This window comes from Streptomyces sp. LX-29 (genome assembly GCF_029541745.1).
Lineage (GTDB): Bacteria > Actinomycetota > Actinomycetes > Streptomycetales > Streptomycetaceae > Streptomyces.
Window position 1 is genome coordinate 5,796,948 of the sequence record NZ_CP089746.1, and the last position, 115,343, is coordinate 5,912,290.

Here is a 115,343-nt window from a genome sequence, read left to right on the forward strand (position 1 = left end):
GCGACACGGACGAGAACGGCAACCCGCCGGAGGAGTTCCTGCTGCGCCGGGCCGCCGCCTACCGCGCGTACTGGGAGAACATGCCGCTGCGCAGGCCGCACCGGCCCGACGGCCCCGACATGCGGCTCTACCGGCGCTTCCACCACGGGCGGCTCGCCCAGTTCGACATCCTCGACACCCGGCAGTACCGGTCCGACCAGGCGTACGGCGACGGCTGGCAGTACCCGGGCCCCGAGTCCGAGGACCCGAGCCGCACCATGGTCGGCGCCGCCCAGGAGCGCTGGCTGCTGCACGGCTTCCGGCGCTCCACCGCCACCTGGAACGTGCTGCCGCAGCAGGTCACCTTCTGCCGCCGCAAGGACACCACCGCCGCCCGCTCCAAGCTCAGCATGGACGCCTGGGACGGATACCCGGCATCCCGCCAGCGGATCCTCGACGGCGTCGAGCGGGCCGGCATCGACAACCTGATCGTCCTCACCGGCGACGTCCATGTCTCGTACGCCATGGACATCAAGCGCGACTTCGGCGAGCCGTCCTCCCGCACCCTCGGGGTCGAGATCGTCGGCACCTCCGTCACCAGCGGCAAGAACGGCACCGACAAGCCGTCCAACTGGGCCACCTTCATGGCCGCCAATCCGCACATGAAGTTCTACAACGGCCGTCGTGGATACGTCCTCCTCACCCTCGACGAGGACCAGGCCCGCGCCGACTACCGGACGGTCTCCCATGTGACCACCCCCGGCGGCGCGGTCACCACCGCCGCCTCCTTCATCACCGAGTCGGGCAACCCGGGGCTCCAAGCCGTGTGACCCCCGTCGGGCCCGTGGCTCCACGGCTCCACGGCTCCGCCGGCCGGCCCGGAGCGGAGTCGGCCGGCCCGGAGCGGAGTCGGCCGGCCCGGAGCGGAGTCGGCCGGCCCGGAGCGGAGTCGGCCGGCCCGGAGCGGAGTCGGCCGGCCCGGAGCGGAGCGGTCCGATCCGTGGCGAAGATCCGTAAATAGGACGGCGCCGGATGAGAACATAGTGTCTGCTTCAACGACTCTTGGAGAGCTGCTGCATGGCGGACACCGGACGCTCCACCACGCCCGACGGCATACCCGACACACCCGATGCGACCTCCGCTCCGGAGGGGGCCCGGCCCGCAGGCCCGGCCCCCTCCGACGCCGCGGCTCCCTCCGGCACGACGGCCCGTTCCGGCGCCGTGGCCCCCTCCGATCCGGCCGGCCCCGCGCACACGCTCGCGCAGCGCCGCACCGGGCTGCTCACCACCCTCGTGCTGGGCGGCCTCACCGCGCTCCCGCCGCTCTCCATGGACATGTACCTCCCGGCCCTGCCCGAGGTCACCGACGCGCTGCACAGCCCCGCCGCCACCGTGCAGCTCACCCTCACCGCCTGCCTGGCCGGCATGGCGCTCGGCCAGCTGGTGGTCGGGCCGATGAGCGACAAGTGGGGCCGCCGCCGGCCGCTGCTCATCGGCATGGTCATCTACGTCCTGGCCACCGCCGTCTGCGCCTTCGCCACCAACGCCCCGCTGCTTGTCGGCTTCCGCCTGGTGCAGGGGCTCGCCGGGGCCTCCGGGATCGTGATCGCACGCGCCGTGGTCCGCGACCTGTACGACGGCGTGGCCATGGCCCGCTTCTTCTCCACCCTGATGCTGATCTCCGGCACCGCGCCGATCATCGCGCCCCTCATCGGCGGCCAGGTGCTGCGCTTCACCGACTGGCGCGGCATCTTCATCGTGCTCACCGTCGTGGGCGCCGTGCTCTCCGTCGTCGTCTGGCGCTGGCTGGACGAGACGCTTCCGCCCGAGCGGCGGCACAGCGGCGGGCTCGGCCAGGCCCTGCACACCATGCGCGGGCTGCTCGCCGACCGCGTCTTCGCCGGCTACACGCTCGCGGGCGGCTTCGCCTTCGCCGCGCTCTTCGCGTACATCTCCGGCTCCTCCTTCGTCATCCAGGAGATCTACGGCGCCTCCCCGCAGACCTTCAGCCTGCTCTTCGGGCTCAACTCGGTCGGCCTCGTCGCCTTCGGCCAGCTCAACGGCAAGGTGCTGGTCGGCCGGGTCAACCTCGACCGGGTGGTGACGGCCGGACTCGCCATCATCACCCTCGCCGCCGGCGTACTGCTGGTGATGGTCTCCGGGGTCTTCGGTCGGCCGGGGCTGGCACTCGTGGCGGGCGCGCTCTTCGTGCTCATGTCCGCCATGGGTCTGGTGCTGCCCAACACCAACGCCCAGGCGCTCCAGCGCGCCGGGCACGCCGCCGGCTCCGCCTCCGCGCTGCTGGGCACCGCCTCCTTTCTGGTCGGGGCGATCGCCTCGCCGCTGGTCGGGATCGCCGGCGAGCACACCGCCGTGCCCATGGCCGCCGTCCAGTTGGGCTCCGCACTCGCGGCCGCGCTGTGCTTCGTGGCACTGTGCCGCCCGTGGCAGCAGCAGAGCGACTACGAGCGGCAGGGCTAGCACGCGCGACAGCACTGGACGACCTGGTCCGCGAGGTGGTGAGCCTCCCCGCGTCGGTGCCTCCCGCGCCGATGCCTTCCGCGTCGGTGCCTCCAGCCCTTGAAGCGCGGCCCTGGTGTGCCGGAGCCGTCGTCTACGCCGGGCGGTCCCGGACCACCCTCGTCCACGAGGCCGTCGGCTGGGCGGTGCGCTATGCCTCCTACGACGCGGTGACCGACGGGGGCGTGGAGCTGCCCCCGGCCGCCCGGGTGCCCGCCCGGCCCGACACCCTCTTCGACCTCGCCTCGCTGACCAAGCTGTTCACCGCCGTCGTCGCCATGCGGTGCGTGGAGCAAGGCGCGCTCGACCTGGACGGCCGCGTCGCCTCGTACGCCTCCGAGTTCACGGCCGCCGCCCGACACGGGATCACCCCGCGGCAGCTGCTCACCCACACCTCCGGGCTACGGCCCGAACTGCCGCTGTACGCGTGCGCGGGCGAGGCGGAGCGGGAGGCGATGCTGCGTACGGAGGAGCCCGTGGGCGAGGTGGGGGCGGCGCGCGGCTACTCCGACCTGAACCTGCTGATCCTGCAGCGGGTGCTGGAGCGCGTCACGGGCCGGCCGCTGGACGCGCTGGTGCGGGACCTCGTCACCGGGCCGCTGGGCATGGACGACACTCGCTTCAACCCGCCGGCCGACCTCCTCCCGCGCATCGCCGCCACCGAGGACCAGCGACGGCCCTGGGCCAAGCTCGACCGGGGGATGCTGCGCGGGGTGGTGCACGACGAGAACGCCCATGCGATGGGCGGCGTGGCCGGGCACGCGGGGCTGTTCTCCACCGCCGGCGATCTGGCGCGGCTGTGCCGGGCGCTGCTGGGTGGCGGGGCGTACGAGGGCCGCCGGGTGCTGGCGGCGTCCTCCGTGGAGCTGATGCTGACCGCCCCGGGGCTGGGCTTCGAGGTCGACCAGCCGTGGTTCACGGGTGAGCTGGCGGGCCGGGGCGCGGCGGGGCACACGGGTTTCACGGGGACGAGCCTGGTCGTGGACCGGGCGACCGACTCGTTCGTGGTGCTGCTCGCCAACACCGTCCACCCACGGCGGCGGCCCCCGGCGAACGCACCGCGCGCGGCGGTGGCCACTGCCCTGGCGCGGGCCGTGGGAGCGGGGGCGGGCTGAGGCCGGCGCGTCGGGCGGCCCGCCCCGCGGACCCAGCGGGTTGGCGCCGCACGGGTGGGTGTGCGGCGGGGAGGACACCCGGCGCGGCGCCGGAAGGACGCACGCACGGACAGGCGGGGAGGACTCCCGGCGCGGGCCGGAAGGGCCGGAAGGGGTGAGGGGGCGACCCCTCGGTCGGGCCCACCCGGACGGGTAAACTCGTGCGAATGCACGCATCCGCTTCCGAGGCCGCCCACACCGGCGACACCCTCCGCGCCACCCTGGCGCACCTGCTCGACGGCCTGCCGCCCCGGCAGGCGGCCCAGGCGGTGGAGCGGCTGATCGCGAACTACCGGGGGCGGATCCCGACGGACGCCCCGGTGCTGCGGGACCGATCGGACGTGGCCGCGTACGCCGCGTACCGGATGCCGGCGACGTACGAGGCGGTGTGCGCGGCGCTGGCCGCGTTCGCGGACGCGGTGCCGGACTGGGCGCCGGGCAGCCATGTCGACGTCGGCGGTGGGACCGGGGCCGCCACCTGGGCCGTGGCCGCGACCTGGGGCGGCGAACGGCCGGTGACCGTGCTCGACTGGGCGGAGCCGGCCCTCGCCCTGGGGCGGGAGATCGCCGCGGCGAACCCGGCGCTGAAGGCCGTCGAGTGGCGCCGCGCCCGCATCGGGGCGCAGCTCGCCGTCGACGCGGCGGACCTGGTCACGGTCTCCTACGTGCTCAACGAGCTCACCGAGGCCGATCGCGGCTCCCTGGTGGCCGCCGTCGCGGCCGCCGCGCAGGCCGTGGTGATCATCGAGCCGGGCACCCCCGACGGCTACGCCCGCGTCATCGAGGCCCGCGACCGGCTGGTCGCCGCCGGCTTCCACATCGCCGCGCCCTGCCCGCACAGCGCCGCGTGCCCGATCGTGCCCGGCTCGGACTGGTGCCACTTCGCGGCGCGGGTGAGCCGCTCCTCGCTGCACCGGCAGGTGAAGGGCGGCTCGCTGTCGTACGAGGACGAGAAGTTCAGTTACGTCGCCGCCACCCGCTTCCCGGTGGCGCCGGCGCCGTCCCGCGTGGTGCGCAAGCCCCAGATCCGCAAGGGACAGGTGCTGTTGGAGCTGTGCACGGCGGAGGAGGGGCTGCGCCGGGAGAACGTCACCAAGCGGCACGGTCCGCTGTACCGTGCCGCCCGTGACGCCGACTGGGGCGACGCCTGGCCGCCCTCGGAGCCGCGCGACTAAGCGGCTCTGGTGAAGTCGGCTGCGGTTCGGCAGCGCCCTGAAGGGGCGCGGGGAACTGCGCGACCAGCCACAACGGGCCCGCAGGCGAACGACGGCCCGTCACGGCACTTCCCGCGGAGCCCTTAGGCGCGGAGCTCCTGGGTGCAGCACTTGACGCTGCCGCCGCCCTTGAGGAGCTCGCTCAGGTCCATGCCGATCGGCTCGTAGCCACGCTGCCGCAGCGGCTCGAAGAGACCCACCGCCGCCTGGGGCAGCAGGACGTGTCTGCCATCGCTCACGGCGTTGAGTCCGAGGGCCGCCGCGTCCGCCTCGGTGGCGATGAGCGCGTCGGGGAAGAGCCGCTCCAGCACGGCCCGGCTGCCAGGGGAGAACGCTCCCGGGTAGTACATGACCTCGGTGTCGGTGGAGTCGTCGAGCACGCAGAGCGCCGTGTCCAGGTGGTAGTAGCGCGGGTCGACCAGGTCCAGGCCGATGACCGGGCGGCCGAAGAACTCCTGGGCCTCGGGGTGGGAGAGCGGGCTGGAGCGGAAGCCCCGGCCGGCCAGCAGCCAGGAGGAGGTGACGGCGAAGTCACCCTCGCCCTCGTTGATGTGCTCCGGCTCGCGGACGTCCGTGTACCCGTGGGTGTGGAACCACTCGCGGTGCGCCACGGCCTCGCCGGTGCGCTCGGCGTGGGCGAACCGGGCGCCGAGGATCCGGCCCTCGACGACGGTGGCGCCGTTGGCCGCGTAGACCATGTCGGGCAGATCGCGGCGGGGTTCGAGCTCCGCGACGGTGTGGCCCAGGGCGCGGTACCGGTCCCGCAGGTCCTCCCACTGGGCGAGGGCGAGCCGGAGGTCCACCGGTTTGGCCGGGTCCATCCAGGGGTTGATGGAGTAGGTCACCTTGAAGTAGGTGGGCGGGCACATCAGATAGCGGCGCGCGGTGGCGCGGCGCACGGTGGTACGCAAGGACAAGGGAGGCTCCTCACGAGGGTGTCGAGCGCGCACGTGGTTGCGTGCGCGCTCAGATCGTCCACCCTCGCGCCCCGCTACGCATGGACCGTACGGGTGGTCTAACTTTCCCTCAAAGATCCCCCGTCCCGGCCTTGTTGAAGCTTGCGCAGCAGCTCCCTTTTCTGCGCCAAGGGGTCCATACCGCCCCGTCCGCCCGCGCTGTCGCGGAGGCCGCCGCGCATCGCCGAACGGGGGACGTTGGCGCGGGGTCCGCCGACGCCGAGCATCGCGCTTCCTTTGCCCTTGCTCATGCCGCTCATCTCCTCGGGGTCGTGCGTCATCACATGAGACGGTCCGTCTTGCGACGTCCGCCGAGATGAGTGTGAAGCGAGACGTATCGTCTTGTCAAGACGATACGTCTCGCCTCGTGCTTGGTACATTGAATCCATGGCCAACAAGACAGCCCCCGACGCCAGCCGCCGCAGCGAACGCTCCCGGCGCGCGATCCTCGACGCCGCCCTCGAACTCGTCGGCGAGGTCGGCTACCCGAAGCTCACCATCGAGGCGATCGCCGCCCGCGCGGGCGTCGGCAAGCAGACCATCTACCGCTGGTGGCCCTCGAAGGCCGCCGTGCTCCTCGACGCCTTCATCGCGCTCACCGAGGAGGCCGCGGGCGGCCCGGACGTCGAGTACGAGATCCCGGACACCGGGGACCTGGAGGCGGACCTCAAGATGGTGCTGCGGGCCACCGTCGACGAGATGTGCGACCCCCGGTACGAGCGGGCCTCCCGCGCGCTGGCCGCCGAGGGCGTGATCAACGCCGAGCTGGCCGTCCAGTTCGTGGAGCGGGTCCTGGAGCCGCAGCTCCAGCTCTATGTGAAGCGGCTGCGCGCCGCCCAGGAGGCCGGACAGGCGGACCCCTCGTTCGACCCCCGGATCGCCCTGGAGCTGCTGGTCGGCCCGCTGGCCCACCGCTGGCTGCTGCGCACCCGCCCGATGACCCACGCGTACGCCGACGCGGTGGTGGAGCTGGCGCTGCGCGGCATCACCCCGCGGTAGTCCGGTAGCGGGCGGCCACCGGGGTGCGCGTCAGCAGCCCCGGGGCGTCCGTGATGATGCCGTCGCAGCCCAGCTCCAGCATCCGGTCGCGCGCCCCCGGGGTGTTCACCGTGTGCGCCCACACCCGCGGGATGCCCGAGCGCAGCGCCCGCCGCAGGTCCCGCTCCCGGGCCCGGTGGTCCACGTCCAGCACTTTGACGAAGCCCCGCCAGGCCGCCGGGTCGTCACCGCGCAGCTGCGCGGCCGAGCGCCACAGCTGTGCCATCAGCCCCAGCCCGGCGGCCTCGCGCGCCACCTCGGGCGAGTTGGTGTTGACGAAGACCGAGCGGGTCAGCCGGCGCTCCTTCACCAGCTCGGCGAGGCGGGGCAGCCCGGCCGGGTCCTTGGCCTCGATCATCAGCCGCCTACGGCCACCGAACCGGTCCAGCACCTCGGCCACCGTCGGCGGCGCCTCGGGCACCCAGTCGCTCGGCAGGGACGGGTCCGGGCGCAGCACGACCCGTCGCCACTGGGGGAGGGTCAACCGGTTCACCGGGCCGCTCTGGAAGGTGGTGCGGTCCAGGGTCGCGTCGTGCATCACCACCGGTGTCCCGTCCCGCAGCACCCGGCTGTCGAAGTCCAGCACCTGGGCCTCGCCGCGTACGAAGGCGGTGGTCAGGCCGGCCATGCTGTTCTCCGGCACCTCCAGCGCGCCACCCCGGTGCGCGGTGTAGGTGACGCGCGGGAGCGCGGGCAGCGAGCGGGAGCTGTGGCCGGGTGTGCGCCGGGCCCGGTGGTCGTGCGCCCGCTCGGCCTCCAGTTGCCGTCCACGCTGCCGTTCTCGCTGGATCGGGGCGGCCGGACCGATGATCGGCAGCGAGAGTGCCAGCATGACGACGCCCGCGAGCAGAGATCTTGCGACCATAAAAGGAACGCTAGGCGTGAGAATTCGGTTATGCCCGGTAATGGTGCCCGGAAGACAAGTGTCTCGGCCACCCCGGATGCGGACACCGGCCACCTCGGGAGCAGGATGGTGGCAGCATTGATCGGGTAACCGGGTGGTTGGCGATGCGCCGTAGAGCGAGCCGTTAAGCGAGGCGATAGATGGAACGCAAGGGCAGGTTCTCCCAGTGGCTGCGCCGACCGAGGGGCGGAGCCGGCGGCGATTCCGGCCCGGGCGCGGGCGCGGCGGGCGCCCGCGCGGACCTGCTGCTGGCCGCTGCCGCAGCCGGTTTCCCGCTCGCTCCGGCCGCCCATCCGGACGGCTACGGCTGTTCGTGTGACCGCATCGGCTGTCCCACCCCGGCCCGACATCCCATCTCCTTCGCCTGGCAGACACAGGCCACCACGGACGCCGAGAAGGTCGGCCAGTGGCTGAACAGCCAGCCGGAGGCCAACTTCATCACCGCCACCGGCATCACCCACGATGTGCTGGACGTCCCCGCGGACGCCGGGCGACAGGCCTTGGAGCGGCTCGGCGAGGCGGGCGTCGAGGTGGGCCCGGTGGCCACCACCAGCGCGGATCTCCACGAAAGCCGGATGCTCTTCTTCACCGCCACCCGCGGTACCCCCGAGGACGAGGACGAGTGGTGGCCCTGCGAGCTGGACTGCCACCCCGAGACGATGGACGAGCACCCGCTGCTGCGCTGGCACTGCCGGGGCAGCTATGTGCTGATGCCGCCGGCCCGACTGCCGGGTGAGGGGCACGTGGCCTGGCTGCTCGGCCCCGAGCGGCCGCTACCCGACCCGCTGACCCTGCTGGAGGCGCTCACCGACGCCTGCGCCCAGTACGCGGGCGACCAGCAGGAGCAGCACGGTACGGCGGCGTGGCCGATGGGGCGCTAGCCGGTTCGGGCTGGCGCCCGGGCGCCTCGTGAGGGGGGTGCCGTGCTGTCGGGGTGCCGCGGTGTCGGGGTGCGGTGCTGTCGGGTGCCGCGGTGGGTTGTCGGTTGGCTGCGGGTTGGTTGTGGCTGGTCGCGCAGTTCCCCGCGCCCCTTGGGGGCGTGCCCCGACCCTGGGATCCGCTCCGCGGAGGGGCCGCACTGCCGCGATGGGTTGTCGGTTGGCTGCGGGTTGGTTGTGGCTGGTCGCGCAGTTCCCCGCGCCCCTTGGGGGCGTGCCCCGACCCTGGGATCCGCTCCGCGGAGGGGCCGCACTGCCGCGATGGGTGGTCGGTTGGCTGCGGGTTGGTTGTGGTTGAGCGCGCAGGTCCCCGCGCCCCTTCGGGGCGCAGGGGTCGGGGTTACTCGCCCTTGGCTGCCGTGACCTGTTCCAGGCGGTTGAGGAAGACCACGCGGGGGTCGGTCCCGCCCTTGGCCGGGACCCGCACCGTGGACTCGAAGACCCGGGTCAGCGTCACCGACTTCTTCGCCTCGCCGGTCATCAGCGCCTTGATCTGCGGGTCGGGGTTGGGCCGGAAGCCCTTGGCCATGGTCTGCTTCTGGCGGTGGTGCGAGGCGAAGAAGACCACGGCCCCGCCGTCCTTGGTGCGCAACGCCACCGGCGCCAGTCCGGCGTCCTCCGTCGGCGTGTCGATGTACTCGGTCCAGAACTTCGGCGTGCGCAGCAGCTTCTTGCGCTCCGCCCGCATCCGCGAGGTGGCGGGCCCGTCCGCGAAGACGCGGCCCTCACCGGTCATCAGATAGTCGGTGTACTCCTTGCTCAGCGCGCCCGGGGCGACCGCGAGCCCCGAGCCGCCGCCGGTCGGAGCCGGCTTCGCCCAGCCGTTCTCGTCAGTCGCGAACCGCGGCATCTCGTCCTGGCCGAGGATCGACAGATACGCCACCCGCCACGGCTCGTCCGCCCCGCCGCGGGTGAAGACCAGCAGCCAGCGGTTACTGACGCCCGCCGGGTCGCGGTTGCTCCTGGTGTCGGCGACGAAGAACTTCGGCCAGCCGACCTGTCGGGGGACGAGGTACCGGGCGTCGCTCAGCTCCAGCGGCGCGAAGCCCGGGTTGCCCTTGCCGTCCCGGTCGTTGGCGCGCTGCGCGGTGAGGTCGGCGACGCCGATCTGGGCCAGCGGGCCGGTCTCGACCCGGCGGATCAGCTCCGGGTCGAGCTCGCGGTAGGCCCTGTTGTAGGTGTCGGTGAACTTCTTGAGCGCCTTGGGCGCCTCAGCCCTGTCCACCGAGGGGATGTTCTCCCGCTCCCCGTGCACCGTCATGCATCCGGTCAGCGCCGGCGCCAGCGTCAGCAGTGCCGCCGCGGCTGCCAGAGTCATCCGCCGTCGACGGGGCGACCTGCGTCTCATGGGACTCCGGCTCCTTCTGCGCTGCTGTGGCCGCTGCTCGATTCGGCGCCACCCTACCGGGGGCGAGGAAGAGCGCCAGGGTGGGGATCAGATAGAGCGTCCACACCGTGACCTGCAACCAGGTCGGGTTGGGCTGGAAGTTGAACGTCCCCTTCAGCAGCGTTCCGTACCAGCTGTCCGGCGGGACGGTGTCGCTGATGTCGAACGCCCGGTTGTTCAGCCCCGGCAGGAAGCGCGCCTCCTGGAGGTCGTGGAAGCCGTAGGCGAGCACGCCGGCGGCCACCACCACCAGCGCCCCACCGGTCCAGGTGAAGAACTTCGCCAGGTTGATCCTCAGCGCGCCCCGGTAGAAGAGCCAGCCCATGACCACCGCGGAGGCGATGCCCAGTAGGGCGCCGACCAGCGGGTCCGTGCCGCCGCCCGCCGCGTGCACCGCGCGCCACACGAACAGCGAGGTCTCGATGCCCTCCCGGCCCACCGCCAGGAAGGCGGTGGCCACCAGCGCGCCGGTGCCCACGGCCAGCGCCGCGTCCAGCTTCCCGTGCAGCTCCGCCTTGAGGTGCCGGGCGGTGCGCCGCATCCAGAACACCATCCACGTCACCAGGCCCACGGCGACGATGGACAGGCCCCCGCCGATCAGCTCCTGGGCCTCGAAGGTCAGCTCCTGGGTGCCGAACTCCAGGCCCGCGCCGAAGCCGAGGCTGACGGTGACCGCGATGGCCACGCCGATCCAGATGGGGAGCAGCTTGTCCCTGTTGCCGGTCTTGACCAGGTACGCGACCAGGATGCAGACCACCAGGGACGCCTCCAGGCCCTCGCGCAGGCCGGTCAGGTAGTTGGCGAACACGTCGGGTCCCTTCGATGAGATCAGGAGAAGAGCGCGCGGCCCCACCAGTCGTCCGCGTCCCGGACGCCCGGCGGAACGGCGAACAGCGCCGAACCCACGTGCTGGATGTACTCGTTGAGCGCGTCGGAGCGCGCCAGGCTGGTCTGCACGGGGATGAAGCCGCTGCGCACGTCGCGCTGGTAGGCGAGGAAGAACAGCCCGGCGTCCAGCCGGCCCAGCCCGTCCGTGCCGTCGGTGAAGGAGTAGCCCCGGCGCAGGATCGTCGCCCCGCCGTTGACGTCCGGGTGCGCCAGTCGTACGTGCGCGTCGGGCAGCATCGCCTTCAGGTTGGGCTCGTCGCGCTCGCGCCGCCTGCCCACCGGCGCGCCCTCGGCCTTGTCCCGCCCGAAGATGTCCTCCTGCTCCTTGAGCGAGGTGCGGTCCCAGGTCTCGATGTGCATCCGGATGCGCCGCGCCACCAGGTAGGAGCCGCCGGCCATCCAGTCCGGGCCGTCCTTGGGCGACACCCAGACGTGCCGGGTGAGGGCGGCGTCGTCGGTGCCCGCGATGTTCCGGGTGCCGTCCTTGAACCCCATCATGTTGCGCGGGGTCTGGGCCTCCGGGGTGGTCGAGGAGGTCTTGCCGAAGCCCAGCTGCGACCAGCGGATCGCCACCTTGCCCATGCCGATGCGGGCCAGGTTGCGGATCGCGTGTACCGCGACCTGCGGGTCGTCGGCGCACGCCTGGACACACAGGTCGCCGCCGCTGCGGGCCGGGTCGAGGTTGTCGCCGGGAAAGGCGGGCAGGTCCCCCAGGGCCTCGGGGCGCCGCTTCTTGAGGTCGAAGCGGTCCTTGCCCTTGCGGTCGGCGAAGAGCGTGGGGCCGAAGCCGATGGTGAGGGTGAGTCGGGAGGGCTTGAGGCCCAGCGCCTCGCCGGTGTCGTCCGGCGGGGCCTCCGCCAGCCCGCCGACCGCGCCCTCGCCGACCGGGTGACCCTGCGTCATCCGCTCCGCCGCCCGCGTCCACTCCTTCAGCAGGGAGATCAGCGCCTCCCGGTCGTCGGTGGTGACGTCGAAGGCGGCGAAGTGCAGCCGGTCCTGGACGGCGGTGGCGATGCCGGCCTGGTGGGCGCCGTGGAAGGGCACCGCGGCCCCGGCCTCGGCCACCGGCTGGGCGGCCGGGTCGCCGTCGCCGGCCAGGGCGACCGCCGTGCCGCCCGCGGCGGCGGCGCCGATTGCCAGTCCGGCCCCGCCCCAGCCGAGCAGTGCCCGGCGCGACGGCGTCGTGCGCTCCGGCTCCGGATGGTCCTGGCGTTCCTGAGACTCGGACACGGCCGACCCCCCTTGAGGTGTTGGTACGGATGTGGTGCCCCGGGCGGTGTGCCACCCCTGGGGAGCGGCATACCGCCGCGCGGGCCCGATGGCTACTCGGCGGGCTTGACGACCGCGGCGGCGAGCTTGGACAGCGGCTCGGCCAGCGCGTTGACGGTGTCCGAGAGCTGCTTGCGCTTCGCCTTGCTGATCTTGTCGTCGTAGGCCACGAAGCCGTCGCCCTCGCGGTAGCCGTCGAGGTGCTTCTTGACGGCGGCGAACTGCTTGTCGAGCTCCTCGACCAGCTCCGGGTCGTTCTCGCCGGCGACCTTGCGCAGCAGGGAGTACGAGGTCTCCGCGCCCTCCACGTTGGCCTGGATGTCCACCAGGTCGGTGTGGCTGTAGCGCTCCTCCTCGCCGGTGACCTTGCCGGTCTGCACCTCGTCCAGCAGCTCCTTGGCGCCGTTGGCCATGGAGGTGGGGGTGAGCTCGGCCTTGCCGACCCGCTTCTGCCAGTCCTCGAGGTCGGTGATGAGCTGCTTGGCCAGCTTCCTGTCCTCAGCGGTGATCTTCTTCTCCACCCACAGGGACTTCTCCAGCCGGTGCCAGCCGGTCCACTTCGCGCCCTTCTCCACGCCGTCCTCGCGCAGGTCGACCTTGGGGTCGATGTCGCCGAAGGACTCGGCGACCGGCTCGGTGCGCTCCCAGCCGACGCGGGACGGGGCGTACGCTTTCTTGGCGGCCTCGACGTCGCCGTCCTCGATGGCGGCGGCGAACTTCTCGACCAGCGGCAGGGTCTCGTCGGCCTGCTTCTGGACGTAGGCGCGGTACGCGGCCACGGCCTCGTCCAGCCGCGGGTCCCGCTTGACGGGTGTGCCCTTGCCGGTGACCGTGACCTTCTGCCGGATGCCGTCGCCCTTCATGCCGGGCTTGCAGGCGATCTCGTAGCTGCCGGCCTTCACCTCGGCGGTGATGGTGGTCTTGGTGCCCGGCCCGATGTTCTCCCGCTCGGTGACGATCCGGTCGCCGGGGGCGTAGATGTAGACCTCGGTGACCTTGGAGCCCTTGTTCTCCACGGCGAGCGCGACATGGCCGGCCGGGAAGCTGGTCTTCGACACCTCGCAGGCGTCGTCGGATGCCTTGACCTGGATGGCGCCCGAGCCCTTGGCGTCGGACTTCTCGGAACATCCGGCGACGGCGGTGAGCGCGGCGGCCGCCGCGAGGGCGGTGACGGCGGAGGAGCGAACGGCTCTCATACGGGGCTCCAGGCTGGCTCAAAAAAGCGGACGGTTCAGGTAAGGCCGCCCTAACTTAGCTGAGGCTTGCCTGCCTGGTTCCCCTCCCTTCCCATAAATAAGTCCATAAATGGCAAAGATTTAGCCATCTCGGCGTGGCAGAACCAGCAGGGCGCCCGTCCGTGGGTGTCGCAGCACCTCGACCGGCTGCCGGTAGACCCGGCTGAGCAACTCCGCGTCGAAGACCTCGGCCGGCGGCCCGTCGGCCGCCACCCGACCCTTGTGCAACACCGCCACCCGGTCCGCGTACGCGGCGGCCAGCCCCAGGTCGTGCAGCACCACCACCACCGCGTCCCCGGCGGCCGCCCGCTCCCGACAGAGCCGCAGCACCAGCTCCTGATGGCGCAGGTCGAGCGCGGCGGTCGGCTCGTCCAGCAGCAGCAGGCCGGTGCGCTGGGCCAGCACCCGGGCGAGTGCGACCCGCGCCCGCTCACCACCGGAGAGGGCCGAGAACGGTCGCCCGGCGAACTCGGCCACCTCGGCCGCGGCCAGCGCGGCACGCACCGCCTCGTCGTCCTCGTCCTCGGCCGCCGTGCCCGCCCAGGGCGCACGGCCCATCCGCACCACCTCCTCCACCGTGAACGGGAAGGAGAGGGTCGCGGACTGCGGCAGCACCGCCCGACGCAGCGCCAGTTCGCGCGCCGACCAGTCGGCCACCGGTCGGCCCGCGATCCGCACGGTCCCGCCCTCCGCAGCCAGATCGGCGGCGAGCGCGGCCAACAGCGTCGACTTGCCCGCCCCGTTGGGCCCCACCAGCGCCAGCACCTCGCCCGCCGTGACCCGCAGATCGACCTCGACGAGCACGGTGCGCTCCGCCAGCCGCACCCGCGCCCCGTCCACCTCGGCGACCGTGTCGCCGGGGGCGGGCGGCTCCGGCAGACCGGGGGTGCGGGTCGCGAACAGGCCGCGCCCCGGGGGCCGGGCGGCGGCCTGGGCCCCGTCGCGGGCCGGGGTGCGGGTGGTCCGGGTGCGGGTCATGCCCAGCCTCCCTGCTTGCGCCGCGTCCCGCGCAGCAGCCAGAAGAAGAACGGACTGCCGAAGAGCGCGGTCAGCACGCCCAGCGGCAGCTCGGCGGGGGCGGCCGCGGTGCGCGCCGCCAGGTCCGCGGCGACCAGCACCACCGCGCCGCCCAGGGCGCTGCCCGGAATGAGGAAGCGGTGCCCGGGGCCCGCCGCCATCCGCAGCACGTGCGGCACCAGCAGTCCGACGAAGCTGATGATCCCCGCCACGGCCACCGCGGCCGCGGTCAGCAGCGCCACGATCAGGATGACCGTCAGCCGCAGCCGCTCCACCTCCACGCCCAGATGGCGCGCCGGCCGCTCGCCCAGCGCCAGCAGGTCGATCCGCCGCGCGTAGCACGGCGCGGCCAGCAGCCCGACCAGGGCGCACGGCAGCACGGCCAGCACCTTCGGCCAGGTCGCCTGGGCCAGCGAGCCCAGCTGCCAGAAGGTGATCTGGGTGATCTGCGCGTTGTCGGCGTAGAAGACGAAGAGCCCGATGAGCGCGCCGGCGAAGGCGTTCACCGCGATGCCGGTGAGGATCAGGGTGACGACCTCGGAGCGGCCGTCCGCCCGCGCCAGCACGTAGACCAGGGTCACGGTGAGCAGACCGGCGACGAACGCGCAGGCGGTCACCGTCCAGTTGCCCAGGAAGTGCAGCCCGAAGGCGATCGAGCAGACCGCGCCCACGGCGGCGCCGGCGGAGATGCCGATCACCCCCGGTTCGGCGAGCGGGTTCCCGAAGACGCCCTGCATCAGCGCCCCCGCGCAGCCGAGCGAGGCGCCGACCAGCAGCGCCAGCACCACCCGCGGCAGCCGGACGTTCCACAGCACGCTCTCCGCGACCCGGTCCAGCGGGGCGCCGCCGAGCCCGACGCGGTGCAGCAGGGAGTCCAGGACGTCGCGGAGCGGGATCTCGTAGGCGCCGTGGCTGGCCGAGACCAGCGCCAACACGACCAGGGCGGCCGTCAGGCCGGCGGTGAGCAGCGCGGCCCGGCCGCGGCGGCGCGGGCGCCCCGCCTTCGGGTCGCTCGCGCCGGACGGCCCCGCGGCGACGTCCTTGTCCAGGAGGGTCACGAGCCGTCCCCGTACAGCTGGTCGACGATGCTCCGCAGCACCTCGTCGGTGCGCGGGCCGTAGTTGAGCAGCACGCCGTCCTCGACGCTCACGACGCGGCGGTCCATCCCGGCGGGGGTCTCGGCGACGCCCGGCACCTTCAGCAGCCCGTCCATGCCGCCGACCGAGGCGAGCCCCTTGGTCATCACCAGGATCGCGTCGGGCGCGGCCTTGACGAGGGCCTCGCTGGTGATGGGCGTGAAGTCCTTCTCCAGCCCGGACTCCTTGCCCGCGTCGACCGCGCCCGCGGCCTCCAGCAGCGAGCCGGCGCCGGAGTCGGCCCCGCCGAGCAGATAGACGGAGGCCGAGCCGCGGAGGTAGAGGAAGGCGACGCGCGGCTTCTCCTCGCGGGCGGGGATCCGTTCGCGCTCCTTCCGCAACCGCTGCTCGGTGCGCTGACGCAGCCGGTCGCCGGCGTTCGTGACGCCGAGCGCCGCGGCGACCCGGTCGATCCGGGTGCCGACGTCGGACAGCTTCTTGGCCGGGTCGAGCACGATGAGCGGCACTCCCGCGTCCCGTATCTGCTCGATCGCCTCGTCGGGGCCGGTGGAGGACTCGGCGAGCACCACGGTGGGCTTGAGGGACAGCACGCTCTCGGCGGAGACGTCGTGCGCGCGGGTGACCACCGGAAGCTTCTTCGCCTGCGCGAAGGTGGCGGTGACATCGCGAGCCACCACCCGGTCGCCGAGCCCGAGGCTGAAGACGATCTCGGAGACCGCGCCGGTGAGCGGGACGATGCGATCGGTGCTGCGGACGGTCACGGTGTGGCCGTCGGCGGATTCGACGGTGACGGGGAGCGCGGGCCTCGGTGGGGTGCCGGTGAGCGGCTCCACGCGGTCGGCGGTCTGGGAGCGCGCCGCGGAGGTGTCTGACGCTCCGTCGCCCCCGCCGCTTCCGCAGCCGGTCAGACCCGCCGTCAGGGCCAGGGTGAGGACGGCGGCGAGGGCGCCGAGGGTGCGCGGGCGGCCCAAGGCCCCACCCGCCGACTGCCGTTGGTCCACTGTCCGGCCTTTCACTCTGGTCGCTCCGTTCTCGCTCTGGATTCCCTGACGGATCATGACTTAGGTTAGCCTTACCTTGGTCATTCCGGATAGGGAGGGGTCTCTCCGATGCTGCCCTGGTCACGATCGAGACCGGTTCGCGCGCTCTGTGCCGCGCTGCTCGCGGCGTTAGCCGTGAGCGGACTGCCGGCGGCCCGCGCGCACGCCGCGGACCACACGGTCTCGGGCGGCCGGCTCGACTGGGGCATCAAGGCGTCCTTCCAGAGCTATGTCACCGGCCCGATCGCCAACGGGAGTTGGAGCCTCCAGGGCGGGGCGGCCACGGTGGGCGACAGCCAGTTCCGATTCCACTCCGCGACCGGCTCCTACGACCCGGACAGCGGCGCCTTCCGGGCCGGCTTCTCCGGCGGAGTGCGGTTCCTCGGCCACAAGAAGGCCGACGGCAGCCATGAGATGGACCTGACCATCGCCCGGCCCACGGTCCGCATCGACGGTGGGAACGGCACCCTCTTCGCCGACATGACCAGCAAGGAGAAGGGCACCGGCAAGGTCACCTCCGCCGCCCAGGTCCCGTTGGCCACGCTCGACCTGGGCGGGGTGAACATGCGCGGCGGCGGCTCCGCGGTCCAACTCGCCACCATCCCGGCCACCCTCACCGCCCAGGGCGCCAAGGCGTTCGCCGGCTACTACACCGAGGGCACCCGGCTGGACCCGGTGACCCTGTCGGCGGACGTGCTGGCCGAACGGCCCGCGCCGAGCGCGGAACCGAAGCCGAAGGACTCCGCGAAGGACAGGAAGAAGGACGAACCCGCCGAGCCGCGCGGCGCGTTCACCGACGCCGCCGTGGACTGGGGCGTGCGCCGGACCTTCCGGGAGTACGTCACCGGCTCCATCGCCCAGGGACGGTGGGAGCTGTCCGAGGGCGCCCGCGACGGCGGCGCGCTGTTCCGCTTCACGGCCGGCAAGGGCAGCTACGACGCCGAGCGGCACCGTCTGGACGCGACCTTCCAGGGCCGGCTCCGCTTCCAGGGCAAGGACCTGGACCTCGCCCTCAGCGGCGTGACGGTGCGGGTCGAGGACGGCAAGGGCACGCTCGCGGCGGACGTCGCGGGCAAGGCCCTCACTCGCCGGGACGTCCCGCTGGCCACCTTCGACGCCGGCCGTCCGAAGCCAGAAGACGGCCTGATCACGGTGGCCGAGGCGCCGGCCACCCTCACCGCGGACGGCGCGAAGGCGTTCGGCGGCATGTACCGGGCGGGCACCGCGATGGACCCGATCTCGCTGGCCGTCGCGGTGACGAAGGGCGCCGAGCTCCCGCCGCTGCCGGACCTCGGCGCGGCGCCGACCGACAGCCCGCGCCCGAAGGCCGCCGGCACCACCCCGAAGGCCACCGCCAAGCCCTCCTCCGCTTCCTCTTCTTCCTCCTCCTCGTCCACCGCCGTGGTGCTCGCGGCAGCCGGCGCGGCGGTGCTCGCCGCCGCCGCGGCCGGCCTCCTGCTGCTGCGCAGGCGCCGCGCCGCCGCGGCCGGCGGCTCCGTCGCGCCGGGCCCGGACGACTCGACCACCACCCAGAGCTGACGCACCGTCGTCGGCCCGCCGGGAACCGCCGAACCGACCATGCGGCGGATCCCGCGACCCCCATCCCCACTCCTCAAGGAGACCCCGACCATGACCGAAACCTCGCCCGCCGCCCGTCGGGCCCGGCGCGGCACGCTCGCCCTCGCGGCGGCGGTCGCCACGGCCGGCGCCGCCATCGGCGCCACCGCGCTCGCCCTTCCGGCCAGCGCCGCGAGCGACTCGCAGGAGAGAGTGGCGAACGGCGCCCCGCCGAAGCTGGAGATCACGGACGGCACGCTGACATGGGGAGTGAAGGAGCGCTTCCGTAAGTACGTCACCGGCCCGATCGCCCACGGCAAGATCGAGACCGCGGAGGGCGCCAGCCAGGCCCCCGGCAACGGCCCCTTCACCTTCACCGGCGGGAAGGGCTCCTACGACCTGTCGACCCACGCCGTCGACACCACCTTCAAGGGCGGCGTCCGCTTCACCGGGCACGAGGGCCAGCTCGACCTGAAGTTCAGCGACGTCAAGGTGCGCACCCAGGGCACCAAGGGGTCGATCGTCGTCGACGTCACCGCGTCGGGCAAGCTCTCGGACGACGTGGTCTTCGCCAACCTCGACCTGACCGGCCTGAAGCCGGGCAGCGAGGGCGGGATGGTCACCTACGCCGACATCCCGGCCACCCTGACCGCCGACGGCGCCAAGGCGTTCCTCGGCTTCTACAAGGAGGGCGACCCGCTCGACCCGGCCACCCTGTCGGTGAAGGCGGGCGGGGCCCCGCCCACCCGGCCGACGCCGACGCCGACCCAGCCGACGGAGCGGCCCACGACCCAGCCGACCACGCGGCCCACCACCCAGCCCACCGGCACGCCCACGACCAAGCCGCGGCCCACCCAGACGGCGACCGCCAAGCCCACGGCGGGCACCCCCAAGCCCACGCCCAGCGGCCCCCGCCCCACCGCCCCGCCCGCCAAGGGCAAGATCGCCGATGGTGACCTCGGCTGGGGCGTCAAGGAGTCCTTCCGCACGTACGTCACCGGCCCCATCGCCAACGGCAAGATCGCGGTGTCCGGTGGCGCCACCAAGACCAAGAGCGGGTTCGGCTTCCCGGACGGCAAGGGCTCCTACGACCTGAAGGCCAAGACGCTGAACGCGGGCTTCGCCGGCGTCGTCCGCTTCACCGGGCACGAGGGCAAGCTCGACCTGAAGTTCAGCGATCTGAAGATCCGGGTCAACGGCACCCGGGGCGCGCTGGTCGCCGACGTCTCGTCCAAGGACCGCACCTCGGGCAAGGTCACCAAGTCCAACGACCAGACCGTCGCCGACCTGAAGGTGCCGTCGGGCGCCCTCAAGCCCAAGGGCTCCGTCATCACCCTCAAGAACGTCCCGGCCAAGCTGACCAAGGACGGCGCCAAGGCGTTCGGCGGCTTCTACCAGGCCGGTGAGGCGCTCGACCCGGTCCAGGTGTCCGTCTCGCTCAGCGGTAAGACCACCCTGCCCGGCGGGAACGGCGGCTCCGACGGCTCCGACGGCTCCGAGGGCTCCGGTGACTCCGGCAGCTCGGACCTCGCCGCCGCGAGCGGCTCGGACAGCGGCACCGGGGGCTCCGGCGGCATCACGGGCGGCACCGGCACCGCCTCGCTGGCCAGCACCGGGAGCGGCGCTCCCGCCGAGGTCCTGCTCGGCACCGCGGCCCTGCTGGTGACGGGGGGCGCGGCCGCCGCGTACGCCACCCGCCGCCGCGTGCGACCCGTGACGGGCTGACGCCCCACGGGGCGACGCCCCTGATCGCGCCCGCACCCGCCGGATCCTGTCCCCCGGCGGGTGCGGGCGCTCGCGTTTCCACCCCCCCGTTACCGCCGCCGATCGAGGCGTCGGCCGAGCCATGTCACGCAAGCGCTCCGCCCACCGGGCCGAACGGCACGGTGGGCGGAGCGTAAGGGTCCTCGGGCTTCAGGCGCTGAGCGAGAACTCCCGGCCCAGCTCCTGGAAGACCGCCGTGTTCAGCCGGAACGCGCGCTTGCACTCGTCGACGACCCGCTGCTTCTCCAGGTCGTCCACCGGCAGCGCGTCCAGCAGCTCGCGGTAGTGCCGCTTGAAGGCGGCCGGGTTGGCGATGTCCTCGAACACGTAGAAGCGCACGCCGTCGCCCTTGCGGGCGAAGCCCCAGGTCTTCTCCGCGGTGCCGCGGATGACCTGGCCGCCGGAGAGATCGCCCAGATAGCGCGTGTAGTGGTGCGCCACATAGCCGGCCGGCCAGTCGCGGGCGCACTCCTCGATCCGCGCCACATACGCGGCCGTCGCGGGCAGCGGGGTCAGGCTCGACCGCCACTCGGGCCCGCCGAGGTGGGCCAGGTCGCGGGCCAGTTCCGGGGCGCGGGCCAGCTCGGGCCGTATGAACGGGCCCGCCACCGGGTCGGCGGCGAGGGCGGTGGAGAACGACTCCAGCGCGCGGTACACGAACCACAGCTGCTCGGTGTAGCGGCGGTACGCGGCGATGCCCAGGCGGCCGCCGAGCATGTCGCTCATGAACGTCGAGTTCTCCGCCTCGGTGTGCTGCACATGCGAGGCGGTGCGGATCAGCGAGGAGAACGGCGTCGAGCTGGATGCGGCGTCCAAGGCGGCCTCCGGGTACCAAGAGGTGACGGGAAGTCGATTGTCCCTACTTAGGCTTACCTAAGTCAATCGCTTTCCGACGCGCTGTCGGTAAAAATGCTACGGCAGAGTCAAGATCTCCGCACCCGTTTCGGTGACCACCAGCGTGTGCTCGAACTGCGCGGTCCGCTTCCGGTCCTTGGTCACCACGGTCCAGCCGTCCTCCCACATGTCGTACTCGTAGGTGCCCAGCGTCAGCATCGGCTCGATGGTGAAGGTCATCCCCGGCTTGATCTCGGTGGTGTGGTGCGGGGAGTCGTAGTGCGGAACGATCAGGCCGGAGTGGAAGGAGGAGTTGATGCCGTGGCCGGTGAAGTCGCGGACCACCCCGTAGCCGAAGCGCTTGGCGTACGACTCGATGACCCGGCCGATGATGTTGATCTGGCGGCCCGGCTTCACGGCCTTGATCGCGCGGTTCAGCGACTCCCGGGTGCGCTCCACCAGCAGCCGCGACTCCTCGTCCACCTCGCCGCACAGGTAGGTGGCGTTGTTGTCGCCGTGCACACCGCCGACGTAGGCGGTCACGTCCAGGTTCACGATGTCGCCGTCGCGCAGCACCGTGGAGTCCGGGATGCCGTGGCAGATGACCTCGTTCACCGAGGAGCACAGCGACTTGGGGAAGCCGCGGTAACCCAGCGTCGACGGGTAGGCGCCGTGGTCGCACAGGAACTCGTGGGCGACCCGGTCCAGCTCGTCGGTGGTGACGCCCGGCGCGATGCGCTTCGCGGCCTCCGCCATGGCCTGCGCGGCGATCCGCCCCGCGTGCCGCATCCGCTCGATCGTTTCGGCGTCCTGTACCTCGGGCCCCGTGTACGGGGTGGGGGCCTCCCTGCCCACGTACTCGGGGCGCGGGATCGAGGCGGGGACGAGGCGGGTGGGGGAGAGCGTCCCCGGGGTGAGAAGCGACTGGCCAGACATGTCAGCGAGTGTATCCGCGGGGCATCGGGCAGCATGGCGGCAAGGACGACGGCCCGGTGGAGGAGAGTCGGATGGCGCTGTTCAAGCGGAGAACGGCCGGCAAGCCCGGCGAGTGGTACTACTGCCTCAAGCACGGAACCGTCGAGGAGGGCCCGCAGTGCAGGGCCGCCGACCGCTTCGGCCCGTACGCCACCCGCCAGGAGGCGTCCCACGCGATGGCCACCGCGCGGGAGCGCAACGTGGAGTGGGAGACGGACCCGCGCTGGCATGACGGTTCACCGAAGGGCGACGACACGGAGTAAGGCCACGAGGCGACCCCTGTCCCCCTCTTCGGAAGTCAGGGGTCCTCGGAAGTCAGGGGCTCCTCGGAAGTCAGGGGCCGGGGGCCGCGGCGCGGCGGGGCGGCGCGGTCCCCGGCCCACCACGGCGCCCGGCTACGAGGCCACCTCGGCCCGCTCGGCGCGCTCCGCCCGCGCCGCCCGCATCCGCAGCGCGTGGTCGTCGGTCCGGGCGTCGTACGCCATCAGCTTGGGCAGGGTCAGCACCAGCAGGCCGACGGAGGCGACACACGCCAGTCCGCCGGACCAGATGGCGGTGCGCACGCCGGTCAGGCCGGCCATCGTGCCGACGCGGACCTGACCCAGCTGCGGGCCCACGGTGTAGGAGAGGAGCTCGATGCCGGCGAGCCGGCCGCGCAGTTCGTCGGGGATGGTCTGGTTCCACATCGTCGACCGGAACAGTCCGCTGACCATGTCGCCGGCGCCCGCGACGGCCACGCACAGCAGCACCAGCCAGATGTTGGTCATCTGGCCCGCCGCCGCCATCGCCAGGCCCCAGACCGCCGCCCCCAGCGCCACCATCCGCCCGTGTCGGTGCACCCGTGAGGTCCATCCGCTGGTCGCGCTCACCACCATGGAGCCGGCCGGCATGGCGGCGTACAGCAGCCCCAGGGCCCAGGGCGCGTCCAAGTCGTCGACGAGGAAGGGGAAGATCGCGGTGGGGAAGGCGAAGAACATCGCGGCCATGTCGACCACGTATGTGCCCAGCAGCTCCTTGCGGCGCCAGGCATAGGCGGCGCCCTCCGCTATCGCGCGCAGCGAGGGCTTCTCCGCGTCGTGCGCGGGCGGCGCGGCGGTCAGCCGCAGGCTGAGCAGGACGGAGGCCACGAAGGTCAGGATGTTCAGCCCGTACGCCAACGGCAGCCCCAGGTAGGCGACGATGACACCGGCCAGCGAGGGTCCCGCCACGGCCGACACCTGCCAGCGCAGCGCGTTCAGCGCGGCGGCCGCGGTGATCTGGTCGTGCGGCACGATACGGGCCACCACCGCGTCCAGCGCCGGGCGCTGGAGTCCGGTGAGCGCGCTGGTCACCGCGGCGACCACGTACAACGGCCAGAGCATGGGGTCCGGCAGCAGGCTGTTGACCAGCAGCACGACCGCCATCAGGCCCAGCCCCGCCTCGGTGAGCAGGATGACCTTGCGGCGGTCGACGGCGTCCGCCAGCGCCCCGCCGTACAGCCCGAAGACGATCAGCGGCACCAACTCCACCGCGCCGATGGCGCCGACCGCGAACGCCGACCCGGTCAGCTCCTTGATCTGGAGCGGCAGCGCCACCAGGCTCAGGAAGCTGCCGAACGACGTCACCAGGCCGGCGACCCACAACAGCCGGAAGTCCCGCGAGGAGCGCCAGGGCGAGATGTCGGGCAACAGGGCGCGGAGCCGCCCCTTCCGGGGTGGCTGATCGTCGGCGGTCACAATCCGTCATCATCCGCGCCGGTACGTGCTACGGGCAACTGAATTTTCGGGTCCGGCCCCGGCAGGTCCGGCGGCCTGGCAGGTCCGGCCGCCCGGCAGGTCCGGCGGCCTCGCAGGTCCGGCCGCCTGGCAGGTCCGGCGGCCTGGCGGGTCCGGCGCCCGAGCCCGGCACGGCGAGCGCGAACGCGCCGTTCACCACCGCATGGGCGGCGGCGCCGTCAGCCCGTCGGCCAGCCGGGTCAGCCGGTCCCGGAAGCGGCGTCGGCCACGGCTCGCGCGGCCGGAGTGCGCGGCCGGGCCGCCGTTCTCGCCGGCGGCCGCGCTGACCAGGTGCTGCACGGTGTCGAGGTCGAGGTCGGCGTCCGGCGGCACGGCGAGGGCGTCGTGGGACAGGCCGCGCAGGTCCGGGTCGCCGCCGTCCAGGGCCAGGATCCGCGCCCCGCCGCGCCGTGCGTCGTGGACCCGCTCCAACAGCCCCGCACCGGGCGCCTCGGGGGTCACCACCAGCAGCGTCTCGCCGCGCCCGGCGGCCTCCAGCCTCCCCAGTCCGACCGACAGGTGCGCCGGCACACCATCGGGGACGCGGTGCCGGACGAGGGTGGGGGACAGCTCGGGAAGCCCGGACCAGGCGGCCTCGTCGTCCAGGTGGGCGGCCAGGTGCCACGGCTCGTACTCCGCGCTCCCGACCAGAAGCAGCCCGCCGCCGTGCGGACCCACCGAGGCCCGCAGCGACCCGGCGAAGCGTCGGGTGTCGCGCAGCCATTCGGTCCCGGCCAGCACCTCGCGCAGCAGCGCGACCCGTACCGCGTCCATGCGCCGCATCCTGCCGGGCGCCGCCGCGCTCGTGGCCGGTATCCGGAACGGGTCACTCCTTCGAGGGGGCGGCGCGGGCTACCCCCGTGTGCGGGAGGCGCGCCCCGCCGTCAGATACCCGCCGTACAGCACCTGCGCCGCGCCGACGCAGGCGACGACGACGCCGGTCTTGTCGAGGTCGATGACGGGGACGTGGACGTCCTCGCCGAGCAGCCACAGCGCCGCTCCGACGGCGAGGGTGCCGGCGCCTTCCACGAGGTTCTTCACTGCCGTGTTCATCGCCCCACCGTAGGGCGGCGGGCGCGCATGGATCTTCGTCCGTGTGTACGACTTCGACGGAGTCGGACTGCATCCTTCGGGGGACCCGCGGGCGGGCGGAGGGCGTCCGCGAAGGACGCGAGGGACGGGAGGCACGGTGACCGCGTACCGCGCAGGGGAGGTGGGGTCTGACCGGGTCGCCAAGTGTTCATGTGCCGTACCTTGACGCCCTATCAGGCAATCCCTATGGTCACCGCACACAGAGGACGTCCTACGTCCGGTCCGCAGGGCGCGGCCCGGCGGGCGGTGACGCTCCTCGGCCGGACCGGCACGGTCGGCACCACGCTCGATTGCGACGCGGCATCGGGAGGGTCTGATGACAGACGGTGTGGCGACGCCTACCCCTGAGGAGTCCGTGCCGTTCCGGGCCGGGACCGGGGGGTACGCCAGCTACCGGATTCCGGCGGTGGTGGCGGCCGACAGCGGCGAGCTGCTCGCCTTCGCCGAGGGGCGGGTGGGCTCCGCCGCCGACCACGGCGACATCGACGTGGTGCTCCGGCGCTCCGCCGACGGCGGCCGCACCTGGGGCCGGTTACAGGTCGTCACCCAGAACGGCACCGGCACCGCCGGCAACCCCGCCCCCGTGGTGTTGGACGGCGGGCGGATCGTCCTGGTGCACGTCCGCAGCGGCGCCACCGCCACCGAGGACCGGATCAGACGCGGCCAGGTGCCGGAGGAGGACGGGCGCAGGGTCTGGCTCCAGCACAGCGACGACCACGGCCGCGGCTGGAGCCGCCCGCGCGAGATCACCAAGGAGACCAAGCGGGCCGAGTGGCGCTGGTACGCCACCACCCCGGGCCACGCCCTCCAGCTGCGCCACGGTGAGCACGCCGGCCGGATCCTGGTCTCGGCCAACCACTCGCTGCCCCCGACCGGCGCGGACAACGGCACCGAGGGCGCGTACAACGGCGGTCACGGGCTGCTGAGCGACGACGGCGGCGAGACCTGGCGGATCGGATACACCGACGACAACCCCGACAACTACGTCAACGTCAACGAGACGACCGCGGCCGAGCTCCCCGACGGCCGGATCTACCTCAACGCCCGCAACGACTCGCCCGCCCCCGGCACCCGCGCCGACGCCTACTCCCTCGACGGCGGCGCCACCCTCGCCAAGCCCTTCCGGCCGCAGGCCGGGCTCACCGGCCCGGTGGTCGAGGGCAGCGTGCTGCACCTGGGCGACCCGGACCTGCTGCTCTACTCGGGCCCCGCCGACCCCGGCTTCCGGGCCCTGATGACGGTGCGGGCCAGCGACGACGGCGGCGTCACCTGGCGCCCGGCGTACACCGTCGACGGGCTGCCGGCCGCCTACTCCGACCTGGTCCGGATCGACGACGAGACGGTCGGGCTGCTCTACGAGACCGGTGACTTCAGCGCCTACTCGACGATCACCTTCCGGCGGATTCCGGTGGAGGAGCTGCTATGAGCGCCAACCCCCCGAACGACCACCGAACGGGCCGGCGGGCCGTCCTGGGCGGCTCGGCCGCCGTCGCGGCCGGTCTCGCACTGACCGGGATGGCCGGACTGACCGGCTGCGGCTCCGACGGGGACGGCGGTGACGAGCCCAAGGGGCGCAAGGAGGGCGAGAAGGTCACCCTCACCTTCTGGTCCTGGGTGCCGGGCATCGACAAGTCCGTGGACCTGTGGAACTCCAGGAACCCGGATGTGCGGATCAAGCTGGAGAAGGTCTCCGCGGTCAACGGCGCGCAGTACGCGAAGATGCACGCCTCCATCAAGGCGGGGAACCCGCCCGACCTCGGCCAGATCGAATACCCCGTGGTCCCCAGCTTCCTGCTGGACAACGGGCTGGCCGACCTGACGAAGTACGGCGTGCGGGCGCAGCAGGGCAAGTTCGTCGGCTGGCAGTGGCAGCAGTCCGTCTTCGGCGAGGGCGTCTACGCCGTCCCTCAGGCGTCCGGCCCGATGGGGCTGTTCATCCGTCAGGACCTCTTCGACCGCTGGGAGGTCGAGCCGCCCGCCACCTGGGACGACTACGCGGCGGCGGCCAAGGAGATCCGCAGGCGGGACGCCTGGATCGAGACCTTCTCGCCGACCAACGGCAACCGCTTCGCGGGGCTGGCCTGGCAGGCGGGGGCGAGCTGGTTCGGCACGGCCGGCGACGCCTGGACGGTCAGCGTCGACGACGAGCCGACCCGCAAGGTCGCCGACTACTGGGAGGCGCTGGTCAGACAGAAGCTGGTCAAGACCATCCCGGACCGGCAGAACGCCTGGTACAAGGACATCCAGACCGGCGCCATGACGTCCTGGCTGGGCGCCAGCTGGGGCGACGCGCTGCTGGTCGGCAACGCCCCCCGGACCGCCGGCAAATGGCGGGTCGTCCCCATGCCGCAGTGGAAGAAGGGAGAGGCCGCCTACGCCAACTGGGGCGGCTCCACGACGGCCGTCTTCGCCCACTCCCGCTACCCCAAGGACGCCCTGGCCTTCGCGGTCTGGCTGAACACCGACCCGGAGTCGATCAAGCTGTTGATCGAGGGCGGTTACGGCTTCCCGGCCGCCAAGGGCGGCTACCGCACCGCCGACCTCGACGTCCACAAGGACTTCTTCGGCGGACAGGAGTACAGCAGCGTCTTCGCCGAGGCGGGCCGGGGCGTGGACACCAGCTGGAAGTGGGGCCCGGCGGTCGACACCCTCTACCAGCGGCTCGGCGACTCCTTCACCGAGGCGCTCGCCGAGGGCGACTCCTTCCGCTCGGTGCTGAAGACGGTCCAGCGCGCCACCGTCCAGGACCTGAAGGACAAGGGGCTGAAGGTGGAGTCGGGGTGAGGGGCGCCCGCCGTACGGCCGCCCGCGCCCCCGACGCCGAGCGCCGTCCCCGCACCCCCGGCGCCCCGCGCGTTCGGCGCTTCACCCCCACCGAGGCCCGCGGTGCCCGCGCGGCGGCCGGCTTTCTGCTGCCCTTCCTCGCCCTCTTCGGGCTCTGCTTCCTGGCACCCATCGTCTACGCCGTCTACCAGAGCCTGCTCAGGGTGGAGCGCACCGGGCCGCTCGGCCTCGGCGGCGAGACGAAGGAGGTGTGGGCGGGCCTGTCCAACTACGCCCACGCCCTCCAGGACGACCGCTTCACCGCCGGCTTCGTCCGCGTGCTGATCTTCGGCGCGGTGCAGATCCCGGTGATGATCGCGCTGGCCACCGCGCTGGCGCTGCTGCTGGATTCCGCCTCGGCCCGGTGGGTCGGCTTCTTCCGGACCTCCTTCTTCCTGCCGTACGGGGTGCCCGGGGTGATCGCCTCGATCCTGTGGGGCTTCCTGTACGTGCCGGGCATCAGCCCGCTGGTGGAGATGGCGCACTCGGTCGGCTGGGACGTCGACTTCCTGGACCGCTCCACCGTGCTGTGGTCCATCGCCAACATCGTCACCTGGCAGTTCGCGGGCTACAACATGCTGGTGCTGATCGCCCAGCTGAAGGCGGTCCCGGAGGACCTCTACGAGGCAGCGAAGATCGACGGGGCGAACGCCTGGCAGGTGGCCCGGCACATCAAGCTGCCGCTGATCCGCCCGGCACTGGTGCTCACCACCGTCTTCAGCATCATCGGCACCCTCCAGCTCTTCGCCGAGCCGATGGTGCTGCGACCGCTGACCAACTCCATCGACTCCGGCTACACCCCCAACCTGGCCGCCTACAACGAGGCGTTCACCAGCAACAACCAGCACATCGCGGCGGCGGAGGCCGTGCTGCTGGCGCTCGTGGCGTGCGTGCTGTCCTTCGGCTTCCTGCGGCTGGTCGGCCAGCGCGGCGGGCCGGAGGGCGGGGCCGGGCGCGCCAGCGGGCGGCGGGGCGGGGCGCCGCGCGGCGGCGGAGAGGAGAGCGGCCCATGAGCCGGGTGTCCACGGCGAGCCGGCCGAGCCCGGCCCGGGAGCCGGACCGTAGGCGGTCCGAGCCGCGGCGGGCCCGGCGCTCCGCGCAGGAGCCGCCGCTGCGCTACCGCATCATCACCGCGTCGCTGCTCACCGTCGCCGCGATCTACTTCCTGATCCCCGTCTACTGGCTGACCGTCTCCGCGACGAAGTCCAGCGCGGACCTGTTCGGCACCTTCGGCTTCTGGTTCTCCGACCCACACCCCGTCGAGTACCTCGGCGACGTCCTCACCCACGACGACGGCATCTACGTGCGCTGGTTCCTCAACAGCCTGGGGTACGCGGGAATCGGCGCCGTCGCCGCCACCCTGCTCTCGGCGGCCGCGGGCTACGCGCTGGCGAAGTACTCCTTCCCCGGTCGGGAGGCGATCTTCAGCGTGGTGCTGGCGGGGGTGCTGCTGCCCGGCACCGCCCTCGCGCTTCCGCTGTATCTGCTCTTCAGCGAGGTGGGGCTGGCCAACACCTACTGGGCCGTCCTCATCCCCAGCGTGGTCAGCCCCTTCGGGGTCTACCTGTGCCGCATCTACGCCGCCGCGGCGGTGCCCGACTCGCTGCTGGAGGCGGCCCGGATCGACGGCGCGGGAGAGGTGCGGATCTTCACCACGCTCGGGCTGCGGCTGATGACCCCGGCCCTGGTCACGGTCTTCCTGTTCCAGTTCGTGCACATCTGGAACAACTTCTTCCTGCCGCTGGTCATGCTCTCGGACTCCGAGCTGTACCCCCTCCAGCTGGGCCTCACCCAGTGGCAGGGGTACGCCGACCGACAGCCGGTGCTGTACCAGTACACGGTCGGCGGGGCGTTCCTCTCCGTCCTCCCGCTGATGGTGCTGATGGGAGTGCTCCAGCGGTACTGGCGCACCGGCCTGACCGAGGGCAGCGTCAAGGCCTGAGGCGAGCGTGACAGTATCGCTGTCATGACTACTGCTGACGCTCCTGCGGAGCATGCGAAGAAGGCCCCGGCGAAGGACCCTTGGGACCTTCCGGATGTGTCCGGGCTGGTGGTCGGCGTGCTCGGTGGCACCGGCGACCAGGGCCGCGGCCTCGCCTACCGACTCGCCCGGGCGGGCCAGAAGGTGATCATCGGCTCGCGGGCCGCCGAGCGCGCCGAGGCCGCCGCCGCCGAGCTGGGCCTGGGCGTCGAGGGCGCCGACAACGCCGAGTGCGCCCGGCGCAGCGACATCGTGATCATCGCGGTGCCGTGGGAGGGGCACGCCAAGACCCTTGAGGCGCTGCGCGGGGAACTGGCCGGGAAGCTCGTCGTCGACTGCGTCAACCCCCTGGGCTTCGACAAGAAGGGCGCCTACGCGCTGAAGCCGGAGGAGGGCAGTGCCGCCGAGCAGGCCGCCGCCCTGCTGCCGGAGTCGCGGGTCACCGCCGCCTTCCACCACCTCTCCGCGGTGCTGCTCCAGGACCCGGAGATCGAGCAGATCGACACCGATGTGATGGTGCTGGGCGAGTCCCGCGCCGACACCGACCTGGTGCAGGCGCTGGCGGCGCGCATCCCCGGCATGCGCGGCGTCTTCGCCGGCCGACTGCGCAACGCCCACCAGGTCGAGTCCCTGGTGGCGAACCTGATCTCGGTGAACCGGCGGTACAAGGCGCACGCGGGGCTGCGCGTCACCGACGTGTGAGGCGCCGCTGAGCGGCCTGGCGGGCGGGGTGCGGGCCCGATGGCGGGGCGCACCCCCGTCCGCCCCGGGGGGTGGTGGACAATGGTTCGGACCGAATGTCCCGGACAGGAGCCGCCCCCATGCCCCGCCTCGCCCTCTATGCCCTGATCGTCTGCGTCCTCGCCGTCGCCGCGGCCGTCGTGTCGTTCGCGCAGGGCAGCTTCCTCGGCGTGATCTGGGTCCTGCTCGCCGGCATCGCCTTCAACATGATCTGGTTCTACGCCCGCAAGGCGAAGCTGGACAAGGCGGCGCGGGCCGAGAGCGCCCAGGCCGCGAGCTGAGCCCCGGCCGCGGGCCGGTCCGCCGACCCGTGCCGCCCGTTTCCGCGAAAGGACCCGCCTAGCCGCCGAAGGTCGGCGGCTGCGGCTCGCCGCGCCAGAAGCGGAAGTACTCGTACCCCCAGAAGGTGTCCCCCTCCGGCACGCCCAGCGCCCGCAGCAGCGCGTCCACGGCGTCGAAGAAGGCGACGTTGACCTCCGGGATCCACAGCACGCCGAAGACCGCGAGCAGCCCGAAGGGCGCGAACGGCTCGACCTGCCGCCGCACCCGGTGCGACAGCCACGGCTCGATCACCCCGTAGCCGTCCAGACCGGGCACCGGCAGAAAGTTCAAGATCGCGGCGGTGACCTGGAGCAGCGCCAGGAACGCCAGCGCGTAGCGGAAGGTGTCCGGCACCCCCGCCAGCGCGTCCAGCCAGAACGGCGCCGTCAGCGCGGCCGCGAACAGCACGTTGGTCAGCGGGCCCGCCGCCGAGATCAGGCTGTGCCGCCAGCGCCCCCGGATCCGGTGCCGCTCGATGAAGACCGCCCCGCCCGGCAGCCCGATCCCACCCATGATCACGAAGATCACGGGCAGCACGATGCTGAGCGCCACATGGGTGTACTTCAGCGGGTCGAGGGTCAGATAGCCCTTCGCCTCGATCGACAGATCCCCGCTGTGCAGGGCCGTCCGCGCGTGCGCGTACTCGTGCAGGCACAGCGACACCACCCAGCCCGACACCACGAACAGGAACACCGCGAACCCCGTGTTCCCCGCCGCGCGGTGCCAGACCGCCCACCCGGACGCGGCCATGACCGCGACCAGGGCGAGGAAGACGGGACTGATCCGCCGGTCGCGGCGGCGGATTGTAGCGGTGTTCATGCGGGTGCCTCCCAGCGGCGGCCTCGGCGTGTGGCCCGGGGCTATTCTGCGGGCGACCCGGCCAGGGAGGTAGCCATCATGACGGTCGCCGACGAGGGCTCGGACGGTCTGCGGGAGCAGCTTCGGCTGCCCAGGAACATGCGACTCCGGCTGACCGGGAACGGGCTGACGCTGGTGCCGGTCACCGGCGCGCACCGGACCGCGCGGCGTCGCATCGAGAACCAGATCGAGGAGCGGTTGCCGGGGTGGGAGCCGGTGGGCGGGTTCGCGGTCACTCCGCCGCGTGAGGGACACAGCCCCGAGCCGGACGCGTCGGCGGTGCCGAGCGAGCGCTTCAAGCCCGGTGACAGCAAGATCATGGAAGACCAGCTGCCCTTCGTGGTCGAGGTCGTCTCGCCGGAGAGCGAGGGCCGGGACTACAGCACGAAGGCCGATCACTACGCGATGCGCGGCATCCCGGCGTATCTGGTCGTCAACGTTCTCACCGCGCGGTGGACCCTGCTGACACTCCCCGAGAACGACGACTACCAGCACTCGGAATCCGGGAAGTTCGGCGAGGAGATCCGCATCCCGGTCGGCGACCAGACCCTGGTGCTGGACTCCTCGACGTTCATGCGGGTCTGAACCCGCTGCGACGTGCGCCGAAGGCGCCCCGGACAATGGGCCGGTGCGTTACGGAATCCTCGGCACCACCCAGGTCCACCGTCCCGACGGCAACCCCGTTGCCCTCGGCGGCGCTCGGCTGCGCGCCCTGCTGACGGCGCTGGCGCTGCGGCCGGGGCGGGCGCGCCCCATCGGGGCGCTGATCGCCGAGGTGTGGCCCGAGGAGCCGCCGCAGGACGCACCCGCGGCGCTCCAGGCGCTGGTCGGCCGGCTGCGTCGGGCGCTCGGCAGGGAGGCCGTACTCTCCGTGCCCGGCGGCTACCAACTGGCCGCCGCCTCCGACGACGTGGACCTGCACCGCTTCGAGCGGGGTGCCGAGGACGGAGCGCGGGCGCTGGCCGACGGCGACCCGGAGCGGGCCGGCGCCCTCCTGGACGAGGCGCTGGCGCTGTGGCGTGGCCCGGCCCTCGCCGACCTCCCCGGCGGCACCGCCACGGCCGCCCACGCGGAGGCCCGGCGGCTGGGCGCCCGCCGCCTCCGCGCCGAGGCGGACCTCGCCCGCGGCCGAGCCGAGGCCGCCCTGCTCGCCCTCACCGGGCTCTGCGCCGCGCACCCGCTCGACGAGCCGCTGCACGCGCTGCGCATCCGCGCCCTGCGCGCCGCGGGGCGTCCGGCGGAGGCCCTGGCCGCCTACGAGGACGTACGCCAAGAGCTCGCCGAGCGCCTCGGCGCCGACCCCGGAGCCGAACTGCGCGCCCTGCACAAGGAACTGCTGGAGGCGGGCCCCGGAGGCGCCCCGGACGCCGTTGACCCGGGCGCCGCCCGTACCGCCCCCGGCCCCGGCGGGCGCGGCGGCCACGGCGGTCACGGCAATCTGCGGGCCCGGCTCACCAGCTTCGTCGGGCGCGAGGTCGATCTCGCCGCGCTCCGCGCCGATCTGACGACGGATCGGTTGGTCACGCTCACCGGCCCCGGCGGCTCGGGGAAGACCCGACTGGCCCAGGAGGCGGCGGAGGCGGTCGCCGGCGACTGGCCGGACGGGGTGTGGCTGGCCGAACTCGCGCCGGTGGAGGACCCCGACACCGTCGCGGAGGCGGTGCTGACCACGCTCGGCGGTCGGGAGACGGTCATCCGCGGCACGGCGGTGGAGGAGTTGCGCGCCGCGGCCGACCCGGGCGCGCGCGATCCGCTCGCCCGGCTCGCCGAGCACTGCGCCCAGCGCCGGCTGCTGCTGGTGCTCGACAACTGCGAGCACGTCATCGACGCCGCCGCCCGGCTGGCCGAGGCGCTGCTCACCCGCTGCCCGGGCGTCACCGTGCTGGCCACCAGCCGCGAGCCGCTGGCGGTGCCCGGTGAGTCGGTGCGGCCCGTGGAGCCGCTGACGGACGCGACCGCGCTGCGGCTCCTCCAGGACCGCGGGGCCTCCGCCCGGCCCGGTTTCCGCACCGACGAGGACCCCGAGGCCAGTGCCGAGATCTGCCGGCGGTTGGACGGGCTGCCGCTGGCGATCGAGTTGGCGGCTGCCCGGCTGCGGCTGTTGACCCCGCGTCAGCTGGCGGACCGACTGGACGACCGGTTTCGGCTGCTGACCAGCGGCAGTCGTACGGTGCTGCCGCGCCAGCAGACGCTGCGCGCGGTCGTGGACTGGTCCTGGGAGTTGCTGGACGAGCGTGAGCGCACCGTGCTGCGCCGGTTGTCGGTCTTCGCGGGCGGCTGCGACCTGCCGGCGGCCGAAGCCGTCTGCGCCGACCCGCCGCCCGCCGCGGCCCCCGCGGCCGGGACCACCGGCGGTGCGCCGCCGGCCCACCGCGCGGAGCCCGCGTGGCCGGTCGGCGGGCCGCCCACCCGCCCCGCCGAGCCCCGGGAGGGCGCCATCGGCGCGATACCCGGGTCCGGGGCGCCGCTGGGCGATGGCCACGTCCTGGGCGCCGGGTCCGCCGGCGCCCCGGCCGCGGACGCACCCGGCGCGGGCACCGCCGGCACGGGTGACACGAACGCCGCGGCGGGACCGTCCGGTACCAGGCCGATGGGTGCCGGGCAGACGGGTGCTGGTCTGGTGGGCGCCGGGCTGTCCGGTGCTGGTCCGGTGGGTGCCGGGCCAGTGGGTGCCGGTCCGATGGGTGCTGGCCCGACGGGTGCCGGGCCGTCCGGTGGCGGTCCGACCGGCAGTCGTCCGTCCGGTGGCGCGCCGTCCGTAGCCGGGCCGATGGGTGCCGCGCTGTCCGGGGTCGGGCCGTCTGGTGCCGTGCCGTCCGGTGCTGGTCCGGTTGGTGCTGGGCTGTCTGGTGCTGGTCCGGTTGGTGCTGGGTTGTCTGGTGCTGGTCCGGTTGGTGCTGGGTTGTCTGGTGCTGGCCCGACGGGTGCCGGGCCGTCCGGTGGCGGTCCGACCGGCAGTCGTCCGTCCGGTGGCGCGCCGTCCGTAGCAGGGCCGGTGGGTGCCGCGCTGTCCGGGGTCGGGCCGTCTGGTGCCGTGCCGTCCGGTGCTGGTCCGGTTGGTGCTGGGCTGTCTGGTGCTGGCCCGACGGGTGCCGGGCCGTCCGGTGGCGGTCCGACCGGCAGTCGTCCGTCCGGTGGCGCGCCGTCCGTAGCAGGGCCGGTGGGTGCCGCGCTGTCCGGGACCGGGCCGTCTGGTGCCGCGCTGTCCGGGGCCGTGCCGTCCGTAGCCGGGCCGATGGATGCCGCGCCGTCCGGGGCCGGTCCGGTGGGTGCCGGGTCGTCCGGGGCCGGGCCGTCCGGCGCTCGTCCGTCCGGCGGCGCGTCGCCCGCCGCCCCGCACGTCGACCCCCGTGACGTCGCCGCGCTGCTCGGCTCGCTGGTCGACAAGTCGCTCGTGGTCGCCGCGCCCGACCTCGCCGGGCCCGGCGCGGGCGGCGACACCATGCGGTATCGGATGCTGGAGACGGTCGCCGAGTACGCCGCGGAGCGGTTGGCGGAGGCGGGGGAGCGAGGCGTCGTGGAGCGCCGACACCTGGTGACCTACCGCGAACTCGCCCGCACCGCCGACCCCCTGCTGCGCGGCCACGGTCAGCGCGGCTGGCTGGACCGGCTGGAGCGGGAGCACGACAACCTGCGCGCCGCGCTGCGCCGCGCCGTGGCCGCCGGCGACGAGCAGGAGGCGCTCTGCCTGGTGCTGTCGCTGGGCTGGTTCTGGCAGTTGCGCGGCCACTCCGGCGACGCCCGGCACTGGTCCGCGGCCGCCGCCCGGCTCGGCCCCGACCCCTACGCCGCACCCGTCGCGCCCGCCCCGCCGCTGCTGACGCGGCCCACCGACGCGCCCCCGCCCATGCCGCCCGAACTGCTGGAGGAGGCGCGGCGCGGGGCGCGGCTGATCGAGCTGGCCAACCTCGACGGCGACGTCCACCTGCTGGCGGGCGCCGAGGCACAGCGCCGGCTGGCCGGCATCGTGACGGTGTACCGCCCCGGCCTGCCGCAGACCTGCCGCATACCGGGCGTGATGTGGTTCTACGCGCTGATCCTCGCCGGCGACGTGGCGAAGCTGTACGCGGCGATCGACGGGGCGGTGCGCACCTGCCGGGAGCTGGGACTCGTCTGGGAGCTCGCCTTCGCCCTGCATCTGCGCGCCAAGATCGTCCAGTGGCGGCAGCGGCACGGCCGGACGGCGGACGACGACTCCGACGAGAGCCTGGAGCTGTTCATCCGGGCCGGCGACGCCTGGGGCGCGGCCGAGGCGCTGTCCGGACGAGGCGAGGCGCGCGAGCAGCGCGGCGAGTACGAGCGCGCCGCGGACGACTACCGGGCGGCGATCCGCTACGCCGAGGAGCTCGGCGCCCTGGCCCAGGTCGACCTGTTGCGGGCCCGGCTGGCGGGGGCGCAGATCGAGGCCGGCGGGGAGGCCGCGGCCGCCGAGGGGGAGCGGGCGCTGCGCGCCGTGCTCGCCGCCGAGCACCACACCGACACCGAGGCGCTCGTCTACGCCCGGCTGCAACTCGCCCTGCGCTGCGCCGGCACCGGCCGCACCGAGGAGGCGCGCGCCCAACTGCACGCGCTGGCCGCGTTCGCCAACCGCTCCGTCGGCCTCTTCCAGGGCCTGGTGGAGGGGCTGCTCGGCTGGCTGGACGTGCTCGACGGCAGGCCCGACGAGGCACTGCCCAAGGTGCGCGGGGCGCTCGCCCGCACCCTGGACCCCGTGACCGAGATGGTCGCCCCCCACCTCCCGATCAACCTGCTGCTGACCGCCGCCCGCGCCCTCGTCGACCTCGACGCGGGCGCCGAGGCCGACCGCGCGGCTCGGCTGATCGGCGCCTACGACACCCTGCGGCCCCCCGTGAAGTGGCTTCCCGCGATCGAGCGGGGCAACCGGACCGCGGCGGAGCGGGCGGCGCGGGGCGCGCTCGGCGACCTCGCCTACGAGCGCGCCCACGCCGCGGGAGGTGCGCTGTCGCTGCACGACGCGGCCGCCCTGGTCTGACCCCGACCTGTCGCTCCGTGCCACGTCACTGCTTGTCGCGGAACTTCCGCACCGCCAGCGGTGCCGTCACGGCGGTGATGCCGACGGCCCACAGCAGGGTCATCATCACCGGGTGCGCCACCGCGCCCTCGCCCTGGGTCAACGCCCGCGCCCCGTCGGCCAGCTGCGACAGCGGGTTGTACTTGGTGAAGCTCTCCAGCCAGCCCGGCATGGTCCCGGGGTTGGCGAAGATGGAGGAGCCGAACTGCAGCGGCATCAGCACCAGGAACCCCATTCCCTGCACGGCCTGGGCGCTCTTCAGCGACATGCCCAGCAGCATGAATATCCAGGTCAGCGAGGAGCCGAAGAACAGCGCCAGCGCGACCGCGGCGAGCAGCTCCAGCGGGCCGGTCTTGAGATCGAACCCGATGGCGAAGCCGAGGGCGAGCAGGATGAGGGTCGACACCAGCATCCGGCCGGTCTCCACGATGAGCTTGGCGATCAGCACCGAGGAGCGGGCGATGGGCATGGTCCGGAAACGGTCCATCACACCGGTGTTGAAGTCCTCGTGGACGCCGCTGCCGACACCCATGGCGATCTGCAGACCGCCCATGGCCATCATGCCGGGGATGAAGTAGTTGATATACGCGGCCCGGTCGCCCGCGGCGACCGCGCCGCCGAAGACGTAGACGAACAGCAGCGTGAAGATGAGCGGCATCAGCACCGCGTCGAACATCGACTCCGGATCCTGCTTGATCTTCAGCGCGTTGCGCCGCACCAGGGCACCGATGTGTCGCAGATTGGCGCGCAGCCCGATCCGGCCCTCGTCGGTCGGCGCACGCCCCGCGCGGGCCGCGGCGGATCCCGGGGCCCCCGAGGCCCCCGAGGCCCCGGGGGTCCGGGCCGTCCCGGCGGCGTCTCCCTTGGTGGTGGTGACGGTGGTCATGCGGCGACCTCCTCGGTGTCCGTCGCCGCGTCCTGCGGCGTGGAGGTCTTCTGGCCGGTCAGGGCCAGGAACACCTCGTCCAGGCTGGGCAGATGGGTGTCGATGCCGGCGATGGTGAAGCCGCGCTCGCCGAGCAGCCCGACCACGGCGGTCAGCTGCTCGTCGCTGACGATGGGCACGTTGACCAGCCCCTCCTCGTGGTCGGGGGTGGCGCCGGCGAGGCCGTCGAGCCCGGACTGGGCCAGGGCGCCGACCATCCGGTTCAGCTCGCCCGGGTCGGCGGGGCGGATCTGCAGGGTGCGACCGCCGACCCTGGCCTTGAGCTCGTGGATCCGGCCCTCGGCGATGACCTTGCCGCGGTCGATCACGGTCAGCTCGCTGGCCAACTGCTCGGCCTCCTCCATGTACTGCGTGGTGAGCAGCACCGTGGAGCCCTCGGCGACCAGATGCCTGATCTCGTCCCACACCTCGTTGCGGGTGCGCGGGTCCAGGCCGGTGGTCGGCTCGTCCAGATAGAGCACGGAGGGGTGGCCGATCATGGAGGCGGCCAGGTCGAGCCGGCGGCGCATGCCGCCGGAGTAGGTGTGGGCGGCTCGCTTGGCGGCCTCGGTGAGCGAGAACCGCTCCAGCAGCGCGTCGGAGCGGCGCCGCGCCTCCTTGCGGGACAGGTCGAGCAGCCGCCCGATCATGTAGAGGTTCTCCCAGCCGGAGAGCTTCTCGTCGATCGAGGCGTACTGCCCGGTCAGGCCGATGGTGCGGCGCAGCGCCCGCGGTTGGCGCACGACATCGAAGCCGGCCACGATCGCGGTACCGGCGTCGGGCTTGAGGAGCGTCGACAGGCAGCGGACGAGCGTGGTCTTTCCGGCGCCGTTCGGGCCGAGGACGCCGAGGACGGTGCCTTCCCGCACGTCCAGGTCCACGCCGTCCACAGCCCTGGTGGCACCGAAGTGCTTGACCAGCCCCCGTACCTCGACGGCGTTGCGCCCGCCCAGGTTCATTTCCGTTCGCGTCATGTCCACCACGGTGCCAGCCGTCACCGACAGATCACCGACAAGCGACAGACAGCCCGCCGACGGGGGATATCGGCGGGCTGTCGAGGCGTCGGGGCGGCTCCGCGCACCGCTGTCCGGGCGGCCGGCGCCAAGGGGCCGCGCACCGGTGCGGCGCCCTGCGGACCCCGGCCCGACGCGTGGTCCCGGCGTCGCGCCGCCTCGTCGGGCGCGCCCCCCCGGGACCGTGGGCACCCGGCCCGCCGCCGGCGGGCGGCGGTGGTGGCGCCGGGTGCCGGGTTCGGCTAGTGGAAGGAGTGCTCCTCCGCCGGGTAGGCGCCCCCGACGACGTCCTCCCCGAACGCCCGGGCGGCGTCGCCCAGGGTCTGTCGCAGCTCGGCGTACTGCTTGACGAAGCGCGGCACCCGGCCGCCCGTCATGCCGGCCATGTCCGTCCACACCAGCACCTGCGCGTCGCACTCCGACCCGGCGCCGATGCCGACGGTCGAGATGTGCAGCGAGCGGGTCACCTCGGCGGCCAGCTCGGCCGGCACCAGCTCCAGCACGACCGCGAAGGCGCCCGCGTCCTGCACCGCCTTGGCGTCCCGGAGCAACTGCTGGGCGGCCTCCTCGCCGCGCCCCTGCACCGGGTAGCCGCCGTAGGCGTTGACGGACTGCGGGGTGAGGCCGACGTGCGCCATGACCGGGATGCCGGACTGGACGAGCAGCTCGATCTGGTGCGCCGAGCGCTCGCCGCCCTCCAGCTTCACCGCGCCCACGCCGGCGTCCTTCACCAGCCGGGTGGCGCTGCGCAGCGCCTGGACGGGGCCCTCCTGGTACGAGCCGAAGGGCAGGTCGCCGACGACCATGGCGCGCTTGGTGCCACGCACGACGGCGGCGGACAGCATGGTGACCTCGTCCATCGTGACCGGCACGGTGGACTCGTAGCCGAGGTGGCAGTTGCCCATCGAGTCGCCGACCAGCAGCACCGGGATGCCGGCCTCGTCGAAGACGGAGGCGGTCATGGCGTCGTAGGCGGTCAGCATGGGCCACTTCTCGCCGCGCTGCTTGGCCGCGGCGATGTCGCGGACGGTGATGCGCCGGGAACTCGTCCCCCCGTACAGCGCCTTGCTGCTGCTGTCGGGCTGTTTCGGCGCAGCCGAATGGGCAGGGCTGACGTGCGTCATTGCAACGGCTCCTCATGTCATCTCGAAGCACCCTCACGGTGTCTCCGGACCACCCCCCATGCTGGCACGCGCCGCCCGTGACGCGAAAGTGTGAGCGAGGCGCAGCCGGTCGGTGACGTCGCTCGCAGGGTCCCGGTTCGCGAAGTCTTCAGTTCGCGCGACGCCGGGCCGTCGATACGAGACGGATCCGTATCGGAATGGGGTTACCGTAAACCGTATGGCGACCCCCTCCGACCTGGATCCCGAGCCCAGGCCCGAGCCCGATCCGGGCGCCGACTCCGGCGTCCCCGAGGCCGTGCACCGCCGGCGCTGGGCGATCCTGACCGTGCTGATGTGCAGCGTCGTGGTCGTGGTGATCGACAACTCGATACTGAGCGTCGCGATGAAGACCATCGCCTCGCCGGCGCCCGAGGGGCTCGGCGCCACCCAGAGTCAGCTGGAGTGGGCGATCAACGCCTACACGCTGGTCTTCGCGGGCCTGCTGTTCACCGCGGGCGTGCTCGGCGACCGGTACGGCCGCAAGAAGGTGCTGCTGGCGGGCATGGCGGTGTTCGGGCTGGGCTCGCTGCTCGCCGCGTTCTCCGGCTCGCCGGGGGAGCTGATCGCCTTCCGCGCCCTCATGGGCCTGGGCGCGGCCGGCGTCCTGCCCGCCACCCTCGCCGTCCTGGTCAACGTCTTCGAGCGCGAGGAGCAGCCCCGGGCCATGGGGATCTGGGTCTCCGCCGTCGGCGTCGCCATCGCCATCGGCCCGGTCACCGGCGGGGTGCTGCTGGAGTACTTCTGGTGGGGCTCGGTCTTCCTGGTCAACGTGCCCATCGTGCTGGCCGGCTTCGTCGCCATGGTGCTGATCGTGCCCGAGACCCGGGACCCGGCCCCCGGCCGGCTGGACCCGATGGGCGTGCTGCTGTCCGTGGTCGGGCTGGTGCTGCTGGTCTACGGGATCATCAAGGGCGGCCAGCTCGCGGACTTCACCCACCCCGAGGTGCTGCTCACGGGCGGCGGCGGGCTCGCCGTGCTGGTCCTGTTCGTGCTGCACGAGCGGCGCGGCGACCACCCGGCGATGGACGTCCGCTCCTTCCGCAAGCCCTCTTTCACCGCCGCCGTCACCGCCATCGCGCTGGTCTTCTTCGCGCTGCTGGGCGTCACCTTCTTCATGGTCTTCTACACCCAGAGCGTGCGCGGCTTCACCGCCTTCCAGGCCGGTCTGCTGCTGATGCCGATCGCGGTGGCGCAGCTGGTCTTCGCGCCCCGCGCCCCGCTGGCGGTGGAGCGGTACGGAGCCCGGGTGGTGTGCGCCTGCGGCATGCTCATGGTGGCCGGGACACTCGCCGGCTTCCTGCTGCTGGACCGGGACACCCCCCTCTGGGTGCTGGAGGCGCTGTTCTTCGCGCAGGGCTGCGGGATGGCGCACACCATGCCGCCCGTCACGGTGTCGATCATGCAGGCGCTCCCGCGCGAGAAGGCCGGTTCCGGCTCGGCGATCAACAACACCTTCCGCCAGGTCGGCGGCGCGCTCGGGGTCGCGGTGCTCGGTTCGCTGCTGTCGACCGTCTACCGCACGCGGATCGAGGGCGAGCTGGCCGCCTTCCCCGGCCTCACCGGCGCCGAGCGGCACGCGGCCGGGGAGTCCATCGAGGCCACCCTGGCCGTGGCCGAGGAGCTGGGGCCGGCGGGACGGGCGCTGACCGACCCGGCCAAGGAGGCGTTCCTGCACGCCATGCACACCACCGCGCTCAGCGCGGCGGTCATCGCGCTGATCGGCGCGCTGGTGGTGTGGTTCTTCCTGCCGGGGCGGCAGGAGGCGCCGGCGGGGGCGGAGACCCCGCCGCGGCCGGAGTCCGAGCGGGAACGGGCCCGGGACCAGGAGCAGGACCAGGAGCGGGAGCAGGCGTGGGAGCAGGAGCAGGCGTGGCAGCGGGAGCGGGTGGCGCCGGCCGGCCGGGCCGCGGAAACCGGGCCGGCGGTGTCCGGGCCGGAGTCGGCGGACGGACCGGGCCGCGAGGGCGGGCCCGAGCCCGAGCGGACGTCGACGGGGGTGGACCGGTGAACGGGGCGGAAGCCGACGAGGCGCGCGGGCCGATACCGGCATCGGTCCCGCGCCCGCCCGGGCGGCCGCGCAGCGCCGCGGTCGACACCGCCGTGATCGAGACCGTGCTGCGGCTGCTGGAGGACGGCGTCACCCTCGATCAGCTGTCGATGGAGCGGATAGCCCGCGAGGCGGGCGTCGGCAAGGCCACCGTGTACCGCCGCTGGCGGGGCAAGGAGGCGCTGATGCTGGACGTCATGCGCTCACTCGACGAGCCGTACCCGGAGCCGACGGGGGACTCGGTCCGGGACGACCTGGTCACCATGCTGGAGTTCATCCGCCGTCGGGGGCTGGCCAAGCGTCACTCCGCGCTGCTCCGTGCCGTCGTGGGCCAGGTGCGGGCCCATCCCGGGCTGTGGCGGCAGTACCACGAGACCGTGATAGCCGTCCGTCGGGAGACGCTGCTGGCGGTGTTGCGGCGGGGCGTGGCCCGTGGGGAGCTGCGCGCCGACGAGGACCTGGAGCTGCTCGCCGACCTGTTCACCGGCCCGATGCTGTCCCGCTCGATGCTGTACGAGTGGCAGGCGCTGCCGGAGGGGCTGGCCGAACGGATCGTCGACACGGTGCTGGAGGGCGTCCGGCCACGCGACGACCGGGACTGAGCGGGGGCGGCGGACCGGGGGCGGCGGACCGGGCGCGAGCCCCCACGCGCTGGGCCGTTCGGAGGAATTCCGGGGGCGAGATCAAGATCGACGGATATGTGCCGGTTGTGTCACAGGGGCCCCGTCCGTCGCGCAGTTCGGAACCCGTCTCCCGCGGTCGCACGTCTTCCCCCGTGAGGCGCCCGCCGTCGTCGGCGGCATCGGACGCGGCCCCCGTACGGGGCACCGCACGCCGAAAACGCCCTGGTCATCGCCTATGGTCATGCGTGGGTTCCGGCCGGGTGGGGTGCGCGGAGACGAGAGGCAGTGAGGACACAGCGAATGGCGCAGGCAGACACGCAGGAGACGGGACGACACGGGGACATCCCCGAGCAGACCGGCTCCCGGGTCCGGCGCCTGCTCGACCACCTCGACCGGTGGCGGCGCGACCCCGGCACCTGGCGCCGGGGCACGGTGCTGGCCGGCTGCGCGGCCGTGCTGGCGCTGGTGATGATCTTCCACGCGCAGATCCCCAACAACGTGGGGAACCTGGGCAGTCTGCTGGAGACCTTCCTGCCGTGGCTGGGGCTGTTCGTTCCGCTGCTGCTGGTGCTCGCCCTGGTGCGGCGCTCGGCGACCGCCCTGATCGCGCTGCTGCTGCCGGCCGTCGTCTGGCTCAACCTCTTCGGCGGGCTGATGTTCGCCGACAAGTCGCGGGCCGGCGGTGACCTCACCGTCGTCACCCACAACGTCAACGCGGACAACCCCGACCCCGCCGCCACCGCGCGCGAGGTCGCGGCTTCCGGGGCGGACGTGGTGGCGCTGGAGGAACTGCGCGGCTCGGCGGTGCCGACGTACGAGCAGGCGCTGCGGGACACGTACAAGTACCACACCGTCAAGGGCACGGTGGGGCTGTGGAGCAAGTACCCGTTGCGCGACAGCGAGCCGGTGGACATCAAGATGGGCTGGACCCGTGCGCTGCGCTCCACCGTCGCCACCCCGCGCGGGGACGTGGCCGTCTACGTCGCGCACCTGCCGTCGGTGCGGGTGAAGTTCAACGCCGGCTTCACCGCCGGGCAGCGGGACGACAGCGCGGAGGCGCTGGGCGAGGCCATCGCCGCGGAGCGGGTGGACAAGGTGATCCTGCTCGGCGACCTCAACGGCACCATGAACGACCGGGCGCTGGCCCCGGTCACCTCGCAGCTGCGCTCGGCGCAGGGCGCGGCGGGCGACGGCTTCGGCTTCAGCTGGCCGGCCTCGTTCCCGATGGCCCGGATCGACCAGATCATGGTGCGCGGCATGGACCCGGTCTCGGCGTGGACGCTGCCGCGGACGAACAGCGACCACCTGCCGGTGGCGGCGTCGGTGGAGCTCTGACGGCGGCGGGCCGCTGAGGTCGGTCCCCGGACCGGTGGCGCTCCACCGGTCCGGGGACCGCCGCCGTCCGGACCGCCGTCGTCCAGGGTGCTGCCGTCCGGACCGCAGTCGTCCGGGGTGCTGCCCGCCGTCCGGACCGCCGTCGTCCGGGGCGCTGCCGTCTGGGCGCCGCCGTCCGGCCGCCGTTGTTCGGAAGGTCGCCGTCACGGGGCGCCGCCGCCCTGCCCCCGGGCGCCCGCGGCGCGCCTCCGGCACTCGTAACGCGGCGTTCACCTGGGGATTCTCTCTGAGCCCCGGATGCGTGAGAGCATTTGTTCAGTCATTGAACATATTCCTCGCCGCACCTCTCCCGCGAAAGGTCTCTCATGCCCCTCGCCCTGCTCGCCCTGGCCGTGGCGGCATTCGGCATCGGCACCACCGAATTCGTGATGATGGGTCTGCTGCCCAACGTCGCGGACGATCTGGGCACCTCCGTGCCCACGGCCGGGTATCTCGTCTCCGGCTACGCCGTCGGCGTCGTCGTCGGCGCCCCGCTGTTGACCGCGCTCGGCTCCCGCGTCCCACGTAAGACCATGCTGATCTGGCTCATGGCGCTCTTCACGGTCGGCAACCTGGCCTCCGCGGTGGCGCCGAACTTCGGCCTGCTGCTGGCCGGACGGGTACTCGCCGGGCTGCCGCACGGCGCCTTCTTCGGCGTCGGCTCGGTGGTGGCGGCCCGGCTGGTGGCCGAGGGGCGGCAGGCGCGGGCGGTGGCCACCATGTTCCTCGGGCTGACCGTCGCCAACATCGTCGGCGTCCCGTTCGGCACCCTGCTCGGCCAACAGCTCGGCTGGCGCGCCACCTTCCTGGTCGTCACCGCGATCGGCGTGCTCGCCATGGCCGCGCTGGCCGCGCTGGTCCCGCACATGGAGCCGGACGCCCAGGCGGGCCTGGGGCGGGAGCTGCGTGCCCTCGGCGACCGTCAGGTGCTGCTGGGCCTGCTGACCGCGGTCTTCGGCTTCGCGGGCGTCTTCGCCGTCTACAGCTACCTCGCCTCGATGATGACCGAGGTCACCGGCTTCGCGGAGTCGTCCGTGACGGTGGTGCTGGCGCTGTTCGGCATCGGCATGACGCTCGGCGCCCTCGTCGCCGGCCCGCTCACCGACCGCGCGCTGCGCCCCACCCTCTACGGCTCGCTGACGGCGCTCGCCGTGGTGCTGGTCGCGTTCCACTTCACGGTCCAGGTGAAGTGGGCGGCCATGGCCACCGTGGTGGTGCTGGGCGCGGTCGGCTTCATGACCACCACCCCGCTCCAGATGCTGGTCATGAACAAGGCCCGCCACGCCCCCACCCTGGCCGCCGCCTCCAACCACTCCGCCTTCAACCTGGCCAACGCGGGCGGCGCCTGGCTCGGGGGTGTCGCGATCGCCGCGGGCTGGGGCTGGACCTCGCCCACCCTGGTCGGCGCCGCCCTCGCCCTGACCGGCCTGGCCATCGCGGTGACCGCCGGCCTCCTGGACCGCGGCGCGCCCGGGGACGGCTCCCGGGTGGTGGCGGTCGGCCAGGGGGTCGACCACGCGTCCGACGCCGGGGCCGGCCACGGGGCGGTGGCCGCGGGGGCGTCGACGGCGCGGGCCGGGGCCGACGGCTCCCGGTAGCGCGAGGCGGCGCGCCCCGCGCACACCCCGCGCACACCTCCCGCACGACGACGGCCCGTCGACCGAAGCGGTCGACGGGCCGTCGTCGTGGACGCCGCGGGGCGCGCTCAGGTGTGCTCGCGCCAGCGGTTGGTGATGGGCAGTCGTCGGTCCTTGCCGAAGCCCTTCGCGGAGATCTTGGTGCCCGGCGGGTACTGGCGGCGCTTGTACTCGGCGGTGTCCACCAGCCGTAGCACCCGTGCCACCAGCTCGTCGTCGAAGCCCGCCGCCACGACCTCCGCGCGGCTCCGGTCCTGGTCGACGTAGAGCTCCAGGATCCGGTCGAGGACCTCGTAGTCGGGGAGCGAGTCGGTGTCCACCTGGTCCGGTCGCAGCTCGGCGCTGGGCGGCTTGGTGATGGAGTTCTCCGGGATGGGCGGGGTCTGGCCGCGCTCCTCGGCGGCGCGGTTGCGCCATCGGGCGAGGCGGAAGATCCAGGTCTTGTAGACGTCCTTGATCGGGCCGTACGCGCCCACCGAGTCGCCGTAGAGCGTCGAATAGCCGCACGCCAGCTCGGACTTGTTGCCCGGCGCGAGCACGATGTGCCCCTCCTGGTTGGAGACGGCCATCAGCAGGGTGCCGCGCAGCCGCGCCTGGAGGTTCTCCTCGGCGAGGCCGGTGAGGCCCAGCGACCCCATGTACGCGTCGTACATCGGGGCGATGGGGACGGTACGGAAGTTCAGCCCGGTCCGGCGGGCCAGCTCGGCCGCGTCCGCCTTGGAGTGCTCGGAGGAGTAGCGGGAGGGCATCGAGATGCCGTACACGTTGTGCGCGCCCAGCGCGTCGCAGGCGAGGGCGGCGACCAGTGCGGAGTCGATGCCGCCGGACAGGCCGATGAGCACGCTGCGGAAGCCGTTCTTGGCGGCGTACGCGCGCAGGCCCACCACCAGCGCCGTGTAGACCTCCTCCTCGTCGCCGAGGCGGGGGGCCTGACCGCCGGAGAGCTCGGGCTGGTAGGAGGGGAGCGGATCGGCGGAGAGGGTGACGTGCTCGATGCGCAGCCCGTCGTCGACCACGCCCTCGGGCACCGGGCCCGCCGCCGGCAGGTCGAGGTCCAGCAGCACGCAGCCCTCGGCGAACTGCGGGGCGCGGGCGATCACTTCGCCGTCACGGTCCACGACGATCGAGTCGCCGTCGAAGACCAGCTCGTCCTGGCCGCCGATCATCGCCAGATAGGCGGTGGTGCAGCCGGCCTCCTGGGCCCGCTTGCGGACCAGGTCCAGCCGGGTGTCGTCCTTCTCGCGCTCGTACGGGGAGGCGTTGATGGAGAGCAGCAGCCCGGCGCCGGCGGAGCGGGTGGCCGGCACCCGGCCGCCGTCCTGCCACAGGTCCTCGCAGATGGCGAGCGCGACGTCGACCCCGTGGACGCGGACGACGGGCAGCGTGTCGCCGGGGACGAAGTAGCGGAACTCGTCGAAGACGCCGTAGTTGGGCAGGTGGTGCTTGGCGAAGGTGAGGGCGACCTCGCCCCGGTGCAGCACCGCCGCCGCGTTCTGCGGGGCGCCCGCCGGCTGGCCGTAGCGCGGCGCGGCCTGCTCGCCGCGGTCCAGATAGCCGACGACGACCGGCAGCTCGCCCAGGCCCTCGCGCTCCAGCCGGGCGGCGAGCGCGCGCAGCTCGGCGCGGGACGCCTCGACGAAGGACGACCGCAGGGCCAGGTCCTCGACGGGGTAGCCGGTCAGCGCCATCTCGGGGAAGGCCACCAGGTGGGCGCCCTGCTCGGCGGAGTGCCGGGTCCAGTGGACGATCGTCTCGGCGTTGCCGGCCAGGTCGCCGACGGTCGAGTCGATCTGGTTCAGAGCGAGGCGAAGTTGAGGCACGGTGCCAGTGTAAGCGGCCCGACCGGGATTAATCGTCTATCTGACGCGATGGCCTCGCGTGGGGAGCGCCACACCCCGCGCGAGGCCATCCCGCGCCCGCCGGACAGCCGCCGGATCACCCGTCGGACGCCCTGCCGGACGGTCGGGCGCCCCGACCGTCGGACAGCCGCCGGATCACCCGTCGGACGGTCGGCCGGATCGCCCGTCGGGTCGGGGCCTCAGCGGATCTGGTGCATTCGGCTGCGGTTCGGAAGCGCCCTGAAGGGGCGCGGGGCTGTGACATGTGCGGCTCCGCCGCGTGGGCGCGACCAGCCACAACGGGCCCGCAGGCGAACGACGGGCCCGTCACGACACTTCCCGCGGAGCGCTCAGTCGCGGTAGCCGAGCACCGCCATCATCCCGGCCTCCGCGTGGTAGACGTTGTGGCAGTGGATCATCCACAGTCCCGGGTTGTCCGCGTCGAAGTCGACGTCGAGCGTCTCGCCGGGCCGCACGATCGCGGTGTCCTTGCGGGGGCCACCGCCCGGCAGCGCGAAGGTGTGCCCGTGCAGGTGCATCGGGTGCCACATCCCGGTGCCGTTGACGAACGACAGCCGCACCCGTTCACCCGAACGGACCGGGAGGCGCTCGGCCGGGTCGTACCGCTTGCCGTTGATCGCCCAGTCGTACGCCGCCATGGAGCCGCTCAGCCGCAGGGTGACCGTCCGGTCCGGCTCGCGCCGCGTCAGCCGCACCCCCTCCGCGGCCTTGAGTCGATCGGCGGTGAGCACCCTGCCGTCCAGCTCCTTCGGGCGGGCGGAGGGCGCCGGCGCCGCGCCGCCGCCGGTGCGCAGCAGTGCCCGCGCCGCCCGCCGCTTGCCCTCGGCGACCGCGGTCAGCGGGAAGACCCCGTCCCCGGCCGTGACCAGGACGTCGTACCGCTCGCCCATGCCCAGCAGCAGCGCGTCGGTGCGCGCGTGGGTGACCGGGAAGCCGTCGGTGTGGGTGACCGTCATGGAGTGGCCGCCGAGCGCGACCCGGAAGGCGGTGTCCCCGCCGGCGTTGACGAACCGGATCCGGATCCGGTCGCCGGGCTTGGCCCGGAAGGTCTGCGGATCCTCCGCCGAGCGCCCGTTGACCAGGTAGTACGGATAGGCCACGTCGCCCGCGTCGCCGCCGAGGAGCTCACTGGTGGCGCCCATCAGCATCCGGGACGGGCCGGTGGGGTCCGGGCTCCGGCGCGGGGCGTCCGGGGCAGCGGGGGCGGCTGGAGCGGCCGGAGCGGCCATGCCGCTCATGTCGTGCCCGTCGTGCCCGCCTCCGTTCCCTCCTCCCTGTCCGCCGTGGCCTCCGCCGTGGTCCATGCCCTCGTCGGAGCCCGAGCCCATGCCCTTGCTCAGCTCGGCCAGCACCGCGTCGGGGGTGCTGCCGTCCACCCCGTCGACCCAGTCGTCCAGCACGACCACCCACTCCTTGTCGTAGGCGAGCGGCTCCTTCGGGTCCTCGACGATGAGCGGGGCGTACAGGCCCCGGTCCTGCTGGGTGCCCGAGTGCGGGTGGAACCAGTAGGTGCCGGGGTCCGGGACCGCGAAGCGGTAGGTGAAGGAGGCACCCGGCTTGACGGCCCGCTGGGTGAGCCCGGGAACCCCGTCCATGGCGTTCCGCAGGGCGATCCCGTGCCAGTGCAGGGAGGTGGCCTGGGGGAGGTGGTTGGCCAGGGTGACCGCCAGGGTGTCCCCGGCGGTGGCGCGGATCTCCCGGCCGGGCAGGTCGTCGCCGTAGGCCCAGGACCGGACCGTACGGCCGGCGCCCAGGTCGAGCCGGGTGGCGGCGGCGGTCAGAGCGATCTTCTGGTCGGCCGGGCCCTCGCCGGCCGATCCGTCGTCGGAGCCGGAGCGGTGGCCCGCGGGGTGGCCGCCAGCGGACGTGTCGTCGCGGCCGGACGAGCAGGCGGCGAGCAGGCCGCCGCCGGCGAGGGTGATTCCCGCGCCGAGCACGGCACGGCGGGAGTGGATGTGCGTCACGGACATACCTCAGGTCTTGTCGGTGGTCTGAGCAGGCGGAGCGGAGGCGTCCGCGCTCCTATACGCGCAGCACCGACAGCTGGGTGAGTCTCGTTCCACGTGGTGGCGGCATGGGCCACAGGGCGTACGGCAGGGAGGCCCGGGGGGCGCCGGGCGCGGTGACGGCGAGCCGCCGGGCGAGCCGCAGCAGACGCACCGCGAGCAGCGCCGCCGACCAGGTGGCGAGCACCGCCAGACAGACCGAGAGGGGGTGGAGACCGCCGTGCCCGGGCTCGTCGACGGAGGCGCCCGGGTCGTACGAGGCGCCTGGGCCGGCCGCGGAGGCGGTGGCGGGGTGGCGCGAGGTGCCCGCGTCCGCCGCGGAATCCATGGCGAGCGAGCCATCAGAACCATGCGAACGATGCGAGGCGTGCTGGGCGTGCGAGCCGTGCTGGGCGTGCGGCGGGTGCGCGGCGCCCCGGAGGCGCGGCGGGTGCGGGGCGTGCGGGGCGTCCGCTGCCACGGCCACCCCGGCCGTCCGGCCGACGTGCTCCCCGGTCGTTCGGCCGACGTGCTCCCCGGCCGTCCCCTCGTGCGCGGCACGGTTTCCGTGGTGCGCGGCGGTCGCGTGGGAGCCGTCCTGCCCGCCGCTCCCGTGACCCGTCGGGTGCCCGAGCGTGTGCATGGTGACGATGCCGAAGAGCAGCGCGGCGAGCAGCACCAGGCGGCCGCCCCAGGCGGCGGTCGGCGACTGCGGTGCGCGCGGCATCTGTCTTCCCCCGCCTTCCCCTGGCTCCCCTGGCTTCCCTCCGGCGAAAGAGTACCCCGACGGGGTATTGCCGCCCCGCTGGCCGGATCGCTCCGCTCCGTGCGAACGTACGATGCTTACAGCACGGGGGCAGGTAAAGAGTTGGCACGAAACGCATCCGAAACCGCGTCGCGTGATACTGGGGGCCCGGCGGCGCCCTCGCGCCCATCGAAAGAGCTGTCTGACCTGCAAGGATAGGGGACCATGGATAAGCAGCAGGAGTTCGTGCTCCGTACGCTCGAAGAGCGCGACATCCGGTTCGTGCGGCTGTGGTTCGCCGACGTCCTCGGCTTCCTGAAGTCCGTCGCGGTGGCCCCCGCCGAGCTTGAGCAGGCCTTTGACGAGGGCATCGGGTTCGACGGGTCCGCGATCGAGGGCTTCGCGCGGGTGTATGAATCCGACATGATCGCCAAGCCGGATCCCAGCACCTTCCAGATCCTGCCGTGGCGCGCCGAGGCCCCCGGAACCGCCCGCATGTTCTGCGACATCCTGATGCCGGACGGGTCCCCCTCGTACGCCGATCCGCGCTATGTGCTCAAGCGGATACTGGCCAAGACCTCCGACCTCGGGTTCACCTTCTACACCCACCCCGAGATCGAGTTCTTCCTGCTCAAGGACAAGCCGGTGGACGGCACCCGCCCGATCCCGGCCGACTCCTCCGGCTACTTCGACCACACCCCGCAGAACGTCGGCATGGACTTCCGCCGCCAGGCGATCACCATGCTCGAATCCATGGGCATCTCGGTGGAGTTCTCGCACCACGAGGGCGCCCCGGGCCAACAGGAGATCGACCTGCGCTACGCCGACGCGCTCTCCACGGCCGACAACATCATGACCTTCCGGGTGGTGATGAAGCAGGTCGCGCTGGAGCAGGGGGTCCAGGCCACCTTCATGCCCAAGCCGTTCTCCGAGTACCCCGGCTCCGGCATGCACACCCACCTCTCCCTGTTCGAGGGGGACCGCAACGCCTTCTACGAGTCCGGCGCCGAGTTCCAGCTCTCCAAGGTCGGCCGCTCCTTCATCGCCGGCCTGCTGCGGCACGCCTCCGAGGTCTCGGCCGTCACCAACCAGTGGGTCAACTCCTACAAGCGGATCTGGGGCATCGCCCAGGGCCGTACCGCGGGCGCCGGCGGCGAGGCCCCCTCGTACATCTGCTGGGGCCACAACAACCGCTCCGCGCTGGTCCGGGTGCCGCTCTACAAGCCCGGCAAGACCGGCTCCACCCGGGTGGAGGTCCGCTCCCTCGACTCAGGCGCCAACCCCTACCTCGCGTACGCCGTGCTCCTCGCGGCGGGCCTCAAGGGCATCGAGGAGGGCTACGAGCTCCCCGCCGGCGCCGACGACGACGTCTGGGCGCTCTCCGATGCCGAGCGCCGCTCCATGGGCATCGAGCCGCTCCCGCAGAACCTCGGCGAGGCCATCGCCCTGATGGAGCGCAGTGAACTGGTCGCCGAGACCCTCGGCGAGCACGTCTTCGACTTCTTCCTGCGCAACAAGAAGCAGGAGTGGGAGGAGTACCGCTCCGAGGTGACCCCGTACGAGCTGCGGAAGAACCTGCCGGCGCTCTAGTCCCTTCGCGCCGCGGGTCCGGTGCCGGTGGCGGCGCACCCCCGGCGTAGCGTGGAGGTGTGCGTTTCCGCGGCGGTGGGCGGGGGCTGGGCTCGCCTCGCGGAAACGATCATGAGGGATCCATCGCGGTCACGACGTCCACGGTGATCAGGGCAGCGGTCGAGAGGCGGTATGCCGTGCTGCACGGGAGACGGGACAGCAGGTTCGGGCGGCTCCTGCGGTACGGGTTCACCGACCCGGCCGCCGCCGAGCGCCTGCTCGACCTGCCCGAGCTGGCCTGCGTACAGGGCGATCCGGTGGTGCTCGACGCGCTCGGCGCGACGGCCGATCCCGATCTGGCCCTGCGCGGGCTGGTGCGGCTGGTGGAGGCGCTGCCCGAAGGAGGCGCCGACGCCGGTGGCGCCACCGGCGAGGCGGTGGACGTCGGTTCGCGGCAGGCGCTGCTGAGCACGCTGGTCGCCGCCAAGCCGCTGCGGGACCGGCTGTTGGGGGTGTTGGGCGCCTCGGAGGCGCTCGGCGACCACCTCGCGCGGCACCCACGCGACTGGCAGTCGCTGGCGACGTACGAGTCGGCCGACCTCAACCCCGGTACCGCCGAATTCGAGCGGGCGCTGCGGGAGGGGGTGTGGAGCGGGCCGGGCGCGGAGCGGCCGCGGGCCGACGCGCTGCGCGCCGCCTACCGGCGGGCGTTGCTCGGGATCGCCGCCCGCGATGTGTGCGGCACCGTCGACATCGCCCAGAACGCCGCCGAACTCGCCGACCTGGCCACCGCCACGCTGCGGGCCGCGCTGCGGATAGCGGCCGAGGAGGCGCCCGACGACGCGGCGGCCTGCCGGCTGGCCGTCATCGGGATGGGCAAGTGCGGCGGCCACGAGCTCAATTACGTCTCCGACGTGGACGTCATCTTCGTGGCGGAGCCGGCCCCCGGCGACGGCGCGGGCGGCGGGGAGGGAGCCGTCGACGAGGCCACGGCGCTGCGCGCCGCCACCCGGCTCGCCGCCCGGATGATGCGGCTGTGCTCGGACGTCACCGTCGAGGGCACCATCTGGCCGGTGGACGCCAACCTCCGCCCGGAGGGCCGCAACGGCCCGCTGGTGCGGACCCTGTCCAGCCATCTCGCCTACTACCAACGCTGGGCCAAGACCTGGGAGTTCCAGGCGCTGCTGAAGGCCCGCCCGGTGGCGGGCGACCCCGACCTGGGCGCGGCGTACGTCGACGCCGTGGCACCGCTGGTCTGGCAGGCCGCCGACCGGGAGAACTTCGTCCCCGACGTCCAGCAGATGCGCCGCCGCGTGGTGGCGAACATCCCCGTCGCCGAGGTCGACCGCGAACTGAAGCTGGGCCCCGGCGGGCTGCGCGATGTCGAGTTCGCCGTCCAGCTGCTGCAACTGGTGCACGGCCGCACCGACCCGACGCTGCGCGGCGGCTCCACCCTCGGCGCGCTCGCCGCGCTGGCGGCGGGCGGCTACGTGGGGCGCGCCGACGCGGCCGCGCTGAACGACGCCTACCGCTTCCTGCGCTCCATGGAGCACCGCATCCAGCTGTACAAGCTGCGGCGCACCCACCTGGTCCCCGAGTACGAGGCCGACCTGCGCCGGCTGGGCCGCTCGCTCGGCTTCCGCACCGAACCCGTCACCGAGCTGGGCAAGGAGTGGCGGCAGCACGCACGCGAGGTGCGCCGGCTGCACGAGAAGCTCTTCTACCGGCCGCTGCTGGACGCCTTCGCCCAGCTGGAGCCGGGCGCCGCGCGGCTCTCCACCAAGGCCGCCGGTCAGCGGCTCGAGGCGCTCGGCTACGCCGACCCGGCAGCCGCGCTGCGCCACCTGGAGGCCCTCGCCTCCGGTGTGACCCGCAAGGCCGCCATCCAACGCACCCTGCTGCCGGTGCTGCTGGGATGGTTCGCCGACTCCGCCGACCCGGACGCCGGGCTGCTCAACTTCCGCAAGGTCTCCGACGCGCTGGGCAAGACGCCCTGGTACCTGCGGCTGCTCCGGGACGAGGGCGCGGCGGCGGAGAACCTCGCCCGGGTGCTGTCCGCCGGGCGGCTCGCCCCCGACCTGCTGCTGCGCGCCCCCGAGGCGGTCGCCATCCTGGGCGATCCGGAGGGGCTGCGGCCGCGCGGCCGCGCCGCGCTGGAGCAGGAGATCCTCGCCGCCGTCGGCCGTGCGGACGGCGGCGAACAGGCCGTGGCCGCCGCCCGGGGCGTACGCCGCCGGGAGCTGTTCCGTACCGCCGCCGCCGACCTCATCGGCGCCTATCGCAACGGGGGCGCTCCGGCGGGCGCCCCCGGCCTCCAGGGCGACGGCGGGCGACGCGACGGCGATGCCGGCGGACCGGGCGGCTTCCCGGGCCGCGCCGGCAAGGGGACGGCCGCCGGGGCGGGCCTGCGGCGCAACGGGTCCGGAGCCTCCGGCACGGCCCCGCGCAACGGGCGGGGGCAGGGGCTCCCGGCGGGCCCGGCCGGCGGCGCGGTCCCCGCCCCCGCCGACCACGACGACCTCGGCGCGGTCGTCGACCGGATCGGCGAGGCACTCACCGACATCAACGCGGCCACCCTGGCGGGCGCCCTGCGGGCGGCGGTGCGGGACACCTGGGGCGATGAGCTGCCCACCCGCTTCGCGGTGATCGGCATGGGCCGGTTCGGCGGACACGAGCTGGGCTACGGCTCGGACGCCGATGTGCTCTTCGTCCATGAGCCGCGCGAGGGCGTCGACGAGCAGGAGGCGTCCCGCGCCGCCTTCGCCGTCGCCAACGAGATGCGACGGCTCCTCCAGCTTCCCACGGCGGATCCGCCGCTGCTCATCGACGCCGATCTGCGACCCGAGGGCAAGTCCGGACCGCTGGTGCGGACGCTGGCCTCGTACGCGGCGTACTACCGGCGCTGGTCACTGGTCTGGGAGAGCCAGGCGCTGCTGCGCGCCGAGCCGGTGTCGGGCGACCCGGAGCTGGGCGCTCGCTTCGTCGACCTCATCGACCCGCTGCGCTACCCGGCCGAGGGCCTCGGCGAGGACGCGGTGCGCGAGATCCGGCGACTCAAGGCGCGAATGGAGACCGAGCGGCTGCCCCGCGGCGCCGACCCGACCACCCACACCAAGCTGGGCCGGGGCGGACTCAGCGACATCGAGTGGACCGTGCAGCTGCTCCAGATGCGGCACGGCTGGGCCGAGCCGGGCCTGCGCACCACGCGCACCCGCGAGGCGCTGGCCGCCGCGCATGCGGCCGAGCTGATCACCACCGAGGACGCGCAGACGCTGGACGAGGCATGGCTGCTGGCCACCCGCGTGCGTAACGCGGTGATGCTGGTGCGCGGCCGCCCCGGCGACACCTTCCCGGGCGAAGCGCGCGAGCTGGCCGCGGTCGGGCGCTATCTGGGGTACGAACCGGGGCACGTCGGCGAGATGGTGGACGACTACCGCCGCACCACCCGGCGCGCGCGCCGGGTGGTGGAGCGACTCTTCTACGGCGCCTGAGCAGGCACCCGAGCCGGCCCTGAGCCGCTGGCCGAGCCGCGCTCGGAAGGAGCCGTCTCGGACGGAACCCGCTCCGTCGGCCGGATCGCTCGGACTCCGCCCGCTCGGCGCGCTCGGCCCACCGGCGGGGACCGGACCCGCCGAGGGTCAGGGCTGGACCCGTTCGGCCCGGGCGGGAGCCGCGGGCGGGGACGACACGGCCTCGGCGTCGACCGGCTGGGGCGCCGGCCGCCCCGGCTCGGTGTGGGAGCGCTCCCACACCGCGGTGGACCGCCCCGTCGCGGCCGGCTCCGGCTCCCTCGTCGGCTCCGGCGTCGGCTCCGGCCCGGCCACCGCCACCCGCTTCGGCAGTCGGTGCGCCAGCGCCCCGTACCACGCGTACGACAGCGTGAAACCGAAGCTCAGGCAGAGCGTGCCGCCGACCGCGTCCAGCCAGAAGTGGTTGGCGGTGGCGACGATGACGACGAGCGTCGCCACCGGGTAGAGCAGCCCCAGCGTCTTCACCCACACCGGGCGGGCCAGCACGGCGATGGTGACGCCGCACCACAGCGACCAGCCGATGTGCATCGACGGCATCGCCGCGTACTGGTTGGACATGTCGGCCAGGTTGCCCGAGGCCATCGAGCCCCAGGTGTGGTGCAGCACGACCGTGTCGATGAAGCCCCCGCCGGTCATCAGACGTGGCGGGGCGAGTGGGAAGAGGTAGTAGCCGAGCAGGGCGACGCCCGTGGTGGCGAACAGGATCAGGCGAACTGCCGCATACCGCCCCGGATGCCAGCGGTAGAGCCACACGAGGACGCCGATGGTGACGATGAAGTGCAGCGTCGCGTAGTAGTAGTTCATGCCGACGACGAGCCAGTCGACCGAGTCGACGGCGTGGTTGACGGAGCGCTCGAAGGCCAGACCGAGCCGGTGCTCCCAGTCCCAGATCCAGTCGGCGTTGCGCATCGCCTCGCCGCGCTGCTCCGGCACCGCGTTGCGGATCAGGGAGTACGTCCAGTAGCTGGCGGCGATGAGCAGGATCTCGAACCACAGTCGCGGTCTGCGCGGAGCCCGCAGCCGGGCCAGCAGGGTATGACGCACCGCCGGGCGGTCCTCGGCCTCCTCGATGGGTGAGGGGGTGGCCGTCCGTCCTTCCGGGGTCCTCGCAGTCACGTCACCCATAGGGCAACAGTCTGCCAGACCTGGCTATGCCAGATCATCCGGAGGTACGGTCTTCGTCGCTTCTGTCCGACTTCGGTGTGGAGTCGGCCCATCTGGTGGGGGCGTCGTCGGCCGCGTTCGCCTCGCCGCCGGGGGCGCTCCGCTGGGCCGAGGCGGTGGAGCCGCGCACCACCAGCTCGGGCAGGAAGACGAACTCGCTGTGCGGGGCGGGAGTGCCCCCGATCTCCTCCAGCAGCGCCCGCACCGCCGCCTGCCCCATCGGCTGCACCGGCTTTCGAATGGTGGTCAGCGGCGGATCGGTGAACGCTATGAGGGGAGAGTCGTCGAAGCCGACGACGGAGATGTCCCGCGGGACCGCGAGCCCCTGCTGCCGGGCGGCCCGGATGGCACCCAGTGCCATCATGTCGCTGGCGCAGATGATCGCGGTGCAGCCGCGCTCTATCAGCGCGGTCGCCGCCGCCTGGCCGCCCTCCAGCGTGTAGAGGGAGTGCTGGATGAGCTCCTCGGACTGCCGGGCCGTCAGCCCCAGCTGCTCCCGCATGCCGCGCTGGAACCCCTCGATCTTCCGCAGCACCGGCACGAACCGCTTGGGGCCCAGCGCCAGCCCGATCCGGGTGTGGCCCAGCGAGACGAGGTGGGTGACCGCCAGCAGCATCGCCGCCCGGTCGTCGGGGGAGATGAAGGGGGCCCGCACCTTGGGCGAGAAGCCGTCCACGAGCACGAACGGCACGCCCTGCCCGCGCAGCTGGTCGTAGCGCTGCATATCGGCGCTGGTGTCGGCGTGCAGCCCGGAGACGAAGATGATCCCGGCGACTCCGCGGTCCACCAGCATCTCGGTCAGCTCGTCCTCGGTGGAGCCGCCGGGGGTCTGGGTGGCCAGCACCGGGGTGTACCCCTGGCGCGTCAGCGCCTGTCCGATGACCTGCGCCAGCGCCGGAAAGATGGGGTTCTCCAGCTCCGGGGTGATCAGCCCGACCAGTCCGGCGCTGCGCTGCCGCAGCCGGACCGGCCGTTCGTAGCCCAGCACGTCGAGCGCGGCCAGCACGGATTCGCGGGTGGCCGCGGCCACTCCCGGCTTGCCGTTGAGCACGCGGCTGACTGTGGCTTCGCTGACCCCCGCCTGGGCTGCGATGTCGGCAAGCCGTGCGGTCATGGGATTGGACTGTACCGGTCGCATGTCAGATTGCCCACCACACGCAGCAATCAGCGGGAATACGGACGGAACGGCCCTCGAACTCCGCCGGCGCCGAGGACAGTACGGGGCGGCCAGGGGCGGGCATCTCGACGGGGTGGCCCAGGGTGTTCAGGGTGCAGACGAAGCCGGGCCGGGAGAGCGCCAGCACGCCCTCGGGCGCGGCCGGCCCGTCCAGCCACGCCATCGTCCCGTCGCCCAGCCCGGGCAGTCGGCGCCGCAGCGCGAGGGCGGAGCGGTAGAGCTCCAGGGTGGAGCTCGGGTCGCCGGTCTGGGCCTCGACGCTGAGCGCGGCCCAGCCGTCGGGCTGCGGCAGCCAGCTCGGGCCGCCGGCGACCGGGCCGAAGCCGTACGGGGCCTCGCCGCCCGACCACGGGATCGGCACCCGGCAGCCGTCGCGGAAGCCGTCCTGCCCGGACTGGCCGTCCTCGGTGAAGGAGCGGAAGAACGCCGGGTCCTGGCGGACCTCGTCGGGGAGGTCGACGACCTCGGGAAGGCCCAGCTCCTCGCCCTGGTAGATGTAGGTGGAGCCGGGCAGCGCCAGCATCAGCAGCGCCGCCGCCCGGGCCCGCCGCAGCCCCTGCTCCGGGCTCTCCTCCGCGTAGCGCGTGGTGTGCCGCACCACATCGTGGTTGGACAGCACCCACGTCGTCGGCGCCCCCACCGACGCGGTCGCGCCCAGCGACTCGTCGATGACGGAGCGCATGGCGGCCGCGTCCCACGGGCAGCGCAGGAAGTGGAAGTTGAACGCCTGGTGCAGTTCGTCGGGCCGGACGTACAGGGCGAGCCGCTCCGCGCTGGGCGCCCATGCCTCGGCCACGCCGATCCGGTCCCCGTCGTAGGAGTCCAGCAGCCGTCGCCAGGAGCGGTGGATCTCGTGCACCCCGTCCTGGTCGAAGAAGGGCAGCACCTGGGCGCCGATCAGCTTGGCCTGCTCCTTGCGGCCGATGTCGGGCAGCCCGGCGGCCTTGACCATGCCGTGCGCGACGTCGATCCGGAACCCGTCCACGCCCAGGTCCAGCCAGAACCGCAGCACCGAGTCGAACTCCTCGACGACCTCCGGGCAGTCCCAGTTGAGGTCCGGTTGCTCGGGGGCGAACAGATGGAGGTACCAGTCGCCGGGGGTGCCGTCGGGGTTCTCGGTGCGGGTCCACGCGGGGCCGCCGAAGACCGACTCCCAGTCGTTCGGCGGCAGCGCGCCGTCTCCGCCCCGACCGGGGCGGAAGTGGTAGCGCGCCCGGGCCGCCGAGCCCGGCCCCGCGGCGAGCGCGGCCGTGAACCACGGGTGTCGGTCGGAGGTGTGGTTGGGGACGATGTCGACGATGACCCGCAGCCCGAGTCGGTGCGCGGTGCGGACCAGGGCGTCGGCGTCGGACAGGTCGCCGAAGAGCGGGTCCACGGCGCGGTAGTCCGCCACGTCGTAGCCGCCGTCGGCCTGGGGCGAGGCGTAGAAGGGGGTGAGCCAGACGGCGTCCACCCCGAGCCGGGCCAGGTGCGGCAGTCGCTCACGGACGCCGGGCAGATCGCCCACCCCGTCGCCGTCGCTGTCGGCGAAGGACCGGACGTACACCTGGTAGATGACGGCGTCGCGCCACCAGCCGGGACCGGTGGGCTCCGCGGCGCGGGCCGGCCGGGGGGAGTCGTCGAGGCCGGTCGACGGCTGAGGGGTCCGGGCGGGGGCGGCGGCGCGCGCGGCGGCGCGCGCCGAGGTCGTGAGCTCCTGGGTCATGTGAGCGATCCCTGTCGGTCTCGGCAGCCTTGCCTGGAACGTCATGGAACGTAACAGCTCTGCAATGCCTTGCAAAAGGCTTGCAGAGTTGCCGGGGCGCCTCAGTGTGCCACCGTCACGCCCGTGTCAAGGGCATCATCGGCAACTGCCAGGACACGCGGATGTAACGATCCCCGGCCCTTGCAGAAATTTGCCGCAAGCTCTTTCGAGTCTTTTGCATCCCTGTTACGTTCCTCGACAACCCGGCGCCGCGATGGCGCGGCCGGCTTTGAAGGAGTTCACATGCGACGTGGCATAGCGGCCACTGCGCTCGTCGCGGCGATGGCCCTCGCCGCGACCGCCTGCGGCGGAAGCGACAGTGACGACAGCGGCAAGAAGGCCCCCGGCGACATCTCCGGCACGGTGACGTACTGGGACACCTCGAACGACGCTGAGAAGGCCACGTACAAGAAGCTCGCCGAGGCGTTCACCGAGAAGTACCCGAAGGTGAAGGTCAAGTACGTCAACGTGCCGTTCGGTGAGGCGCTGAACAAGTTCAAGAACGCCGCCGGCTCCGGTGGCTCCGGCGCCCCGGACGTGCTGCGCGCCGAGGTCGCCTGGACCCAGGACCTCGCCAACATCGGCTACCTGGCCCCGCTGGACGGCACCCCGGCCCTCGACAACGAGAAGGACTACCTCCCCAAGGCCGCCGCCTCCACCAAGTTCAACGGCAAGACCTACGCCGTGCCGCAGGTCATCGACACCCTCGGCCTCTTCTACAACAAGAAGCTGCTGAAGGACGCCGGGGTCGAGCCGCCGACCTCGCTCGACGAGCTGAAGGACGCCGCCAAGAAGATCAAGGAGAAGACCGGCAAGACCGGCCTCTACCTGCGCGGCGACGACGCCTACTGGTACCTGCCCTTCATCTACGGCGAGGGCGGCGACCTGCTCGACACGAAGAACAAGAAGGTCACGGTCGACGAGGAGCCGGGCGTCAAGGCGTTCGCCGCCGCCCGCGACCTGGTCAAGTCGGGCGCGGCGGTCACCGACGCCACCGACGGCTGGAACAACATGCAGAACGCCATCAAGAACGGCGACGTCGCGATGACGGTCAACGGACCGTGGGCGATCGAGGACACCCTGTCCGGCAAGGCGTTCAAGGACCGCGACAACCTCGGCGTCGTCCCCGTCCCGGCGGGCAGCGCCGGCCAGGGCGCCCCGCAGGGCGGCCAGAACCTCACCGTCTACGCCGGCTCCAAGAACCTGGACGCCTCCTACCTCTTCGCGAAGTACATGAGCTCCGCCGAGGTGCAGGCCAAGACCACCGAGGCGCTCAGCCTGCTGCCCACCCGGACCTCCGTCTACGATCAGAAGTCGGTCGCCGAGAACCCGAACGTCAAGTTCTTCAAGGCCGCCGTCGACAAGGCCGTCGAGCGTCCCTGGATCCCCCAGGGCAACAGCCTCTTCCAGGCGATCCTCGTCGAGTTCCCGGGCGTGGTGACCGGCAAGACCTCCCCCGAGGACGCGGCCGAGTCGGTCGGCGACGCCTACCGCAAGCTCCTCAAGGACGACTGGAAGTAGGGGCGGGACACCACCGATGACTGTCGAGACCAGGCAGTCGGCGGGACCGGCCGGGGGCGTCGAGACGGACGCCCCCGGCCGGGGCCGCGGGACTGACAAGCACTCCTCCCGGTCCGCCGGCGCTCCCGGCCGGATCCGCCGCGCCCTGACCACCCACTGGTACGCCTGGGCCATGGTCGCCCCCGTGGTGATCGTGATCGGCGTGATCATCGGTTATCCGCTGGTCCGCGGCGTCTACCTGTCGCTGACCGACGCCAACGAGGCCAACGTCGAGCGCACCATCGGCGTCAACCACATCCCGGCCACCTACGACTTCGTCGGCCTGGACAACTTCACCGCCATCCTGAAGGACGGCCTCTTCTGGGACCGCCTCGGCTGGACGGTGACCTGGACCGTCAGCTGTGTGGCGCTCTCCTTCGGCCTCGGCCTCGGACTCGCGGTCATGCTCAACCGCAAGTTCGCCGGCCGCACCCTCTACCGCTCGCTGCTGATCCTGCCCTGGGCGGTCCCCGCCTTCGTCTCGGTCTTCGCCTGGCGACTCCTCTACAACGAGAAGAACGGCATCCTCAACAAGATCCTCGAGGGCGGCGGCATCGACGCCGTGCCGTGGCTGAACGACCCGACCATGGCCAAGGTCTCGGTGATCGCCGTCAACGTCTGGCTCGGCGTGCCGTTCATGCTGGTCGCCCTGCTGGGCGGGCTCCAGTCCATCCCCGGTGAGCTCTACGAGGCCGCCGAGATGGACGGCGCGAGCCCCTGGCAGCGGTTCCGGCACATCACCATGCCCGGACTGCGCTCGGTGAGCAGCACCGTCATCCTGCTCTCCACCATCTGGACCTTCAACATGTTCCCGGTGATCTTCCTGCTCACCCGCGGCGGGCCCGGGGACAGCACGGAGATCCTGGTGACGTACGCGTACCGGCTGTCCTTCGTCAACAGCCCCCGCGACTTCGCCGGCGCCTCCGCCTGGGGCGTCCTCATCCTGCTCATCCTTCTGCTCTTCGCGGTGGTCTACCGCCGTTCGCTCCGCAAGCAGGGAGAGGTGTGGTAGCCATGGCCGCACGCACGACCCGCCCCCGCCAGCGCCACCAGCGCTCCCCGCTCGCCTCCGTCGGGCTGCACCTCACGCTGCTGATCGCCTCCGCCGTCGCGGTCTTCCCGCCGCTGTGGCTGCTGGTCACCTCGCTCAAGCCCAAGAGCGAGTCGTTCAGCACCGACATGGTCAAGAACCCGACCCTGGAGAACTACGACCACGTCCTGAACGACACCGAGTTCCTGACCTGGTTCGGCAACTCGCTCTTCGTCGTGGCCATCACCACGGTCCTCGGCGTCTTCGTCGCCGCCACCACCGGCTACGCCGTCAGCCGCTTCCGCTTCCCCGGCATGCGCCCGCTGATGTGGCTGCTGCTGCTCACCCAGATGTTCCCGGTGGCCATCCTCATCGTGCCGCTGTACAACATCATGTCGACGCTCGGCTGGCTCAACCAGCCGATCTCGCTGATCGTCACCTACCTCACGGTCGCCGTGCCGTTCTGCGCCTGGATGATGAAGGGCTTCTTCGACACCATCCCGGTGGAGATCGACGAGTCCGGCCGGGTGGACGGCCTCAACCCCTTCGGCACCTTCTGGCGGCTGATCGTCCCGCTGGCCCGGCCGGGCCTGGCGGTGACCGCCTTCTACACCTTCATCACCGCCTGGGCCGAGGTCGCCTACGCCTCCGCGTTCATGACCGGCGAGGAGAACCTCACCCTCGCCGCCGGACTGCAGACCTTCGTCAACCAGTACAGCTCCGACTGGGGCGCGATGACGGCCGCCGCCGTCATGATCGCCATCCCCGCGGCACTGGTCTTCTCCTGGGCGCAGCGCCACCTGGTGGCCGGCCTGACGGCGGGCGCGACCAAGTCCTGACACCCGGCTCGACGCCGACGCGCCGGGTGTCACATCCAGCGCGCCGCCGTCGTATCCGGCACCCCAGCCCGTCCGGAGGACATCCGGTCGAAGGCCGGGTGCCCCGGGGCCGACCGCAACCTTTCACACGACACCAAGGAAGCCATGACGCAGCACCTCGCTGACCCCACCACCGGCACGGCCACCGTCACCACGGCCGGCAGACCGGGCTGGTGGCGCGACGCGGTGATCTACCAGGTCTATCCGCGCAGCTTCGCCGACGGCAACGGCGACGGCATGGGCGACCTCGAAGGCGTGCGCAGCCGGCTGCCGTACCTGAAGGACCTCGGCGTCGACGCCGTCTGGCTCAGCCCCTTCTACGCGTCCCCGCAGGCCGACGCCGGCTATGACGTCGCCGACTACCGGGCCATCGACCCGATGTTCGGCACCCTGCTCGACGCCGACGCCGTGATCCGCGAGGCGCACCGGCTGGGCATGCGGATCATCGTGGACCTGGTGCCCAACCACTGCTCCGACCAGCACGCGTGGTTCGTCCAGGCGCTGCGCGAGGGCCCCGGCTCCGCGCTGCGTGAGCGCTTCCACTTCCGCCCCGGCAAGGGCGCGGACGGGGAGCTGCCGCCGAACGACTGGGAGTCGCTCTTCGGCGGCCCGGCCTGGACCCGCACCGTCAACCCGGACGGCACCCCCGGCGACTGGTACCTGCACCTGTTCGCCCCGGAGCAGCCGGACTTCAACTGGGACCACCCCGCCGTACACGACGAGTTCCGCTCGATCCTGCGGTTCTGGCTGGACCTGGGCGTGGACGGGTTCCGGATCGACGTCGCGCACGGCCTGGTCAAGGCCGCAGGGCTGCCGGACCTCGGGCACAACGAGCAGCTGAAGCTGCTGGGCAACCAGCCCATGCCGTTCTTCGACCAGGACGGGGTGCACGAGATCTACCGTTCCTGGCGCACCGTCCTCGACGAGTACGCCGGGGACCGGATCGGCGTCGCCGAGGCGTGGACCCCCAGCGCCGACCGCACCGCGCTCTACCTGCGCTCGGACGAGCTGCACCAGGCGTTCAACTTCCACTTCCTGGGCACCCCCTGGGAGGCGAAGAAGATGCGCGAGGTCATCGACGAGTCCCTGGAGGCGATGCTTCCGGTCGAGGCGCCGACGACGTGGGTGCTGTCCAACCACGATGTGGTGCGGCACACCACGCGCTACGCGGAGGAGAGCCCGGAGCAGGGGCTGCGGCGGGCCCGGGCGGCGGCGCTGCTGATGCTGGCGCTGCCCGGCTCCACCTACATCTACCAGGGCGAGGAGCTGGGCCTTCCCGAGGTCGTCGACCTCCCCGACGAGGTCCGCCAGGACCCGTCCTTCTTCCGGGAGTCCGGGCAGGAGGGGCTGCGCGACGGCTGCCGGGTGCCGATCCCGTGGTCGGGCGGCGAGGCCCCGTACGGCTTCGGCCCGGTCGCCGGCGGCCCGAGCTGGCTGCCGCAGCCCGACGGCTGGGCCGCGCTCAGCGTCGAGGCCCAGACCGGCGACCCGAGCTCCACCCTGGAGCTCTACCGCTCCGCCATCGCGCTGCGGCGCGAGCACCCGGCCCTGGGCGCGGGGGAGTCGGTGGAGTGGCTGGACGCCCCCGAGGGCGTGCTGGCCTTCCGCCGCGAGGACTTCGTCTGCACCGTCAACACCACCGGCGGGCCGGTGCGGATCCCGGCGCCCGGCCGGGTGCTGCTGGCCAGCGGCCCGGCCCCGGAGGCCGCCGGGGCGTCCTACGAGCTGCCCGCGGACACCGCGGTCTGGTGGGCGGCGTGACCACTCCGCGACTCGCGGACATCGCGGCGCAGGCCTCGGTCAGCGAGGCCACCGTCAGCCGGGTGCTCAACGGCAAGGCGGGCGTGGCGGGCAGCACCCGGCAGCGGGTGCTGGCCGCCCTCGACGTGCTGGGCTACGAGCGCCCGGTGCGGCTGCGGCGGCGCAGCGCCGGACTGGTGGGGTTGGTGATCCCGGAGCTCACCAACCCCATCTTCCCGGCGTTCGCGCAGGTCATCGAGCAGACGCTGGCGGGGCACGGCTACACCCCGGTGCTGTGCACCGAGATGCCGGGCGGGGCCACCGAGGACGAGCTGGTGGAGCAGCTGGAGCAGCGCGGCGTCACCGGCATCGTCTTCCTGTCGGGGCAGCACGCCGACACCACCGCCGACCCCACCCGCTACGCCGAACTGGCCGCCCGCGGCGTCCCGTTCGTGCTCATCAACGGCTACAACGAGCACGTCCGGGCGCCCTTCGTCTCCCCCGACGACCGGGCCGCGGCACGGATGGCGGTGCGCCATCTGGTCGCGCTCGGCCATGAGCGGATCGGGCTCGCGGTCGGCCCGGCGCGCTACGTCCCGGCCCGGCGCAAGGCGGAGGGCTTCGTCGCCGCGCTCGGCGCCGAGCTGGGCCGCTCCGCCGAGGAGGCCGGCGGGCTGGTGCAGCACACGCTTTTCACCGTCGAGGGCGGACAGGTGGCCGCGGGCGCGCTGCTCGACCGCGGGTGCACCGGCATCGTCTGCGGCAGCGACCTGATGGCGCTGGGCGCGATCCGCGAGGCGCGCCGCCGGGGGCTCCAGGTCCCCTGGGACGTCTCGGTCGTGGGCTTCGACGACTCCCCGCTGATCGCGTTCACCGACCCGCCGCTGACCACGGTCCGGCAGCCGGTGCAGGCCATGGCCACGGCGGCGGTCGGCGCCCTGTTGGAGGAGATCGAGGGCAACCCGGTGCCGCCGACGGAGTTCGTCTTCCAACCGGACCTGGTCGTCCGGGGCTCGACCGCGCAGCCGCGACAGAGCAACTGACCCGGGCCGCGGGCCCGTGCGGGCGCCCGCGCACGGGGCGGCTCGTACGGGGCCGTAGGGACCGGTCCGGCCGGCCGGGCGCGTGGGGTCCGAACCCGGACCCCCGGCCGGCCGGACCGGAGTCTGCGGCAGAACGTAACACCGCCGCAATGCCTTGCGAAAGGTCTTGCACCAAGAGAACGTCAAAGGTACCGTCCGGTAGCCAGCAAGCGACTGGCGTCTTTCAGCAAGAACCTGAAGGACCTCGGAAACCTTTCAGTGGCCTTACGGGCATGGCGCGTTGCCGCATGAGGCTCATCTCATCAGCGACAGCTTCCCCCATGCAGGAGTACCGATGGCCAGCAGAACCGCTGCCGCCGCCCTCGCCCTCACGGCGGGTGCGACGGCGGTGCTTGCCCTGCCCCACCAGGCGCAAGCGGCCCCGCCCGGCACCAAGGACGTCACCGCCGTCCTCTTCGAATGGCGTTTCGCCTCCGTAGCCAAGGCGTGCACCGACAGCCTCGGCCCGGCGGGCTACGGCTACGTCCAGGTCTCGCCGCCGCAGGAGCACATCCAGGGTCCCCAGTGGTGGACCTCCTACCAGCCCGTCAGCTACAAGATCGCCGGCCGACTGGGCGACCGCACCGCCTTCAAGAACATGGTGGACACCTGCCACAAGGCGGGTGTGAAGGTCGTCGCCGACACCGTCATCAACCACATGGCGGCCGGATCCGGCACCGGCACCGGCGGCTCGCCGTATACGAAGTACGACTACCCCGGCACCTACGCGCGCTGGGACATGGACGACTGCACCTCGCAGATCGGCGACAACTACCGCGACCGTTACAACGTCCAGCACTGCGAGCTCGTCGGCCTCGCCGACCTGGACACCGGTGAGGAGTACGTCCGCACGAAGATCGCCGGCTATATGAACGACCTGCTCTCGCTCGGCGTGGACGGCTTCCGCATCGACGCCGCCAAGCACATGCCCGCCGCCGACCTCGCCGCCATCAAGGCCAAGCTCAGCAATCCGAACGTCTACTGGAAGCAGGAGGCGATCCACGGACAGGACGAGGCGGTGCAGCCGGACGAGTACCTCGGCAACGGCGACGTCCAGGAGTTCCGCTACGCCCGCGACCTCAAGCGGGTCTTCAACAACGAGAACCTCGCCTACCTGAAGAACTACGGCGAGGGCTGGTCCTACATGCCCTCCGCCAAGGCCGGAGTCTTCGTCGACAACCACGACACCGAGCGCGGCGGCGACACCCTCAACTACAAGGACGGTGCGAACTACACCCTCGCCAACGTCTTCATGCTCGCCTGGCCCTACGGCGCCCCGGACGTCCACTCGGGCTACGAGTGGTCCGACAAGGACGCCGGTCCGCCGAACGGCGGCACGGTGAACGCCTGCTGGCAGGACGGCTGGAAGTGCCAGCACGCCTGGCGCGAGATCTCCTCGATGGTCGCCTTCCGGAACGTGGCCCGCGGTCAGGGGGTCACCGACTGGTGGGACAACGGCGCCGACGCCATCGCCTTCGGGCGCGGTGACAAGGCGTACGTGGCCATCAACCACGAGACCTCCGCGCTGACCCGCACCTTCCAGACCTCGCTGCCGGCCGGCGGCTACTGCGACGTGCAGTCCAACCGGCCGGTGACCGTGGACGGCTCCGGCCGCTTCACCGCGACCCTGGGTGCCAACACGGCGGTGGCGCTGCACGTCGGCGCGCGCGGCTGCGGCTGATCCGACCGGCCTCCGTGCCCCCGCGCCGGTACGGCCCAGCCGCCGTACCGGCACGGGACGCCGTAACCGGCACGGGAAGCTGGCCACCCCGGCCGGTCGGCCCGAAGAGACCGGTGCCCGCACCACGCCCCACCGCGTGGCCGGTGCCTGTAGGACTGCGGGACCGCGGGGCCGGCGCCTGCGCCTGCGCCACGCCCCACCGCGTGGCCGGTGCCCGCACCACGCACGACGGCGGGACCGCGGGATCGGTGCCCGCACGACCGCACGACCGCACGACCGAGACCCGCAAGACCGCGTGGCCGGTGCCTGCGCCACGCACGACGGCAGGACCGCGGGGCCGGCGCCGCGCCACCGCAGGCCCGGTGCTCGCACTACCGCAGGACAGCAGGACAGCAGGATCGCAGGACCGGGACCCGCAGGACCGCGGGACCGGTGCCCGCACCACGCGCCACCGAACGGCCGGTGCCGGTACCGCCGTACCGGTGCGCGGTGCGGGCACCACGCACCATCGCACCACCGCGTGGCCGAACCACCGAGGGACCGGTGACCGCAGGACCGCATGACCGCACGACCCGCGCCCGCACCACGCACCACCGCACGGCCGGTGCCCGCACCACCGCACGGCTGGTGGACGCACCCCCAGTACCGGCCGCCCGGCGCATATCCCCGCCGCGCCGGGCGGCCCCACTCCTCCCTTCCCGAAGGAGCCCATCCCGTCATGTCCGTCGTGAGAGGCACCCTCCGCCGGGGCACCGTCGCCCTGGCCCTGATGCTGGGCGCGGTGGCCGTACCCGCCGCAACGCCTGCGCAGGCCGCGCCACCACCCGCCCCCGGACCGGTCACCCCCACGGCGGCCGAGGCGCAGTGGATCGACCGCTCCACCGTGGTCTGGAAGACCGCGACCGACGGCGACACCACCGAGGAGCTGCGGTACGCACCCGACGGCGGCGCGCTCGGCGAGACCGCCGACGGCGACGCCGACGCGGGGGCCCGCGCGGGCGGCACCCTGCGGCTGGCGCCGACGCGGCTGACCGAGGCGCAGCGGGCCAAGTACCCGCACCTGAAGGACTATCCGGCCTTCGCCGTCGATCCGCGCGACCGCCACCTGGCCGCCACGGCGCTGCGCGGCCAGGTGCTCGCCGTCCAGCGTCGTGCCTCCGACGGCGAGCCGCTGCGTGCCACCGGCGTACAGATCCCCGGCGTCCTGGACGACCTGTACGCCGGCGCCGCCCGCCGCGCCGAGCTCGGCCCGGTCTTCCGGCACGGCCGCCCCACCCTCTCGGTGTGGGCGCCCACCGCGCAGCGTGTCTCCCTGGAGATCGACGGGCGGACGATCCCGATGCGCCGCGCGGCCGACAGCGGGGTGTGGAGCGTCACCGGCCAGCGCGACTGGAGGGGCAAGCCCTACCGTTACCAGGTCCGGGTCTACGCCCCGACGGTCCAGCGGGTGGTCACCAACAAGGTCACCGACCCCTACTCCACCGCCCTGACCGCCGACTCCGCGCGCAGCCTGGTCGTCGACCTGAACGACCCGAAGCTCGCCCCCAAGGGCTGGTCGCGGCTGAAGAAGCCCAAGGCGGTGCCGCTGCGCGACGCCCAGATCCAGGAGCTGCACATCCGCGACTTCTCCATCGCGGACCGCACCAGCAGCCACCCCGGGGGCTACCTCGCCTTCACCGACCGCGCCTCCGACGGGACGCGGCACCTGCGCAAGCTCGCCGCCTCCGGCACCTCCTACGTCCACCTGCTGCCGGCCTTCGACATCGGCACCATCCCCGAACGCCGCGCCGACCAGGCCGAACCCGACTGCGACCTGGCCGCGTCGCCGGCCGACTCCGAGCGGCAACAGGAGTGCGTGGCCGCGACGGCCGCCAAGGACGGCTACAACTGGGGCTACGACCCGCTGCATTACACCGTCCCGGAGGGCTCCTACGCCACCGACCCCGACGGCACCGCGCGGACGGTGGAGTTCCGCCGCATGGTCCAGGGGCTCAACGGCAGCGGGCTGCGCACCGTCATGGACGTCGTCTACAACCACACCGTCGCCAGCGGCCAGGACGAGAAGTCCGTACTGGACCGGATCGTGCCCGGCTACTACCAGCGGCTGCTCGCCGACGGCTCCGTCGCCACGTCCACCTGCTGCGCCAACACCGCACCCGAGAACGCGATGATGGGCAAGCTCGTGGTGGACTCGGTGGTCACCTGGGCCCGGCAGTACAAGGTCGACGGCTTCCGCTTCGATCTCATGGGGCACCACCCGAAGGCCAACATCCTGGCCGTGCGGAAGGCGCTGGACGCGCTCACCCCGGAGCGCGACGGCGTCGACGGCAAGAAGATCGTCCTCTATGGGGAGGGCTGGGACTTCGGCGAGGTCGCGGGCGACGCGCGCTTCGAGCAGGCCACCCAGCGCAACATGGCGGGGACCGGCATCGCCACCTTCTCCGACCGGGCGCGCGACGCGGTGCGCGGCGGCGGACCCTTCGACGAGGACCCGCGCCTCCAGGGCTTCGCCTCCGGTCTGTACACCGACCCCAACGACGCGCCCGGCAACGGCTCCCCGGCCGACCAGCGCGCGCGGCTGCTGCACGACCAGGACCTCATCAAGGTGGGTCTGAGCGGCAACCTGGCCTCCTACTCCTTCACCGACTCCCGCGGCCGCACCGTCAAGGGCTCCGAGGTCGACTACAACGGCTCCCCGGCCGGCTACGCGGCGGCACCCGGCGACGCGCTCGCCTACGCCGACGCCCACGACAACGAGTCCCTCTACGACGCGCTCGCGTTCAAGCTCCCGCGGCGCACCTCGCCGGGCGACCGCGCCCGGATGCAGGTCCTGGCCATGGCCACCGCCACCCTCTCCCAGGGCCCGACGCTCAGCCAGGCCGGAAGCGACCTGCTCCGTTCCAAGTCGCTGGACCGCAACTCCTACGACAGCGGCGACTGGTTCAACGCCCTCCACTGGGACTGCCGGGACGGCAACGGCTTCGGCCGCGGGCTGCCGCCGGCCGCCGACAACAAGCCCAAGTGGAAGTACGCGACCCCGCTGCTGACCGACCCGGCGCTGCGGCCCGGCTGCCATGAGATCAGCGGTGCCTCCGCCGGCTACCGGGACCTGCTGCGCATCCGCACCACCGAGCCGGCCTTCAGCCAGACCACGGCCGCCGGCGTCCAGTCGGCCCTGTCCTTCCCCCTCTCCGGCAAGGACGAGACCCCGGGCGTGATCACCATGCGCCTCGGCCGCCTCGTCGTCGTCTTCAACGCCACCCCCGAGCGCCGGACCCAGACGGTCACCGGTCTCGCCGGCACCCGTTACGCCCTGCACCGGGTGCAGGCCGGCGGTGCCGACGAGGTCGTCAAGACGTCGACCTACGACTCCGACGCCGGGACCTTCTCCGTACCGGCCCGCACGGTCGCGGTGTTCACCCGGGGCAGCTAGCCGCCGCCCGCCGCGCGCTGCGGTGTTCGGACACCGCAGCGCGCCGAGAGCCGGGGCGGAGCCCTGGTTTCGTGACGGGGCTGGGGGCGAGAGCCCTCGGATTCGGGAAGGGGCGGGTCAGGGGAGAACATCCCGCCGCGACGGTGAGGACCCCCACGGTGGAGATCGGCCGTGCCGAACCCGCCTCCGCCCTCGGGTCCGGCGCCAAGGGACCGGGGGGACCGCGGCGACCGCGGCGACCAGCGGTGGCCGCAGTGACCGCATGGTCACCGCATGGGACCGCATGGGGGACCGCCCCACCACCCCACCGGCCGGGCGGTGGGGCGGCGGGGCGGCCGTGGATCGGGTCAGCGCAGGGACGTGATGCGACGGCCGTCGGCGAGGCGGGCGCGGAGCTCGGCCCGATCCCCGGCCTTGGCGGGCAGGGCGAGGAGCTGGCCGGCCTCGGCCCCCTCCACGCCGCCGCTGGCGGCGATCGAGGTGACCTCGCCGCCGCCCGCGGCGAGCACGAACCACCGGCCCGCCTGGGACTTCCACAGCACCCCGGAGAGCACATGCGGCTCGCGCGGGCCGCAGGCCGGGGAGTCGTCGGCCGCGGCGGCGACCGCGCCGGACGCGCCCGGCTTGCCTCCCGGCGGCTGGAAGTGGGACAGCACCCGGCTGCCCGTGCCGCGCCAGGTCTCGGCGCGGACGCACGCCCAGTCGGCGATGCCGGTGCCGTCGGGCAGCGGCTGCTGGGCGTACTGCCAGGAGTTCACGGAGCGCACCCCGCGCGAGCGCATCACCGCCAGGTTGCACGCGGACCGTGCCCAGCCCGTGCGGGCCTCGGGGCCGGCGACGTCGCGCGGGGCGCCCGGCGCCCCGTAGGTCAGCCGGGCCGGGATCAGCTCGCCCAGATCGGTCACCAGGTGGGAGCCGAACTGCAGCGCGTTCCACTCCTTGCAGTCGCGGGACTGGGCGGGGCTGCCGATGGGGGCGGTGACCCCGTCGGCCGAGCGACGCAGCGGCCGCGCCGGCCCGTCCGGGACGAGCAGGTCCCGGACGGCGGCGTCGCGCACCCAGGGCGCGGTCAGATAGCGGACGTTGCCGTCGGTGCGACCGACGATGACCGCGGTGGAGGAGGCCGCGTTCCCGGCGTCCGCGCGGGCGAAGTCCAGTGCCGCGCTGCCGCCCGCGCCGTCGGCCGCCTCGGCGTAGCGCACGATCCGCAGTCCGTCGTAGAGCAGCACCACCGCCGCCTGGTCGACCTTGCCCGCGTACAGCAGCTGCGGTGGGCCGGCCGGCGGCCCCGCCTGGGTGCCGGGGGTGGCCGCGACCTGCACCGAGCTGCCGGGGCGGGCCCACACCGCCAGCGCGCGGCGCAGCAGCGCGGTGTCGTCGAGGCGGTCGCCGCGGGCCGGCCAGGCGGCGAAGTCCGCGCGGGTGGCGCGGCGCCAGGTGTCGGGGGCGGCCCGGGTCAGCTTCGCCGGCTCCAGTGCCTGCTCGACCGCCGCGTTCTGGGCGTACGGCGGGGCGGCCGCGCCGTCCGGGCCCCAGCCCTCGCCCGGCATCCCCAGCAGCGTGCCGCAGACCACGACCGCCGCGGCGGCGGCCAGCGCCGCGCGGGTGTGCTGGCGGCGCCGCATCAGATCGGTCGGCCGCGCCTGGAGGGCGCAGGGGTCGAACTCCGCTGACTGCAACAGCGAGCCGTCGTGGCTGCCCGCCGGGGTGCGCACCGCGGCGGCCTCGTCCAGCGCCGCGTCCGGGTCGGGCGCCCCGGCGGCGCGCAGCACCGCGCGCACCTCGTCCTCGGTGAGTCGCTCCAGGCCACGCAGCACATAGGCGGCCCGGGCGGGGGCACTCAGCTGGGCCAGCGCCTGGTCCAGGGCGAGTTCGTCGGCCCCGCCGGAGCGGGGGAACAGTCGCAGCCCCCACACCTGCGGCAGCAGCGGGGGCAGCTGGCCCCGGCGCGGCAGCCGCCAGGGCCGGCGCAGCCGCGCGGCCGCCAGCGCGCCGCGCACCACTCGCAGCCGGACGAACGCGTAGCCGGGGTCGGCCGGCAGTCCGTCCGCGGTGCGCTGCTCGGGCAGCTCGACGTCGGTGCCGTTGGCGCGGGACCGCGGCAGCGACCGCTGCGCCACCGCGTGCGCGGTCAGCACCCGGCGGGTGCGCGCCATGCCGGGCGGAAGGATCAGATAGCCGATCCTGACGAGCCGCGGGTAGTGCTCGACGATGGCCGCCTCGGCCTGCTCGACATCGACGGGGGCGAAGGGCCCGGGAAGGGTGGTTGTCGCCTGCTGCTGCTCCACGATCCGTAGAACGAGTGGTTGGGCGAGTTGGTCACTCGCGACATATCGGACAGGGCGTGGGCCTCTGGCGGTCGCGTCGCGGTTGTTGTGGCGCGTCCACGGCGGATGCCGACAGCCCGCGCCGGCCCGAGAGACCGCCCGCGGCGGATGGCGGCCGTCGGGACCCTCCGTCTCAGCGGGGCCGGCGGCCCGCCGTGAGCGCCAGGCCGATGGCCAGGGCCGCGAAGTGCCCGACGTCGGTGAAGGTCGGCCTCGGCCCGCGCAGCAACGGCTGTGCTCCGAGGGCGAGCAGGGCGGCCGTGGCCGAGGTGCGGACGCGGCCGCGCGGCAGGGCGCCGGCGAGCGCGCCCAGCACCGCGTTGAAGCCGTAGCTGGTGCCGACGTCCCGCGCGGAGCGCGTCTCCTCCGACGGGCGCCCCGCGCGGAGGCCGCCGTAGACGAGCAGCGTGGCGCCCACGTGCCCCAGCACGAACACCGCCGCCGCCCACCACGCCCCGTGCGCGTACTCCGCGTACCCCAGTACCGCCAGGAGCAGCAGCAGGTACGGGAGTTCCATCGGCTCCTCGACCAGCAGGGCGCTGCCGGCCAGCGTGTTCCAGCGGCCCTGGCTCAGGTTGTCGACGTTGGTCGAGCACGCGCGCAGCAGCCGGTCCCGGGCCGCCGGTGTCAGCCATCGTCGGGCGGCGTACGCCCCGAGCTGCACGCCGCCCACGTACGCCGGCGCGAGCCGCGGCATCCCTCGCAGAGTCGAAGCGTTCACCCCTCCATGATCAGCGGGCCGTCACCGTCACCACAAGCCCCTGACGAGCCCGTATCGGGGGCGGCGGCGTCCGCCACCGCCGCCCCCGGAGCCGGGGTCAGCCCAGGCGCCAGCCGCTGAACTCCGCTGTGCCGCGCACCCCGCTGCCGCCGTGGGCGGCGCTCATGAAGAGCCCCGCGTCCTGGGTGGCGGCCGCGCGGGGGACGGCCACGGTGGCGACCGTCCGCCAGGTGGTGCCGCCGTCCGTGGAGAGTTCGCCGGTGTACGAGGTCGCCGCCGCGCGGGTGAGGCGCAGATGGACCGGGGCCTTGACGCCGGTGACCCGCTTGTACGTGTCCAGCGTGCCGTCGCCGTTGGAGTCGTAGGAGAGCACGACGCCGCTCGCGGGGGTGGCCGCCAGATTCAGGAAGCCGGGCGCGCCCGCGGTGGCCAGGCTGTCGCGGACCACGATGCCCGCGCGGGCCCAGGGACCGGTGGCCGCCTGGCTGTCCACCGCGACCGTGATCCGGCCACCGACCGCCAGCGCGCCCTCCCGGTAGACGGCGCCGAACTCGGCGACCGTCTTCCACAGGTCGAGGCCGGAGCCGTCGATGGCGAAGCGGTCCGCCAGCTGCCCGAAGACGGCCCCGTTGGTGCTGACCGTCCGCCAGCCCTCGGCCAGCGGACCGCCCACCCACAGCGTGTCGGAGTGCACCGCGCGCACCCGGTCCTCGCCGCGTGGCCCGTACTCCACGGCCAGTTCGTAGGGGAGCGGCTTCAACGGGCGCTCCAACGCGGCGTCCGGCGCGGTCGCCCGCCAGCGCACCTCCGCGCGGCCGCCGGCCGGGACCCGGCGCACCGAGCTCGCGCCGTCGGGGGCGGCGTCGAGGCCGGTGAGCGCGAAGTCGACGCGGCCGGTGGCGCGCAGCCCGTTGACGTTGCGGAAGGCGGCGGTCAGCGTCCCGGTGGCGCCGGGCGGCAGCGCCGCCGGCTCGGCGGTGACGGTGACCGTGCCCTGGTAGGGGGCCTTGGCCAGGACGTCGTGGACCCGGCGCGCGGTGCGGTACGCGTCGCTGACCGGTCGCACCGGATAGGCGGTGCGCTCGCGCGTCCACGGCTCCTCGACGGCGAACCAGTCGATCGCGGTGGGCTCGCGGCCCTGCGCGAGCGCGTCCTCCAGCTCGTCCAGGTAGCGCTGCCACTGGGGGAGGTGGAAGTCGGCGATGAGGCCCTGCCAGTCGCGGTTGGCGTAGTTGGCCAGCCGTCCGCCGTCGGCGGTGGTCCGGTCCGCCCAGGTGGTGATGAGGGTCCGCGCGGTCCACTCCAGCCGCTCCGCCTCGGCCTCGCTGGAGGCCAGCCGCTTGGCGTCCTCCAGCCAGGGACCCAGCAGGAAGCGGCGGTGCGCGCCCGCCATCTCGTCGCTCAGTCGCATCAGCTTCAGCCACAGCCGGGCCAGCGCCTTGAACGTCTCCCGGTCCTTGCGCTGGTAGGCGGCCTGCAACTGGCCGATGAGCTGCCAGGAGCGGTTGGCCAGCGCCTGCCTCCCCAGGTCGGTCAGGTCGTGGCGGTAGGCGTCGCTGTCGCGCAGCGGGGCGCGGACGGCCAGCAGCGAGGCGAAGGCCGCGTCGAAGCCGGCCGGGTCGAAGGCGGGGGTGTGGGTGGCGTAGTAGGTGCCGGAGCGGGCCGCGAGGCTGGGCCGCGCGGCGAACACGCTGTCGTGCGGCCGACCGTCCCGGCTGCTGATCGCGTACGCGGTCTCCCGCAGCGCCGCGTACGCCTCGCGGCCGTCGTCGTCCCGCCCGCCCAGCCGCAGGTCGGCGTAGGACTCGAACCACTCCTCGCGGTCGATCCGCGCGTCGTGCCACGCGAGCTCGCTGAAGAGCTCGAACGCCGCGGGGTCGCGTTCGGCCGCCTCCGCCATGTAGGCGGTGCCGACCAGCTTGCTGCCCGCCTTGTCGCGCCAGTCGAAGAACCGCGGGGTCCACATGTGGGTCTTCGCCCCGATCGTGGTGCGGCCGCCGAAGTTGGGGATGGTGCCGAAGGCGTACGGCACTCCGCCCCAGTCCCGCTCCCGGTCGGTGACCGTCTCCAGGTCGGAGAGCCCGTCCACGACCAGCATCCGGCTGTGGTCGACCGCGTCCAGCAGATCGCGCCGCGGGTTCTCCTGCCAGCCCAGGATCACCCAGGTCGCGCCGGGCCGCGCGGTCTGGAGCGCGCGCTCCACGGCGCGGGCCGCTTCCGGCACCGGCACGTCGCCCGGGCTGCCGCCCTCGTGCAACAGGTCCATCTTGAAGTACTCGACCGGGCCGAACAGCTCCCGCTGGTGGCGGTAGAAGGCGGCCGCGACCTCCTGGAAGGCGGCGGTGCGCGGGTCCAGCCAGTCCGGACGTTTGAGATTGGCCCAGGAGCCCTGCGGAATGGTGCGGGCGCCCGGATTGCGGCCGGCGAACCCGTCGGGGACGGTGCCGAAGTAGCCGGGCAGCACCGGGGCCATGCCCAGCTCGCGCAGCCGGTCGGCGATGCGGCGGCCCAGCTCGGTGCGCCTGGCCAGCAGCTCGGGGCTGACCGGGCCGCCGTAGGCGCTCATGTTCTGCAGCAGCCACCAGGGCTGGTGGGAGGGGGCGGGAAGCCAGGCGCGCGCCTCGGCCTCGGTGTAGCCGAAGTCCTGGAGCAGCCGGTGGTAGACGGCCTCCTGGCCGGTGGTGACCAGCAGCTCGTTGCAGCCGTGCAGCGCCGCCACGTCGATCAGCCGCTCCCAGCGGTCCCAGTCCGCGTACGGGGCGGTGTAGCCGTCGTGGGTGTCGTTGAAGGCGAACCGGTGCCGCAGCGCGGTGGAGCGCTCGACGGGGCGGCGCGGGGCGGGCAGCTCCTCCGGCAGCCGTTCCAGCTGGTCCCCCGACCAGGAGACATGGGCGCGACAGGTGTACTTCAGATACCAGTGGACACCGGTGAGCAGCACCGCCGGGCTGGTGCCGGCGACGGAGATCCGGCCGTCCCGGCCGCCGACCCGGAACCGTTCGGGCCCCCCTTCGAGCGCGGTGAGCCGGAACTGGTCGGCGTGGTCGGGCAGCAGCCGCTCCAGCGCGGCGTGGGCCGGAGAGGTGTCGAATCCGTCCTGCTCGTCGTCGGCGGTGGTGCCGCTGTCGGCCATCCGCGGTCCTCCCGCGCCCTGGGCCACGGCGGGGGAGTGGCTCCCGAGCGCGGCTCCGGCTCCGGCCGCCCCGGCAGCCCCGATCAGCGTACGTCTGGTCAGATCACTCACGCGTGCCCCCAAAGAACCATGGAAAACACAGGCCAACGTTCGTGTGCGCACGGCACGTTAACCATCCGTTACGGGCGGGAGCAATGGGGCCGTACGGAGGAAACCGCTGGGTACGGGCGCCGGAGGGGTGGTGAGGGGCGGGAAGGGGGGGGCGGGGAGGGGCGGGAGGGGCCGGAGGTCACACCCCGCGGTCGAGGTAGGCCAGGACGGCCAGCACCCGGCGGTTGTCGTCGTCGGACTGCGGTAGGCCGAGCTTGGCGAAGATGTTCGAGGTGTGCTTGGCGACGGCCCGCTCGGTGACGCACAGCTGGGACGCGATCGCGGCGTTGGACCGGCCCTGGGCCATCAGCTCCATCACCTCGCGCTCACGCGGCGTCAGATGACCCATCGGCTTGTCCTGCGAACGCCGCGTCAGCAGCTGCGAGATGACCTGCGGGTCCATCGCGGTGCCGCCCCCCGCCACCCGCCGCACCGCGTCGACGAACTGGTCGGCGTCGAACACCCGGTCCTTGAGCAGATAGCCCACGCCGCCGCTGCCGTCCGCCAGCAACTCGCGCGCGTACAACTGCTCCACGTGCTGGGAGAGCACCAGCACCGGCAGTCCGGGCGTGGCGCGCCGCGCGGCCAGCGCGCACTGCAACCCCTCGTCGGTGAAGGACGGGGGAAGCCGGACGTCCACCACGGCGACGTCCGGCTTCAGCTCGGCCAACGCGCGGCTGAGCTCCGGGCCGCTCTCGACCGCCGCGGCGATCTCGAAGTCGTACGCCTCCAACAGGCGCACCAGGCCGTCGCGGAGCAGGAAGAGGTCTTCGGCAAGGACTACACGCACGGCCGCCAATCTACCCTCGCCTCGCCCGGCGGCGGATCGTCCGGTCACGGCGCCGGCGGCGGGGCCGGCCCGGGGCCGTGGTCCGTTGCCGGGCGGGGCGTCCGTTTGCCGGGCCGGTCGTCCGGGTGCCGGCGGGCCGTCCCGGTGCCGGCTGGTCATCCTGATGCCGGCCGGTCGTCCCGGCGCCGGGCGGGAGGGTGCGCGCTACGGCACGCGCTACGGCTGCTTCTGCGCCTCCAGCCAGCGGAAGAAGGCGATCTGCCGGGACATGATGGTGACCAGCTCGTACGCCGTGTGCGAGGCGGCGACCGAGGTGATCTCGGCGTGGTCGTACGCGGGGGCGACCTCGACCAGGTCGGCGGAGACCAGGTGGCAGTCGGAGAGCCCGCGGACGATCTCCAGCAGCTCCCGCGAGGTGAGCCCGCCCGCCTCGGGAGTGCCGGTGCCGGGGGCGTGCGACGGGTCGAGGACATCGATGTCAATCGAGATGTAGAGCGGCCGCTTGCCGATCCGCTCCTTGAGCTGCTGCACCACCTCGTCGACCCCGCGCCGCATCACGTCGGCGGAGGTGACGATGCCGAAGCCCAGCTTGGTGTCCTCGTCCAGGTCCTCCTTGCTGTAGAGCGGGCCGCGGGTGCCGACGTGGGAGAGCGCGGAGGTGTCGAGGATGCCCTCCTCGACCGCGCGCCGGAACGGGGTGCCGTGGGTGTACTCGGCGCCGAAGTAGGTGTCCCAGGTATCCAGGTGCGCGTCGAAGTGCAGCAGCGCGACCGGGCCGTGCTTACGGGCGACCGCGCGCAGGATCGGCAGCGCGATGGTGTGGTCGCCGCCCAGCGTCATCAGCCGCGCGCCCGTGGACAGCAGCTCCTCGGCGCCCGCCTCGATGTTCTCGATCGCCTCGTTGAGGTTGTGCGGGTTGGCGGTGATGTCGCCGGCGTCCGCGACCTGGGCGTAGTGGAACGGGTATGCGTCCTGGGCCGGGTTGTAGGGGCGCAGCTGGCGGGACGCCTCACGGATGGCGTTGCCGCCGAAGCGGGCGCCGGGGCGGTAGGAGACACCGGAGTCGAACGGTACGCCGACCACCGCGATGTCCGTCTTTCCGACCTGGTCCAGGCGCGGGATGCGGCCGAAGGTCGCGGGGCCCGCGAAGCGAAGGGTGCGTTCGGTCTCCTCCGGCGCTATGGGCATGGCCACTTCGTGGGGGGTTGTGGTCATGGGAATGAGGGGCCTTTCCTGTGGGGTGTGGTGCACGGCGGCATTTAGATGCCTGCCGCAACCATTGAATCCCTCATTCCGGTGAATTCCCACCGTGACGCCCCCCTATCGGCGCCAGAACCCCTACCTGCCAGCCGGTATGACGGTGTGTGCTGTGGAGCCTGATCCAACGCACCGTCATATCCCTTGCGGACGAAGCTCACACGGTATTTCCATGGTCACCATCGTGGGTCCGCCGAGCGGGCTGCTCACCGCCAACACCCCGTCGAAGGTGCCCAACCTCCGCTCCACGCCCCGGATTCCGGTTCCGGCCTCGATGTCGACCCCGCCCTGCCCGTCATCGGTGACCGCGATCCGCAGGGAGCCGTCCGCGTGGTGCACGTCCACCCATATCCGCCCGGCGCCCGAGTGTTTGGCGGCGTTCGTCAGCACCTCGCTGATCGCGAAGTACACGGCCGCCTCGACCGGCTCCTCGGCCCGGCCTGCCAACTCCACGTCCACCTCGATGGGCAGCGGCATCCGCAGCGCGAGGGCCCGCACCGCGTCGCCCAGGCCGCGCTCGGCCAGGACCGGCGGGTGGATGCCACGGACCAGGTCGCGCAACTCGGACAGCGCCTCGGCTGAGTCGGCGCGCGCCGCCGCCAGCAGTGCCTTCGCCTTGGCCGGGTTCTTCTCGATCAGCGCCTCGACGGTGCCGAGGCTCATGCCCACGGCGACCAGCCGGGCCTGCGCGCCGTCGTGGAGATCGCGCTCGATGCGCCGCAGCTCGGCGGCGGAGGTGTCGATGGCGTCGTGCCGGGTCTCGGTCAGCTGCCGCACCCGGGCGCTCAGCTCCATGGCGGGGGTCGGTGCGAGGAAGGCGCGGCTGACCAGATAGTGCCCGTGCATGATGGCCTGCCCGGCGCCCAGCACCAGCGCGATCCAGGCGGTGCCCAGCGCGGCCGCGAGGAAGGCCGTGTCCTGGCCGGTGACCGGCAGGAACGTGTACCAGTACGTGTCCTCGGCCCTGACGATCGGCTCCCAGACCCCGGCGGCCAACACATAGCCGAACAGCCCCTCGACGAGCAGCGCGAACGGCAGGATCGCGGTGGTGAATCCGGCCGTCGCGTCGATCTGGAGCCACAGCAGATCCCGCCAGGTGGCCCGGTCCCTGAGCAGTGCCGAGCACTGCTTCACGTACCCCACGAACCCGCCGTGCAGCGGGGCGGGGGTCGATCGGTAGGGCGACGCTATCGGCAGCTCGCCCCAGGCGTGGGCCAGCCGCCGCCGGTAGTCGGCGTAGCCGCGCAGCGCGGTCACCGCGAGCGGGGTGGTGATGAGGCCGACGCCCACGGGGATCAGCGCGATGGACACGAGCGTCAGCGCCGACAGCGTGATCGAACAGATCACCGCCATGTGGGCGATCGCCAGCCCCTGCACGGCGGAGGTCAGCGCACTCCGGACCTTCATGCTGTCTTCTCCCCGTACGTCCGCGCCCGCACCCGGGCACCGCGCCCGGATCTCGGGCACACGACCAGTCTGGATTCCCCACCATGATCGGTCACTGGGCCCGGCACCCGTGCAGGGGTGGTGCTAGCACCACCCCCCACCCTCGCCCTACGCCTCGGGCGCTCGGGGGCTAACCGGCTGGGCCGGCGCCGCGCCGGTTTCTACCGTCGAAGACGTGACGCACTCGGCCTCCATCGGGCCGTGAAGCACGCGGTCCTCGACGGGGCCGTGACGCACGCGGCCCTCGACGGGGCCGTGAAGCACGCGGTCCTCGACGGGGCCGTGACGCACGCAGTCCTCACCCACCCAGTCCTCACCTTCGGGGGAAACACGTCATGAGGCAGAACCTCGCGGTACGGCTCGGCGGTTGGAGCACCCGCCACCGAAAGACCGCGATCATCGGCTGGCTGCTGTTCGTCGTGGTCGTCGCGGCGATAGGCGGCGCCCTGGGCAGCCGCGAGACCACCACGTCGGAGAACGGGGCGGGTGACTCGGCCCGCGCCCAGAAGATCCTGGAGGACGCCGGGCTCGACACCCCCGCGGGTGAGATGGTGATGGTCCGCAGCGCCGCCCCCGACGGCTGGCGGGAGGCGGCCCGCGAGCTGACCTCGCGGCTGGAGAAGACCGGTGAGACCCAGCGGATCCAGCCCCCGGTTCGCTCCGAGGACGGTCGTGAGGCCCTGATCAGCTTTGAGATCAAGGGAGAATCGGACACCGCCGCCGACCGGGTGCAGCCGGTCCTGGACGTCGTCGAGGCCACCGCGGACCGCACGGACGTCGAGGTCTACGAGTTCGGCGACGCCAGCTCGAAGAAGTGGCTGGATGATCTGCTCTCCAGTGATCTCAAGACGGCGGAGATCACCGCGGTTCCGCTGGCCCTGGGCATCCTGCTGGTCGTCTTCGGCGCTCTGGTCGCCGCCCTGCTGCCGGTCGTGCTCGCCGTCACCGCCTGCGTCGCCACCTTCGGTCTGCTCGCCTTCGCCAGCCGGCTGCTGCCGATGGACGCCACCACCAACTCGGTGATGTTCCTGATGGGCCTCGCGGTCGGCGTCGACTACTGCCTGTTCTATCTGCGGCGCGAGCGCGACGAGCGGGCCGCCGGCCGCGACGCCGAGACGGCGCTGCGCATCGCCGCCGCCACCAGCGGCCGGGCGGTGCTGGTCTCCGGGCTCACCGTCATGTTCGCCATGGCCGGGATGTTCCTGTCCGGGCTGATGCTCTTCAAGGGCTTCGCGGTCGCCACCATCCTGGTCGTGGCGGTGGCCATGCTCGGTTCGGTGACCGTGCTCCCCGCCCTGCTGTCCTGGCTCGGCGACCGGATCGACGCCGGCCGTATTCCCTTCCTCAACCGCCGTCGGAAGAAGGGCGTGCACGCCAGCGGCGGCATCTCCGGTGCCCTGATGCGGCCGGTCCTCGCCAAGCCGAAGCTCTTCGCGATAGCCTCCGGCGCCCTGCTGCTGGCGCTGTGCGCGCCGGCCCTCGGCATGAAGACCGAGAACCTCGGCCTCCAGAAGCAGTTCGGTTCCGAGGCCGAACTGACCATCGCCTACCAGGAGATCACCGAGAGCTTCCCCGGCGGCCCGGCCCCGGCCCAGGTGGTGTTGCGCGCCGACGATCTGACCGCCCCCGCCTTCCGCGACGCCGTCGCCGACTTCACCCGGCGCGCCGAGGCGTCCCCGGAGTTCGGCAAGCCCATCGACGTGCGGCTCCATCGCGAGCAGGGCGTCGCCACCATCGATGTGCCCCTCGCCGGCGACGGCAGCGACGCCACCTCCAAGCGGGCCCTGGACACCCTGCGCGACGAGCTCGTGCCGCAACTGCTCGCCCCCGCCGCCGACAAGGCGTACGTCTCCGGTGACCTCGCCGACTCCCTCGACTTCAACGATCAGCTGAAGGCCGGCATCGCGCCCGTCCTGCTCTTCATCGCGGCCGTGACCTTCCTGCTGATGCTGGTCTGCTTCCGGTCGCTGCCCATCGCCCTCGCCTCCATCGTCCTCAACCTGCTGTCGGTGGGCGCCGCCTACGGCACGATGGTCGCCGTCTTCCAGCACGGATGGGGCGCCGAGGCGCTGGGCATGGAGCCGGCCGGCGCGATCGAGAGCTGGATGCCGCTCTTCGTCCTGGTCGTCCTCTTCGGACTGTCGATGGACTACCACGTCTTCGTGGTCTCCCGGATACGTGAGGCATACGACCGCGGCCTGTCCACGCGTGACGCCATCGCCGAGGGCATCCGCGCCACCGCCGGCTCGGTCACCGGCGCCGCGGCCATCATGGTCGCCGTCTTCGCGGTCTTCGCCCTGCTCAAGATGCAGGACATGCAGCAGATGGGCGTCGGCCTCGCGGTCGCCGTCCTGGTCGACGCCACCCTCGTCCGGATGGTGCTGCTCCCGTCCGTGATGGCGCTGCTCGGCGAGCGCAACTGGTTCCTGCCCCGCTGGCTCCGCTGGCTGCCCCACCTCGACCACGCGGCCCCCGCGGAGACGGCCCGGTCCCCCTACGACCGCCCGCGGATGCCGGCGGGTCGCTGACCCGCGTCATTCCCCGCCGGGTGGCGCGTTCTCGGACCGCGCCACCCGGCGCCGTGCCGTGTGAGGGGCGGCCCGGCCCCCCGCGGCCGGGAACGGCACCCGTACCCGCTGTACGGGGGCGGGGGCAGCGACGCTGGCCACAAGGGCCCGGCGGGAGGCGTGGGTGCGGGGAGTGCCCGGCGTCGTCAGGCGTCGGATGCCGCTTCGGCTCGGGCGGCGACGGCCCGCAGTGTCTCCAGCCGGATCAGCCCCGCCCCGCCGGCCTTGATGAGGATCCAGTAGGGAGCGAAGGCGCCGAGGGAGCGGGTGTCGGTGCATTTGACGCGGGTCTCGGCGGAGAGCACACAGCCGTCGCCGTCGGGCACCACGCGCACCCCGACCGCGGCCTTGGCCCAGCCGGGTTCGGCGAAGTCGCGGAAGGCGTCCGCGTCGCCGGCGGGCAGCGGGGCGTAGGAGGGGCGCGGCTGCCAGTACTTGCCCGCCTGGCCGCGCACCTCCTCGTGGTGGCCCCCGGCCAGCAACGGGATCGGGAAGACCTCGGTGACCGGTCCGCTCAGCCGCAGCCGCCCCAGCCCGCGCAGCCGCAACAGCAGTCGGACGGTGGGGAGTTCCTCGACGGTCAGCGACCGGAAGGCGCGCCAGGTGGTCTCCGCGTCGGCCGCGATGCGCCGATGGTAGTGGGACCGGAAGTCGTACGAAGGGAGCAGATGATCGAGTTTCACGGCACACACTCCTCGGCTGAGCGCTGGCGTCGGGGCGCGCGTGGGGCGTGAACCACGGACGGGCGGTTCACGGGTGCGCGGCGCCACGGCGCCAGCCTAGTCAGCGGGCGGTGCGCCGCGACGGTCAGGTGGTCGGCACGTACTTGTAGCCGACCCGGCGGACGGTGACGATCGTGCCGCGGTGCTTGGCACCCAACTTCCGCCGCAGCCGGGCGACATGGACGTCCACGGTCCGGCCGTCACCGACGTGGCCGTAGCCCCACACCGTCGTGACCAACTGGTCGCGGGTGTGCACCCGGTGCGGGTGGGTGACCAGGTGGGCCAGCAGCTCGAACTCCAGGTAGGTCAGGTCCAGCAGCTGCCCCTCGACCCGCGCGGTGCGCTGCTCGGTGTCGATCCGTACCAGCTCGTCGCCGTGGGCGGCGACAGGCTCGGCGGCCGGCTCGGCCGGACGCTCGGCCGGGACCAGCACCAGATAGCCGACCATCGGCGGCTGTCCGGGCAGCACGGGCAGCGCGCTCGGGGGAGCGGGCAGCCAGGTCGCGCCGGAGTGGAGCAGCTCGGCGACAGGGGGTACCTCGTCCGACGCGACGGCTCGGAGCCGATGCCGATGCGCATGCGGAAGCGCGGTGGAGGCGGAGGAAGGAGCGGACAGGGAACGGACGTTCGTCATGAAGGGTCAGCTTCTTTCGCGCAGAGGGGCGTCAGGGGACGTCGTGTGCGCGGGGCATTGGCCGCTGGTGAAGACTGAGCTCGGCTGAGCGCGAGAGGTGCGAGGTGAAGAGGCGTCAGCTGAGCGAGCGGGCCCGCGCGTCGGAGACGCGGCAACACTCGCGGTCGAAGTCGTGCGCCTGCCGAGACGGCCAGAAGGGCTCGAGGTCGAAGCGACCCATCGCCTTCTCGTGGTCGTAAGTGCTGGCCATACCCCCTATTGAACCAGACGGTCGACTTTCGCGCGCCGCCCCGGCGCCGGCTCGAACGCCTCCTGGACTCGACCTCGGCTCAGCCGCCCGGTGCCGGCGCGCCCTCATCGCCCGGACGGCGCCGTCGTTGTGACGAAGATCGCTGGCTCGGGGTGCTGTCCCGCTCCGCCGACGGCCCCGCGTCGGTCAGCGCCGCCGCCACCTTGTTGCGGCGGGCGCCTGCGGAGGGCGGCAAGGGCGACCGCCTGACAGCCGCCACCGACAAACGGGACCCGGCGGCTCCCGGCCGGTGCGTGGCATTCGGCCGGGAGCCGCCGGGGCGGTGGACCGCGCTGCGGCGGTCAGGGTGTGGGGATGGAGTGGAGTGAGGGGTCTGAGGAGGCGAGGGTCAGGAGTTGACCTGGGCCGACACCAGCGAGGAGAAGGTGGTCAGCCGGGTGTAGATGCCCGGGACGCCCGGGTCCGCGCAGCCGTCGCCCCAGGAGACGACGCCGGCCAGCCGGCCGCCGATCATCAGCGGGCCGCCGCTGTCGCCCTGGCAGGTGTCCACGCCGCCCTGCTGGTAGCCGGCGCAGACCATGTCGGAGGCGATGAAGCGGGAGCCGTAGGCGGTCTTGCAGGTGCTGTCCGTGGTGGTCGGCACGGTGGCGGTGCGCAGCTGGTTCGAGGAGGAGCCGCCGGAGCTGGTGGTGCCCCAGCCGATGATGCGAGCCGTGGTGCCCGCTCGGTAGACGCCGGTCTCCGACGAGGAGACGTAGCTGGCGGTGGAGTACGGCATGGCCGTCGACAGCGTCAGCACGGCGATGTCGTCGCCCTTGGTCACCGAGCGGTAGTCCGGGTGCACCCAGATCTTGCTGACTCTCGCCACGGTGCCGTTGGTGCCGTTGCGGTAGGTCCGGCCGCCGACGACGCGGATGCTGCTGGTGTTCTCGCCCACCAGACAGTGCGCCGCGGTGACGACCTTCGTCGGGGTGACCAGCGTGCCGCCGCAGAACTGGTTCTCGTCCGCGTCGGTGATCTGCATGACGTACGGGTACGCGCTGGCGGTCGTCGTCGAGCCGCCGACGATCGGCTTGGCGACGCTCGTCTTCGAGCTGCCGGCGTCCGGCTTGGTGGCGGCCTGCGCCGAGGTCGCGGACATGGTCACGCCCAGGGAAGCCGCCAGACCGATGGCGGCGGCTGCGATGGTGGCGCGGCGGGGGAGCTTGAACAGCATGAGTCTCCTCGGGAGCGTCATGATGAGTGGGGGGTTGCCCGCCGGTGGTGGAGGGTTGGTCAACGCGGACTGACGAACACGGTGCGTGTACCGGATGTGATGCGTTGTTCACCGACGGGAGACTTGTCGACTTCGTCGTCGATGGGGGAACGCTAAGAGCGGTCACTCGACGCGCCCAATGAGGGTTGTCCCTTGGAAGAGCTGGCTAGGGAAAACCCCCTGTCTCACGTGTCGCGGAGAGGTTTCGGCCGTGTTTCGTGGGGATTTCGCCGGCACTGTCGGAGCTCGGGCGCGGCCCGCGCGGGCAACCGTCCGCCCGGCGGAGGGCGTTCGCCCCGCGCGGGAGTCAGTCCCCCGCGCGAGAGCGCTGCCGCGCGAGTGCGCTGCCGCGAGGGTCGCTGCCGGGCGAGTGCGCCTCCGTGCGAGTGCGCCTCCGCGCGAGTCAGCTGCCGCGGGAGGCGAGCCTGACGATGTCGACGCGCGAGCGGATGCCCAGCTTCCGATAGACCCGGGTCAGGGTGGCCTCCACGGTCTTCACGCTGATGAACAGCCGCGCGGCGATCTCCCGGTTGGTGGCGCCCTCCAGGACCAGCCCGGCGACCCGCCTCTCCATCTCGGCGAGACCCTCCAACAGGCCGCCGGAGGCAGGGCATTCCCCGCTCGGCGTCTCACCGGGAGGCGCGCTCGGCGCCGCCTCCAGGGCCGTGAGGTAGGTCGTCGCCTGTTCCAGCCAGGGGCGGGCCTTGGCGCGCCGGAAGACCCGCGCGGCGGCCTCCAGAGCCTCACGCCCCGCTCGCAGGTCGCCACGGCTCAGCTCCACCTGACCCAGGGCCAGTTCGGCCCGGCCCTCCTCCACCCGGTAGCCGAGCGCGCGGAGGGTGCGGGCCGCGGACCGTAGCGCGCACGCCGCGCCGTTCAGATCGCCCTCGGCGGCCTGTACCAGCGCCTCCGCGCGGTCCAGCACGGCCAGCACGCCGCGCCGGCGTAGCCGGAGCGCGGACGCGCGGGTGTCGGCGATGACCTCCCGCGCCTCGGCGAGCTCGCCCACCCGCACCAGCGCCTCGGCCAGGTCGCCCTGCCAGCGGCCGCGGGCCGGGTCGGTGACGCCCTGGCCGCGCTCCATGTCCCGGACCCGACGCAGCGGGGACACCGCGCCCTCGGCGTCCCCGCCGGTGAGCCTGGCGTGACCCAGGGCGTACAGGTTGCGTGCCAGGTAGAGCAGGTCGCCGTCCTCCTCGGCGCTGTGCACGGCGTCCCTGGCCAGCGCCAGGGCGCGGGGCACGCTGCCGCCCGCCGCCTCCGCGAGGGCCGTCAGCTGGAGGACGGGCCCCTCGCCCATCCCGGCGTCGCGGGCGAGCCGCAGGCTGCGGTGGGCGAGCTCGAGCGCGTCCCCGCACCGGCCGGCCCGCAGCTCGGCCTCCGCGAGCCCGCGCAGGAAGAGCATCTGGCCCTCCACGGCCCCGCGCTGCTCGGCGAGGGCGACCAGCCCTTTGATCGTGGCCCGCGCCTCGTCCAGTCGATCCCCCATCAGCAGACAGCGGAAGTGGGTGTAGCCGGGGCCGTTGTGGTCGCAGGCCACCCGCGGGTCCTGGGGCTCGGCGAGCGCGGCGGACAGGGTGTCCTCGGCGTCCTGATGACCCATCAGGGTCTCGTTCAACGCCTGGAAGGAGAGGGCGAGCAGCTCAGTGCGGCGGTCCCCCGCGACGGCGGCCAGCGCCGCCGCTCCGGCGGCCTCCGCGCGGGCCTGCGACAGCGAACCCAGCACCAGCATGGCGCGCCACGACAACTGGTAGCGCACCAAAGCGAGCAGCCGCGGGTCGTCGCCCGCGTCAGCCAGCGCCTGCGGGAACACGTCGTCGACGTCCGCCATCGCCTGCCCCACGGAGTCGATGACCACGATCCAGGCCCGCACCCGGTCGGCCGGGTGCGCGGTGGCGGCGAGCACCTCGTACGCGGTGCGCCGGGCCAGCTCGGGCTCGCCCGCCATGAGCGCGTCCTCGGCGGCCTCCAGCCGCCGCCCGACTGCCGTCCGCGGCTCGTGCTCCGGGGTGCGTTCGGCCGCCAGCAGCCCCAACCCCGCCGCCGTCGCCGGCGCGCCCCGCTCCCGCGCCACGGCGGCCGCGCGGGCGAGCGTGCACGCCACCCGCGCGTCGCGCTCCGGGGTGGCCAGCGCCAGGTGCCGCGCGCTCTCGATCGGGTCGGCCGAGGCCCGCGCGAGCGCGGCGTGCGCGGCCCGCCGCTCCAGCGGTGTCGCCTCCGCATAGAGCGCGGCGGAGATCAACGGATGCGCGAAGCGCACGGTCGTGTCGTGCCCGCCGCGCGGCCCGCCGCCGTCCCCGGCGTCCGCGTCGTCCATGGCGCCTTGCGCGTGCTCATGGCGGCAGCATGCCCCGTGGGCGTCGTCGGGGTCGTCGACGCCGTGCACGCCGCTCGTGGTGTGCGCGCCTGCCGTGCCGTGCGCGCGGTCCGCGCTGCGCACGTGGGCCGTGCGGTGCGCGCCTTCGGCGCTGTGCGCGCGGTCCGCGCCATGCGCGCCTTCCGCGCCGCGCAAGCGGTCCGCGCCAGCCCCCGACGGCTGCGGGGGTGCCGGTTCGTACGCGTGCTTCCCGCCGCCGTCACCGTCAGGCAGGCCGTCCTCGCGCGGGAGTCCGTTCCGGTCTGGGAGTCCGTCCCCGCGCGGCAGTCCGTCCTGGTCCGGGAGTCCGTCCCCGGAGGGGGCTTCGTGGTCGTACGCGGGCGCGGTCGCGTGGCCGTACGAGGCGCCCTGGAGATCGGCGGCGGTGGCCCCGTCGGAGGAGCCGACGGCCGAACCGCGCGGGAGGGGAGCGGAGGGAACGGCGGGGCCGGCCAGGGCGGCGGGAACGGTCGTGGCGCCGGAACCGGAGGTGTGCCCGGCCCGGGGTCGGGTGGCTATGGGGTTGAACGGAGCGCCCGGCCCGGGAGGCTCGATCCGCCCGTAGTCGTGCTCGATGTCGGCGATGCCGAGCGCGGCCGCGCGGGCGATGTCGGCCTCCGCTTCGGTGCGCCCCGCCTTCCACAGCAGCGCGAGGGTGGGGCGGGCGCCGGCGCTGGCGATGAGGAGGGTGGTGCGGACCCGCGGCGGCAGCGCGCGCAGCCGGTGGAGCACCAGAGTGCGCAGGCTGGTCGGCACGGGCAGCGGGTCGCCGGGGCGTGGCGTGGTGCCCAACTCGGTGAGCGCGCGGTCCAGTTCCAGGGCGAAGAGCGGGTTGCCCCCGCTGGTGCGGTGAACCTCGCGCAGTACGGCACCCGGCAGCGCCCCGGCGGCCCCCGCACGTCGTCGCCGCGCGAGCAACTCCGAGGTCTGGGCCGGGGTGAGCGGCGGGACGGGCAGCGCCCGCGCGGGCGGCGGCAGCATCCGCAGATGCCGTTCGACGTCGTCCGAGCCGCCTCCGGAGGGGCCCTCCCCGGGGGTCTCCGTCCGTACGGCTGCGATCACCCGTACCGGCAGCTCGCCGAGGCGCCGCGCGGCGAACGCCAGCAGCTCAGCGCTGGGTGCGTCCATCCACTGCAGGTCGTCGGCGACCAGCAGCACCGGCCCCTGCGCCGCCAGCGCTCGGAAGACCGACAGCACGGCGAGCCGCAGGGCGAGTCCGTCGCCGTGCTCCGCCGCTCCCCGCCGCCCGGTCAGCGCCGCGTCCAACACGGCGCGCTGGGACGGCGGAAGCGCGTGGGAGACCTCGTCGGCGACCGGTCCCAGGGCGTCGATGAGGGCCAGGAACGGGAGATGCGCCTCGGACTCGGTGGGGGAGCAGCGCAGCAGCCGGACGGTGCCGCCACCCGAGGCTTCCGGTGTCGCAGGTGTCGTCGGTGCCGCCGGTGCGCCGTGGGGGGCCGACCACGGACCGGGAACGGCCGGCCTGCCGCCGGTGCCCGGGCCGCCGGGCGTCTCCCGCAAGCCGTTCGTGTGCCGCGCGGTGGCCAATCCCTGTATGCCGGTCGTGTCGTGGGCGCCGCGTACGCCGTGCGTCCCGCCGGTGTCCCGCGCCTCGCCGGTGTCGCCCCCACGCGTCGCGCCGCCTGCGCTCTGCGCGGTCTGCGCGCTCCGCGCGCGGAACTCGACGGTCAGGGCCCGCAGCAGGGTCGATTTCCCGATCCCGGCCGGGCCGTGCAGCAGCACGCTGCCGCCCTGGGCCAGCCGCTCACGCGCCCGCGCGAGCAGCTCGTCCCGGCCGACCACGGCTTCGCCGCCGGGTGCGATCGGGCCGGGGCAGTTCGTCAGATCTGGCTTCACGACGCGTCACGCCCTTGCTGCTCTCACTGCTGCAAAACCGACATCTACCTATAAATCAAGGCGTGGCGCACAATGGTGGTGCGGTGCGCCGTTGCACCGCGCGGTCAGACCTGCATGATCGAAGGAGGCGAGTCGCATGGCCGACGTCTCGCATCACAGAACTGATCTTAGGGGCCACCCCGACGTGTCCGAGATGCGGGAGCGCTACGCCCGGCTGCTCGGTGAACGGGATGTGGTGTTCGTGGACGGACCGGTGCTGCTTGCCGGTCTGTATCTTGCTGTCTCTCCGTGGGTGGTGCACTTTTCAGGCAACACCGACCTCGCCATGCACAACCTGATCTTGGGCATATGCGTGGCCGTGCTGGGTCTCGGGCTCACCGTGGCGCCGACCCGCATGTACAGCCTGTGCTGGACCATGTGTGCGATCGGCGTCTGGTTGATCATCTCCCCGTGGGTGGTCACGGGGTCCCCCGACGCTGGAATGATCTTGAACAACATCATCGTCGGCGCCATCACCTGTCTGCTGGGTCTGATCGCCGCCGGCATGGTGATGCGCAACAGGAAGGTGGTCACGTAGCCACACCATCACCCCACCGCCGCCTCGCCGCGACGGTGCCGGCGCGGCACACCGCCGCGTCGTCGCGAGCGTGTAGCCGACCGTCGCCTCCCTCGGCTTTCCGATGGGAGGCGACGGTGTGCCTCCCGGCGCCTCCCGGGAACCGGAATCACCGACACCTACGGTCGACGGCATGACGACGAAGATCCTCATGATGGTGAGCGCCGCGGACAGTCTCACCCTCAGCGACGGCACCGCACATCCCACCGGCTACTGGGCCGAGGAGGTGGCCGTCACCCACGATCTGCTCACCGGCGCGGGCGCCGAGGTCCGGATCGCCACCCCGGCCGGTGCCGTGCCCACCGTCGACCCCGCCAGCCTCGACCCGCGCGGGGGCGTCGACGAGGAGGATGTGCGGCGCTACCGCGCGTACCTCGACTCCATGGGCCCCAGCCTGGCCGCCCCGCTGCGCATCGCCGACATCGCGGCGGCCGACTACGCCGCGTATGTGCTGCCCGGCGGGCACGGCCCGATGGTCGACCTCGCCTTCGACGGCGATCTGGGCCGGCTGCTGGTCGAGGCCGACCGCCTCGGCAAGATCATCGCCCCGCTGTGCCACGGGGTGGCCGGGCTGATCCCCGCGCGCGTGGAACACGACGCCTTCGCGTTCGCCGGTCGCCGCATGACGGGCTTCACGGACGCGGAGGAGCGGGAGACGGGCCTGGACCTGACATGGCTGGTCGAGAGCCGGCTGCGCCAGCTCGGCGCGGCCTTCGAGGCCGGTGAGCCGTGGACCAGCAAGGTGGTCGTCGACGGCAACCTGATCAGCGGCCAGAATCCCCAGTCCAGCGCGGACTTCGCCCATGAGGTGCTCCGGGCGGTGCGGGACGCCGCGGCGGCCTCCGGCTGACGGCGTCCGACGCCCGACGGCCCCGGCCCCGTGCCCGGGGCCGGGCGTGGCCTATCCGGGCCTGGCCTCCTGCGCCGGCTACGGTGCCCTGCCCGCGCCGCGCGGCGCATGGAGACACGGCGCGCGGAGACGACCGGAGTGCCGAGACGAGCGGCGTACGGCGACGAGCGGCGTGACCCGGTGGCCGGGTCGGACACCCGGCCGCCGCGCTGAGGCCGGCATACATCTCTGACCGTGCCATCAATACTGATGATCGACAGGATCGCGTCAACGCTTTCCCAACGTATGTCAATGATGCGTCAGGGACGCGAACGGACCCCGCCGGGACGGGCATAGCGTCAGTGCGCGCCCTGGTCCACACCAGTGGCCCGGGCGGCACCCGTTTCGTCGAGGAGGAGCGTCGTGAACGCGCATCTGTACGCAGAAGACCCGGAGCCCTCAGATCCCGGCCCGGCCGGACCTCTCATCGTCCCCGTCCGGTCGGGTCCTGCGGGCTACGCGGCCCGCATGTTCCGCACCCCGCTGGGCGACCGTATGGCGGTCGCCTTCAGCTCCCCCCAGCGGCTCGCCGCCGTGCTCGGCGCCGAGCAGCCGTGGGTCCGGCTCAGCGAGCCCGCACTGCGGGCGCTGACCGCCCCCTTGGGCGCCACCTCCGTGACCGTGGACCCCCAGCTGGCCGCCCCCGCCCCCACGCCCCCGCCCGCCGCCGTCCCCGCGACAGCGTCCCGCGACCCGCGCCCGCGCCTGACGCTGCGGATCGGCTGAGGAGGCCATCGAGATGTCCATCCCGCTAGCCCGCCCCGCGCGGTCCACCGCTTCCGCGCCGGCCCCGGCCGACAGCGCGCGCACCACCGCGCGGGAAGCCGTTTCCCCCCGCGGCGCCGGCCGTGTCCAGAGCGCCCCCGGAGCCACCGCTGGAGCCACCACGGGAGCCGGCTCCGGATCCGTCACCGGAACCACCGCCGCCCCCGCCCCCGGATCCGCCTCCGGCCCCGCCCCCGCAACCGCCGTCGGAGCGGCACGGGAGGCGGTCCCGGCCGCCGCCCTGTCCGTGTGGCCGGCCTCGACGAGGCCCCTGGCCGGAGCCGACCTCGCCGTGGGCGGCGTCCCGCTCACCGAGATCGCCGACCGCTTCGGCACCCCCGTCTACGTCCTCGACGAGGAAGAGGTGCGCACCCGCTGCCGGACCTACCGGGACGCCTTCCCCGAGGCCGACATCCACTACGCGGCGAAGGCCTTCCTGTGCCGCGCCATGGCGCACTGGGTCCAGGAGGAGGGCCTCGGCCTGGACGTGTGCTCCGCGGGCGAACTGGAACTCGCGGTGACCACCGGCTTCCCGGTGGAGCGCATCGTGCTGCACGGCAACGCCAAGAGCCCGCAGGACCTGCACTCCGCGTTGCGGCTCGGCGTCGGTCGCATCGTGATCGACTCCACCTCGGAGATCGCCCGGCTGGCGGCCGAGGTCCCGGCCGGAGGTCGCCAGAAGGTCATGGTCCGCGTGGTGCCCGGCATCACCGCGGGCGGCCACGCCAAGATCCAGACAGGTACGGACGCCCAGAAGTTCGGCCTGTCGCTCACCGACGGCTCGGCCCACCACGCCATCACCCGGATCCTGGACCAGTCGCGCCTGGAGCTCACCGGTCTGCACTGCCACCTCGGCTCCCAGATCACCACCGTCAAGCCGTACCTCCAGGCGGTGCGCCGCCTGGTCGGGCTGATGGCCCGGGTGCACCAGCAGCACGGCGTGACCCTCACCGAGCTCGACCTCGGCGGAGGCCACGGCATCGCCTACCGTCCCGGCGAACCCGCCCTGGACGTCACCGCGCTGGCCCGCAAGGTGCGCCTGGAGCTCGCCGAGAGCTGCGCGGCGGCCGGGCTGGCCGTGCCCCGGCTGATGATCGAGCCGGGCCGGGCCATCGCCGGGCCCGCGGGCGTGGCGCTGTACCGGGTGCTGTCGGTCAAGCGCTCCGGCGAGCACACCTTCGTCGCCGTCGACGGCGGCATGAGCGACAACCCGCGGCCCGCGCTGTACGGCGTGCGATACGCGCCCCGTCTGGTCGGCCGTCACTCCACGGCCGCGCCCCGCACCGCCACCGTCGTGGGCCGCCACTGCGAGGCGGGCGACATCCTGGCGGGCGGGGCGGAGCTGCCCGAGGACGTCCGACCCGGAGATGTGATCGCCGTACCCGTGGCCGGGGCGTACCACCTCTCCATGGCCTCCGGCTACAACCTGGTCGGCCGCCCGCCGGTGGTCGCCGTCGCCGAGGGCCGCGCGCGACTGCTGGTACGGCGCGAGTCGCTGGAGGACATCCGGCGTCGGGACATCGGCCTCTAGCCGACTCGTCACCGTGCGGCCGGCCGTCCCGGTCGACGCCGGATCACGGCGCGCGCGGCCGCGGAACGCCCGGCCGTCGCGCGCCGCCGGGGCGCGCTCGACCGCCGTAGGCCCGGCTCGCCTCCGTACGCCCGGTCACCGCCCGGCTGGTGACCGGGCTCCCGCGCGGGAGTCGGCCGCACCCCGCGCGGGCGGCGGCCCCGATGAACTCCGGCCCCGGCGCCGGCCGTAACCGACACCGGACACACCGGACCGCGAGCCTCCTTTACTGGTCTGAACTCCAACAGGTTGCTGGCCTGAACTCCAACGGGCGTGCCAATGGCGTGAGTTGGAGGGCCGCACAAGTCGTGGAAGTGGTTGACGGTCCGCCATGCCATCCGTACCGTTCTGGATCGTAGGAAATGCAGATGATTGAGATCGTCTACGGGGGGGCAGATGTCGAACGCACGGGGGAAGCACCCGCACCCGCCGGGTGCGTTACCGTCGGCCGTACCGCTTTCGGCCGCGTCGGAGGTCGCGGACGGTGACGGTTCGACTTCGTCGAGGGGGGCCGCCGCGGTGTGCGTCGCGCGGGGCGGCGGGCGCGGCTGGACGCTCGCCGCGGTGTGCGTCGCGGCGTTCATGCTGATGCTCGATCTGACGGTGGTGAACGTCGCCCTGCCGGACATGCGCGCATCCTTCGACGCAGGCTTCTCCGATCTGCAATGGGTGCTCGACTCCTATGCGCTGGGGCTGGCGGTCTTCCTGCTCACCAGCGGTTCGCTGGCGGACCGGTTCGGTCGGAAGCGGATGTTCAACGCCGGCTTCGTGATCTTTCTGGCCGCCTCGCTGGCCTGCGGCGTGGCGCCGAGCGCCGGCTTCCTGTCGGTGGCGCGGGGCGTGCAGGGGCTCGGCGCGGCGGTGCTGTTCGCGATCGGTCCCGCCCTGATCGGGAACGAGTACCGGGGGAAGGACCGCGGTAAGGCGTTCGGGGTGTTCGGCGGGGTCGTGGGCCTGGCCATCGCGTTCGGCCCGCTGATCGGCGGCGCGCTCACCGATGGGCTCGGTTGGCGGTGGATCTTCCTGGTCAACGTGCCGGTCGGGGTCGTCGCGATGGGCATCGGGATGCTGCGGATGCGCGAGTCCCGGGATCCGGAGGCGCACCCCGTCGACTGGTGGGGGCTGGTCACCTTCTCCGCGGCGCTGGCGCTGCTGGTGCTCGGCTTCCTGCGCGGCGAGGCGGAGGGCTGGGGCAGCGCGCCGATCGTGGGCATGTTCATCGGTTCGGGGCTGCTGTTCGTGGTCTTCTTCGCGGTCGAGGCGCGGCTGGGCGAGCGGGCGATGCTGGAGCTGTCGCTGGGGCGCAACGTGACCTTCAACGGCCTCTCGGCGGTGACGCTGCTGTGTGCCGCGGCGACCATGTCCGCGCTCTTCCTACAGATCTCCTATGTGCAGAACGTGTTGGACTTCTCCGCCTGGGGCACGGGCCTGCGCTTCCTGCCGCTCACCCTCACCCTCTTCGTCGCCGCGGCCGTCGCCGGCGGCCTGACCACGGTGGTTCCCCAGCGGATCCTGGTCGGGCTGGCGCTCGCCCTGGTCGCGGCGGGGCTGTGGCTGGTGACCCTGGTGGACGCGGACAGCGAGTGGACCGCGCTGCTGCCCGCCATGGTGGCGACCGGCGCCGGCATGGGGCTCTTCAACCCGCCGCGCGCCTCACTCTCCATCGCCGTGGTCAAGCCGTCCAAGGCGGGCATGGCCTCCGGCATCGGCGAGACCTTCCAGCAGGTGGGCGTGGCCGTCGGCATCGCCGCGATCGGCGCGCTCTTCCAGTCCCGGGTGGCCGACCTCTTCGCCGCCTCCGAGGCGGGCGGCCGACTGGGCGCCGGAGCGGAGGAGTTCGGCCACGCCGTGGCGGCCGGCGGCGGTGTCGAGGCCGCGGCCTCGGCGCCGGTCGCCGTCCGTCCGGGGCTCGACCAGGCGGCGCGCGCGGCCTTCGTCGACGGGCTGCACGAGGTCATGGTCGTGTGCGCGGTGATCGCGGCGCTGGGGGCGGTGATCGCGTTCGCCTTCATCCGCACCCGCGATCTGCACGAGAGCGCGTTGGCGGGCGCGGAGGCGTACGACCCGGAGGGCGTCGGGGCCGCGGGCGCGTCGGAGCCGCCCGGCCCGGACCGGGGACGGGTCGAAGTCGCGGTGTGACCACGGCGTACCGGCGTACGCGGAGCCTACGGGGGTGAGGTTCCGCGTATCCCGCGGGGGGGAGGGCGGTGGTGCCTGGCGGGGCGCCACCGCCCTCGCGGTCTCGTCCGCTCACGGTCCCGCTCCCACTCCCGCCGGCGGTCCCAGGCCCGTCGATCCCGGGACCCTCGATCCAGAGATCCAGAGATCCAGAGATCCAGAGATCCAGAGATCCAGAGATCCAGAGATCCAGAGATCCAGAGATCCAGAGATCCAGAGATCCAGAGATCCAGGGATCCTGGGTACGGGGCACCAGGGATCCAAGGCTCCAGGGGGCCAGGGCTCCAGGGCTCCAGGGCTCCAGGGCTCCAGGGCTCCAGGAATCCAGGGCTCCAGGAATCCAGGGCTCCAGGAATCCAGGGCTCCTGGGCGCGGGCCTGTTCTGTGGGGCGCCGCATCGATCTCACGGTCATCCGACGATCGGTCAGTTCTACTATTGGCTTTCGGCTTTCACTGAGGTTTCGGCGGGCGGTAACGCCGCCGGGAGAACCACCCCGACGATGGGAGCGCGGCCCATGCCACACACCGTCCAGACCCCTGAGCCCGCCTCCGGGGCCGGCGCCGAGGTGGGCGCGCGCGATGTCGCGCCCGGGCCCGGGGCCGGGTCCGGCACCGGGGCCGTCCCCGACGCGGAGGATGCGACCTTCGACTTCCCGCTCGTCAACCGGACCGGATACCTGCTGAACAAGGCCGGCGCGCTGCTGATGCAGGAGGCGGAGCAGGTCCTGGAGGGGCAGGGCATGCGGATGCGCTACTTCTACGTGCTGGCGGCGCTCGAAGGCAGGCATCCGCTCTCCCAGCAGGACCTGAGCCGCCTGCTGAACCTCGACCCCACCACCATGGTCGCGATCATCGACGAGATGGAGTCGGCCGGCCATGTGGAGCGGCGCCGCAACCCCGCGGACCGCAGGCGCTACATCCTCCACCTCACGGACGACGGACGGCGGGCGCTCGGACGGGCGTCGTTGGCGGTGGGGGAGGTCGAGGAGCGCTTCCTGGCCACGGTGGTGGACCGGGACCGGGAGCGGCTGCGGCAGATCCTGCGCCGTCTGCTGGCCGATCGCTGGCCCAGCGTGATCTCCTGCGAATGACCCTCTCCGTTCACCGCGATCGGATTCCGGCCCCCGGAATCCGATCGTTCGTTTTCCCGCCCTTTCTCCTCCGCTTGCCGAGGAGCCGGTTATGGCAATTCCGGTTTCGGTTTCACGATGGAGACATAAAACCTCTTGGGTGATCTTTCCCTCATGCTAGCCTCATCGGCATCGAGTTCACGACCTGATGTGACTCGGTGACGGCGCGCCTCACGAGTATTGCGTGCCACGGGGGAAGGGCAGTTTCATATGATCACGGGGGATCGTTATTTCACCTCTCTCGACGCCTGCCTGGGCCCGGGCGACGAGAGGTTCTTCGGCAGCGGCTACAAACGGGTCGGCCAGAATCTGGCGGACGTGACGGCGGGCGGCCCGGCCGTGCCCGGCGCGCTTGTCGTCGCCCGCGCGGGCCTCAGCTACCCGCTGGACTGGTCTCGCAAGTCCACGGCCAGTCGGTTGCGGCCGCACCTCAGCAGCATCGACGCCCTGGTGCTGGCGGCTCAGCTCGCCGAGATCCAGCTCAACCACAGCCGCTCGCTCACCGCGGAGCAGCAGCGCCACACCTGGTTGCCGGCCGCCGAGATCCGCGCCGGCTCCAGGCCGCACGAGGACCTGGCGGGCTTCCCCGTCCGGGCGCGACTGAGTGAGATCACCGAGGCGCCGGGACCTACGGGAGCCACGCGAGACGAACGCGCCACAGCGGAGTTCGCCACAGCGGCTGAAGCCGGCCGCGGCACGACCCTGCGCAGCACGTACGACTGCCGTATCGGCAGCCTGAAGGTGCGCTGCGTCCTGGAGCACGCGGCGGGGGCGGGCGATCGCGCCGGCCGTCCGGCGGCGGTGTACGCCACCGGCGACGAGGCGCTGGGCCCCGCCCGGACCAGGCACTACGGCGACGGCTACAAGACGCGGCGGCTCTTCTCGGAGGGCGTGGCGGTCGACCTCGCCGGCCAGCGGGTGCGGGCGGGTCAGCACATCGTCCCCGAGCCCGGGGACAGCACGGCCACGCGCGGAGCGGAGGCGGCGTACGCGCCGTCAGTCTCCCTGGTGGACTGCATGGTCGGCATCGCGCAGCTCGCCCAGGTGCTGCTCTACAGCCAGGACGAGATGTCGCGCGGCGCCAGCAACACGCTCTGGATGCGACGGATCGTCATCGAGGCGGATTCGCCGGTGCGGCCCCTGGACCGGCCGATCGACGCCGTCGCCTATACGACGAAGACTCGGACGCTGCGGATGGGCGCGGGGGTGTGGCGCTGTTCGGATCTCGCGGTCGACGACTTCCGCGGAATTCACGGCTCCTGCTCGATAGCCCACCAGCTGCCGATGGCACGGGCCGCCTGAGAACGGTAAGTGAAAACGGGGGAATTCAGCAATGATCGGCTCAATCGCGGGATCGCCGATGACGCGATCCGGAAAGGCCCTCATCGTATTCGAGGGGCCGGCCAGGATCACCTGGCACAACGGGGGAAACGGGCGGTGGACGCCCATCGGAATATGGCCGGGACCGCGGCATCGAATGACGGTGGACGAACAGCTCGCTCGGCGCGCTCCGCTGCTCGTCGTCCTGGACGCTCCGGAGGCCACCGTCCCGGTCCTCAGCGAGGAACTGGCCCGCGCGCCACGGCGGGTGTACGCGGCCCTGACCCGCGAGGAACCGATGACGGCGTCGGCGTCGGCGTCCACGGGGCCAGCGCCGCTGTGCGCGACGTCGCCCCGCGGGGAGGAGGTCACCGATCTGCGGGTGCCGCTCCTCGACTGGCTGCCGGGCCCGCTGCGCCGCCGTGGGCTGGACTTCCTCGCCGAGAGCGAGGAGGCGCTCGCCCGCACCCCGCGCGCCCTGCTTCCCGCCCTGCTCACCGAGGAGGACCCGGCGCCGTCCACGTCGGTGCGCTTCGCTCGTCGGCTGCTGCCGGGAGCCCTGTCGGAGGCGTGCCTCGCCGCCGCCGTACGGCATCTCTTCCCGGCCGTCCGCAACGAGCCCGGGCAACCCGCCGGGCCGGCGCGGCTGAACTGCGCGTGAGCGTGGTGAGAGCGGTGACACGAACGAGGACAGACGCGCGAGGGGACACCACACGGTCGGACCCGCGAGCGGAGAAGCGAACGGGGATCGGGACGCGCTCGGGAACGGCGACCGGTAGGCGCCCGGCAGAGGCGTCAGAGACGCGCCCAGGCGTGGCGCTGCCGGTCGACCCGCCCCCGATCCTGACCAGCGGGGAGCTGAACTCGGAGGTCGCCGCCCTGGCGTGGGGAAACCTCCGGCGGACGACGACACGTCAGGCTCCCGGTCACTCCGGCTCCCCTGGCCCCCACTCGGGCCCCTCCGTCGGAAGCGAGGAGACACCATGAGCGACGCGACCGCGACCGTCGCGCCGTCAGGCGCCGTACGGACGCCCGAACACCCCATCCACCTGGCCATCTCCGGCACCTACTCCACCGGCAAGAGCACCACCACGGAGGCGCTCTCCGTCGCCACGGGCATCCCGCGCACCCACGCCCTGACCTCGCGCGAGATCCTCAAGGACCTCGTCCCCGGCAAGCAGGTGCAGGAGCTGTCCGCCGTCGAACTCCTCGCCCTCGGCCTGCGCCGCCTCGAAGAGCGCATCCACAACGAGGCGATGCCCGGCTCCTTCGTCTCCGACGGCTCCGTGATCCACGAGTGGATCTACGGCGAGGCGCGCATGCGGGTCGGCGTCAACCCGGGGGACGGCGCCCTCCACAAGCTCCTCACCGAGCTCGCGGGGTTGCCGGTCAAGCGCTTCTACCGCCAGTACATGCAGGCGTACGGCCAGATCACCAAGGCCCGCGCCAAGCGGACCTACGACGCGTACGTCCACCTCCCCGTCGAGTTCCCCATGAAGGCCGACGGCCACCGCCCCGTCTCCGAGCGCTTCCGGCGGATGTCCGACGAACTGCTCATCCACACCCTGGAGGAGATGGAGATGCCGTACCACGTCGTCCGCGGCAGCGTCGAAGAACGGGTCGACCAGATCATCCGCATCTTCGACCTGCCGACGGTGTTGCCCGTGGGCGAGGCCGTGACCATCGCCCAGCGCCGCGTACGGGAGGCCAGCGAGCTCCTGGAAGCGGACTCCCGGAGCCACGCCGCCCAACGCGAGAAGTCCCGACTGCGCCGCATCCGCTACGCGCTGCGGTACTGACCGCCACCGCGGCCACCACCGGGCGAGCGACCCCGCCGCCTCCTGAACCGAGGTGGCGGCGGGGCGTGCTGTCTCCCTGGCCGCCACGGCTCCCCCGGATTGCGGGGGTCAGGCACTCCAAGACGGAGATCACCATGCTCCCGAGCCCGCACCGCCCGCTTACCGTAGTGACCATGACCACCGCAGATGCCGATGACGTCCGCCGGATCGCCCTCTCCCTCCCCGAGACGGTCGAGAAGGAGGCGTGGAGCATGCCCACCTTCCGCGTGGCCGGGAAGATGTTCGTGACCATCCCCGACGACGAGACGTCCTTCGCCGTCCGCTGCCCCATGCACGAGCGCGCCGAACTCATCGCCGCCGAACCCGAGAAGTTCTGGGTCCCCCCGCACGAGGCCGGCTCCAACTGGGTCCGCGTCCGCCTCGCCGCCCTCGACGACGTCCACGAACTCCGCGACATCCTCGTCGACTCCTGGAAGCAGGCGGCCCCGCCCCGACTGCTGGAGGCCTGGTCACTGTGACCGCCCGGGACGTTCTTCCGCCCCCTCCGAATGGGGTACAGTAGATCTTGCAAACGCCGCCCGAGAGGGCGGGGTTCGATGCGTCGGTCGTCTAAGGAAAGATGCTCGTCTCCAAACGAGAGATGTAGGTGCAAGGCCTGCTCGGCGCTCCACGGAAAGGGCCCTTCCCCAACTCGGGGAGGGGTCCTTTCGCATGCGCGGACGTTCAACCCCCGCCGCTCGCCCATCGACTCCCGGGAACGACGAGGTCCGCCGGCTGCGCCTTCCCCTGCGGGAAGTGGAGGGCTGGTGCAACCGCACCCCGGCGCGGTGTTACGGCGGCTGGACCCGGACGTCCAGAGGGCGGCAGGCTCTCCGCCCCGGGGCTCTGCATCACGGCGTATCGCGGCGTTTCCGGCCCGTCTGCGGGGCTTCCGTGGCGATCGGTTGTGTCCGGCCGGTCCTGGTGTCGATGAGGATCTGCTCGGCCGTGGCGTTGTCGGCGCTGACGGCCCGGGCCATGGCTGCGCGTGCCGTGTCGGGAGTCGTGTCCGGTGGGATCACCAGCAGGGAGAAGTGGTCTCGATCTCCTCGGGTGACGAGGACGGTGTCGTCACTGACCGGGAAGGAGTCGATGTGCACGACGCGGTCGTCGATGATCAGTCGTGTCGGTAGGTCGTCCCAGGCACGGGAGTCCAGGCCGACGCGCGTGACGGGTCCGAGGTGCTCGGTCAGCGCGGTGATCAGGCTCGGCAACTCGGCGTCGATGTCGCGGGAACGCGGCCACCACGCGCCGTCGAGAACTCCCCCGCGAGCATGTGTCGTCTCCAGCCGCAGCAGGGCGGTTCCAGGTTTCACGGCTTCGTGGATCGCGTCCGGCAGAAGCTTCGCTTCACGCGGGGGTTCGGCGTCGGACATGGTGTGCTCACCCGCCTGCGGAGTTCGGCATGCGTAGCGTTCGTTGATCGCCTCGGATGACCTCCGGGCGCTGCCTTTCACCGTACTCCGTGAGCGCACGCCGGTGTCGTTCTCGGTGAGCAGACACCACCGGGACCGCAGGCCGCTGGGGCCTGCTGGTGATCCCGCCGGATGCCGGTGGCGGCTGCCGCCGCCCGACTTGTCGGCGACGCGTGAATCGTGACCCACATCCGACGGGTGAAAAGTGACCCCCCACTGCTCAGTTGATGTTGGTCATTCCCCGCTGTTGGCCGCGGGAACCCGTCCGAGGTCTCGGCCGCGCATGCGGTAGCTGTCGCCCTTCAGCGAGATCACTTCAGCGTGGTGGACGAGGCGGTCGATCATCGCGGCGGCGACGGTGTCGTCACCGAAGACCTCGCCCCAGCGTCCGAAGGGCTTGTTGCTGGTCACGATCACCGAGGCGCGTTCGTAGCGGCCCGAGATGAACTGGAAGAACAAGTTCGCTGCCTCGGGTTCGAAGGGGATGTAGCCCACTTCGTCGACCACGATCAGCGGGATCCGGCCCAGGCGGGTCAGCTCGTCGCTGAGCCGGCCTGCTTGGTGGGCTTCGGCGAGGCGGGTGACCCACTGGGCGGCGGTGGCGAAGGCGACCCGGTGGCCGGCCTGGCAGGCCCGGATGCCGAGGCCGGTGGCGAGGTGGGTCTTGCCGGTGCCAGGCGGCCCCAGGAAGATCACGTTCTCCTTCCCGACGACAAAGTCCAGCGTCCCCAGATGGGCGATGACCTCGCGTTTCACCGACCGCTGATGGTCGAAGTCGAAGTCCTCCAGCGACTTGCGAGAGGGGAAACGGGCCGCGCGGATGCGTCCCTCGGCGCCGTGGGAGTCGCGGGCGGCGACCTCCCGCTGCAGGCATGCGGCCAGATACTCCTCGTGGCTCCAGCTCTCGTCGCGGGCCCGTTCGGCGAGCCGTGCTGCCGCATCCCGCAGGGCCGGGGCTTTCAACGCCTTGGTCAGATAAATCAGTTCGGAGCCGACGTCGCGGCTGGTCCGGGCCTGGTTCGTGCCGTTCTTCGTGCTCATCACGCTGCCCCTTCGCCCGTGCTCAGCCCGCCGTCGATGACACCGAAGATCCGGTCGTAGGTCTCCAGCGACCGTTCCTCGACCTCCGTCACGTCCACTGGCGCCGCCTTCGTGCTGGCAGCCTTCTTCCGTGCGGCTGCGGCAGCGGCCGCGTGGTCCGGGTCGGTGATGGTCTGGTGGCGAGCCCAGCTGCGGGCATGCCGGGCGACCTCGACGCCGTCGCAGGTCACCAGGACCTGGTCCAGGTCCGCGGTGACTTCGATGCGGCGGCCGACGGCCAGTGGATGCACCGAGTAGTCGCAGGTGTCCAGGCGGACGTAGTGGTCCCGGGGCAGCCGCAGCGATGCCTTCCACCAGCCCGGCGGGGCGACCGGCGGCAGGGCCAGCATCCGGGAGCGGTCCGCTTCCAGCCGGTCCGCCGGACGAGCCTGCAGGCTGCGGTGAATGCGCCGGTTGGCCTTGGTCAGCCAGTCGGCGAGCTGAATGTTGAAATCGGCCGGCGAGGTGAACACCCGCCCGGGCAGGAACGACGTCTCCAGATAGCCGTTGGCCCGTTCGACCAGCCCCTTGGCCTCCGGATCCCGGGGCTTGCAGAGCAGGAACTTGATGCCCAGCAGCCCGGCGAACGCGGCAAACTCGTCGGTCAGTTGAGGTCCCCCGGACCGCCAGGAGCCCACAGCACCCTCGTTGTCCCAGACCAGCACCCGTGGGACGGCGCCCAGCTCGGTCAGCAGCCGCCAGTGCCCGGCGATCAAGTCGGCCGCCGACCTGGAGGGCAGCATCCGGGCGGTGATCCACCGCGAGTAGCCCGCGACCATGACCAGCACCGGCGGCCGCCCGACCTGCCCGAAGCCGAGCGGGATGTCGGCGGGCGGGAACCACAGGTCGCACTGGCCGATCTCGCCCGGCTCATAGACCGTCCGCGAGGCTGGATCCGCGGGCCGATAGGCCGGCCGCAGGTCTCGGACCCGGTCCTTGAGCACCGTCAGCCCGCGGTCCCAGCCGATCCGCTCGGCGATCACCGTCGCGGGCATCTCCGGCCACTGCTCGAGCAGTTCGCGGATCTGCGGCTCGACCGCGTCCACGATGGAGCCCTTCGGCGCCCGCTGGTACTTCGGCGGCGCGTCGTCCGCGATCGCCCTGCGGACGGTGTTCCTCGAGATCCCCAGCTTCCTTGCGATCGCCCGCACCGGCATCTGCTCGGCCCGGTGAAGCCGACGGATCTCCGCCCAGTCCTCCACGCTGATCACCACTCCTCCCGGCCTGGCTCAACGAGCCAGACCCCTGGAGGGGGTCAACTTTCAAGCGTCGCTACTGGTCCACTTTTCAGCCGTCGCCGACACCGACTGATGTCCGCCGCAGCCACGCCCGGAGGGCTCCTCAGCGCCAGTGGTCTGATGGCGAGCGAGGACCTCATGCGCGATCCTGGCCGGAGGCGGTGGGCGCGGTGCCGCGCCCGCCCACCGGCACGTCTACCGATGAACGAGGTCGCCGTGAAGCCACCGGAACCACCCCCCTCGGGCGGGCGGGCCGAGGTGCGTATCGTTGCCGCGTCTCCCGAGGCCGCCCGTCGGGTCGCAGAGGTACTCCGTCATTGCTTCGCTGCGACCGAACAGCGTAGCTACCCCGCCGGCAGCGACGGCGGAACCCGCCTCCACCTCACCGTGGACACCACGCGCACGGCAGAGCGGGCGCGGTCCTGGTTGGCAGCCAGTCGTTCCTCCGCGCAGGACCGTCCCCAGACGGACGAAGTCTGAGATAAGGACCCCCGTCGGTGCCCGCCACGAGTGAGTGGCATTGCGCATGTCTGCCAAGCCAGGGGGCGCATCGCGGTCGACTGGGCACGGGGAGATACCCGCAATCCCTTGTCGGGCGGCTGGCTTGCGCGTCGCCCCTGTCGTAGACCATCGGCCCCCCGGTCACCGGACACGGTGTTTCCCTGCGCGCCGGCGGCCGAGGCGTATGCGGAGGAAGACGAGGTCGGCAACGAGCACCATCATGCCGATGATCAGCAGGTAGAACAGTCCCTCGGTCACCGCTCCGATGATGCCCAGCACGATCGCCACGACGATCAGCAGGAGAAAGAGGGCCATGGCCATCTGCGTCACCTCATATCGCGGCGTTTCCGGCCCGTCTGCGGGGCTTCCGTGGCGATCGGGCGTGTCCGGCCGGTGCTGGTGTCGATGAGGATCTGCGCGGCCGTGGCGTTGTCGGTGCTGACGGCCCGGGCCATGGCTGCCCGGCATGTGTCGTCTCCGGCCGCAGCGGGGCGGTTCCAGGTTTCGGCTTGGTGGATCGCGTCCGGCAGAAGCTTCGTTTCACGCGGGGGTTCGGCGTCGGACATGGTGTGCTCCCCCGTCTGGGTTCGGCATGCGCTCGTTGATCGCCTGGGATGACGTCTGGGCCACTGCCGGTTTCACCGTACTCCGTGAGCCCCGCCCAGGCTCACCTGCGCGCCGCGGTTCCAGACCCGAGTTCCCGGTGAAAAGGCTGGTCACGCGCGGGTTCACCGGACCGTGCCCGGAGTACAGTGGAGGCACCGGGAGTACTTCGCACACCGGCTCCCACGCCGGGTCGTTCTCGGCGAGTAACAACACCGGGACGTCGAAGACGAGCCCCGGAGATAGGTCCGCGCGATGACCGCGACCATCGACCGTACGATTTTCAACGAGCGTGTGACCTCACCACCGGCCCGCATGTCCATGACCCCGGCGGGGTCAGCCCCGGGTCTGCTGGACGGTGCCTGGTGGCCTCGGTCTCGCGATCTTTCCCGTGAACTCCCCGCCCTCATCGACGTGCTGGACGCGCGCTGGGGCCGGATCACGCGTGTCACGGTGAACCCGACCCACTGGCCCATGATCCCGCGCAAGGTGCCCGTGGCGGGGCACACGCTGCACGTGGGCTGGTTCTCCGATGAGCAGGACCCACACAAGCTGATCCTCCTCTCCTACACCGCAGGCCGCTGGGACCTGCTGGTGATCCCGCCAGAGACCGGTGCGGCCGCCGCCGCCCGACTGATGTCCGCCGCAGCCACCCCCGGCGGCTTCCTCACCGCCAGCGCCCTGATGTCGCGCGAGGACACCTCCCGTGAGGCGAGGGAGTCGCTGGCCCGGGAAGAGGAGTGGGAGACGGAAGGCGGGCACGCCGCGGCGGCGGCCGGGAACCCGGACCCGATCGGTCCCATGAGTTGCGCCCGAGGGATGTGAGGTCATGGAGATCGCCATCACCGTGTCCGTGATCCTCGCCATGATCGTCATAGGAGTGCTGCTGATCCATCTGCTCAATGGCCAGCACGACGAGCGGATCGCGGCATTCCACTACGGCGACACCTTGCCGGGAATCGGCCGACGGAGCCGGAAGGGCCGGCGGCCGGCAGAGCATGCCGGTTCTCCCGCCGCCGCTCCTCGCCGCAAGCGACCCGAAGAGGGCGCCGGATGACGCGGACCCTTCTCCTGACCGGGGGCGGTGGGTGCGGCGCCACGGCGCCCGCCCACCGGCACATCACCCCGACGAACGAGGCCACCATGAAGCCACCGGAACCACCGTCGGGCGAGCGTAGCGAGGTACGCATCGTCGCCGCGTCTCCCGAGGCCGCCCGTCGAGTCGCTGAGGTACTCCGCCGTTGCTTCGCCGCCACCGAACAGCGCAGCTACCCCGCCGGCAGCGACGGCGGTACCCGCCTCCACCTCACCCTGGACACCAGGCACACGGCGGAGCCCGCGCGGTCCTGGTTGGAAGCCAGTCGGCCCTCCGAGCAGAACCGCGCACAGACGGACGAGGTCTGAGGCAAGGACCCTCGTAGGTGCCCCGCATGACCCGTAGGCGCCCCGCATGAATGGGCGGGCAATCATGGCAACGCTCCACGAGCGGAAGAACTACCGCGAAGCGATCATGAAGACCCTGTACGAGGCCACGGAAGGCAATCGCCTCCTTGGCGTCACCGGGGCGAAGCTGCGCGGCGACCTGCACATGCCTGAGCAGGATCTGGCCGCGGCGTGTGCATACCTGGCGGGCGAGGGGCTCGTCACGGTCGACTGGGCACAGGGAAACACGCCCGCGATGGTCACGCTGACACATCAGGGAATCCGGCTGATGGAGGCCGAAGAGGAGCGCCGTTGGTGACACGGCGCTGAAGCCCTTTCCGGCTGAAGGTCGCATCATCCAAGAATCCGTTATGCCGGAAAAGCGGTATAGGCATAGCATGGTCAGTGGGCCGGTGCACTCTCACGTGCAACCGACCCGGAAGGGCGGCCCCGGTGTGTATACACCGGGGCCGTTGTGCACTGTCGGCGCGACGGCAGGGAACGAACGGACCAGGTCCGTGTGGCGGTCGAGCAAGCCCGGAGCCGAACAAGCAGGCTGCCTGAGATCGCCTCGTTGGGGACAGTCGGCTCAGCAGGTGAAGGCGGCATCGGGCCGACGGGTGAAGGGCGCGGCGATGGCGGAGAGTGAGCGGCAGGCCGGCAAGGGCGCGGTGGACCGGTCGGAGGGGTTCGGTGAGCGGCTGCTGGGGGTGCTGCTGGACCGGGCACACGAGATGCCGCCTCAGCTGATCGCCCCGCTGATCGCGGAAGAGGTGGCCCGGGTCGGTGGCCGGGACATCTCGATCCTCCTGCAGGACTATGCACAGCTCCTGCTCGTGCCGCTGCCAGGCAGGGGGCTGAGCATCGGCGAGCCCGAGCCGATCGGCGACTCCCACGCCGGCACGGCCTTCCTGAACGCGACCCCCGTCGAGGTACCGCAGGCCGACAGCGTCCGGATGTATCTGCCGTTGCTGGACGGTAGCGACCAGGTGGGAGTCCTGGCCCTCACCCTGGAGACCGTCGACGACGACGACCGGCGCCTGCTGCGCAGGCTCGCGGGACTGATCGCCGACCTGTTGGTCACCAAGCACGGCTACACCGACCAGTTCTTCCTCACCCGGCGCCGCGAGTCCATGAGCGTGACCGCGGAGATCCAGTGGTCTCTGCTCCCGCCGCTGGCGATGTCCCTGCCGCAGGTCGCGGTGGCCGGAATTCTGGAGCCCGCCTACAACGTCGCCGGCGACAGCTTCGACTACGCGCTCAACGGAGACATCCTGCACGTGGCCGTGGTTGATGCGATGGGCCATGGCCTGAACGCCGCCACGATGGCCACCGTCGCCATCGGGGCCTACCGGCACTCCAGACGTGCCGGCATCGGCCTGTCCGAGATCTATGCCTTCATGGACAGGGCCGTCGCCGAGCAGTTCGGGCCCGAACACTTCGTCACCGCGCAGATGATGCGTCTGAACGTCGCAACGGGCCACCTGCAGTGGGTCAACGCGGGACACCCCGCACCACTACTGATCCGCAACCACCGGGTTCTCCGGCAACTGGAGAGCCCGACCACCTTGCCGGTCGGCTTCGGGGGTGAAGAGCCCCAGGTCAGCGAGCAGATGCTCGAACGTGGCGACCAGGTGCTGTGCTTCACCGACGGCCTGATCGAGGAGCACGAAGCCGGCGAAGAGCAGTTCGGCGAGGAGCAGCTCATCCACTGGGTCAACCGCATCGAGCACACGGAGAAGGGAGTACGGGCGGTGGTGCGCTCGCTCTCCCACACCCTGAAACAGGAGCGGGGCGGGAGCACCAGCGACGACGCGACCCTCTTCCTGATCGAGTGGCGCGGGGGCGCCGCCGACCACCTCGCCGTCCTGGATTGAACCGATACCTGCCCCATCCTTGACGGAGCCGAGGCGCAGGCTCGCGGCTCCGTATTTCGCTGCCCGGTCGGGAACAGCGCGGCTGATTCATTCGCCACGAAGGCCGCCACCTCCTCCTCGGAGATGGCGGCCTTCGTGGCGAATGTGACGGCAGGTCAGGTGCCTGCGTGACCGGTGCGCACCCGGTGCCCAAGGCCCTGGAGAACAGCCAAGCGCAGCGGGAACTGCTGATCAGTGTTCCCACAGGTCATAGCACGTCTCCGGACCTCAGGCCCAGGTGAGCCCGCACTGCCGTTTAGATGTCGAAGTAGAGGTAGAGGAACGCTCTGACGTGCACAGATATCCCGCTGATGGGCAGGCCGGTGCACAACTGGTGCACGGCACGCGTCCCCCGTCACTGACGTAAGCCGCCGATGCCGGGCAGGCTCCGCCTTGGGCAAAGCATCTGTTGGCGTGGACCTGACGTCGGACCCAATCCCGGCGGCCGTAGCAGGCGTTGGCATCCAGTCGCCCGGGGCTTCGAATCAGCCGATAACGGTGGGTCGGAGGACGCCGAGCATGCCTGTCCGTGACGATGCGTCCAGTGCACCGACGGGGCGGGAGGGCCAATGGGCAAGCAAGTCAAGTGCGGATCGACGAAGACCACGACCGGCAAGCCGTGTCAGAACCCAGCGATGATCGGCTACTCCCGCTGCCAACTCCACCGAGGTGAGTGGACGCCGCGGCAGAAGAAGAAGACCAAGAAGCGCTGACCACGCCTGGGCGGAAGCCGCTGTTAAGCGCGCTGCCCCCGGGCCCCGGACGCGCACCCGCTCGACCGGGGCCCGGGGGGGGCAGGCACCCGCGCTCCGCCGCATCAGGCTGCCGTTTCCCGGTATACGGCCCGGTGTCTATACGGCGGCGGTGGCACTCAGGCGCGGTAAGTATCCTTCCAACGCTTGCGGTGGGCGCGATCGCCTTGACCAGCGCCGTTCAGCGGCAGCATGGCCTGCAGTGGCGTGCCCGTGTTCCACACGCCCAGTAGGTCGCGGTGAACGGCGAGCACGCCGTGCTGGACCGCGAGGGCAAGCGCGGCCTTGCTGAAAGGGCAGGTGGCCGCAAACACTGCTACGTCGGCTTTGTGGTGTAGCCAGGCCGTGCCGACAAACTTTTGCATGTCGCCGCTGGCTACGTACCGGTGCGGGGCGTAGTGCTTGCACTGGACGACCAGGCGCCGGCCGTCGGGCAGGGTGGCGATGACGTCTGCACCCAGGTCGCCGGACTTGCCGCTCACCTCGACATCCGTGCAGCCATCGCGGCGGCACAACCCTGCGACGTATCGCTCGAACTCTTGCCAGCTCATCGCATCCACCTCGGCCAGTGACCGGTGACCGACGCGGATCGCTTCGTCGTCCCGCCACCGCTGGTCCCGGCCCCGTACCAGCCGGTCCGTGCGCCAGAGCCACCAAGCGGCACCGCCGACACCGCCGAGCACGGCGATGCCTACGAGATAGGGCCAGATCTGTGACCAGAACGCTGCCAGCAAGATCAGCGCGAACGCACCACTGCCCAAGGTCGCGTTCCGCCGGTCCTGTCTCCTCCATGCAGCCAACCGGCGCTTGCGCTTCCTCGTCACGCTTCCCCCTGCCCGTCTCTCGACCAGATGCTGAGAGTCTGGGCGAGGAGCATGCCAAAGAGAAGGTCGCACTCATGGCCAGTGGCTCGATTCCGCCGCTACTCAGGAAGTGTGGCTCTCGGTATGCGGTCTTCCATGCCGTTTCGGACGGGGAACCACTGTGTCTCAAAGGGTCCCGCGAGCATGGCGTGCGCGCAGGGCTCTTGGTGAGGCGTTCAGAGTGCAGTGGGTAGAAGTCTAGGCCGAAGAACGAAGCGCTGACCTGTGCGGAAGCCATAGCCTGCCGATGTGTTGACGAATCTATTGCCTGGCTTGAGAGACTTCAGGACGCCTCTGACGGTGGGCTACGTATGGCTCGTAACGGCCTGGCTCGCGATCCACGATCGAATCCCGTCCCAAAAGGCGGCGTCAGGCTTCTTTGGCGACCTTTACGATTTGTCTGACGCGGTAGGGCGTCCGGCCTCCCTGGCGGCCATGAGCGTCGTTGCCTACCTCCTAGGGGCGATGACGGAGATGGGGGCGGGTACGGCATTGAAGATCGTTAACCATGTGCCTGGCATCGAAGTCAAATGGGCATCCGAACCAGCGCTAGATGACCTACGTGATCACGTGCGGGAGAAGGTTAACGCTAAGAGGCAGGGGCTTGAAGGTCCTCAAGCCCAGGCAGAAGCCGAAAGTCTCATGCAGCAGATTACGGCAGAGCGTGATCAGCTCGTCGTCCGTCTCCGGCACAGCACGCGCGTAAGGTATGAGGAGGTTTCGCGTACTACCGCTGAGGCTGACTTCCGCGTCAGCATCGGTATCGCGCTCCTGGGGACGGTCATCGTCATTGGGTTGCAGTACGAAGCGTTCGCGTTGTTTCTTCTGGTGCTGCCGAGTTGGTTGATCATGAGGGGGTGTTTGCGGTACCAGCAGTCGAATGACGAGCTGGTGCAAGGCGTCGTTCTCTCTGAGACTTCGTCGGGAGCCATCGAAAGATTTATGCGCTCATAGCTTCATCCTTGCGGATGCTGGCCGTGGATTGGAAGACCAGCAGCCTCGACAGGCCCCACGACTGTGCGGTGCACAGTCGGTCCGCAGGTGTTACGCCGCCATCTGATGCCGCCTGCCGATAGCCTTGCGGGCCTTCTCGGCAGCGCCCTTGATGCGATGCACGTACCGTCGCAGCGTGAAAGCTGGATCCTCGTGGCCGAGCAGATCGGCGAGCGTGTAAACGTCGACGCCCTCGTTGATCGCCTCGGAGGCGAACAGGTGCCGCAGCGCGTGCATCATCTTGTCGCGGCACTCCTCCCACTTGCGGCCCTTGCCGACCGGCTTGTCGTTCACCGCCATGATGACGCCGATAGCCTCAAGGGCCGCCTTCCAGAGGTAGTTGAAGTAGTTCTTGTTGAGCGCCTTGCGCTCGCGCGTGGTGAACATCAAGCGCACGGTGACCAAGTCACCGCCCTTCTCAAGCCACGGCAGCGTGACCTCAACGGGAGGGAACTCCCGCATGTGCTCGCGCAGCAGCGTCGCCAAGTCCTCGTCGAGGGGGACGTAGCGGTCCTTCGGTTCGTCCTTGGTGCCGCCCTTAGACCGGTCCGCCGGACCGCACGCGCCGGACGGCTCTGGTCCGCAGGTTGGTCCGCAGTGTGCGGCAGTCGCGGACCGGTCCGCCGAAGGCGCACTGACCGGAATCCCTGCGCCTGACCGGATATCCACATCTGCGGAGGAATTGCAGGTCAGCGGCGTACGGACCGGATCACATGCTGCGGACCAGGATGGTCCGCACGAGGTGAAGCGGTCCGCTCCCGCTGGTCCGGTGGTCCGCAGGGGTTCGGACCAGCCGGCGGATTCCGGTCCGCACGACCGGGAGCAGACCGGCATCCCTGCCGGTGAGCGGACCAACCTCCAGCCACCGGATGAGGTTGACGGACCGGGCCAAGCCCCGCGTCCGGGTCCGGGAGAGCCGTCCGGACCGGCGGACCACGCAGAGCAGACTTCCGGTGAGGGAGCCGTCCTACTGGATGAGTTCCGGACGGTGATCGGCAAGTATGTGGTGCTGCCTAGCGAGGAGGCGCTGACCGCGCTCACCTTGTGGGCGGCGGCCTCCCACATCCAGACCGCGCTGCAGCACGCGCCGCGCCTGGCGGTGGTGAGCCCGACGAAGGGCTGTGGCAAGTCCCGCGTCCTGGACGTGCTGCACGAGACCGTGCACCAGCCGATGATGACGGTGAACACCTCCCCGGCGGTCATCTTCCGCGTCATCGGCAAGAACCCGCCCACCCTGCTGGTGGACGAGGCCGACACCATCTTCGGCCCCAAGACGGGCGACAAGGAGGACCTGCGCGGCCTGCTCAATGCGGGCCACCAGCGCAACCGGCCCGCCTGGCGCATCTCCGGGCCGGAACACAAGCCGACCCCGTACCCGACTTTCGCCATGGCCGCGATCGCGGGGATCGGCGACCTGCCGGACACGATCATGGATCGGGCGGTCGTGCTGCGGATGCAGAAGCGCAAGATGGGCGAGAAGGTCACCCCGTTCCGGTTGCGGTATTCGGTGCCGGAACTCCACGCGCTGCGTGACCGGCTGGCCGCCTGGCTGACTCCGCTGCGCGGTCAGGCTGCTCGCATGGTGCCGCAGATGCCGGTGGAGGACCGGGCGGCGGACACCTGGGAGCCGCTGGTCATCATTGCTGACCTGGCGGGAGGTCACTGGCCCGCACGCGCCCGCGCCGCGTGCGTGGCGATGACCCGGCACGAGGCGGTCCAGGACGAGCAGAGCAGCCTGAAAACGCGGCTGCTGCGCGACATCCACCGGATCTTCGCGCAGGCGGACAATCCCGAGGCCCTGGCCACCCAGGACCTGGTCGCCGCCCTGATCCAGGACGCCGACGCCCCGTGGGCGGAGTACGGCACCAAGGGGCTGAACGCCTACCACCTGGGCAACTTGCTGCGGGACTTCAACATCGGCTCGGCCAACTACCGGTTCGACAAGGGCAGGCAGGCCAAGGCGTACATGCGCAACCGGTTCCTCGATGCCTGGGCACGTAACTGCCCCGACCTCGTCGAGGCGGCACCCGAGCCCGCACACGGCGTCGCGCTTGCCCGACCGGCCCAGGGCAAGCCGCCCGCCGCCCCGGCGGGTTCGCTGCCCATCGGCCCGCCCGGTGGTCCCACCGGGCCGAAGCGAACTATCTGATCCCACCAGGGGCGTAGTCCGTATCACTGCGTCGCAACCGTCCCCGCGCAGGTCAGCGCGGGGACGGACTTTCTCGCCGGGACGCACTTTTCCGTACCTGGGCTCGTGTGCGTACCTGTGCTGACCAGGCATGCGACGCATGCGACGGACGTGACACAGCCCTACCCCTCACCACCGGACACACCATGCACACTGAGAACGACACTAACCCCACCTCCTCCCGCCGCTGGGGATGGTTCGGCCTGGGCCGACGAACAGCAGCAAGCTGGAGCGAACGAGCCCCTAAAGGGGCTTCGTCCGCGCTTGCCCCCGCCCCTGGGGTGACGGGGGAGGAGAGGGCCGTGCGCCAGCGGGCACCCGAGCCTGGGGAGGGGGCGGCCGAGCCCAGCACCACGTCTGACGCCGACAGCGCCAAGCAGCCCGCCGCCCACTCCATCGCCCCGCACGCCGAGCCGTCTGCCGATCCCCAACCGCCCGCAGCTGTTGAGCAGCCCTCGTGGCGTGAGCCGGACGCCCCCACGCTGCCCGTGCGGATGAACCGCAAGCGCACTACCGAGAAGCGTGACCAGGAGAAGAAGATCCGCTTCACCCCGACCGCGGTCCGCCTCATCGACGCCGAGGCCGAGCGACGCCGTCTGACGTTCGCCGGGTTCGTCGGCGACGCCGCCCTGGCGGTCGCGCTCGGCAAGGCGGGCATGGTCGGCAGCCCCGAGGACGACCCGATCCGCCCGCTGGTGGAGGCCATCGAGGCACACACCAAGGCGCTGAACCGGATCGGCACCAACCTCAACCAGATCACGGGCGCCATCCACTCCGGCGCGATACCCGAGCGAGCCGAGGTTGTCCTTGACCGCATCGAGCAGGCCGCCGAGGCAAGTTACGGGCTGATCGACCAGCTCCTGGCGGAAGGGGCCAGCCATGGTGCCTGACGTCTCCACCGGCTCCGACACCCGCGGCCTGATCGCCTACCTCTTCGGCCCCGGCCGCCGGGACGAGCACACCGACCCCCACATCGTCGTCGCCTGGGACATGACCGGCGCCCCCGACCCCGGCCGCGACCCGAACGCCACCTACACCCAGCTCGCCAAGCGCCTGGACCACCACGTCGACCTGCGCACCCGCGAACTGGGCGGCAAGGAGCCACCCCAGCACGTGTGGCACTGCCCGGTACGCACTGCACCCGGCGACCGCTACCTGACCGACGCCGAATGGGCCGATGTCGCCCGCCGCATCGTGGCGGCCACCGGCATCGCGCCCGAGGGCGACGAGAAGGCGTGCCGGTGGATCGCGGTGCGGCACGCGGATGACCACATCCACATCATGGCCACCACCGTCCGTGCCGACGGTCGCCGCCCGCGTACGAACCGCGACGGGCAGCGCGCCCAGGCCGAGTGCCGCAAGATCGAGGCCGAGTTCGGGCTGCGCCGCCTCAAGTCCGGCGACCTCACCGCACCCAAGACGCCCACCGGCGCCGAACGCGCCAAGGCCGAACGCCAGGGCCAGGAGAAGGCCACACGGGAGTGGCTGCGCGAGCAGGCGTACGCGGTCGCCGCCGCCGTACGGAGCATCGACGACTACTTCACCGTGCTGGGCTCGCTCGGTATCCGGGTCAAGCCCCGCATCGGTCCCGAGAGCGGGGAGGTGACCGGCTACAGCCTGGCCGCACCCGGCGACACCATCTGGTACGGCGGCTCCAGCCTGGCCCCCGACCTGTCCTACAACCGACTGCGCGAACGCCTCCCCACCCAGGACGTGGCCGACTGCCCGCAACCGGTGGCGGACCCGGCCGACACGTGGCGCCGCACCGAATCCGCCGTGCGCACAGCCCGCACCGTTTTCGACGCGGGCGACGACGCCGTAGCCCAGGGCCACCTGGAAGCCTTCGGCGACACCCTGCTCAACCTGGCCCGCGCCACACCCGGCCCACACCAGACCGAACTGCAAGCAGCGGCCCAAGCGTTCAACCGAGCCCGCCGCTCGGCGATCCGGGCAGACCACCAAGCCGCCACCGAACTGCGCGAAGCCGCCAAGGAACTCACCTACGCCCCCAACATTCCGGGCGGACTCGCCATCGCCCTCGTCTTCGCCGCCCTCCACCTGGCCCGCGCCGCCGCCCACTGGCACGCACGACGCGGCCACGAACAGCAGGCAGCCGCAGCCGAACAGGCCGTCCGCCACCTCCAAGCCAGCTACCGCCAGGCCGCCGAGCCGGTCTTGGCGGACCTCGCCCGCCGCGCCCCGCGCGCCACAACTGCTCACCGCTTCGAGCAAGATCTGCGCGCGGCCATCCCCGACCACGCAGACCGCATCCTCGCC

At 72.5% G+C, this 115,343-nt stretch carries 93 protein-coding genes, 1 tRNA gene and 2 pseudogenes (2 of these 96 cut by a window edge); 53 read left to right on the plus strand and 43 right to left on the minus strand.

The window, feature by feature from the left end; genetic code table 11:
- The 4 genes from LRS74_RS24425 to LRS74_RS24440 all read left to right on the plus strand — a co-directional run.
- Positions 1 to 809: the 3' end of an alkaline phosphatase D family protein gene (locus LRS74_RS24425; protein ID WP_277743024.1), read on the plus strand. Its footprint begins 841 nt before the window's first position; 809 of the gene's 1,650 nt are visible here — the last part of the coding sequence; its start codon lies off the left edge, out of view; it ends in the stop codon at positions 807 to 809.
- A gap of 247 nt (positions 810 to 1,056) precedes the next feature.
- Positions 1,057 to 2,460, plus strand: a complete 1,404-nt coding sequence (locus tag LRS74_RS24430; protein WP_277743025.1) for a multidrug effflux MFS transporter — start codon at positions 1,057 to 1,059, stop codon at positions 2,458 to 2,460.
- A 71-nt stretch (positions 2,461 to 2,531) separates the two neighbouring features.
- On the plus strand, positions 2,532 to 3,614 hold the full coding sequence (locus tag LRS74_RS24435) for a serine hydrolase domain-containing protein (RefSeq protein ID WP_277744905.1): 1,083 nt from the start codon (positions 2,532 to 2,534) through the stop codon (positions 3,612 to 3,614).
- Positions 3,615 to 3,820: 206 nt separating this feature from the next.
- Positions 3,821 to 4,828 (plus strand): small ribosomal subunit Rsm22 family protein, encoded by a 1,008-nt coding sequence (locus LRS74_RS24440; protein WP_277743026.1) that lies wholly within the window; start codon positions 3,821 to 3,823, stop codon positions 4,826 to 4,828.
- Positions 4,829 to 4,950: 122 nt separating this feature from the next.
- On the opposite strand, the gene ddaH is transcribed toward LRS74_RS24440, so the two are convergent.
- On the minus strand, positions 4,951 to 5,778 hold the full coding sequence (ddaH, locus tag LRS74_RS24445) for a dimethylargininase (RefSeq protein ID WP_277744906.1): 828 nt from the start codon (positions 5,776 to 5,778) through the stop codon (positions 4,951 to 4,953).
- Positions 5,779 to 5,882: 104 nt separating this feature from the next.
- Positions 5,883 to 6,212 carry a DUF6243 family protein gene (locus LRS74_RS33665; RefSeq protein WP_347178159.1) on the minus strand — a complete coding sequence of 110 codons (330 nt, stop codon included), beginning with the start codon at positions 6,210 to 6,212 and terminating at the stop codon, positions 5,883 to 5,885.
- Between LRS74_RS33665 and LRS74_RS24455 the strand changes: the two genes are divergently transcribed.
- Entirely contained in the window at positions 6,211 to 6,822 is a 612-nt protein-coding gene (locus LRS74_RS24455; protein WP_277743027.1) for a TetR/AcrR family transcriptional regulator, read from the plus strand. The two genes, LRS74_RS33665 and LRS74_RS24455, sit on opposite strands and share 2 nt — an antisense overlap.
- Here LRS74_RS24455 and LRS74_RS24460 read toward each other — a convergent pair.
- A complete protein-coding gene (locus tag LRS74_RS24460) occupies positions 6,809 to 7,726 on the minus strand; it encodes a glycerophosphodiester phosphodiesterase (RefSeq protein WP_277743028.1) in 918 nt (305 codons plus the stop codon). The genes LRS74_RS24455 and LRS74_RS24460 overlap by 14 nt on opposite strands.
- 179 nt (positions 7,727 to 7,905) lie before the next feature.
- Here LRS74_RS24460 and LRS74_RS24465 point away from each other — a divergent pair, with 179 nt between their 5' ends.
- A complete protein-coding gene (locus tag LRS74_RS24465; RefSeq protein ID WP_277743029.1) occupies positions 7,906 to 8,646 on the plus strand; it encodes a bifunctional DNA primase/polymerase in 741 nt (246 codons plus the stop codon).
- Positions 8,647 to 9,043: 397 nt separating this feature from the next.
- Here LRS74_RS24465 and LRS74_RS24470 read toward each other — a convergent pair whose 3' ends face one another.
- From LRS74_RS24470 to LRS74_RS24500, 7 genes are all read right to left on the minus strand, one after another.
- Entirely contained in the window at positions 9,044 to 9,928 is an 885-nt protein-coding gene (locus LRS74_RS24470) for a hypothetical protein (protein ID WP_347178160.1), read from the minus strand.
- Positions 9,915 to 10,898, minus strand: coding sequence for an iron uptake transporter permease EfeU (gene efeU / locus LRS74_RS24475; protein WP_277743030.1), 984 nt, complete (start codon positions 10,896 to 10,898; stop codon positions 9,915 to 9,917). Before efeU ends, LRS74_RS24470 begins: the two co-directional genes overlap by 14 nt.
- Positions 10,899 to 10,918: 20 nt before the next feature.
- Complete coding sequence (gene efeB / locus LRS74_RS24480) at positions 10,919 to 12,208, minus strand: iron uptake transporter deferrochelatase/peroxidase subunit (RefSeq protein ID WP_277743031.1); 1,290 nt, start codon at positions 12,206 to 12,208, stop codon at positions 10,919 to 10,921.
- Positions 12,209 to 12,300: 92 nt separating this feature from the next.
- The gene (efeO, locus tag LRS74_RS24485; RefSeq protein ID WP_277743032.1) at positions 12,301 to 13,443 is read right to left on the minus strand and encodes an iron uptake system protein EfeO; all 1,143 of its coding nucleotides are present in this window, start codon (positions 13,441 to 13,443) and stop codon (positions 12,301 to 12,303) included.
- A gap of 120 nt (positions 13,444 to 13,563) precedes the next feature.
- Positions 13,564 to 14,460 carry a heme ABC transporter ATP-binding protein gene (locus LRS74_RS24490; protein ID WP_277743033.1) on the minus strand — a complete coding sequence of 299 codons (897 nt, stop codon included), beginning with the start codon at positions 14,458 to 14,460 and terminating at the stop codon, positions 13,564 to 13,566.
- Complete coding sequence (locus tag LRS74_RS24495; RefSeq protein ID WP_277744909.1) at positions 14,457 to 15,548, minus strand: iron ABC transporter permease; 1,092 nt, start codon at positions 15,546 to 15,548, stop codon at positions 14,457 to 14,459. The genes LRS74_RS24490 and LRS74_RS24495 overlap by 4 nt, the downstream gene beginning before the upstream one ends.
- A 5-nt stretch (positions 15,549 to 15,553) precedes the next feature.
- A complete protein-coding gene (locus LRS74_RS24500) occupies positions 15,554 to 16,516 on the minus strand; it encodes an ABC transporter substrate-binding protein (RefSeq protein ID WP_277744910.1) in 963 nt (320 codons plus the stop codon).
- 189 nt (positions 16,517 to 16,705) lie between these two features.
- Between LRS74_RS24500 and LRS74_RS24505 the strand changes: the two genes are divergently transcribed.
- Together LRS74_RS24505 and LRS74_RS24510 are read left to right on the plus strand one after the other, a co-directional pair.
- Positions 16,706 to 18,175 (plus strand): HtaA domain-containing protein, encoded by a 1,470-nt coding sequence (locus LRS74_RS24505; protein ID WP_277743034.1) that lies wholly within the window; start codon positions 16,706 to 16,708, stop codon positions 18,173 to 18,175.
- Between the two features lie 90 nt (positions 18,176 to 18,265).
- Positions 18,266 to 19,918 (plus strand): HtaA domain-containing protein, encoded by a 1,653-nt coding sequence (locus LRS74_RS24510; RefSeq protein ID WP_277743035.1) that lies wholly within the window; start codon positions 18,266 to 18,268, stop codon positions 19,916 to 19,918.
- 189 nt (positions 19,919 to 20,107) lie between these two features.
- On the opposite strand, the gene LRS74_RS24515 is transcribed toward LRS74_RS24510, so the two are convergent.
- Entirely contained in the window at positions 20,108 to 20,773 is a 666-nt protein-coding gene (locus LRS74_RS24515) for a biliverdin-producing heme oxygenase (protein ID WP_277743036.1), read from the minus strand.
- Between the two features lie 96 nt (positions 20,774 to 20,869).
- Positions 20,870 to 21,727 (minus strand): type I methionyl aminopeptidase, encoded by an 858-nt coding sequence (map, locus tag LRS74_RS24520; protein WP_277743037.1) that lies wholly within the window; start codon positions 21,725 to 21,727, stop codon positions 20,870 to 20,872.
- Between the two features lie 71 nt (positions 21,728 to 21,798).
- On the opposite strand from map, the gene LRS74_RS24525 reads away from it, so the two are divergent.
- Positions 21,799 to 22,029, plus strand: coding sequence for a hypothetical protein (locus tag LRS74_RS24525; RefSeq protein ID WP_144385529.1), 231 nt, complete (start codon positions 21,799 to 21,801; stop codon positions 22,027 to 22,029).
- Positions 22,030 to 22,161: 132 nt separating this feature from the next.
- Here the strand turns inward: LRS74_RS24525 and LRS74_RS24530 are convergent, their stop codons facing one another.
- The 3 genes from LRS74_RS24530 to LRS74_RS24540 form a co-directional block, all read right to left on the minus strand.
- Positions 22,162 to 23,481: an MFS transporter gene (locus LRS74_RS24530; protein WP_277743038.1), complete on the minus strand. Its 1,320-nt coding sequence runs from the start codon at positions 23,479 to 23,481 to the stop codon at positions 22,162 to 22,164.
- 192 nt (positions 23,482 to 23,673) lie between these two features.
- Complete coding sequence (locus tag LRS74_RS24535) at positions 23,674 to 24,294, minus strand: hypothetical protein (protein WP_277743039.1); 621 nt, start codon at positions 24,292 to 24,294, stop codon at positions 23,674 to 23,676.
- Between the two features lie 78 nt (positions 24,295 to 24,372).
- Positions 24,373 to 24,573, minus strand: a complete 201-nt coding sequence (locus LRS74_RS24540) for a DUF5708 family protein (protein ID WP_277743040.1) — start codon at positions 24,571 to 24,573, stop codon at positions 24,373 to 24,375.
- Positions 24,574 to 24,928: 355 nt separating this feature from the next.
- Here LRS74_RS24540 and LRS74_RS24545 point away from each other — a divergent pair, with 355 nt between their 5' ends.
- The 6 genes from LRS74_RS24545 (at position 24,929) to LRS74_RS24570 (ending at position 30,438) form a co-directional block, all read left to right on the plus strand.
- Positions 24,929 to 26,038, plus strand: a complete 1,110-nt coding sequence (locus LRS74_RS24545) for a sialidase family protein (RefSeq protein WP_277743041.1) — start codon at positions 24,929 to 24,931, stop codon at positions 26,036 to 26,038.
- Complete coding sequence (locus LRS74_RS24550) at positions 26,035 to 27,396, plus strand: extracellular solute-binding protein (RefSeq protein WP_277743042.1); 1,362 nt, start codon at positions 26,035 to 26,037, stop codon at positions 27,394 to 27,396. Before LRS74_RS24545 ends, LRS74_RS24550 begins: the two co-directional genes overlap by 4 nt.
- Before the next feature lie 125 nt (positions 27,397 to 27,521).
- Positions 27,522 to 28,448: a sugar ABC transporter permease gene (locus LRS74_RS24555; protein ID WP_277744911.1), complete on the plus strand. Its 927-nt coding sequence runs from the start codon at positions 27,522 to 27,524 to the stop codon at positions 28,446 to 28,448.
- Complete coding sequence (locus tag LRS74_RS24560; protein WP_277743043.1) at positions 28,445 to 29,377, plus strand: carbohydrate ABC transporter permease; 933 nt, start codon at positions 28,445 to 28,447, stop codon at positions 29,375 to 29,377. The genes LRS74_RS24555 and LRS74_RS24560 overlap by 4 nt, the downstream gene beginning before the upstream one ends.
- Positions 29,378 to 29,401: 24 nt before the next feature.
- A complete protein-coding gene (gene npdG, locus LRS74_RS24565; RefSeq protein ID WP_277743044.1) occupies positions 29,402 to 30,118 on the plus strand; it encodes an NADPH-dependent F420 reductase in 717 nt (238 codons plus the stop codon).
- A gap of 119 nt (positions 30,119 to 30,237) precedes the next feature.
- Positions 30,238 to 30,438 carry a hypothetical protein gene (locus LRS74_RS24570; RefSeq protein WP_277743045.1) on the plus strand — a complete coding sequence of 67 codons (201 nt, stop codon included), beginning with the start codon at positions 30,238 to 30,240 and terminating at the stop codon, positions 30,436 to 30,438.
- A 58-nt stretch (positions 30,439 to 30,496) separates the two neighbouring features.
- Here the strand turns inward: LRS74_RS24570 and LRS74_RS24575 are convergent, their stop codons facing one another.
- The gene (locus LRS74_RS24575) at positions 30,497 to 31,297 is read right to left on the minus strand and encodes a site-2 protease family protein (RefSeq protein WP_277743046.1); all 801 of its coding nucleotides are present in this window, start codon (positions 31,295 to 31,297) and stop codon (positions 30,497 to 30,499) included.
- Between the two features lie 78 nt (positions 31,298 to 31,375).
- Between LRS74_RS24575 and LRS74_RS24580 the strand changes: the two genes are divergently transcribed.
- A complete protein-coding gene (locus LRS74_RS24580) occupies positions 31,376 to 31,921 on the plus strand; it encodes a Uma2 family endonuclease (RefSeq protein ID WP_277743047.1) in 546 nt (181 codons plus the stop codon).
- A gap of 43 nt (positions 31,922 to 31,964) precedes the next feature.
- Positions 31,965 to 33,647, plus strand: a pseudogene (locus tag LRS74_RS24585) (BTAD domain-containing putative transcriptional regulator); the annotation flags it as partial.
- A 2,707-nt stretch (positions 33,648 to 36,354) separates the two neighbouring features.
- On the opposite strand, the gene LRS74_RS24590 reads toward LRS74_RS24585, so the two are convergent.
- The 3 genes from LRS74_RS24590 to panB form a co-directional block, all read right to left on the minus strand.
- Positions 36,355 to 37,254 carry an ABC transporter permease gene (locus tag LRS74_RS24590; protein ID WP_277743048.1) on the minus strand — a complete coding sequence of 300 codons (900 nt, stop codon included), beginning with the start codon at positions 37,252 to 37,254 and terminating at the stop codon, positions 36,355 to 36,357.
- Positions 37,251 to 38,267: an ATP-binding cassette domain-containing protein gene (locus LRS74_RS24595; protein ID WP_277743049.1), complete on the minus strand. Its 1,017-nt coding sequence runs from the start codon at positions 38,265 to 38,267 to the stop codon at positions 37,251 to 37,253. The genes LRS74_RS24590 and LRS74_RS24595 overlap by 4 nt, the downstream gene beginning before the upstream one ends.
- Before the next feature lie 281 nt (positions 38,268 to 38,548).
- Positions 38,549 to 39,430 carry a 3-methyl-2-oxobutanoate hydroxymethyltransferase gene (gene panB / locus LRS74_RS24600; RefSeq protein WP_277743050.1) on the minus strand — a complete coding sequence of 294 codons (882 nt, stop codon included), beginning with the start codon at positions 39,428 to 39,430 and terminating at the stop codon, positions 38,549 to 38,551.
- Between the two features lie 331 nt (positions 39,431 to 39,761).
- Here panB and LRS74_RS24605 point away from each other — a divergent pair, with 331 nt between their 5' ends.
- From LRS74_RS24605 to LRS74_RS24620, 4 genes are all read left to right on the plus strand, one after another.
- Entirely contained in the window at positions 39,762 to 41,477 is a 1,716-nt protein-coding gene (locus tag LRS74_RS24605; protein ID WP_277744912.1) for a DHA2 family efflux MFS transporter permease subunit, read from the plus strand.
- Positions 41,478 to 41,509: 32 nt separating this feature from the next.
- Complete coding sequence (locus LRS74_RS24610; RefSeq protein ID WP_277744913.1) at positions 41,510 to 42,118, plus strand: TetR/AcrR family transcriptional regulator C-terminal ligand-binding domain-containing protein; 609 nt, start codon at positions 41,510 to 41,512, stop codon at positions 42,116 to 42,118.
- A 321-nt stretch (positions 42,119 to 42,439) separates the two neighbouring features.
- Positions 42,440 to 43,474 carry an endonuclease/exonuclease/phosphatase family protein gene (locus LRS74_RS24615; protein ID WP_277743051.1) on the plus strand — a complete coding sequence of 345 codons (1,035 nt, stop codon included), beginning with the start codon at positions 42,440 to 42,442 and terminating at the stop codon, positions 43,472 to 43,474.
- A 365-nt stretch (positions 43,475 to 43,839) separates the two neighbouring features.
- Positions 43,840 to 45,111, plus strand: coding sequence for an MFS transporter (locus LRS74_RS24620; RefSeq protein ID WP_277743052.1), 1,272 nt, complete (start codon positions 43,840 to 43,842; stop codon positions 45,109 to 45,111).
- A 107-nt stretch (positions 45,112 to 45,218) separates the two neighbouring features.
- Here LRS74_RS24620 and LRS74_RS24625 read toward each other — a convergent pair whose 3' ends face one another.
- From LRS74_RS24625 to LRS74_RS24635, 3 genes are all read right to left on the minus strand, one after another.
- Positions 45,219 to 46,970 carry an NAD+ synthase gene (locus LRS74_RS24625; RefSeq protein ID WP_277743053.1) on the minus strand — a complete coding sequence of 584 codons (1,752 nt, stop codon included), beginning with the start codon at positions 46,968 to 46,970 and terminating at the stop codon, positions 45,219 to 45,221.
- Positions 46,971 to 47,338: 368 nt separating this feature from the next.
- Positions 47,339 to 48,973, minus strand: a complete 1,635-nt coding sequence (locus tag LRS74_RS24630; protein ID WP_277743054.1) for a multicopper oxidase family protein — start codon at positions 48,971 to 48,973, stop codon at positions 47,339 to 47,341.
- Positions 48,974 to 49,031: 58 nt separating this feature from the next.
- Entirely contained in the window at positions 49,032 to 49,721 is a 690-nt protein-coding gene (locus LRS74_RS24635) for a hypothetical protein (RefSeq protein ID WP_277743055.1), read from the minus strand.
- A 243-nt stretch (positions 49,722 to 49,964) separates the two neighbouring features.
- On the opposite strand from LRS74_RS24635, the gene glnA reads away from it, so the two are divergent.
- Together glnA and LRS74_RS24645 are read left to right on the plus strand one after the other, a co-directional pair.
- On the plus strand, positions 49,965 to 51,329 hold the full coding sequence (glnA, locus tag LRS74_RS24640) for a type I glutamate--ammonia ligase (protein ID WP_144385510.1): 1,365 nt from the start codon (positions 49,965 to 49,967) through the stop codon (positions 51,327 to 51,329).
- 176 nt (positions 51,330 to 51,505) lie between these two features.
- Positions 51,506 to 54,799, plus strand: a complete 3,294-nt coding sequence (locus LRS74_RS24645; RefSeq protein WP_277743056.1) for a bifunctional [glutamine synthetase] adenylyltransferase/[glutamine synthetase]-adenylyl-L-tyrosine phosphorylase — start codon at positions 51,506 to 51,508, stop codon at positions 54,797 to 54,799.
- Positions 54,800 to 54,946: 147 nt separating this feature from the next.
- Here LRS74_RS24645 and LRS74_RS24650 read toward each other — a convergent pair whose 3' ends face one another.
- From LRS74_RS24650 to LRS74_RS24660, 3 genes are read right to left on the minus strand one after another with little or no spacing between them, the layout of a single operon-like run.
- The gene (locus LRS74_RS24650) at positions 54,947 to 55,963 is read right to left on the minus strand and encodes a phosphatase PAP2 family protein (RefSeq protein ID WP_277743057.1); all 1,017 of its coding nucleotides are present in this window, start codon (positions 55,961 to 55,963) and stop codon (positions 54,947 to 54,949) included.
- A gap of 34 nt (positions 55,964 to 55,997) precedes the next feature.
- Positions 55,998 to 57,116 (minus strand): LacI family DNA-binding transcriptional regulator, encoded by a 1,119-nt coding sequence (locus LRS74_RS24655; RefSeq protein ID WP_277743058.1) that lies wholly within the window; start codon positions 57,114 to 57,116, stop codon positions 55,998 to 56,000.
- Between the two features lie 25 nt (positions 57,117 to 57,141).
- Positions 57,142 to 58,884, minus strand: coding sequence for a glycoside hydrolase family 13 protein (locus LRS74_RS24660; protein WP_277743059.1), 1,743 nt, complete (start codon positions 58,882 to 58,884; stop codon positions 57,142 to 57,144).
- Between the two features lie 282 nt (positions 58,885 to 59,166).
- Here LRS74_RS24660 and LRS74_RS24665 point away from each other — a divergent pair, with 282 nt between their 5' ends.
- The 7 genes and pseudogenes from LRS74_RS24665 (at position 59,167) to pulA (ending at position 70,327) form a co-directional block, all read left to right on the plus strand.
- Positions 59,167 to 60,444, plus strand: coding sequence for an extracellular solute-binding protein (locus LRS74_RS24665; RefSeq protein WP_277743060.1), 1,278 nt, complete (start codon positions 59,167 to 59,169; stop codon positions 60,442 to 60,444).
- Positions 60,445 to 60,460: 16 nt separating this feature from the next.
- Positions 60,461 to 61,495: a sugar ABC transporter permease gene (locus tag LRS74_RS24670; protein ID WP_277743061.1), complete on the plus strand. Its 1,035-nt coding sequence runs from the start codon at positions 60,461 to 60,463 to the stop codon at positions 61,493 to 61,495.
- A gap of 2 nt (positions 61,496 to 61,497) precedes the next feature.
- Positions 61,498 to 62,352, plus strand: a complete 855-nt coding sequence (locus tag LRS74_RS24675; protein ID WP_277743062.1) for a carbohydrate ABC transporter permease — start codon at positions 61,498 to 61,500, stop codon at positions 62,350 to 62,352.
- A gap of 144 nt (positions 62,353 to 62,496) precedes the next feature.
- On the plus strand, positions 62,497 to 64,152 hold the full coding sequence (locus LRS74_RS24680) for a glycoside hydrolase family 13 protein (protein WP_277743063.1): 1,656 nt from the start codon (positions 62,497 to 62,499) through the stop codon (positions 64,150 to 64,152).
- Positions 64,149 to 65,174 carry a LacI family DNA-binding transcriptional regulator gene (locus LRS74_RS24685; protein WP_277743064.1) on the plus strand — a complete coding sequence of 342 codons (1,026 nt, stop codon included), beginning with the start codon at positions 64,149 to 64,151 and terminating at the stop codon, positions 65,172 to 65,174. Before LRS74_RS24680 ends, LRS74_RS24685 begins: the two co-directional genes overlap by 4 nt.
- Positions 65,175 to 65,508: 334 nt before the next feature.
- Positions 65,509 to 66,891 (plus strand): annotated as a pseudogene (locus LRS74_RS24690) (alpha-amylase family protein); the annotation flags it as partial.
- 772 nt (positions 66,892 to 67,663) lie between these two features.
- Positions 67,664 to 70,327, plus strand: a complete 2,664-nt coding sequence (pulA, locus tag LRS74_RS24695; protein ID WP_347178201.1) for a pullulanase-type alpha-1,6-glucosidase — start codon at positions 67,664 to 67,666, stop codon at positions 70,325 to 70,327.
- A 347-nt stretch (positions 70,328 to 70,674) separates the two neighbouring features.
- Here the strand turns inward: pulA and LRS74_RS24700 are convergent, their stop codons facing one another.
- The 6 genes from LRS74_RS24700 to LRS74_RS24725 all read right to left on the minus strand — a co-directional run bounded on the left by LRS74_RS24700 (position 70,675) and on the right by LRS74_RS24725 (position 80,109).
- Positions 70,675 to 72,615, minus strand: coding sequence for a hypothetical protein (locus LRS74_RS24700; protein WP_277743066.1), 1,941 nt, complete (start codon positions 72,613 to 72,615; stop codon positions 70,675 to 70,677).
- Between the two features lie 172 nt (positions 72,616 to 72,787).
- A complete protein-coding gene (locus LRS74_RS24705; protein WP_277743067.1) occupies positions 72,788 to 73,375 on the minus strand; it encodes a rhomboid-like protein in 588 nt (195 codons plus the stop codon).
- Between the two features lie 97 nt (positions 73,376 to 73,472).
- Entirely contained in the window at positions 73,473 to 76,616 is a 3,144-nt protein-coding gene (locus LRS74_RS24710; RefSeq protein WP_277743068.1) for an alpha-N-acetylglucosaminidase, read from the minus strand.
- Between the two features lie 178 nt (positions 76,617 to 76,794).
- Positions 76,795 to 77,445, minus strand: a complete 651-nt coding sequence (locus LRS74_RS24715; RefSeq protein ID WP_277743069.1) for a response regulator transcription factor — start codon at positions 77,443 to 77,445, stop codon at positions 76,795 to 76,797.
- Between the two features lie 216 nt (positions 77,446 to 77,661).
- Positions 77,662 to 78,633, minus strand: a complete 972-nt coding sequence (gene speB, locus LRS74_RS24720; RefSeq protein WP_277744914.1) for an agmatinase — start codon at positions 78,631 to 78,633, stop codon at positions 77,662 to 77,664.
- Between the two features lie 204 nt (positions 78,634 to 78,837).
- A complete protein-coding gene (locus LRS74_RS24725; protein ID WP_277743070.1) occupies positions 78,838 to 80,109 on the minus strand; it encodes a sensor domain-containing protein in 1,272 nt (423 codons plus the stop codon).
- A 374-nt stretch (positions 80,110 to 80,483) separates the two neighbouring features.
- On the opposite strand from LRS74_RS24725, the gene LRS74_RS24730 reads away from it, so the two are divergent.
- Positions 80,484 to 82,676: an MMPL family transporter gene (locus tag LRS74_RS24730; protein ID WP_277743071.1), complete on the plus strand. Its 2,193-nt coding sequence runs from the start codon at positions 80,484 to 80,486 to the stop codon at positions 82,674 to 82,676.
- A gap of 185 nt (positions 82,677 to 82,861) precedes the next feature.
- Here LRS74_RS24730 and LRS74_RS24735 read toward each other — a convergent pair whose 3' ends face one another.
- The 5 genes from LRS74_RS24735 to LRS74_RS24755 all read right to left on the minus strand — a co-directional run bounded on the left by LRS74_RS24735 (position 82,862) and on the right by LRS74_RS24755 (position 89,318).
- Entirely contained in the window at positions 82,862 to 83,398 is a 537-nt protein-coding gene (locus tag LRS74_RS24735; RefSeq protein ID WP_277743072.1) for a hypothetical protein, read from the minus strand.
- A gap of 124 nt (positions 83,399 to 83,522) precedes the next feature.
- Positions 83,523 to 84,071, minus strand: a complete 549-nt coding sequence (locus LRS74_RS24740; protein WP_277743073.1) for a winged helix-turn-helix domain-containing protein — start codon at positions 84,069 to 84,071, stop codon at positions 83,523 to 83,525.
- Positions 84,072 to 84,186: 115 nt separating this feature from the next.
- Entirely contained in the window at positions 84,187 to 84,321 is a 135-nt protein-coding gene (locus LRS74_RS24745; RefSeq protein WP_260867847.1) for a hypothetical protein, read from the minus strand.
- A 388-nt stretch (positions 84,322 to 84,709) separates the two neighbouring features.
- Positions 84,710 to 85,462 (minus strand): serine protease, encoded by a 753-nt coding sequence (locus LRS74_RS24750; RefSeq protein WP_277744915.1) that lies wholly within the window; start codon positions 85,460 to 85,462, stop codon positions 84,710 to 84,712.
- A 517-nt stretch (positions 85,463 to 85,979) separates the two neighbouring features.
- Positions 85,980 to 89,318: a LuxR family transcriptional regulator gene (locus LRS74_RS24755; RefSeq protein ID WP_277744916.1), complete on the minus strand. Its 3,339-nt coding sequence runs from the start codon at positions 89,316 to 89,318 to the stop codon at positions 85,980 to 85,982.
- Between the two features lie 607 nt (positions 89,319 to 89,925).
- Between LRS74_RS24755 and LRS74_RS24760 the strand changes: the two genes are divergently transcribed.
- The 11 genes from LRS74_RS24760 (at position 89,926) to LRS74_RS24810 (ending at position 100,726) form a co-directional block, all read left to right on the plus strand.
- Positions 89,926 to 90,366 carry an SPW repeat protein gene (locus LRS74_RS24760; protein WP_277743074.1) on the plus strand — a complete coding sequence of 147 codons (441 nt, stop codon included), beginning with the start codon at positions 89,926 to 89,928 and terminating at the stop codon, positions 90,364 to 90,366.
- A 172-nt stretch (positions 90,367 to 90,538) separates the two neighbouring features.
- Positions 90,539 to 91,255 (plus strand): type 1 glutamine amidotransferase domain-containing protein, encoded by a 717-nt coding sequence (locus LRS74_RS24765; RefSeq protein WP_277743075.1) that lies wholly within the window; start codon positions 90,539 to 90,541, stop codon positions 91,253 to 91,255.
- Positions 91,256 to 91,657: 402 nt separating this feature from the next.
- Complete coding sequence (locus tag LRS74_RS24770) at positions 91,658 to 92,020, plus strand: SAV_915 family protein (RefSeq protein ID WP_277743076.1); 363 nt, start codon at positions 91,658 to 91,660, stop codon at positions 92,018 to 92,020.
- 13 nt (positions 92,021 to 92,033) lie between these two features.
- The gene (gene lysA, locus LRS74_RS24775) at positions 92,034 to 93,590 is read left to right on the plus strand and encodes a diaminopimelate decarboxylase (protein ID WP_277743077.1); all 1,557 of its coding nucleotides are present in this window, start codon (positions 92,034 to 92,036) and stop codon (positions 93,588 to 93,590) included.
- Positions 93,591 to 94,148: 558 nt separating this feature from the next.
- Positions 94,149 to 95,768: an MFS transporter gene (locus LRS74_RS24780; RefSeq protein ID WP_277743078.1), complete on the plus strand. Its 1,620-nt coding sequence runs from the start codon at positions 94,149 to 94,151 to the stop codon at positions 95,766 to 95,768.
- Positions 95,769 to 96,322: 554 nt separating this feature from the next.
- The gene (locus tag LRS74_RS24785; RefSeq protein WP_277743079.1) at positions 96,323 to 96,898 is read left to right on the plus strand and encodes a MarR family winged helix-turn-helix transcriptional regulator; all 576 of its coding nucleotides are present in this window, start codon (positions 96,323 to 96,325) and stop codon (positions 96,896 to 96,898) included.
- Between the two features lie 249 nt (positions 96,899 to 97,147).
- Positions 97,148 to 98,239: an AvrD family protein gene (locus LRS74_RS24790; protein WP_277743080.1), complete on the plus strand. Its 1,092-nt coding sequence runs from the start codon at positions 97,148 to 97,150 to the stop codon at positions 98,237 to 98,239.
- A 181-nt stretch (positions 98,240 to 98,420) separates the two neighbouring features.
- A complete protein-coding gene (locus LRS74_RS24795) occupies positions 98,421 to 98,918 on the plus strand; it encodes a hypothetical protein (RefSeq protein WP_277743081.1) in 498 nt (165 codons plus the stop codon).
- Between the two features lie 322 nt (positions 98,919 to 99,240).
- A complete protein-coding gene (locus LRS74_RS24800) occupies positions 99,241 to 100,056 on the plus strand; it encodes an ATP-binding protein (protein WP_277743082.1) in 816 nt (271 codons plus the stop codon).
- Between the two features lie 173 nt (positions 100,057 to 100,229).
- A complete protein-coding gene (locus tag LRS74_RS24805; RefSeq protein WP_277743083.1) occupies positions 100,230 to 100,574 on the plus strand; it encodes an MmcQ/YjbR family DNA-binding protein in 345 nt (114 codons plus the stop codon).
- An 80-nt stretch (positions 100,575 to 100,654) separates the two neighbouring features.
- A tRNA-OTHER gene (locus LRS74_RS24810) sits at positions 100,655 to 100,726 on the plus strand.
- A 220-nt stretch (positions 100,727 to 100,946) separates the two neighbouring features.
- Here the strand turns inward: LRS74_RS24810 and LRS74_RS24815 are convergent.
- The 3 genes from LRS74_RS24815 to istA form a co-directional block, all read right to left on the minus strand.
- Entirely contained in the window at positions 100,947 to 101,471 is a 525-nt protein-coding gene (locus LRS74_RS24815; protein WP_277743084.1) for a DUF5994 family protein, read from the minus strand.
- 273 nt (positions 101,472 to 101,744) lie between these two features.
- Positions 101,745 to 102,551 (minus strand): IS21-like element helper ATPase IstB, encoded by an 807-nt coding sequence (gene istB / locus LRS74_RS24820; RefSeq protein WP_277738976.1) that lies wholly within the window; start codon positions 102,549 to 102,551, stop codon positions 101,745 to 101,747.
- Positions 102,551 to 103,801, minus strand: coding sequence for an IS21 family transposase (gene istA, locus LRS74_RS24825; protein ID WP_277738977.1), 1,251 nt, complete (start codon positions 103,799 to 103,801; stop codon positions 102,551 to 102,553). Before istA ends, istB begins: the two co-directional genes overlap by 1 nt.
- Positions 103,802 to 104,029: 228 nt before the next feature.
- Between istA and LRS74_RS24830 the strand changes: the two genes are divergently transcribed.
- Positions 104,030 to 104,308: a hypothetical protein gene (locus tag LRS74_RS24830; protein ID WP_277743085.1), complete on the plus strand. Its 279-nt coding sequence runs from the start codon at positions 104,030 to 104,032 to the stop codon at positions 104,306 to 104,308.
- Between the two features lie 162 nt (positions 104,309 to 104,470).
- Here the strand turns inward: LRS74_RS24830 and LRS74_RS24835 are convergent, their stop codons facing one another.
- Complete coding sequence (locus LRS74_RS24835) at positions 104,471 to 104,650, minus strand: hypothetical protein (RefSeq protein WP_277745056.1); 180 nt, start codon at positions 104,648 to 104,650, stop codon at positions 104,471 to 104,473.
- 5 nt (positions 104,651 to 104,655) lie between these two features.
- Complete coding sequence (locus tag LRS74_RS24840) at positions 104,656 to 104,895, minus strand: hypothetical protein (protein ID WP_277743086.1); 240 nt, start codon at positions 104,893 to 104,895, stop codon at positions 104,656 to 104,658.
- A gap of 292 nt (positions 104,896 to 105,187) precedes the next feature.
- Between LRS74_RS24840 and LRS74_RS24845 the strand changes: the two genes are divergently transcribed.
- The 6 genes from LRS74_RS24845 (at position 105,188) to LRS74_RS24870 (ending at position 108,983) form a co-directional block, all read left to right on the plus strand.
- Positions 105,188 to 105,757: a DUF5994 family protein gene (locus tag LRS74_RS24845; RefSeq protein ID WP_277743087.1), complete on the plus strand. Its 570-nt coding sequence runs from the start codon at positions 105,188 to 105,190 to the stop codon at positions 105,755 to 105,757.
- Between the two features lie 4 nt (positions 105,758 to 105,761).
- Positions 105,762 to 105,989, plus strand: a complete 228-nt coding sequence (locus LRS74_RS24850) for a hypothetical protein (protein WP_277743088.1) — start codon at positions 105,762 to 105,764, stop codon at positions 105,987 to 105,989.
- An 86-nt stretch (positions 105,990 to 106,075) separates the two neighbouring features.
- On the plus strand, positions 106,076 to 106,336 hold the full coding sequence (locus LRS74_RS24855) for a hypothetical protein (RefSeq protein WP_277744917.1): 261 nt from the start codon (positions 106,076 to 106,078) through the stop codon (positions 106,334 to 106,336).
- Positions 106,337 to 106,400: 64 nt separating this feature from the next.
- Positions 106,401 to 106,673, plus strand: coding sequence for a hypothetical protein (locus LRS74_RS24860; protein WP_277743089.1), 273 nt, complete (start codon positions 106,401 to 106,403; stop codon positions 106,671 to 106,673).
- Positions 106,674 to 106,989: 316 nt separating this feature from the next.
- A complete protein-coding gene (locus LRS74_RS24865; RefSeq protein WP_277744918.1) occupies positions 106,990 to 108,231 on the plus strand; it encodes a PP2C family protein-serine/threonine phosphatase in 1,242 nt (413 codons plus the stop codon).
- Between the two features lie 608 nt (positions 108,232 to 108,839).
- Entirely contained in the window at positions 108,840 to 108,983 is a 144-nt protein-coding gene (locus LRS74_RS24870) for an HGGxSTG domain-containing protein (RefSeq protein ID WP_277743090.1), read from the plus strand.
- Positions 108,984 to 109,141: 158 nt separating this feature from the next.
- Here LRS74_RS24870 and LRS74_RS24875 read toward each other — a convergent pair whose 3' ends face one another.
- Positions 109,142 to 109,654 (minus strand): restriction endonuclease, encoded by a 513-nt coding sequence (locus tag LRS74_RS24875; protein WP_277744919.1) that lies wholly within the window; start codon positions 109,652 to 109,654, stop codon positions 109,142 to 109,144.
- Positions 109,655 to 110,185: 531 nt separating this feature from the next.
- Here LRS74_RS24875 and LRS74_RS24880 point away from each other — a divergent pair.
- Entirely contained in the window at positions 110,186 to 110,839 is a 654-nt protein-coding gene (locus tag LRS74_RS24880) for a hypothetical protein (protein ID WP_277743091.1), read from the plus strand.
- Positions 110,840 to 110,929: 90 nt separating this feature from the next.
- Here the strand turns inward: LRS74_RS24880 and LRS74_RS24885 are convergent, their stop codons facing one another.
- Complete coding sequence (locus LRS74_RS24885; protein ID WP_347178161.1) at positions 110,930 to 111,943, minus strand: tyrosine-type recombinase/integrase; 1,014 nt, start codon at positions 111,941 to 111,943, stop codon at positions 110,930 to 110,932.
- Between LRS74_RS24885 and LRS74_RS24890 the strand changes: the two genes are divergently transcribed.
- The 3 genes from LRS74_RS24890 to LRS74_RS24900 all read left to right on the plus strand — a co-directional run.
- Positions 111,849 to 113,027, plus strand: coding sequence for a DUF3631 domain-containing protein (locus LRS74_RS24890; protein ID WP_277744920.1), 1,179 nt, complete (start codon positions 111,849 to 111,851; stop codon positions 113,025 to 113,027). The two genes, LRS74_RS24885 and LRS74_RS24890, sit on opposite strands and share 95 nt — an antisense overlap.
- Positions 113,028 to 113,212: 185 nt before the next feature.
- Positions 113,213 to 113,956, plus strand: coding sequence for a hypothetical protein (locus LRS74_RS24895; RefSeq protein WP_347178162.1), 744 nt, complete (start codon positions 113,213 to 113,215; stop codon positions 113,954 to 113,956).
- Positions 113,946 to 115,343: the 5' portion of a mobilization protein gene (locus LRS74_RS24900; protein WP_277743094.1), read on the plus strand. The gene runs 279 nt beyond the window's last position; only the first 1,398 of its 1,677 coding nucleotides appear in the window; the start codon lies at positions 113,946 to 113,948; its stop codon lies off the right edge, out of view. Before LRS74_RS24895 ends, LRS74_RS24900 begins: the two co-directional genes overlap by 11 nt.

Bases quoted from the DNA above. Each gene is read 5' to 3' on its own strand.
- LRS74_RS24430 (WP_277743025.1), top strand. From the start codon at position 1,057: ATGGCGGACACCGGACGCTCCACCACGCCCGACGGCATACCCGACACA.
- LRS74_RS24435 (WP_277744905.1), top strand. From the start codon at position 2,532: ATGCCTTCCGCGTCGGTGCCTCCAGCCCTTGAAGCGCGGCCCTGGTGT.
- LRS74_RS24440 (WP_277743026.1), top strand. From the start codon at position 3,821: ATGCACGCATCCGCTTCCGAGGCCGCCCACACCGGCGACACCCTCCGC.
- LRS74_RS24455 (WP_277743027.1), top strand. From the start codon at position 6,211: ATGGCCAACAAGACAGCCCCCGACGCCAGCCGCCGCAGCGAACGCTCC.
- LRS74_RS33665 (WP_347178159.1), bottom strand. From the start codon at position 6,212: ATGGATTCAATGTACCAAGCACGAGGCGAGACGTATCGTCTTGACAAG.
- LRS74_RS24460 (WP_277743028.1), bottom strand. From the start codon at position 7,726: ATGGTCGCAAGATCTCTGCTCGCGGGCGTCGTCATGCTGGCACTCTCG.
- LRS74_RS24465 (WP_277743029.1), top strand. From the start codon at position 7,906: ATGGAACGCAAGGGCAGGTTCTCCCAGTGGCTGCGCCGACCGAGGGGC.
- efeO (WP_277743032.1), bottom strand. From the start codon at position 13,443: ATGAGAGCCGTTCGCTCCTCCGCCGTCACCGCCCTCGCGGCGGCCGCC.
- LRS74_RS24490 (WP_277743033.1), bottom strand. From the start codon at position 14,460: ATGACCCGCACCCGGACCACCCGCACCCCGGCCCGCGACGGGGCCCAG.
- LRS74_RS24505 (WP_277743034.1), top strand. From the start codon at position 16,706: ATGCTGCCCTGGTCACGATCGAGACCGGTTCGCGCGCTCTGTGCCGCG.
- LRS74_RS24510 (WP_277743035.1), top strand. From the start codon at position 18,266: ATGACCGAAACCTCGCCCGCCGCCCGTCGGGCCCGGCGCGGCACGCTC.
- map (WP_277743037.1), bottom strand. From the start codon at position 21,727: ATGTCTGGCCAGTCGCTTCTCACCCCGGGGACGCTCTCCCCCACCCGC.
- LRS74_RS24525 (WP_144385529.1), top strand. From the start codon at position 21,799: ATGGCGCTGTTCAAGCGGAGAACGGCCGGCAAGCCCGGCGAGTGGTAC.
- LRS74_RS24535 (WP_277743039.1), bottom strand. From the start codon at position 24,294: ATGGACGCGGTACGGGTCGCGCTGCTGCGCGAGGTGCTGGCCGGGACC.
- LRS74_RS24540 (WP_277743040.1), bottom strand. From the start codon at position 24,573: ATGAACACGGCAGTGAAGAACCTCGTGGAAGGCGCCGGCACCCTCGCC.
- LRS74_RS24545 (WP_277743041.1), top strand. From the start codon at position 24,929: ATGACAGACGGTGTGGCGACGCCTACCCCTGAGGAGTCCGTGCCGTTC.
- LRS74_RS24550 (WP_277743042.1), top strand. From the start codon at position 26,035: ATGAGCGCCAACCCCCCGAACGACCACCGAACGGGCCGGCGGGCCGTC.
- LRS74_RS24560 (WP_277743043.1), top strand. From the start codon at position 28,445: ATGAGCCGGGTGTCCACGGCGAGCCGGCCGAGCCCGGCCCGGGAGCCG.
- npdG (WP_277743044.1), top strand. From the start codon at position 29,402: ATGACTACTGCTGACGCTCCTGCGGAGCATGCGAAGAAGGCCCCGGCG.
- LRS74_RS24570 (WP_277743045.1), top strand. From the start codon at position 30,238: ATGCCCCGCCTCGCCCTCTATGCCCTGATCGTCTGCGTCCTCGCCGTC.
- LRS74_RS24575 (WP_277743046.1), bottom strand. From the start codon at position 31,297: ATGAACACCGCTACAATCCGCCGCCGCGACCGGCGGATCAGTCCCGTC.
- LRS74_RS24580 (WP_277743047.1), top strand. From the start codon at position 31,376: ATGACGGTCGCCGACGAGGGCTCGGACGGTCTGCGGGAGCAGCTTCGG.
- LRS74_RS24590 (WP_277743048.1), bottom strand. From the start codon at position 37,254: ATGACCACCGTCACCACCACCAAGGGAGACGCCGCCGGGACGGCCCGG.
- LRS74_RS24595 (WP_277743049.1), bottom strand. From the start codon at position 38,267: ATGACGCGAACGGAAATGAACCTGGGCGGGCGCAACGCCGTCGAGGTA.
- panB (WP_277743050.1), bottom strand. From the start codon at position 39,430: ATGACGCACGTCAGCCCTGCCCATTCGGCTGCGCCGAAACAGCCCGAC.
- LRS74_RS24605 (WP_277744912.1), top strand. From the start codon at position 39,762: ATGTGCAGCGTCGTGGTCGTGGTGATCGACAACTCGATACTGAGCGTC.
- LRS74_RS24615 (WP_277743051.1), top strand. From the start codon at position 42,440: ATGGCGCAGGCAGACACGCAGGAGACGGGACGACACGGGGACATCCCC.
- LRS74_RS24620 (WP_277743052.1), top strand. From the start codon at position 43,840: ATGCCCCTCGCCCTGCTCGCCCTGGCCGTGGCGGCATTCGGCATCGGC.
- LRS74_RS24635 (WP_277743055.1), bottom strand. From the start codon at position 49,721: ATGCCGCGCGCACCGCAGTCGCCGACCGCCGCCTGGGGCGGCCGCCTG.
- glnA (WP_144385510.1), top strand. From the start codon at position 49,965: ATGGATAAGCAGCAGGAGTTCGTGCTCCGTACGCTCGAAGAGCGCGAC.
- LRS74_RS24650 (WP_277743057.1), bottom strand. From the start codon at position 55,963: ATGGGTGACGTGACTGCGAGGACCCCGGAAGGACGGACGGCCACCCCC.
- LRS74_RS24655 (WP_277743058.1), bottom strand. From the start codon at position 57,116: ATGACCGCACGGCTTGCCGACATCGCAGCCCAGGCGGGGGTCAGCGAA.
- LRS74_RS24660 (WP_277743059.1), bottom strand. From the start codon at position 58,884: ATGACCCAGGAGCTCACGACCTCGGCGCGCGCCGCCGCGCGCGCCGCC.
- LRS74_RS24665 (WP_277743060.1), top strand. From the start codon at position 59,167: ATGCGACGTGGCATAGCGGCCACTGCGCTCGTCGCGGCGATGGCCCTC.
- LRS74_RS24670 (WP_277743061.1), top strand. From the start codon at position 60,461: ATGACTGTCGAGACCAGGCAGTCGGCGGGACCGGCCGGGGGCGTCGAG.
- LRS74_RS24675 (WP_277743062.1), top strand. From the start codon at position 61,498: ATGGCCGCACGCACGACCCGCCCCCGCCAGCGCCACCAGCGCTCCCCG.
- LRS74_RS24680 (WP_277743063.1), top strand. From the start codon at position 62,497: ATGACGCAGCACCTCGCTGACCCCACCACCGGCACGGCCACCGTCACC.
- pulA (WP_347178201.1), top strand. From the start codon at position 67,664: ATGCTGGGCGCGGTGGCCGTACCCGCCGCAACGCCTGCGCAGGCCGCG.
- speB (WP_277744914.1), bottom strand. From the start codon at position 78,633: ATGCCCATAGCGCCGGAGGAGACCGAACGCACCCTTCGCTTCGCGGGC.
- LRS74_RS24725 (WP_277743070.1), bottom strand. From the start codon at position 80,109: ATGAAGGTCCGGAGTGCGCTGACCTCCGCCGTGCAGGGGCTGGCGATC.
- LRS74_RS24730 (WP_277743071.1), top strand. From the start codon at position 80,484: ATGAGGCAGAACCTCGCGGTACGGCTCGGCGGTTGGAGCACCCGCCAC.
- LRS74_RS24740 (WP_277743073.1), bottom strand. From the start codon at position 84,071: ATGACGAACGTCCGTTCCCTGTCCGCTCCTTCCTCCGCCTCCACCGCG.
- LRS74_RS24745 (WP_260867847.1), bottom strand. From the start codon at position 84,321: ATGGCCAGCACTTACGACCACGAGAAGGCGATGGGTCGCTTCGACCTC.
- LRS74_RS24750 (WP_277744915.1), bottom strand. From the start codon at position 85,462: ATGTCCGCGACCTCGGCGCAGGCCGCCACCAAGCCGGACGCCGGCAGC.
- LRS74_RS24760 (WP_277743074.1), top strand. From the start codon at position 89,926: ATGGCCGACGTCTCGCATCACAGAACTGATCTTAGGGGCCACCCCGAC.
- LRS74_RS24765 (WP_277743075.1), top strand. From the start codon at position 90,539: ATGACGACGAAGATCCTCATGATGGTGAGCGCCGCGGACAGTCTCACC.
- lysA (WP_277743077.1), top strand. From the start codon at position 92,034: ATGTCCATCCCGCTAGCCCGCCCCGCGCGGTCCACCGCTTCCGCGCCG.
- LRS74_RS24785 (WP_277743079.1), top strand. From the start codon at position 96,323: ATGCCACACACCGTCCAGACCCCTGAGCCCGCCTCCGGGGCCGGCGCC.
- LRS74_RS24790 (WP_277743080.1), top strand. From the start codon at position 97,148: ATGATCACGGGGGATCGTTATTTCACCTCTCTCGACGCCTGCCTGGGC.
- LRS74_RS24800 (WP_277743082.1), top strand. From the start codon at position 99,241: ATGAGCGACGCGACCGCGACCGTCGCGCCGTCAGGCGCCGTACGGACG.
- LRS74_RS24805 (WP_277743083.1), top strand. From the start codon at position 100,230: ATGACCACCGCAGATGCCGATGACGTCCGCCGGATCGCCCTCTCCCTC.
- LRS74_RS24815 (WP_277743084.1), bottom strand. From the start codon at position 101,471: ATGTCCGACGCCGAACCCCCGCGTGAAGCGAAGCTTCTGCCGGACGCG.
- istB (WP_277738976.1), bottom strand. From the start codon at position 102,551: ATGAGCACGAAGAACGGCACGAACCAGGCCCGGACCAGCCGCGACGTC.
- LRS74_RS24830 (WP_277743085.1), top strand. From the start codon at position 104,030: ATGAACGAGGTCGCCGTGAAGCCACCGGAACCACCCCCCTCGGGCGGG.
- LRS74_RS24835 (WP_277745056.1), bottom strand. From the start codon at position 104,650: ATGGCCATGGCCCTCTTTCTCCTGCTGATCGTCGTGGCGATCGTGCTG.
- LRS74_RS24840 (WP_277743086.1), bottom strand. From the start codon at position 104,895: ATGTCCGACGCCGAACCCCCGCGTGAAACGAAGCTTCTGCCGGACGCG.
- LRS74_RS24845 (WP_277743087.1), top strand. From the start codon at position 105,188: ATGACCGCGACCATCGACCGTACGATTTTCAACGAGCGTGTGACCTCA.
- LRS74_RS24850 (WP_277743088.1), top strand. From the start codon at position 105,762: ATGGAGATCGCCATCACCGTGTCCGTGATCCTCGCCATGATCGTCATA.
- LRS74_RS24855 (WP_277744917.1), top strand. From the start codon at position 106,076: ATGAAGCCACCGGAACCACCGTCGGGCGAGCGTAGCGAGGTACGCATC.
- LRS74_RS24860 (WP_277743089.1), top strand. From the start codon at position 106,401: ATGGCAACGCTCCACGAGCGGAAGAACTACCGCGAAGCGATCATGAAG.
- LRS74_RS24865 (WP_277744918.1), top strand. From the start codon at position 106,990: ATGGCGGAGAGTGAGCGGCAGGCCGGCAAGGGCGCGGTGGACCGGTCG.
- LRS74_RS24870 (WP_277743090.1), top strand. From the start codon at position 108,840: ATGGGCAAGCAAGTCAAGTGCGGATCGACGAAGACCACGACCGGCAAG.
- LRS74_RS24885 (WP_347178161.1), bottom strand. From the start codon at position 111,943: ATGTGGGAGGCCGCCGCCCACAAGGTGAGCGCGGTCAGCGCCTCCTCG.
- LRS74_RS24895 (WP_347178162.1), top strand. From the start codon at position 113,213: ATGCACACTGAGAACGACACTAACCCCACCTCCTCCCGCCGCTGGGGA.